Here is a 115,343-nt window from a genome sequence, read left to right as displayed (position 1 = left end):
TGATGAGGTGATAGGCATTTATGCAGCAACGATCATGGATTGTCCGGAAAAGCTGACAGCACTGAACAACAAACATCCCATGATACCTTTACCAATGGCTGGTGCTGCCTTCCGGTTATTGCTACACGGGTTCTCTACAGAAGTATTACATGCTTTGCTGGTACAGGCAAAACTGGAACAACAGCGGAGTGCCGCTGTTGCATAAACTAATAGATATCGAAAAGCTTTTGCTGGGGCGGTTGTTTTTTATTCATGCCCGGCGACAAACTATTTTCCAGCTGCAATATTTTTGACAGGGGCGGTTTACTGGTGAAAATGCCTGTAGGCTGCCCTTTTCTGATCCCCCTTACGAAACAATAGATCACACCGCCGAACTGTTTCTCATAGTTGAAGGCATGCAACCTGCTTTCCAGGTATTTCTTGGCTGCTAAAGTATAGATGAGATATTGCAGATGATAGTTATTCTCATTCATGGCCACAGATAATGCAGCCGGTGTATAATCTTCCGGTGAGTCTCCGAGATAATTAGACTTCCAGTCCAGGATGTAATACTTGCCTTCATGCTCGAAGAAAAGGTCCATCTTGCCGTTCATGATGCCTTCCAGTTCATTACTGCCATGTTCATGGAAGCGGCGTACTATTATGCTCGTTCTATCGTCAGAAAGACCATTCAGCATATCAGGAAAGAATGCTGATACGGGAAAGTCAAACTCAAATTCCGGAATACGTTTATGCCAGATGACGGCTGATAAAGGAAAGGTTTGCTCGCCTACCGTAATGTCGGTGTGCAACACGTGCTCCAGCAGTTGCCGCAGCATAGGGCCATATATTTCCTGCTGGCCCGGTACAAAGCGGCGGACAGTTTCGGTTATCCATTTTTCCCAACGGCTATCTTCAGAAAAGTTGATGTTTTCAAACAGGAAGTGCAACAGGTTACCTGTCTTTGCACCACGTTTTAATGTATGAAAGATGAAAGTCTCATAGGGATCTTCCTGTTGTGAAGGGCGTGTTTTAAGGCTATGCTCTGCTTTTGCGGCCAGCATGGTATAACTCATCTTCCGCCAGTTCTGTTCCTTCAATACAAACCTCACAGGGGCTTCCGTTCCGGTGTTCATCACTGTACCGGCATGCCGTGTCAGATCCTGTCCAGGCGCTTCCGGAAGGTCCTGCTCGAACTTAATGATATGCGGCGATGGGGCGGCCGCTATTAATGCCTGCAGGAATGCCAACAAGGTAGAATTGGCATAGTACTTAGCGTTATTGCGGAAAACAAAACACTTGTATACCCCACGGGTGATGGCTACATACAATAAACGCCGGTTCTCCTGCTCCGCCTGGCGGGCATAGGAGGCGCGCTGTTCATCCGTCATACGTTTCTTCTCAACACCTACGTAATCGCCTGTATCAGGATCACGGAAACTGAAGAACTCAATGCTCTTATTCTCCGCAAAATCCAGGAAGGGCGCCATTACGATCTTATATTCCAGCCCTTTGCTTTTATGAATGGTCACAATGTTCACAGCCTCTTCATCACTTTCTACACGCTGCTCGTATTCGTCACCTTCGGTAGCCATTCCATCTATACCTCTTTTCAACCATGACACCAATTCTGTCATGGATAAATTCTTACGGCTCTGGATCTGATGCACGAGTTCTGTCAGCTGAAAGAGATTAGAGATAACCCTTTCCCCGCTTTCTGTATGCGCATGTAATAACACATTGCGCACATTGAAGTCTGTTATGAAATCCATCATGGCAGTATAGATGCCATCCTGCTGCCAGCGGTTCTTATAATTCCCGAAAAAGGACAGTGTTACTTCGTCATCGAGTAACAATACATCTTCCAGTTTAAGATTTGTAAAAGGCGATAGCAATGCACGGTTAATAGAAGAGCGGTTCGGCTCCAGCATTGCTTCCAACAAGTACAACAGATAGGTAGCTTCTTCTGATTGTAAGACCCTGGCATCATCTACAGTTACAGCAGGTACTCCTAACTTCGCCAGTTGCGCTTTCACTTCCCTGCCCTGCCGGCCGGTACGCACCAGGATACCTACGTCCGATGGTCTGACGGGCCGCCTGCTTTCTTCATTTCCAATTGTGTATACTCCATCTTTTAACAACAATGCCACCTGTGCTGCCACCGCTTCAACCAGCTCATTACTGTTGGATGCATTGAAAACCGTGATAGGTACATCTGGCTCCTCTCCTTTAAACAAAAGCCCTTTGGTATTCCGTTCCGGGCTATCTACTTTTATATAGTTGATCGCATTCCCTTCACCGCTGAAGTAGAATGTGTCGAAATCTTCCGTCGGCAGGAAAAAAGTGTTCATGGCTGCAATGAACGGCTCAGAAGAGCGGAAGTTATGGTTCATTCCATACACATGCTGCACACTTGCCCTCGCCTTGAAATACGTGAAGATATCTGCCTTACGCCAGGCGTAGATACTTTGCTTGGGATCACCGATATAAAACAGGATGGTACCTGTACCGAATGCTTTTTCGAAGATCTCGTACTGCATCCTGTCGGTATCCTGGAACTCATCCACGAACACTGCTTTGTACTTTTCCTGCAAGACTTCTATGAGCCTGGGGTTATTTTTCTCCACCAGTGAATTGTGCAGGTTCGTGATCATATCGTCATAACTCAGCAGGTTATTACGCTTCTTATAACCCTTTACTCCTGCCGCAATTTCTTCGATAGCAAAACAGTACAAACGGCTGATCACCTGTTGTACGATACCTTTGCGTTCTTCATCCAATACACCTGCTTTATCGAGGCGTTCCAACAAGTCGGGAAATAATTTGGTGATATAACCGGCAGAGCTGCGTTTTTCTTTGACCGTTTTAATGAACTGTTCCGGATCGTCTACATATGATAACAGCGCTTTCTTTGCATACCTGTCACCTTCACATAATGTTCTAAACTTCTCTGTATTGTTTTTTATGAAGCTGTGCAGTTCTTTTTCGGCAGCCTCCTTCTTCTCGTCTACCGCATCCAGTTGCTGCAGCCATTCTTCCTGTTCTTTAGGTTTGATGGCATAACGTTTACCTCGTTCATAAGCGAAATAACGTTTACCGCTCATATGCTCGTTAAGCGCTGTGCTGATGCCAGCCATCATCTCAGGCTCCCAGATCTTTTCCAGCAAACGGATATGTAAGGTTGTGACATACTTACGCCAGAACTTTTGTACTTCCTCCTCGATCAGCGTTCGTGTATCCTGGATCATTTCTGCGCCAAACAGCTGATCTGTTTCAAATGCGAATTCGTTCAACGTCTTCTGGCAGAAGCTGTGAATGGTCAGCACTGCTGTTTCATCCAGGAATAATATCGCATCTTTCAACTGCTGTTGTACCTGTTCAAGACCATTACGTTCAACCGCCTCTTCCACCAGCCGGAAAATGTTAGGGTCCGTTGTTTCCATTCCCTGGGCAACCCTATTTGCATTCCGGACAAACAGGCGGATACGTTCTTCCAGTTCTGCTACCGCTGCTTTTGTAAAGGTCACCATCAGGATCTCTTTGATGGAAAGGGCATTTTCCAGTACCAGTCTCAATACAAGAATGGCAATGGAATATGTCTTACCTGTACCGGCACTGGCCTCTATCAGGTTACTGTCCTGAAGTGGTACTGTGCCTGCATCAAATTCCTGGTAGTTGATATGTTCAGTCATTCTGTTTGTTGCCTGTATTAGTTATAATAACCCGGTATCATTTCTGCTATTGGTAGCAGCACGTGGCTGCAGATCGTTTTATATGTATCCAGCGTTGCTTCATCGTTAAAGAAACCATTTTCATACTCGCGGGATATGTATGGATCTACTGAATTGTTATCTCTTTTACCCAGTTTTTCATCTACTTTTTTAGCGAACTTGTTAAAATCAAGCGCAGCCAGATCAGCAGGTTTAATATCAAGATCTGGAAAGAATGGTGTAATCCTTTCAAATCCTTCGCGGAAGATATTTAACAAGGTGGTTAATCTTTGCAGTGCATCTTCCTTGCTCAATGGTATTGCCTCGAAAGCATCCTGTTTGCTGGCTCCGGATATAAAACACATTCCCTTCAATACTCCCGCAGCGCGGCCTGCCAGATAGCGTATATAAGCTTCTATAAGGTATTTATCCTCACGTTTAGACCAGGACACCTGCACCAGTTTACCATCAAACACATTGTTAATAGTTCCCTTCAGCAGCGTGCCTTCAAGATCCAACTCTACCTGCACGGATTGCTCTTCCGCTCCATTGATACATGTCCTGTATTTATCACGCACCGGCTGTACTTCAGATTCTATCTGCTGCAATGCTACATATGCCATATTCTTCAATGGCAACCTGCCTGTCTTTACCAGACGGATCTTCATATTGGCTATGGCATTGGCATCCATCTGTAACAATTCATTCTTCAGGCTCCATTTCTGCAGGCTGTCAAGATGAAAGATCTCTGTTTCATTGAGCAGGACCTGTTCATCATTATAGTAGATGCCAAGCACTTTGTTATAGTATGCTTTGAAAGGGTTCTTGAAGAAACGCACCAGTTCATCCAGGTCCACTTCTTCCAGGTCCGGTTGTTCCATTACCTTACCGGTACTTGTAACAGGCCGTTCAGGAACGGTAGCGTTCAGATAACTATAGAGACGTTCATCTCCTGTCATGTACTTCTTGCTAAAGCCCTGCAAAGGTTGTTTGGTCACCAGTTTATTTCTTACATCTACTGCTTCTTCCGTACCGGATTCGATATAGTCCAGCAGCTCATCCACCAATGCGGAAGGCGGCATACGGCTATTGTCTTTAGCGCTTTGTCCGACGTAACTGATGTAGAGATACTGACGGGCCGACAACACCGTTTCAAGAAAAAGGTGTTTGTCGTTATCCTTCACATTACGATCTCCTCTTTGTTTATTTTTCTCCATCAGGTTAAAGCCTATCGGCTGTTCCCGGCGTGGAAACTTATCGTAGTCCAGTCCCAGCATTGCTACAACCCTGAAGGGAATACTACGCATGGGGATCAGTGAACAAAAGGTGATGCCTCCATTCACAAACAACCCTGTTCTTGTAGTGCCGGTCAGTGTTTGCAGGAAGCTATGACTGAACACCTCAAACGCCACTGTATCGCTCATATACTCATTCAGCAGGTTATAGTCTGCCAGTTGTTGCATCAGTGCATTATAATCTTCATCCACTTCTTCTTCCGGCTCGTACACCATATTGTGCAGCAGGTTCTCGATATACTCGACCCAGCCACTTATGCTCCTTTCCTTCTTCCGGTCTTCTACAGCAGCTATCAATACTTCTGCAAAATGGCAGAAGCGTATCACTTCCAGGCTATCACTTCCTTCCAGGATATCCAGCGGAAAGAAACTTTCATCACCTTTCCCGTATTCTTCATCGCCACTCATACAGATACCAAACATGATCCTTCTGATACCGTATTTCCAGCTCACCAGAAAGGTTTCGTCTTCTTTTGCACCATGTATCCCAAAGCGGATATTCGCCTGGTCCACCACAGCGCGTATCAGCGGCACGTTGTTGATACCAAATCGTTTCCTGATGTAAGAAGAGTCAAGCAGCTGCAACACTTCCTCCGCTTTGAAATTCTCTTCATTCATTCTCAGGATGGCGTGCAGTGCATTGAAAAGGTTATCACTATCTGCATAACTTTCATCGGCAATAGTGTAACGGAATTTATAGGGAGCGTTGTTGAAGATCGCTTTAATGTAAGGGGCGTATGCATCAATATCACGCACCATTACCACGATATCGCGTGGCGATAATGTTTCTTTCTTTTTATCTATGAGATGCACCAGGTAGTTATACAACACTTCCACTTCGCGGGCAACGGTATAACAGTTATTGATGGTGATAGAACCATCTTCAATGTCTTCCGCGAAGATCGGGTTCCTCGCCTCGTTAGCATTATTGAAAATATCATGCTGGACCTTATTCAGCAATGTATCGGGTTCAGGCACCACCAGGCCTTCGCTGTCATAGGCATTTGCAAATGCATCGTACTGAAAGAACAATCCGAAGGTATCCTGCACGACACGTCCCCAGCCCATCAGCAGTGGATTTCCTGCTACGTCAGATTCCAGTAGCGGACGTCCCTTCAATCGCCAGCGGGCCTGTTGTTTTTCGCTTTTGTCCTCGAACCAGTACAGTTCAGGAGAAGGGTTGATAATATGAAAATGGATATCAATGAAGGATGACAGTTCATGCAATATCTGCACGTGATATGCCGTGATGATGGACAGACCGAAGAGGTGTACGGTATTCATACGTTCTGCCAGCAATTCCTGTTGATCAGGATTCTTCAGCATATCGAGAATATGTTGTCCGACAATTGTTTTGTCTGGCAGCATATTGCCTGACACTTTCTTGGCTTTACCCCACAGATATTGCTGCCAGTCCATCTTTGCCAGCGGATCTTCTGCTTCTTCATTCCACTCGCGTATCATTTCCGGACGATAGATCTGGTACTGGTCAAAAAGGTCAGCCGTTCTTTCTGCCAGCGCCATTCTTTTGAGATCACTGTCAGGTTCAGTATTGTGATAGTAAGTAGCTACGGCAGGATATGTTTCCCGGAAAGCATCTTCGCCCAGCAGTTTATACAACAACCAGGTGAGGTTCCTGCCGGAAAGCATTTCTGAATAATGCCCATCCATCAGGAAATAGATCTGATGAATGAGATCATTCGGTTTAAGGAAGCGGCAATTAGCCGCGATACCGAGGTATTCTGCCAATTGCAGTTTCAGCCAGTTGTTCATCCCTTCCGTTTGTGTAACGATGAGATGTTGTTCAAACACCCGGCTATGTGAAGTTTTTAATGTCTGTGCCAGCCCCAGGGAGAGGTTCTCCAGGGAATTGGACACTTTCAGATATAATGCCATAAGTGTTATTCAATTGTCAGGAATGGTCCTCTTTAAAACGCTGACCGATACCTGAGGCCCTTTCCACAAAACGTTCCGCTGTTTGCATCAGCACTTCTGCAGACGACTGTACATACACCTGTTCCTTTGCCCTGGTCACACCTGTATATAATAATTCCCTTGTAAGGATCGGTACGTCTTTTGCCCTGGGCAATATTACCATTACCTCCTTAAACTCTGATCCCTGACTTTTATGGATCGTCATTGCAAATACGGTTTCCGCCTCTGTCAGATAGCCGGGCAGCACGGCTTTCAGTTCACCGTTACTGTCTTCAAACCAGGCCATGAGCACGCCGTTTTCGTCCGGACGGACAATACCTGTATCTCCGTTAAAGAGGCCATGTTCGTAGTAATTCCTTGTCAGGATAATCGGTCTGTTCTCATAAAAGTCAGCATTCACACGGATCAGTCTTTTATCGTGCAGGATCTTTTCGATATTCCTGTTAATGGCATACAGTCCTTCTTCTCCTTCCCTGATGGCGCATAGTACACGCAGGTCATTCAACAGCCGTAATGCAGTACGGATATCATTTTCTACAATGAAGGCGCTGTAACCTGATACAAAATCTCTGAACAGTTCTTTTGAATATTGCTGATCGATCAATACCTGCGGGTCTGCCTCCGGCGCCAGGAAACTCTGTATAGCGTTCTGATTGTTGGCAATGATCGCCTTACTGAACTTACCGATACCTTTTTCTCCACTGAACCTGTGACTGCGCCTTAGTTCCACCAGGTGCTGGAAAAGTGGATGTGTATCCTGTTCTTTTATCTGTGTAGCGGGTAGCTTCCTTCTTTCATCAGGGATGAAGGAATTGATCAGTGCCAGTCTTTCAGCTGTAAAGAGGTTCAATGTATCCTGTGCCTGGCAAAGATCACCAAACAAGCTGCCTGCTTCTACCGAGGCCAGCTGGTCTTTATCTCCCAACAATATCAGTCTTGTTCCGGCACCTACAGCATCCAGTAATTTAGCGAATAACGCTACGTCGATCATTGAGCATTCGTCAATGATCACTACGTCATAATTTAGCGGATTATCCGCATTGTATACGAAGTAAGGACTATCTTTTTTAGATCGCAGCAAGCGGTGAATGGTGCTGGGTTCCAGGCTTTGGAACTGTGCGGTGATACGCTCATCCACCGGCAGTTTTGTATTTCTCAGACTCTCCGCCATACGTGCGGCTGCTTTCCCCGTGGGTGCAGCCAGTGCTACTTTCAATGACGGATCGAGATAGTATAGTATTGACAAGATCTTTGCAACGGTTGTGGTTTTACCTGTACCGGGGCCTCCTGTAATGATCGTAAAGTTATTCAGTACGCCTGTCACTGCAGCGCTCAGCTGCCAGTCGGCGGGATCGCCACCGTCTGGCGTGAATGCGGGACCTGCGGCGAAGAGGTTACTGATGAATGCACGGTTTGTTTCCAACATTTCCAATCTTTCCTGCAATACTTCTTTTTCTGTAGCGAGGAACTGATGGATACGGCGCAGGAACGTCGTTTCATACCGGAAGTAGCGTTGCAGGTACAATCGATCCTGGTACAGCACAAATGGCTGCATATCGTTACCGTTCTTCGCTACCAGTGGTATATTTTGCAGCTGCTTACTACCGAGCGGCAGGTTCTCGCAGAATGCGGGAAGTACACCGGTAGTCTCAATACGTTTATCCAGGTGCAGGCAGATATGGCCTTCACTCAGCTTTCGTGAAAGCAGGTAGGCATACGGCTTCAGGGCCGGTACCTGGAAGTATTCTGCGAATTGCTGGTGGACGTCGTTGATTGTATGCATATCTCGTTTCAGTGCCTGACGCCTCGCGGTGGAGGCAATCTGTGAAATTACGATTTTTTGGTGGCTTGTAAAGGCGGCGTTAAGTAGGTCGGGTAGACCGCTCTTTGCCAGATCGCGTTAAGTAGCTCGGTTTCAGTATGGGATCGCGGTCGGCGCCTCTTTGGTTGGATTGCTATTTAGCGTTTTCAAGCGTATGGGCTGTGGATCTCTATCTGGCGGCATCAAGCGTGCCTCAAAGAGCCGAAGGCCCGCGATTCCCATCTGAAACCGCTGCTACTTAGACGCTCCCCATTATTAGCTGGAGACAATCATGCATGGCAAATACTGGTTTATGACAACCTATAGTATAACTGTCTGTGCAAATATTCCCGGAAAATGGGGATAACTTCTCCATGTTTGATTGCCTCCCTCTATAATGGATGAATTGGAACAGCCCGAAGTACGCTTTATATATGCCGTATACATGCTTCATACACGACGCATACATGACGTATGGGTGGACTTAAACAACCCCAAGTACGCTTTATATATGACGTATACATGCCTTATACACGACGTATACATGGCGTATGGGTGGACTTAAAGGGGATAAAGGCTTGTATTCCTAAACTATAGACTGTCATTGCTATTGCAGGAGGCCCCGAAGCAGCGGAGGCTCAGGTGGAGACCCTGGCCTTAGTTGTTTGAAGCCCGCTGACACGACCTGACAGGGGTTAAATATTGATCCAACTGTCCATCCGCTTGATCAAGCCCAACAGAACGGAGGCTTCAAAGAACTACAGCCAGGGGTCCCACCTGAAGCCGCAGCGAGGGCAATCCCATGAAAGCGGGTGACAAGATCTCCATGCACAGCTGAAAGAGTAAAGTATCCATGAAAAATAACAGTAAAACAAAAAGGCCTCCATAACGGAGGCCCTAGAGAAATATTATGCAGACAATACCTTGTCGGGCGTAATAGGTAGTTCCCGGATCCTTTTGCCGGTAGCATGATACACCGCGTTAGCGACTGCAGCAGAGAAGCCGATCAAGGCAATCTCCCCCATCCCCTTCGATCCCATCGGATTAGTATATGGGTCAGGCTTGTCTATAAAGATCGTTTCGATGTGCGGTACGTCAGCACTTACCGGTACGTGGTAGTCCGCCAGGTTGTTGTTGACAAAACGGCCGAAGCGGTGGTCAATAACTCCTTCTTCCGTTAATGCCATACCAATGCCTCCCGTTACACCGCCGATCATCTGACTGGCCGCCGTCTTAGGACTAACAATCCTGCCGGAATCGGCGATGGTGACAACACGTTTTACTCTTACCACACCGGTAGCAGGATGCACCCGTACTTCGGCAAAGTGGATGGAGAAAGAATACATGGAATACTTGTTTTGCTCCTCCCCCCCTTTGGAAGACTTCGTTACTTCAAAGAAGGTTTTGTTCTGTTTCGACAATACGTCCTGCAAGCTTTCTGATTTGCCGGAAGCCGGTTTTACAGTGCCATTGTCGAAGGTCAGCCCTGCTTCTGTCAGGATACCTTTTAAGGCAGTGCAAACATCAAATACAGCCGATCCTACGGAAGATACGGTAGCAGAACCACCCTGACTGCCAGATGGCGGGAAAGCCGCATTACCGAGCTCAAAACGGATCTTTTCTATTGGCAGACCAGTTACCTCATGTGCAATCTGTACCATGGCGGTACTGGTACCCGGACCGATATCGCTGGTGGCGCTTTGCAGCACTAAGGTACCGTCAGGGTTCAATTGTGCACGGCAGGTCGATTCGCCACGGTGTGCACCGAATACACCGGTACTCATGCCATAGCCTACCTGCCACTCTCCATCTTTCATGGAGGCAGGAGCCGGATTGCGTTTCGCCCAGCCGATCTTCTCACTGCCAAGCTGGTACGCCTCCTTCAGGTTATTACTGGAAAAAGGCTTGTTCCTCTCAGGATCTGTTTCAGCGAAATTCTTCAGTCTGAATTGTATGGGGTCCATATTCACTTTGTACGCCATTTCATCGATGGCTGATTCTAAAGCGAATGCGCCGGTGGCTTCACCGGGACCGCGCATCCAGATCGGTACACCTCTGTCGAGGGGAACGATGCGGTATTTGGTCGTTACGTTGGGACAGGCATACATGAAGCGAGTCATGGATACGGCGCCTTCAGTGAAGTCGTCGTAACTGGCCGTTTCTGCGGTGGCTTCGTGGTAAATACCTGTCAGCTGGCCGTCCTGGGTGGCGCCCATGCTGATATGCTGGATCGTGTACGGACGATAACCTACGAGTGTGAACATCTGCTCGCGGGTCATGACGAGCTTCACCGGCTTTTTCAGTTTCAGGGCCGCTGCTGCAACAGCTACTTCCTGCGGCCAGGTACGTAATCCCATCCCGAAACCACCTCCTACAAATTCAGAATGTACCTGTACGTTCTTTTCGTCTATCTTAAATGCAGATGCCAGTGTGCGTTGGGTAGATTTAACGCCCTGTGTTTTGGCGTATACCGTCAGCTTGTCGCCGCCTTCCCAGAATGCCAGGATGCCGGCGAGTTCCATCGGGTTGTGTACTTCAACAGGAACGGTATAATCGGCCTTCAGTTTTACCGGGGCTGTGTTGTGTGCGTCCTTATCTGTACCACGGGAATAGTCGCCCATACGCGGAGGCATGGCTGCTTTTTCTTTATTTTTCAGCAGATCGGTATTGTGTTCTGCTTTATTGTAAGTGGCTGTTACCAGTGAGGCGGCGTGCTGTGCACGTTCCAGGGTATCTGCAATAACCAGCGCGATAGGCTGACCATTAAAGAGTATTTTATTGCTGCCCAGCATGCGGTATTTTTCTCCGCCTGAAGGAAGTTTACTGTTATTGCCCTGCTCTGCCCAACCCGGGATGGCAGGCATGTTCAGGTGAGTGAATACAGCCAGTACACCTGGTGCACGTTCGGCAGTTTTTGTATTGATCGTTGCTACAGTACCGCGAGTAATAGCGCTGGTCACCATCACACAAAAAGTTACTCCGGGCACTTCAAATTCTGCAAAGTATTTTGCCTTGCCGGTTACTTTAGCTCTGCCATCGACCCGGTTAAGCGGTTCACTTTTTTTATCGATTCCCATATAGTGGGTTTTTAACGTTAGAAGATGTTATGCCTGTGCGGCAGCTGTTTTCAGAGCCTCCACTATGGTGTTGGGCGCTAGTGTGAGTTTGAATGCATTGCCTTCCTGCGACTTCGCCTGCGCCATTGACAGCTCTGCCGCTTTTCGGAAGTTTTCTTCCGTAGCAGGCTTTCCTTTCAGCCAGGCTTCTGCTTCCTTCAAACGCCAGGGCTTATGCGCAACGCCTCCCATGGCCAGTCTAACATCTGTAATATTGCCGCCTTTGATCTGCATCGCAGCTCCGGCAGACACCAGTGCAAAGGCATAGGATGCACGGTCGCGTACTTTCAGGTAATGCGTATTTGCTGATAGTTGGTTGAATGGAATATCTACTGCAATGATCAGTTCTCCACGTTGCAGGTTGTTATCCTGCTGTGGCGTATCGCCTGGCAGACGATGAAAATCTCCGAATGGGATCTTCCTTTCTCCCTTCGGACCAGCCACTGTTACTATAGCATCCAGAGCTACCAGTGCCACACACATATCACTGGGATGTACAGCGATGCATTTGTCGCTCGCCCCGAAGATAGCATGCATCCTGTTAAAGCCTCCTATGGCGCCGCAGCCGGAACCCGGGTTACGTTTATTGCAGGGCATCGCTGTGTCATAGAAATAATGGCAGCGGGTACGTTGCATCATATTGCCGCCCACAGTGGCCATATTCCTTAATTGCGGAGAAGCACCTGCTTTTAAGGCTTGTGACAATAATGGAAAATGTTTGATGACCAAAGCATTTTCGGCTACCGCTGTATTCTTTGCCAGCGCTCCTATCCGGAGACCGGTCTTGGTTTCTTCTATTGTCGCCAATGGCAGTTTGTTGATATCTACCAGCCTCTCGGGATTCGTCACGCCACTTTTCATCAGGTCTACGAGATTGGTACCGCCGGCCAGGAACATGGCTGTTTTATCTTTTGCCATCGCTGCAATGGCAGATTCTTTGGAGGTAACCCTCACATAACTGAACTGGTTCATACCTTTTTCCCTCCCTGTTTTACGTTCATGATAGCATCTACGATATTGGAGTAGGCGCCGCAGCGGCAGATGTTTCCACTCATGTATTCCCTTACTTCGTCCGGCGTGTTAGCATGACCTTCACGGATGCAACATACGGCAGACATGATCTGTCCCGGTGTACAATATCCGCACTGGAAACCGTCATGTTCCAGGAAAGCTTCCTGCATGGGATGCAGGTTATCGCCATCTGCCAATCCTTCGATGGTGGTCACCTCACGCCCTTCCGTTGTCAGTGCCAGTGTCAGGCAGGAGTTGACACGCTCACCATCAACATGCACTGTACATGCGCCACATTGTCCATGATCACAGCCCTTTTTTGTGCCGGTGAGATGAAGACGTTCTCTTAACAGGTCCAGCAATGTTACACGTGGTTCTATTCTGACGCTTTGTTTCACACCATTGATCATCACATTGAGCGGCATTGTTTCGATAGCCGATGCGATCTGCTCGTCAACACCTTTTTCGGCAGCTTTGAGCACCGGATCAGGTGTTAGCGCCAACGCCGTGATCAGCGAGGATTTCTTCAGGAAGGAGCGCCGGGAAGTACCGGTATGCTCTTCATTTTTGAGTTGGTCATCCATAGTTTGCTTCAGTTTCAGTTTGACAGTTTGTGCGGTTCATTTTCGTTGTGCAGCGCTTTTCGCAGTTTCAGATTTTCTGTTTTGTTAATAGCTTCCTTTCACGCCCTGAATAGCGTTATGTTAACATAATAAATTTACCCAATAACGTAGATCATGAAATGACGAGTGGCAAATAACAGTTCTGCAATATATAAATTAAACAATCACGTACGCCGCTAATCCCTTGCCAGTATGTATTAATACACAATTCCGTTATATACGCCATCACACAACGATATGGACGTATGCAAGGTCATGAACAGTGCAATTACCGCTACTAAAACCATACCGGGCGGCGGTCATGGATACACTATTTTTCGAGATAGTGCTGGTAATAATCCTTTACATCCCGGATATCTTCAAAATTCGGTTTTATCAGACCTGCATCGGGTGCATCAAGGTCATGGGTAAAGATCATGGTCGGGGTTTATATACAATTTACAAAATATAGGGATTTTTTTGCTACAATTGCCCTTACAATGAAGATCTCGCATTATATATTCCTGGGATTTGTATCAGTGCTGATACTATTCTCCATCACTACTTTCGTCAATTTCAGCTTGTCGAACACCGTGATGGAAAACAATGATTATTTTACCAGATCTACCAATCTTGTACGCAACAGTGGCAGGTTCCAGCGGAATGTGCTGACAATGGTAAATGGCCTCAGAGGTTACCTGCTCACGGGTGAAAAGTCTTTCGTTGAAGCCTATGATTCCGCTAATATTGAGAATGAGATCATCTTAAAAGAGATGGAAGGTCTCATCACCGATTCCTCGCAGACCACGATGCTGCGTCATATCAAGGAGCTGAACGATCAGTGGACGGAAGAATACACTGATCCCCTGAAACAGGCGAAAATGTTCGCGTCTGTCAGCCGTCAGCACCTGGACACCTTCAACAAGGTGTATAAGGACAAGTTTGCTTCCGGCCATGAAAGAAGCATACAGACTGCCCTGCAGCAACAATTCAAAGAATTTGCAGCATCAGAATACGCCATGCGTGAAAGCAGGAAACAGGAGCTGGCCGCTTCTGTGACCAACACGAGGAGACTGTCACTGTTGCTGACCACCACATCCATTATACTTGGGTTGTCCATTATCACATTCGTTACGTTAAAGATCGCCAGGCGCATCAGGGTTATGACTGATATGGCTAACGAAATCGCCAGCGGCAACTACGATGTGATGGTTAAAGATATCGGCAAGGATGAGATGAGCGACCTGGGAAATGCGCTGAACCATATGTCCAGGGAACTGTCCAGGAATATCACCTTGTTGAAACGGTCCAACGAGGAGCTCGACCAGTTCGCCCAGATCGTGTCTCACGATCTGAAAGGGCCATTGAGAGGCATCAGTAATGTAGTATCCTGGATAGAAGAAGATCATCAGCGGGAACTCACTCCGCAGGTCAGTGAGTACATGGAGCTGATCAAGGGGCGGGTAGACAGGGCCGAAAACCTTATTGAGGGACTGCTTTCCTATGCCAAAGCAGACAAAGAAACGATTGAAAAGGAAGAGGTGGTCCTCAATGCGCTCTTGAAAGAAGTAGTGGATAATTTACCGGATACCGGGGATGTACATGTTGAGATAGGTGATCTGCCCACTATTCATGCAGAAAAATTATGGCTCTTCCAGATTTTTTCAAATCTGATCAGCAATGCCATCAAACATAATGACAAAGCGGATCCTACGGTAAAAGTCTACTTCAAAGAACACGAAGATCACTATGAATTTTTCGTTGAAGACAATGGAAATGGCATTGCAAATCACTATCACAAGCGGATTTTTATTATTTTTCAGACTTTAAAGGATAGGGATAGCTTCGAAAGCACTGGCGTGGGATTGGCAATAGTCAAGAAAATAATAGATACAAAGAAGCAACAGATCAACGTAGTTTCATCGCCAGGAGCGGGTTCTGTCTTTTCCTTCACCTGGTCAAAAGAACAATAATGCAGCCGATTAATATTTTACTGGTAGAAGATGATAAGCTGGATGTGATAGATATTAAGCGTTCACTTGATAAATTGAATATTTTTTATAAACTGACCAATGCAAAAAATGGTGAGGAAGCTATTTCGCTGCTGGATGAACAGATCAGTTCAAGTAACGGCACCTTACCGGATGTGATGCTGATAGACATCAATATGCCTAAAGTAAACGGATTTGAAGTACTCGAATATATGCGCGGGCATGAGGAATTGAAGCAGATCAAACGTTTCATACTTACTACTTCCGGAGACCGTACAGACAAGTCGGCCGCAGAAAAGCTGGGAGTATCAGGATATATCATCAAACCCTTGAAGCTGAACAGCCCTACTGCTATGGATGCTTTTAACCTGATGATAGACCTGCTGAACTTTAAAAAGAACTAAGAGCGCAAAGGTGTACGTCTATTTTCTTTCCCCGGCGTACACATAGTTCTCTCCTTTGGTCTCGGCTCCGGAGACCCTTTTCTTTTTCATGGCCGGCACTACTTTCTTCTGTTGCCCTGTCAAGATCTCCTGGGGAATATACAGATGGCTTTTCGCTCTGGTAATAGCAACGTAGAGCAGGTTGATCTCTTCCGATAATTTTGAGATATTGACCTTGTCGATATTTTCGGACTGTTTTACGACCTTATCATATGTGATGAAGTCATTGGCTAATGTCACCTCATCATACTCCATTCCCTTGCAGCGGTGTACTGTGGAGAAGATCATGTCTGCGTTTTCCTTATCATCGTTATCCAGGTGGCAGTCTTTCAGTTTTTTGATGTATCCGGGGATCTTTGTACCATATTTCTTTACCATGTCCACAAGCATTCCCATCTGCGCCTCACCTGTTGTTTTTATATATTCTTCCAGGTCGTCCATACTGTCCATGCTGGCAATGGTTTTATCCCTGATACGGCCTACATCGCCGGTATAAAGGTTCAGGATATCATATACGGAAGCGCCTTCGTTGGCATAAGTGTAATTTTCTATCCTACCCTCAAAATAGATGGTCCGGATCTCTTTTTTCTCGATCAGCAATTCGATCGCTTTTACCAGCAGACCGGCATTAGTTCTGGCAACAACCGCGCGGGTACTGTTCTTGCGGGATTTTCCGAAGCCGATGATCTTTACTGTTAGTGGTGCGCTGTACAACTTCTTCCACTGTATAACATAAGACGCGAGGTCGGCGATGTCCTGATCGAAACGGAAACTTGTGCTGAGTGTATATAAGGGATAGTTTAGTTTATCGAGTGAGTTTACCGCGTACCGCCAGCCATAGATCTGTTGGTGACTATCTCCTACCAGCACCTTTGTACCCTGCTGTGTACGGAATACATCCAGCATAGCACCGGAAGCGTCCTGACCTTCATCAAAAAGAATGACATCATAATCCAGTACGGGACGGGCCAGTTGAAATTTCTTCAGATAGAAATCGTGTGTGATGGGAATCTCGCCCTTGTTCATTTTGTCGAGGAACAGGCGCGTTTGGTACTGGATGTCTTTTTTGTATTTAGTGGCAAATTCGATGGCTTCTTTATCTGTCAGCACGTCTTCGTAGTCGAGGTCCTGCACCTTTGCAGGCGCACTGTTACAGAAATAAGCCAGGTATGCGTTGATATGTGTAGCGAGGATAGACTCCGTGTGTTTGCCTTTCAGGCCACGCAGGTTCAGGATATCGACGATCTCATTGATCTTATATCCCTCACTTTTAAGTGTGTATTTCGAACCTCTGACAATGTAATAAAAGGCCAGTGAGTGTGCGGTTTCCACTCTCACATGTGAGAGTTTCATAGCAGCAAATTTCTTCTCTGCTTCGAGTTTGACAGTCTTGTTGAAGGCAAGGTACAGAATGCGCTTATCGGGCCTTGCTTTTGCATATTCGGCAAGTGTGGTTGTTTTACCTGCGCCAGCTACGGCGATGATCCTGATATCTCCTTTGCTTTTGATGATGGCTGTCTGCTCCTGGGTCAAATTCATGCCCCGAATTTACATCATCTGATATTATCATCAAGCATACCAGATATCGGCAGCCGATAAAGACAGGTAGATCTCTTGTCCCTGCAGATGATCTCCGTTACCGGTTTTCACAGTAACTACGCTTGATGGCAGTTGTACCGCTATCTCGTAGGTACTTCCCATGAAGTTCACTTCCTTGATCTTTCCTTTCAGGGCGTGTTCCGGGTTCCCGGTGATCTTAAAACGTTCGGGGCGTATGAAAAGGCTTTTCCCGTTAACATGAACACCTGGTAAGCTTTTAAAATCTTTCGCTGCTGCTGAAGGCACCATGTTGTAGCTACCAAACAGGGCGGCGGCATATTCATCTGCCGGTTGGCTGTATACCTGCTCGGGAGGGCCCTGCTGCAGGATCTGTCCATCTTTCATGACGATGATCTCATCTGCCCATGACAATGTATCCAGCGGATCATGCGATACGAGCAGACAGGTGATCTTTAACCGTTCACCTATTTCACGGATGACGGTCTTTAAAGTATTCTTATGGATCGGATCAAGATTGGAGAAAGGTTCGTCGAGGATGAGCAAACGGGGAGCCGTTGTAAGCAGACGGGCCAGCGCTACACGTTGTTTCTCGCCACCTGACAGCTGATCATTCTTTCTTTTCATCAGGTGATTGATGCGACATACTTCATAGAGTGTTTCGGCTTCTTCGTCAGACAGCATATTGGCATAAGACAGGATCTCTTCCATCCTGTAATGGTTACGCAGTTCATAATGCTGGGAAAGGTAAGCGATACCTGGCTGACCGGGTAACAATCTTTCCAGCGGGCCTTTCACCCGCACATTCTCAAACAGCACCTCTCCACCGTCTGCCTGTGTCAGTCCGCCGATTATTTTCAGCAAGGTGCTTTTACCTGACCCTGACTCTCCTGCTATGGCTATTTTCTGGAATGCTTTCTGTGTGAAGCTGACACCTTTCAATACTTCCTCACCTCCTTCCTGCTTGCGCACGCCCGATACTTCTAACAAATTCATATAAAGCTAATATCGCATAAAAAGCTGCAAATTACCACTTAAACGGGCAGGAAGCAAACTTAACCAGGTTCAGGCCGGTACGATAAACTCCAATTCACGCTTCAAGATGCTGACAATGTAGCTTTTGTCTTTCCCTGCTTTTATCAGTTCATCGTCAACGTGGGCATGTTCATCTTCCCAGGATATTTTGATACTCTTCCCTTTGATAACAGGAAGATCATAGTCTTTATGTGCAGCAGAAGAGATCCTGTCTGCTATATATGCTGAAAAGGCCTTTCTTTTGTCTTCACCGAGCAGCACTACCTCCAGCAGTCCATCTCCGACATCGGCGTCTCCGTTGAGGTTCAGACCGGGGCCAATAGAGCGTATATTCATCACTTCCGCCATCAGGTATTTGCCGGAGTGGTCTACACCATCAATTTCCAGCCGGCATTCCTTTGCCTGATAATTGTCTATGATATCGTGCAGTGTTTCCAGGGCCATTTTCAACTTTTCTTCCGGCGTATCAGGTTCATCCAGTTCTTTCATTGACTCCATCAGCACGGGGAAAATGCCGAAACCGAAACCTTCCAGGAAGAACATGTCTTCATGAAAACCTGCGATCTTACCCACATCAAATTTCTGGATATGCTGATGTTTCCAGGAGGCGATAACATCATCGGCATCGCCCATGAGGTGTAGTGAGCGGCTGATATTATTAGCTGTTCCCATGGGCAGGAGTGCAAGAGGATATCGTTTATCGCCCGCTTTGCCATTGAGGAACTGGAGAATGACCTTTCTGACAGTACCATCTCCTCCTGCTATGATCACAAAGTCCGCATCAGGCGTCAGGTCTTTCGTCCATTCCTTTTTTGCGGAGGAATAGATGCACCTGATACCATGAGCGCTGATCTTTTTCATCAGCTCATTTTCTGAGTGGTCCTGATCGCCCGCTTTGGGGTTATGCAGTAAATGCGCTTTCATAACATATTATTTGCAAAAAGGATACCATGCCCCAATGGCATGAATTTGGAGGCCGCATAGATATGAGAATACTAATTACAAACGACGATGGCATTTACAGCCCTGGAATAGCCGCCCTGGCGAAAGTGGCGGCGCGATTCGGAGAAGTAAGGATAGTAGCGCCGGATGTGGAGCAGTCTTCCATGGGGCATGCGGTTACGCATTCGCGCCCGCTTTCATTCAAAGCTTCCCCTATCAATTTTGACGGAATAGAGGCGTATCGTGTAAATGGTACGCCGGCAGACTGTGTGGCGTTGGGCACTCATTTATATGCGAAAACGGATGTGGTGCTTTCAGGCATCAATATGGGGCCTAATCTTGGTAACGGGATGTGGCATTCCGGAACACTGGCGGCGGCGAAGCAGGCTGTACTACTCGGCATCAAGGGTATTGCGCTGAGCACTCCTGTGGGTAAATCTGAACCCAATTTTCCGGCTTTTGAAAATTATGTGGAAATGGTGCTTCAGTTGTTACTCGAAAAGCCCGGATTAAGCCTCTTTAACGTCAATTTTCCGCCTCAACCCAAAGGCATCCGGTGGACGAGGCAATCCGTCCGTCTATATGACGGGAAGATCGTACCGGGTACTGACCCGATGAACCGGAAACATTACTGGTTTACAGTTACGCCATTGGAACCTGCGGAGGAAGGTACTGACAGATGGGCGGTGGATAATGATTTCGTTTCCATTACCCCTTTACGGCTCGATCTGACAAATGAAGACGAATTACAAGCTGCCCTGAACAGCCAGTCCTTATAAGACCATGTTTAATATCCTGGAGATCAATGCGATCTCCAGGTTCACGCTGCACGCGCCTCCTACCATATCCTTTTAAATTTTAACAAACGGATAATATTATAAATATTATTACTATATTTGCGGCCGCGTGCCCTGATATTGTGATTGCATTACCGTATAACTGAATTTTATTGCAACTGTTCTACCGTACCAATCTGATCGAGATGAGACCCAATTAATGACGAGGATATCTGACGATGTCTTAACCTATACCAATACATATTCATGAAAAAACTAGCATTCAGCCTGCTGGCTGCCACACTATTTCTTGCTGCCTGCAGTAAAGATGAAGACCCTGCACAAACTCCGGTAAGTAGTTTCATTTATAACGGAGAAACTGTACAAACTCCTTATGGATACCTGTTTGACTGGAGAACAGATGGCAAGCAGATCGCGTTCGCTGATAAGGATGTATCGGTTGAGGGTTTCGACGGCATTGCAAGTGCAGCTGCTGTTGATTTCGACACTATCATCCCTGGTCAGACCTACACCTATATGAGTAAGGATTCTACCGGTTATGACAAGACCAAAAACTTCGAATCTGCATACGTTTACTTCAAACAACATTTCGCAGATGGCGAATTCGACGAGGAAAATGGTACTTACCAGGATTCCGTGATCGGCGGTTCAGTTACTGTTAAGAAAAACCAGGAGATCTATACTGTTGTATACGAATTAAAGTATAAAGACATCACTGTTAAGGGCGAGTACAACGGAGCTTTGAAAGCATTTAACTGATGACATTATACTGTTATAGTGACAATATTTTAAAAACTATACCTAACAAAAATCAATTTTCGAAGCATGAAAAAATTAGCATTCAGCCTGCTGGCTGCCACACTGTTCTTCGCTGCATGTAGTAAAGACGACGATAAGAAGATCGATAACGCAAGTAGCCTTACTTACAATGGTGAAGCAATATCTACTCCTTATGGTTACCGCATTGACTACACTGATGGTAGCACATTCGTAGCAGCAGATAAAGACCTGCTTAGTACAGCTGGTTATACCGGTACTGCAACTGCGGTAGCTATTGACGTAGATACGGTTATTCTGGGTCAGACCTACACTTTTAAGAACTACGATTCTACCGGTTATGACAAGGCAAAAAACTTTGCATACGCTGCTACGTATTTCAAGCAACCATATGCTGGTCGTGACTTCACTGATGAAGCTACATCACTGGACACACTGACCGGAGGCTCTGTAACAATCAATAAAACGCAGAATACTTATAAGGTTACTTATGAGCTGCAATACCATAACATCACTGTTAAAGGTGAATACAATGGTGATATGACAGTTATCAACGACTAATAAGTTCATTATACTGAAAGAAAAGGCTGCTCGATGAGCAGCTTTTTCTGGCCCATAGCCAAATCTGCTAAGAAGGAAACCCAACGATATTCGTCACTATGACGATGTTTAACCTATACCCACAAATTACAAATCATGAAAAAATTATTATTCAGCCTGCTGGCTGCGACTGTTTTCTTTGCTGCATGTAGTAAAGACGACGAGAAGACACCTGATCCAACTCCCGTAAATGGTCTCACTTATAACGGAGAATTTCTGGCTACTCCTTATTCTAACATTGTTCATGAGGACCTCTTGGGAAGGCAAATAAATTTCACCAATATTAACTTCTTCGGTAAGGATAGTAATTATACTGGCAATGCTACGATCTTCGGTATTTCCTTTGATACCACTGAAATCATTTATAATTCAACTTATACTTATAAGTCAAACAACTCTGAAGATTTCAACAAAGCAAAGAATTTTTCATACATCTACGGTTACTACCAACAGCCAATGGTTAACGGCGAGCTCACTGAAGAAGCTGAAGACCACCGTCTAAATACGATAGACAGTGGTTTTATTACTATTAATAAGAACGAGAAGACCTTTGACATTGTATACGCACTGTATTTCAAAGACAACATTACTGTTAAAGGTCAGTTCAAGGATACCGTGTACATTGCACCACCATCAATGTAATTTATAAAACGTTATTATATTGACGAAAGCTGCCCGTTCATATGGGCAGCTTTTTTTTATTCCGCTCATCAGAAACTATTTATATATTTGTATTATTATCGGTATAGACTTAGAAACCTACAACTAAATGAAGACATCAGCGCTCAGCCTTGTGGCTGCTATACTTTTTTTATCCTTCTGCGGATGTGTATATGGTGGTAATGATGGTGTGGATCCCCGCAATGGCTTTGTACTTAATGATTCCCTTTTCCGAACCAACTATGCTATCAGAAAGAACTGGACCGGCGGCGGCGAAATTGCTTTTACTGATATGAGTCAGACAAAGTCCTTTTCCGGCAAAGTGCACATCGTTCAATTCCTGCTGGATACATTATCGCCTAAAGTTACTTATACCTACATGCCTTCCGATTCTCCCACATTTGACAAGAACAGGAATTTTGATGTGGCACTGCTTTACAAAAATGTCACTTATAAAGACGGACAGGAAATAACAGGTACCGGAGAAGTACTCAGTAAACCTACGGGCGGAAGTCTTACTTATGTACAGGGCCCTGGTTACCAGACATACACCTATACACTGGAATTTGGTAAACAACGTATCAAAGGTGTATACAAAGGTGACGTTACAATAATAGAATAACAGCGTTAAGCTGTTTTCATAAACCAAAGATTGAAAAATAATACAGGAGTGGCTGTTTCCGTATAAAACCGGGGCAGCCATTCCTGTTTTATTTAAGTCGTCCATAACATGCAGCCTATACGCAGTAAGGGCATAAAACACAAAGCGGCAAAGCATTACATCAGATTCAACTTCTCAGCAAGATCAATAATTTACTATCCTATTAAATAAAAAATAAAGGATTCATCGAAAACAAAAAAAATAAATTCTCGCAAATACATTCTACTTTGCCTTCGTGAATTTTGATAATGAAGCAAGACACATTTTCATATCCACCACGTCGAAAAAAAATTGTATAACCCGGATTCCCTACAGGAAATTCAAGAAACATTTGTTCGTTATGTAACTCAGTCTATGTAACCCGTTAGACTTACGCCCATTCCTCCATATTTATTTTCCTTATGTAAAACCCACCCCCATGTCTGTTAACATTCAGTTTACTAAAGGCAGTGGCATACGCCTTTATACTTCGCATGACGAAGAGTACATTGATGCCGTATCAGGAACCTTTAATCTTGCTCTTGGATACAGCCACCCGGAAGTGGTGCAGGTCCTGCAGCAACAGGTAGAAGATCTGATACATGTTTCCTCCTCATTTACGGGCGAACTTGCTTCCAATGTGCTGAACAGCATCCTGGAGCATGCACCCGAAGGTATCACTGATGGCTGGATGCGCGACATTATTGGCTCTACTGCCAATGAAGGCGCTGTCAAAATAGCCAACAAGTTCAATGGTAAAAATGAAGTACTCAGCCTGTCCCTCTCTCATCACGGACAAACGCTTTTCACAACAAGTATTTCAGGGAATTCTTTCAGGAGAAAGTCATTCTCAAACACCATCTCCAACAAACACGCTATTGTACCGGCGCCGTACTGTTATCGCTGCCCTTATTCTGCTAAGTTCCCAAACTGCGGTTACCTGTGTACAGAAGCTATTTATGACTACGTAGAGTATGGTGGTTCCGGCAATGTATCCTGTCTGATCATGGAACCTATTCTGGGCAATGGCGGCAACGTTGTACCTCCGCCCGGATACTTTGAAAGGATCAAGAAGATCTGTGACGAATTAGATATCGTGCTGATCTCCGATGAAGTACAAACAGGTGTTGGCAGAACAGGTTATATGTTTGCCAGCGAGCATTTTGATATGAAACCCGATATCATCACGCTTGCAAAAGGATTAGGCGGTATAGGCATACCAACTGCTGCTATCCTCTACAGACCTGAATTTGCTGTGCTTGAAAAATTTGAGCACTCCTATACTTCCGGCGGCAACCTGTTGTCGCTCGCTGCTGCGCAGAAAACCATGGAGATCGTATCCAGGGAAGGATTCCTTCAAAACGTACGCGATAACGGCGTTATACTCGGACAACTGCTAAACGGACTGAAAGAAAAGTATGGCCACTTCATCGGCGATGTGAGAGGTATGGGTTATATGTGGGGCCTGGAGATCGTTGATAAGGAAGGCGCGCCGGACGTTGCGCTTACCAACAGGATCATCGACAAAGCACTGGAAGACCATAAACTCATTCTCAGAGGTTCCAGATATGGCTTTGGCAACGTTGTAAAAGTAAGACCTGCTTTAACTGCCACGGCAGATGATGTACAGGAGATCTGCGACAGGTTAGACAGATTATTCAGTCAGCTTTAAAAAAATTGTTACCCATGCAAGCTATCGTTTATCACGGGCCCTGGAATATCCGGCTCGAAGAACGGGAAGAACCCGCTATTACAATGCCCGATGAAGTTATCGTAGAGATCCGCGCTACCGGTATCTGCGGTACAGATCTCAGCATCATCTCCGGAGAATATAATGCACGTGAGAAAGTTATCATCGGCCATGAATCGGCCGGTGTGATCGTAGAGAAAGGCAGGGGCGTTGAAACCTTCAACGTAGGCGACCGTGTCATCGTCGATCCTACCTATTACTGCGGTTACTGCGAGAACTGCAGGAAAGGGTTGCGTAATCATTGTTTTCTGAAATCGAGTACCGAGGCAGGCGTCTCTATTGATGGTACTTTCACGAAATACTTCAAGACCACTAAACGTTTTATTTATCCCCTGGCGGATGATGTGCCTTTCGAACAGGGCGCTATGTCAGAACCACTCAGCTGTGTACTGACAGCTGTTAAGAAACTGGCAGTTACTCCTTTCTACAATGTCGCGATACTGGGTGGCGGTCCTATTGGACTACTATTCTACATGGCATTAAAACAGTATGGTATACAGGCAGGTACCATTTATGAAACATCTGCCAACAGGACTGATCTTATCAGCAGTAATGACATCCTTACGTCAGGCTGGTATCTGTCCGGTCATTTTGCACCCCGTAAACACCAGTATGACCTGATCATAGATACGACAGGCAGCATGCTGGAAAAATCGATCGATGCTGTAGCCGATGGCGGAAAGATTGCATTGATAGGCCTGCGGAACAATCAGCAGACCATCAATCCGCGCGAGATCACCGACCGCAGTATTTCCATCATCGGCTCCATCGATTCACAGGACACCTTCAAGCATGCTGTTGACCTGATCAATAGCCAGGTGCTTGGACTGGAGAAGATCATCACTAAAGCTTACGGTATTGACGAGTTTCAGGACGCTGTGCTCGACCTGGGCTGCAACGTCAATAAGCGTCAGCGTAACAATGATATCTCCAGCCTGAAATCTGTTATCAAGTTTTAAAACTGCTTTTATGAAGTACATTATTTTCGACATAGACGGTACGCTTACCAATACTACTGAGATCGACGATCTGTGTTATACCGAGGCCATTGCTACCACATTTAACTTTTCTGATTTTAATACCAATTACGGTCACTATGAGAACACTACTGATTCCGGCATCCTGAATCAGTTATCACTCGAACGCCGGAACCGTCCATGTACGGTAACGGAGATAGAGAACTTTATTGACTGTTTCTGTAACCTGCTTGAAAAAGCATATGAAAAACAAGCCGGTTATTTCCGGGAAATCCCCAAAGCAGGGAAGATCATCAGCACACTGGCACGCAATGAAGATGTGAAGATCGGGTTAGCTACCGGTGGATGGAAACAATCTGCATTGTTTAAATTGCAGTGCGCAGGTATCAATATCGAAGAATGCAGTGCGGCCTCATTTGCCCAGGATGCTTTTGCAAGACGTGATATCATCAGCCACACCATCACCAAGATGAACAAGCGACATAATGAATCGCCCGAACTTTCAGATATCATTTATGTCGGTGATGGCAACTGGGATTACCAGGCCACACAACAACTTGGCATAAAGTTTATCGGTATTGATAACAAGAAGCTGGCGCATATTAACGATATCATCAAGATCTCGGACTATGACGAACTGGAGCAGCATATTGGCCTCATGACCTTAACCTCGTAACGATTTATGAAAGATCTGACTGTCCATATTGACCTGAAACGGTCGCATCGTATTGCAACGAGCGTATTCTTTTTCATCGCCGGGCTGACCTATTCGAGCTGGGCCTGCAGGATCCACGATATCAAGGCTATTTTCCAGCTCAACAACGCTGCACTGGGTGGCGTGTTGTTTGCCCTGCCTATTGGGTTGATGGTAAGCCTGCCGGTATCAGGATGGCTGGTTACCCGCATGGGTAGCAGGAAGGTGCTGATCAGCGCCGGTCTGTTATTCCCGCTCATGCTTTCCACGATCGGATTTGCCACAGGTATATGGCAGTTAGTCATCTTATTGTTCTGTTTTGGTTTCATGAACAACGTTTTTGAAATATCCATGAACACACAGGCCGTTGGTATAGAGGCGTTGTATGGCAGGTCCATTATGGCGTCTTTCCACGGTCTGTGGAGTTTAGGAGGCTTTGCAGGCATCGGGCTTGGCACTATGGCCATTAACATTGAGCTGCCTGTATTAAAACATTTTATTTTCATTTGTATTATCTGCTGGGCGCTGGTGCTGTTTTTCTACAGATATCTTTTGCCTGCGGACGAAGTTTCCGACAGTTCACAACCCATCTTTGCAAAACCGGACAGCAGTATTCTTAAACTGGGGTTGATCGCCTTTTCCAGCCTGGTAACAGAAGGTACGATGTTCGACTGGAGCGGTATCTATTTTCAGAAGATCGTACAGGTGCCAGAACACCTCACTACGGCAGGTTACATTGCCTTCATGAGCACTATAGCCGGAGGAAGGTTCGTAGCAGACCGTTTTGTAACAACGCTGGGCGCTAAAACTGTTCTACAGATCAGCGGTTTGATGACCACTACCGGTTTGCTGCTGGCTATCTGCCTGCCCTATCTGATCACGGCTACTATAGGCTTCCTGCTGGTCGGCATCGGCGTATCATCTGTCGTACCGCTGGTATTGGCACTGGCCGGCAAGTCAAAAACACTGGCTCCCGGTGTTGCAATTGCAGCTGTATCCACCGTTGGATTCCTGGGTTTTCTGCTGGGACCTCCTATGATCGGTTTTATTTCAGAAGCCACCAGTCTGCGCTGGTCGTTCGCAATAATCGCGCTGTTAGGCTCTGGTATTACATTGTTAGCTTCCCAGGCGGGTAAGATAGCAGAAGAGAAATAAGTGTTGTGATTGTACCGGATCATTTTCTTTGTACTTTTGGCGATCCAAATCCTCACTTCACATGATATCGCTAAGCTCAAATTACCCGGTACTGGCCGAACAAAAAGCCAGTTTCAAACACCTTATCGACAGGCACTATGCAACGTACAACGAATGGTTTTCCATGAAGCCTGTCATGGGCGGCAAAGAAGACAGGCAAATAGCGGCCGGTTGGATATCACGTAATGGAGCTGCGATCAGTGAAGATAGTATATTCATGGCCATCTCCGGTCATCAGGCCATCATTGTGTCCCTGCTTGCTGCATCATTGCAAGGTACTGCTGTAGCGGTAGATGAGTTTACGTATTCCAACATTCCGACTATCGCCAGAATGCTGAACGTACAATTGATCGCCTGCAAAACTGATGAAAAAGGAATGTTGCCATCATCCCTGGAAGCCGCCACTGCACAACACAAGATCCGGGGCATTTACCTGATGCCGACTATTAATAATCCTACCGGCGTTATTATGCCGGTAGAGCGTCGTTTGGAGCTGATCGATATTGCCCGCAGGAACGGACAAGTTATCATTGACGATGATGCCTATGGATTCCTGGCAGACAGTTCTCCGGCCAACTTTGCACAACTGGCGCCAGATCTGGGCTGGTATATTTATAGTCTCTCGAAACCTTTTGCACCTGATATCAAAGTCGCTTTTATTGCGGCGCCGGAACAGTATAAAGAACAGATCATCACTGCGCTGAAACTCACATCAAGTAATCCTTCTACCTTCTTCACGACGCTTGTATCGACGGCTATTACCAATGGCGAACTGGAAGAGCTTCTACGCAAAAAGCGTATTGAAGGTAAACGCAGGCAAACTATCACAAGAGAAGTACTTTCCGGTTACGATGTACAGGGGCATGAGAACGGCTTTCATTGCTGGTTGAAATTACCTGCCGGTATAAGGTCAGGCGAATTTCATGCTTCGCTGCTACAGGCGGGCGTGGAAGTGATACCAGGTACTGCATTCAGTGCTCCTGGTGTTTCAGCAGGCGAATACATAAGGATAGCAATGGGAGCTGAAGAAGATATGAACAGGGTAATACAAGGCCTGGAGATCATCAAAAAACAGCTTTCATAAAAGATACTATATAACGGAGGAGGCGTTCTGAAATGAACGCCTCCTCCGTTATATACAACATCAGAATTTGTTCGTTTCAAAAAACCAATGCATATTTGTAGTGTCTTCCCCTATCTCCTATGCCCCATCGTTCGCTGTAGCGAATATCTGCTCAAACCTACTTCTGTTCGTGATGTGATCATGAATCTTCATGAGAAGAAAATTTATATTATTAATTGTGGAAATAAGAAAGTGTGATGCATATTCATATAGAATTGGCACCTCAGTATGAATTTCTGAGACAATACATTGAGGAGATACCGACGAAGTTCAGCTCATTAGGGGTAACTATTCATCAGGCGCGCAATATTATACATGTGGACAAAGCGAAGAATGTAAGACTGGTCATTAAATCGTACCAGGGCATCTATCTCTTTAACCGTTTCGTATATGCTAATATTTTACCCTCTAAAGCAAAGCGTGCATTTGAATATGCCCGCCTGCTGATCAATAAAGGGTTTCGCATTCCCGAGCCTGTAGCCTATATAGAGTGTGTGAACAACCTGATGATGAAAGAGAGTTACTTCATCAGTACATACACCGATTACCGGCCCTTAAAAGAAATACTTGATATGCCCGGAGACGAGGCGAGGAAGGTATTAAGTTCGTTAGCGAAGTATACTTATCAGTTACATCAGCATAATATCTTCCACCAGGACTATTCCATCGGTAATATCCTGTTCAAACAAGATGGCGATGCGTATGTATTTACACTGATCGACAACAACAGGATGACCTTCGGCGCCCATTCCTTTGACTACCGGATGAAGAACCTTCGTCGGCTGGACCTTCCGCTTACGATGCTGGCCTACCTGTGTCAGCACTATGCGCAGGTTAGCGGAGAGAATGAGCTTTTCGCATTGTCGGCATTGCTGAACTACCGTAAGCAACGATCGATGCGCATGTATAGAAAACAGCGGATGAAGCAGGTCTTCAAAAGGTTGTTGATACCTGCATACAGGTAACGGAACTTACATTTCGTTTCATTACTTTACACTATGTTATGTTGTTGTAAACATTACCGTAATTGATGTCCATATTATAGATCACACATTCTAAAGAGGCAATAATGTGCTACCTTTGCGGTACTAAACAAGCGATATATGAATACGAATATTGGTATTACTGATGCAAACAGGCAGCAGGTTACTAACCAGCTGGCAAAATTACTGGCGGATGAGTATGTACTTTATACTAAGACGCGTAATGCACACTGGAATGTTGAAGGACCTGATTTCCATTCAATGCATCTGTTTTTCGAATCACAGTATGAAGAACTGGATGAGATCATGGATAGCGTTGCAGAAAGGATCCGCTCTCTGGGTCACTATGCGCCTGCTACCCTGAAAAGCTTCCTGAGTCTCACACACCTGACTGAATACAGTGAAAGGGATAATGATAGCATGGGCTTCATGAAAGAATTACTGGGAGATCATGAAAGTATCATAGAGTTCCTCAGAGGTAATGTTGATCCATTCGCAAATACTTTCAAAGATGTTGGTACCAGCGATTTCATTACCGGATTAATAGAAACGCATGAGAAGATGGCCTGGATGTTAAGAGCGCACTACCGCAAATAATTGCCCACCTACTCTCTATAAAAGGAATCCCGCAGCTTAATACTGCGGGATTCTCATTTTATAGAATATAGCTAACTGGATTCGGCAAATCTTATACAGCTTCAAGCAAGCTATGTTTAAAACTGGTGTAATTCATACCTGATTTTGATTTGAAGAACTTACTGAAATGCGCCTGACTTTCGAAGCCCAGGTAATAAGCGATCTCCTTCAGGCTACAATCCGAGTACATCATACGTCGCTTAGCTTCCAGTATGATCAGTTTATGGATCTGATAACTGGCGGTGAAGCCTGTTACTTTCTTTACGGCAGTGTTAAGATAGTTAGGTGTAACACTTAAAGCATCTGCATAATCGGCTACCTTTTTCCTGGTAATAAATTGCTCCTTCAGCATTGTCATAAACCTCCTGGCAATTTCCCCTTCCCTCGAAATGACCAGCGTATGTCCGCTCACTCCAAGTTCCCGTGATATATAGATCATAAATACATTCAGCAGGCCAGATAATACTTCGGAGCGCATCCAGAGATTGTTCTCACACTCCCGTTTCATCTTCTTCACTATTCCTTCGAGCTCCGTTTGTATGGACTCGTCGGCACGGAAAGTAAGCAACTGCATGTTGAGTATGTATTCTTCAAAAGAGGACATCAGCTCTTTCAGGTTAGGCGCCAGATATAGACAATCAGGAGGGAAAGAAAGGTAATAACCGTTAACAGAATCATCCAGCTGAAACTTTCTCAATTGTCCCGGCAGAAAACAATAGACCTGTTGTTCCGCCAGCAAATTGATCCTCCCATCTGCTTCTACCGTACCGGCGCCTCGCTTACACCATAAGATCTCGACATTTTCCAGTCTGAGGGTCTGCCGCTCACGTAACGCATTCACAGCATCCGCAGACCCGAGGGTATAGATTTCAATCCCGGTTCTTGTCAGGGATTTTACTTCTTTGTGGTTCATAGACGGACAGATTTAATTCAACCGTATCAGGCAATATGAATACCACATTAGGAAAACAATAAAAATCAATCACTTATGCAATAACACAGACATCTAACAAGGGCGATATATCGTCAATTGTGCGTTCTTTTCCCGACATCTCGTCAAAAAGTTATCCGGCAGTTACACCTACTCTCAATGCCTTTAATCCGCTCAATCCCTGCAGGTCTTCCAGTTCAAGTTCTTCCAGGTCGTTGTTCAATGTCCCTTTTTCCTGGAGGTAATGTATAAATGGAATATAATCTTCAACATCTTTATTATCGAAATAGATCAGTACGATCTTATCGGGTTGCGTGAGCCGTTCTTCCGTATTACGGATATGCACCTTATCGATCCTTTTTTTGATCATCTGATACCTGATGTTATAGGCACCTTCCACATCAAACTTTCTCTCATCAGCCCTGAAGCTGATATCTATCGTATGATTGTGAACGAATACCAGTTGTGTAGTGCGCATTGGTATCGGCATATCCGGCAACAAAGATGCTGTCAGCTTTGCTACGGCCGCCATTGATGACAGCTGCCATAAACGCACGTTCTTCAGGTGGAAGTGATTGAACGGATGATTTGGTGCAAAGGATTGCCCGATATAGATATCATATTCCACTCCATCCGTCCTGAACTTTTCAAAATAACAGGGGTATGAACGTTGCAGCTGGTCTTTCTCTGATTCAAAATAATTGTTAACCGCATTATTGATCATCTGCATAGATACTTCCAATGCATGTTTATTGCCGTGCACATTACTATTGAACTTATCCAGCGCCGTCATATAATCGGCCAGCAAGGCGTTATTGCCATTCAGTTTTGACAGATGCTCCAGGTAAGGCGTCGTCTCTTCCCTGAAAAAGGTCACCAGTCTGTCTTCATCACTGCCATTCAACAACTCCTGTCCCAGCACTTCCTTCCACTTACTACATTTATAGATCATTTCTTCCTGTAGCACTGAATGATGTTCAAGCTGCAAAGCCGTCAGCGTATTCATCAGCAGGTCCAGGTGGCTATCCAGGTCGGAAATGATAGCCTTGTTCCTTTCCAGGGTCGAATTCCTGATATCTACCGCACCATATAGCGGGAATACATCATTGAAGTGGATCGTTTCTGTCTTTTCCGGTTGTCCCCGCTTCCTGTCGTGCAGGTAATGCCAGGCTACCTCATTAAATTTCCACTGTACGGAGGGCTGTATGGAGGTAAATTTCTCTTTAATGATATTTTCTATCTCCAGGTTAAACTCGTCAATATAGACCTGCATCAAGCTTCCTATGGCCGGTAGAGCAGGTTCCAGCAAAGACAGTGCTGTTTCATCAAAAGTATCATCCTCCCAGGTATGCATAGCCAGTACTCCTACCGGCTGGCGATTGTAAAATACCGGCATCAGCGCGAGCGACCTGACTTTTAATTTCCGGAAATGTTCCAGGAAACTAATTTCCATCTCCTTCAGGCCAAAGATATCTCTTGAGAAAAAAGAATTGGGATTGGAGAAATAGCCTTTCGCCTGTTTGCGGAAAACCTCAGGTGACAGTCTTTCTCCCCACACTTCGAACAGGATGCCTGTTCCTCCCTTCCTGTACCCATAAACAGGTTCATTGTTTATTGTTACCAGCGGGAAGAGGTCAAACTCTATCTTATTATTTCCGACAATCGTTTTCAGGGACTGGATCACATGGAGATAGCTGGTCTCATCATTATCCGGCGTTCTGGCCAGTCTGACGCTTTCGATATTCTCCACGGCTTTCTCGGCTGTTACATCGGATATTGTTACCATGGTTATCCCACGGAATGAGAACATTGACAAAGGCATGATCTTCTCAAGTATATCCAATGTTCCATCTTCCGCCATCTTTACAGACAGTTCCTTGAAGTCGGGCATAGGCAGTTGTCCGTTTGGTATCACCTCCAGGAAATCTGTATTAAGATGTACTGCAAAATATTGCAGCAACCCGGTTTGCATATTAGTACCTGCATGATACTGCTCAATCTGTACGGGAATACGAAAATTATACAACCGTTGCAGAATGAAGGAATATACCATCTGCATCCTCGTTTTATGATATTCCTCCGGCGTTTTTACTACTACATACTTATCCTGATCAGATATAGTTCCGGCCATCAGTTCATGCAACATGGGGGTAGCATAGAAGATAACGGGCTGGAATGGGAAGCCCAATCCCCAGGCTACTTCAAACTCATTTAACAAAGGAGGAGAGAGACAGACATACATCTGTTCCAACAGCTCTTCATATTCATGAATATTTTCAAGCGAAAGGGTTACGTCTTGTAAATTATGTTTTTCAAACAGTGCGAGTGCGGTCTTGTATATACCAGCCTTGGCCGTTTTTTCTCCTGCAACCCGCCTGCGGAGGTAGTCAATGAAAGGGTTAAAAGAAATGGCCGTATCCAGCGGAAAAGGGAGTGCCTTGTTGCCGGAAAGGTCCAGTATGTTCTTTTTCATGGCGTAGATATCTTTGCTGCGTTGATACAAATTTAGTGAACATACGTAAAATGGGGGACATTAGAATACAACAGGTATACATGAGAGAAAATTACGGGAATTCCCGTAATTCTCCCATGCTTTTGGGTTCACGTTGATACGAGGCGTTAGGGGGGATTATTAAAAGCTTTGTATAAGTCGTATACCAGGAGTAACACCTTTGAAGAATTCATGAAAATACAGGACAGGCTCAATCTTCGTCTTTCCTTCAAACAATGACATGCGTCCGATGCCTGTGCGGAAGGTGTGTTTCTCGAAATAGTCGCCGCTTCTGTGAATAAGATAACTTACGGAGAAAACATATTGCAGATAAGGTTCTTTCTTTCCGCTATCCTTCCTTGCCGGCCCACTACCATATACCACCGTCAGGAAGTCGTTCCTGTAGGTCTTTAACTTGCCTTCATTATCCCGGCCGAAGAAAAAGTTAGGCTCCCAGTAAGCCCCGAATTCGCGCGTTTTATTGTTTCTGCTCATTGATCCGGTTATTGCCGTAGCGCCCAGGCTGAAGGAAGGCACAAAGTAATTTTTGTAGTTCTGGATGTTGGCAGAAATGTTGAAGCCTAAATAGTCGCCGTGCGCACTAAGTGAGCCTCCCGTCAGTTTGGCCGATATGGCATAGTCTTTCCGGATATGCATCATTCCTTTATCATCCCTTACCCAATCGGTGTATATATTCTCTCTGAGGCTGACCAGCCGTGCCTGCAAACGTCCGTCGGTATAGTTGACAAGATCATTCAGATGGTTCACAAAAAAACTGATCCTGTACCGGTGAACGGTCTTCTGTCCGGGTACCGGCACTACCCCGATAAAATGGACCGTGTCCTGTTCCAGTTTCAACGCTGCCACGTCATCCTGCAGCACGAGGTAGCTGTTCCCTGTGGGTCTTGACTGCCTGAGACGGATCTTCTTTGCAGCCGGTGGTTCCATTACATAATCGATACGTTTTACGGAAAGCTCGTCGGACAAAGAATCTTTCAACGGGGCCAGGTCTTTGAGGAATATCCTGAGCAATGAATCAATGTTTGCTACCCGGTCGAGGTCCCTCAGCCCCACCAGCTCTACCTGCATTTTATCGCCTTTATCCAGCGCTATCAGAAAACGTCTGTTGATCTCATTGGCAGGCAGGTCAAAGATCCGGTCTTCATTGGTAACGGGCTGATTTTCCTGGGCATGCGCTATCCCTGTGATGCTCATAAAGAACATCAGAAAGTAAATGCTTGTCTTCATTTTCTATTTAGTTTTTGGGAGAAAGTGTTTTAGATGTTTTGTCGGCCACCACCTGGCTGGCGAAACCTGCCGGGCCACTGATGGCTATTTTGAATTGTTTATGTTCCGGGTATACATAGGCATTGCCGATCACATCCCCTCCTACTTCATTGATATGCACTACACGCATTTTATGGGGTGCTGCTGCCACTGTCGCCGTCTCTTCCTGTATTGTATCCAGATGAGGGGCCGGGCTTATTACCGGTGGTATTATGGCGGCTATATCAGCTGTAATCGCATTCCTTTTTTCTTTTGACGGAATGACCTTTCTTTCAACAGGCGTGTCTGCTATTACCAATATGGGTTCCTTCACTATTACCTGTTCCTTTTGCACATTCGAGTCTCTTATATCCACGCGCGAAACAGCAGGGGGGGAAAAGTTGTCTTTACGTCCCTGTTTTGGCAGTACAAGCACCATAGAGGCAATGAACAAACAGGCTGCCGCCCAGTACCATACAGCTCTCTTTTTACCTTTTTTTTCGTTCAGTCGGTGGTGCAGACGTTCCCAGGCTGCCATTTTATCAAACGGCGCCTCCCCTGGCAGACCTTCCAGTCCATCCAGCTTATCTAACCAGCTATCACTGCGTTTTTCGTTTGACATACTCAATATTTTGCTGCATTAGCATTTTTTGCAATAAGGATTTCGCCTTGCTCAACTGGGACTTGGAAGTTCCTTCTGAGATTCCCAGTAATCCGGCTATTTCACCGTGATTCATTCCCTCTATAACGTAGAGGTTAAACACCGTTCTATAACCTGCAGGCAATTGTATAATCAGGCTGAAGATCTCTGCCGCCGACAGGTCGTTCAGGATGTTTTCTTCCAACGCCACCGTTTCCGCTACATGTTCTGATACGACAACAAATGCGTTCTTCTTTCGCAGGAACATCAGGCATTCATTGATCATGATCCTTTTCAACCAGCTGTACAAAGCTGCGTCACTCTGATAGTTCAGGTCCGGAAGAGACTTAAAGAACTTATAAAAGCCGTCCAGCAGTAACTCTTCCGCGTCCTGCTGATTTCTGACATAGCGGCGGCATACCATCAGCATCTTGTCTGACAGCAGGTCAAACAAGTACCTCTGGGCGGCTGCGCTGCCCTTTTTAGCTTCTTTTATGAGTTCCGGTATAGTCAAGGAAACATCGGGTTTATACAATCATAAATGCAGTTTAATGAGAAAGGGTTGCCCGGGCAAATAAATTTTGCCTAAGAAAATATTAAAGGCTGTCCTTATCTTTAAAGAAAGGGCAGAACATGGCAATTAGAATATTAGCAATATTACTTTTACTAACCTTCGCAGGATGCGATAACAGTGCTGATAACCGCAAGGGATCAGATACACATATTATCATTCTCCCGCTGGGTAATGTAGACGAAAATTATTTAAAGGAAGCTTACGATAACATACAGCAAATATCCGGTCAGGCGGAGCTGCATGCAGCTGTAGATATGCCGGACATGGCCTTTTATGCCCCACGGAACCGCTACCGGGCAGATTCCCTTATACGCTGGATGAGCCATCAGGCGAAGCCAAATGAAATATACGTTGGTGTAACCATGCAGGACATCAGCACGACTAAAGGAGAATATGCTGACTTTGGCGTTATGGGACTGGGTTATTGTCCGGGGAGGGCCTGCGTTGTATCCAGCTACCGTTTAAAGAACAAAAAGAACTTCTATAAGGTAGTTATTCATGAACTGGGGCATAATATGGGCTTACAACATTGTGCAGACTCCACCTGTTTCATGCGTGACGCCAAAGGCGGCGACCCTACCGGGGAAGAAAAAGCCTTCTGCAAAAGCTGCGCGGCTTATCTGCAAAAGAAAGGCTGGAAAATATAATTGTCTAGATCAACCGTTGCTCAGTTGCGATCTTGATCATAGCGGCTACGTTCTTCACTTCAAATTTCTGTAACAGGCTTTTGCGATGTGTTTCTACCGTTAATGGACTTAAATGGAGCGCACCTGCTATATCGGAAGTTGTCATACCATCGGCAATAAGCAGCAGGATCTCCTTTTCCCTTTTGGTGAGTTTGGGGATCTCCCTTAACTCATTCGCAGATGGCCGCGCCAGGATCTCTTTCACCGCATTACTAAAAGCAAACTCTCCTTTCATCGTTTCATTAATGCAGGTTATCAATTCTTCTCCGGAGATGTTTTTCAGTAAATAACCCGTCGCACCATTCTGCAACATCTGAAATATTATACTGCGTTCATTATGATTACTCAGAGCCAGCACGCTGGTAGCGGGCGACAACTTCTTTATTTCCCTACAAAGGTCAATACCATTCACATCAGGGAGGCTGATATCCAACAGGACAATATTTAAAGGATGCTTCTTCAGGAAGTCTATAAAATCTGCTCCTGTTGTAAAACAGCCTGTGATGGTTATGTTTGTGGCACCCGCCAGTAATTTTTGCAATCCCTCCTGTACAATTGGATGATCATCAACAATAGCGAGTGTGATCTTATTATCCGGCATGTAATTCTATATTTATCGTAGTTCCTTCATTGATAACAGATGTAATATCCATCGTACCTCTAAGGAAGCCTACCCTGTTCCTGATATTACTAAGCCCTATACCCTTTGCATGGGCTGATGTATCAAAACCTTTTCCATTGTCTTCCTGTGTGATCAGGAAAGTATCTCCGTCCTGGCTGCATTGCAACATAATACTGCTGGCATCTGCATGACGGATGGCATTCGCCAGCATCTCCTGGATAATGCGGTAGATGTTGATCTGCGTCTGTTCAGGTATAGATGGTTCAATACCGTAGGCCTGGAAGTCAATCTTTACGGCGTCCGTCATCAGTGATTCACTTAAGTCTTTCAGGGCAGCCTGCAGGCCGGATCTCAACAAATTTACAGGCATCATATTATGAGCAATTCGCCGCAGTTCTGTTACTGAGTCATCCACTTGTTTTATGATCTTCTTCAGCTCCCCCTGCTGTTCCGATGCCATTTTCTCCACCTGGCCTGACAGATTAATTTTCACACCTGCCAGCATTCCCCCCAGCCCATCGTGCAGGTCTCTGGCCAATCTTCGTCGCTCCTGCTCTTCACCCTGCAGAACGGCCTGACCGAACTGCAGCCGTTGTTGCTGTTCTATTTCCTTTAGCTCCTGTTGATGATTCAATTCTTTCTGCACCAGTAATTTCTTATTACTGCGATAGTACAATAGCGCAAATATGGCAACGACCAGCAGGAGTAAAGTAGTTGAAGCAAAGAGTATACTATACAGGCGGCTGTTCTTTGCCGAAAGGGCGGCCTGTTCATTTTTTGCTTTCAGCGTAATGATCTCTTTCTGACTTTCCGCGCGCTGGTATTTCATCTCCAGGTCATTGATATCATTTGTCAGATCGCTTTCATGTAAGCTATCGCTCAAATGCCTGGATACCTTCATCCATTCATAGGCAGGTTTCATTTGTCCAAGTCCGGCATAACTCGCTGCCAGTCCTTCGTATACCTCCAGCCTGCTGGTCCCTAGTTCCATCAATTCTTCATCTGCCGAAAGTTCCAGCAGGATCTGCCTTGCAGGTTCGTATTTCTTATTTGCCAGCAATGCTTTTACCTTATAGAGCTCTATCTCCTGTATTACATAAGCACCGTTGGGGCCTTTAGCAGCCGCTATGCCTTTGTTGAAACTTGTCTCGGCCAGTGTGTACTGTTGATCGTGCAAATAGCATAAGCCTTCCACCATATAGTGTACAGCGTACAGCTCTGATTCCGGAAAAGGTGCCAGTAGTGGTTTTACCGTAGCGACTGTCTTTTTCGCTTCTTCAAATTTTTTCAACAGCACATAGTTCTCTCCTGCCCTGTTCAACGCAGCCACCAGTCTGCTGGGCTGTGCATGAATAGATTGATAGATCTTAATAGCGTCATTAAAGTAGGGTTCCGCCTTATCGTACTGTTCCACATTCATAAAGGCTACTCCTACACCTGCATACTGGGAAGCGACTATGGCGCTATCGCCAGCTTTCAATGCCAACGGAATGACCTTATTGAGTACAATGTCGATATAGGCCCTGTCATCGTCTTTCCTTTGTTTGATAGCTGCACGGTTTATCCAGACGTTTGCCGATGCCTGGTAAGCTTCTCTTGTAGTAAAATGTTTCAACAGACTATCGGCAGTAGCAAAAGCGGCATCACTACGGTTTATATCTGAACTATAATAGAGATATCCTTCATGAGCATACGAAACAGCCAACAAAAATGGATATTGTTTACTAAGCCTGCGCGCCTCGTCCAGGCAATGTCTGGCCTTTGCGGTATCAATGGGCACCCAGTAATATACAAGCGCATAATTGGCCCTGGCCTTTAAACTATCGGAAGCCGTTTGTCTAATAATGTTGGTCAGGCTATCATGATATCGCTGCATATTCAGGGGTAACTGAGCTACACTAGATAAAGAAATCGCTACGAATAATGCTATCAGGCTAATAAAACGGGTCATGGGCGACAAAATAGAAAAAATACCTGGAAACAGGTAGAAATAAATCATGGAATCCGGGTATTGTCATGCCTAACGGTCAGGTATACCTTTGCCTTCCGATAACAGGGACGCCGAAAACTGAATCACCGAAAGAGTAGGCATTTTACCAAATTTTGCATTTATGAAATTTTTAAGAAACGCTCTGCTGACATTGATGTTCGCCTCAATCTTTACCGGATGTTCTAAAGATGATGACAAACCCTCATCCTCTTCTCATAAAGTAACATTCAAGGCAATCGCCAGCACTGGTTCCAACATTGAGATAGCTGTATATGGTTATGATTCTAACCCGACAACTGTTACCAGCCTTTCCGGCACTACCTGGAGCAGCCCGGAGATCACTGTTCCCGCAGGTTCAATATTGGCGAATGCTGCAGTTTCCGCTACAGGAGTAGACGCATCTTCTTCATTGAAGGTGCAGATCTTTGTAGACGGTGAATTAAAGAAAGAAGGTACTTCGACAGGAAAGTACCTAAGTGCGTCTGCAAGTTATTCATTCTAATATTCTCTATACTGATATGTCTTAAGCATAGCAGGCCACATCTCTTGTTGAACTCCCAACAAAAAAGGGCAACGTTAGCGTTGCCCTTTACTTTTTATTGAAACGAATATTCTTATACCGGTAACTTCTTCCCAACTGTACATGCCTGCAGGTCCCATTCTTTCTTTCCCCATAAATACAGTTCCAATATGATCTCTAATAACGCCTCCGCTCGTTTTGTATGCGTATATAAAGTTTGTTGAGGAACGGTATCCGCCAGCATTGTCTTTTCCACAAGGCCCTCATTCACCAATTCTTTCAACCTTTTCCCCAGCACCTGATCTGACAGGGAAGGGAAGGTCTTTTGCAGGCAGTTGAACTGCCGCACTCCTTTTGAAATACTGTACAGGATCTGCATTTTCCATCTCGGGCTGATCATTGCCAGAACATCATTCACCTCACATGAGTCAGCCAGTACTTTCAGATTATAAGCATTGGTAGAACACTCTTTAACCTTAGTTGCCATATAAAATTGTTTAAAGCTCACTTTCGGGTGAGTTATTGATTGCCTTTAACGGCGCCGGTAACTTTGCCGCAAAATTAAACATTATGAACATGAGAACATTCAGACTGGCATTTCTTTTACTGATCTCTGTTTTTGTATTTACGGATATCCAGGCGCAATCACCTTCGCCCAAACATCCTGTATACGTACTTGTACACGGCGCCTGGCATGGCGGCTGGTGCTGGCAGCGCGTAAGCAGCGAGTTAAGGGCACATGGAGGTATTGTATACACACCAACACTCAGTGGACAGGGAGAGCATAAGAACGTTCTGAGCCCGGCCATCAACCTGGAAACACATATCTCAGATATTGTTAACCTGATAGAAATGGAAGATCTCCATGATGTAATACTTGTAGGGCATAGCTATGCCGGTACTGTTATAGCCGGTGTTGCTGACCGCATTCCTGAACGGCTCAGTAAATTGGTGTTCCTGGACGCATTGCTGATAGAAAACGGACAAAGCCCAATGTCTGTACAGCCTAAAGCCGTACAGGAATTGATGATAAAATCAGGAGAGAAAGATGGCGGACTGACCATTCCGGCATGGTCTGCAGATGTATTTGGTGTAACTGATCCGGAAGATATCAAATGGGTCAACGCACGACTGACAGGACACCCATTCCGCACCTTCAGTCAGCCATTGGTGTTACAACATCCGTACGGGAATCATTTGCCAATGATCTATATTTCCTGCACAGTAAATCAACTGCCTGCTATAGTTCCTTATGCTGAAAAGGCAAGGAACAGCAAAGACTGGAAGTACTATGAGCTGAAAACAGGTCATGACGCCATGATAACTGAACCGCAAAAAACAGCTGCATTGCTGGAATCATTCAAATGATCATCTTACGGAAAAAGCGGCGCTATTACAGTGCCGCTTTTCTTCGAATTGTTCACTAAACCGGGGTAGCATACATGGATAAAATTTTAGATGTCCGATCATGTAACCCACTTCCTGCTGAAGGTTTTTCTGACATTCACCCAGGTATCCGTTGATCTCAGTGGCTTTTTTTGTCCGCAGGTACCAAAGATCCTGTCCCATATACTGAACACATCTCCGAAATGAGAATCCGTCTCAGGTTTACAGGAAGAATGATGGATCTTATGCCATCCGGGTGTAGCAATTACCAACCTGCCTGCATTTTCCAGCCAATGAGGCAGCTTTATATTGCTATGCTTCAATATGAGCAAGGGTATTGCAATACTGCTGTAGAACACAAAAGCGGTTGGAGAGATACCGGTTAATACGACAGCGACGCATTGATAGAGGCATTGTGCCAATACAATATCCATTGGACGAAGGCTTAGTTCCGGCGAGCTACTCAGATGCAGCGGTGAATGATGCTTGCTATGAAAACGCCAGAAGAACGGCACTTTGTGTTGAAGGTAATGTGTCATGTAACTGCCAAAGTCGAACAACAGCACACCTGCAACGATCTTCGCCTGGACAGGCAGGCTTACCCGGTTCAGCAGACCCCACTGATGTATTGCTGCCAGCTCTAGCACCATAACCACAAGTACGCTCAGCACTGCGTTTAGCAACAGGGCCAATATGGATAATGAAAAGTTGCGAAGGTCCTGGCTATTTCTGTTAGCCGGTTTGGGCAGATAAGAAAACAGGTTCTCCACTCCGTACATAATTATCAACATAATAATCAGCACAATAGGTTGGATATGGGCCAATAACTCTATCATGATCTACACGTTTTAAATATAGATGCATGGTTTGTTTAAAAAGTTCGGTAATAAAAGAAAAAGATCAGCCGGAAACTATAAACAGAAATCAGGCATTCTCACGTGTAACGATCGTTTTGAGATGGAGTGGATGATAAAGCCTGATACGGGTCATTTTTCCCTTCTTTCTATACATTGTCACGAACGATCCCGGTGGACAATGCGTAGGATGCTCCGGTGAATTGGCAAAAGATACATGTGCTATCGTCAGGTCGCCGCTGGTAATACAGGAATTAACAGCAGACAAGCGGCTGCCATGTTCAAAATCATCATAAAGACCAGATATGAACACGTTCCTTCCCTTTGCAGATTTTCCACTTGTAAAGACAAGCTCCAAATCATCTTTAATGTGGTCTTTCAGAACATTCAGATAATTTTTATCATCATACATCCCCGAAAACACCTCGGAATAGAAATCATTCCAGTATTGAGACCGTTCGTATTCCACACTATCTGCATATTGATGATCATTCCATTGCTGTAGCAGCTGTTTTCTGCCTTCGCTGAGACGGCTCCTGACGGTACCTACAGGAATACCTAATATAGCAGCAACCTGCTCATAACTGTTGTAATCACTCAGGTAACGCAATACCATGGTGCTGCGCAGTACATCAGGCAACCTGGATAACGATGTATAGAGCGCATCCCGCATCGTCATGTCGTCATAATGCTTTTCAATAGAAGCTTCAATCTGTCCCTCCATTCCAGGCCCGGTCGCATCAGTAAGTTCTAGTTTATTTTTTCTGAGCGCCTGGTAGCAGCAGTTAGAAACGATCTTCTTCAGCCAGGGCAGAAATGCAGCGGGATCTTTCAGCTGATTTAGTTTCGTGTAAGCAATGAGCATCGCCTCCTGCACGGCGTCTTCAGCAGCGGGCACATATCCGCAAATATTTAATGCAACAGCATATAACTGCGGCCTATATTGGCCCAGCAGTGTATTAAGCATCCTTTCGTTCCCCTCCAATGCCAGTCCTAAGAGGTCGGCTCTTATATCTTCTGATTTCATCATATGGTCAACTCCAATGCAAAATTAGGGGTTGCAGATCGAACAGGAGTAATATTCCTGTCATAATACGATGAGAGCTGGCGTGACAATTGTATGATCTAATATGAAATACTTCGCTATGATCTTCAGAAACGCATATTATAGCCTCATTACCGGCATCCTTTTTTTTTGCTACACATTTACGTTCACCGCTTGTTCGTCGTCAAAACGGGGCTTATTTACAAAGAAAACAGCACATGAACAGTATGCAGGCCGTATTACTGACGCAGGCCTGGGTAACAGCACAATGGGAAACTTATGGTTCTCCGCAGCTAATAAGGCACTGGCAAGCCCACTGACCATTACATTACCTTATAAGGAAACCGGCTACTTCGCGGCAGAGAAACCGGATGCGGCAGGCTACCTTTTTACGGCTCGCCGTGGTGACAAACTGGATATCCGCGTCACTATAAGATCATCAGTCCGCTTACGGCTTTTTACTGATCTCTGGCAACCTGCGGAAGGTGCCAATAAGCAATTATTGCTCGCAGAGGCAGATACGCTTACCGGAGCATTACAATATGAGGTAGAACGGGACGGCCGTTTCCTATTACGCCTGCAACCCGAGTTACTGCAAAGCGGGGAGTATACGCTTACTATCAATACAGCCCCTTCCCTCGCCTTTCCCGTAGCCGGTAATGCTGACCATAAGATCGGCAGCTTCTGGGGCGATGCCCGTGATAAAGGCGCCCGTAGTCATGAGGGCATTGACATCTTTGGTAAATTCCGTACTCCCGTAGTTGCAGCTGCTAATGGCATGATCACAAGTACCCGCCAAAACAATCTTGGAGGAAAAGTCATCTTTATGCATCCCGAAGGAAAACCATATACGTTGTACTATGCACATCTCGACTCGCAAATAGTCAGGGAAGGCCAAAGCGTACGTACGGGAGATACCCTGGGGTTAATGGGTAATACAGGCAACGCCCGCTATACTCCTACCCACCTGCATTTTGGCATTTATACAAACGGCGGAGCAATTGATCCCCTGCCATTTGTCAACAGGAAAAGGCCGGATCCTGCATCAGTACAAGCTAGTACAAGTCTCCTGCAAACGTCTGCCCGTAGCACTGCCGCTACTTCATTGCTTGCTTCTCCTGCAAAGAACAGCGGCGTTCTTGAAAAGCTGCCAGCCAATTACATGATGCAAATTATAGCTGCTACCGGCAATTGGTATAAAGTAGTATTGCCCGATAACAGGGAAGGATTTGTAGACAGTAAATTCGTCTCAGGACAACCTTACAAACGCCTGCTGACTAAGAACAATATCCGTTTGTTAGAGGCTCCGGATACCATTGCCGCAATGAAAACAATGATCCCTGCAGGGAAAAATATACAGGTGTTAGGTAATAGTGGGAACTATCAATTTGTTAACTATGAGGAAGAGAAGGGCTGGATATGGGTCGATTGAAAAACAGACTATACTTTTATATAAGAAAGGGGCTGAATGATCAGCCCCTTTCCTATGTTACATCTTATTCAAACAAGCTCTTATCTATTCCCGGAATGATCCTGATAGCATTCTGATAATACACTTTCTTCAAAATATCATCCGGCAGTGCCATACCATACATACGCCAGAAAGCGTGGTACTTTTTATGATATGGGAAGTATTCATCAGCAGTTTCGAGTACACGGAAATATGTGGCATATTCATCCGGCTGCCAGGAGTCTTTACCAAAAAGTATCCTGTTCTGGTACTTCTCAAAAAACTGCCTTGCCATCCGTGGTTGCCTTCCTAACTCCGCTATCACCGCGCCAAATTCTACATACATATTCGGTATCTGGTCCATTAATTCTGACAGATGCGCCAGATCACTGCCATACCAGCCAAAGTGAGCGTTTATGAATGTTGTACCGGGATGTTTACGGAACATACGATGCTGTTCTTCAATGATCTGTTCCCAGGGTGCGGGATTAGTATCACCACGCTTACGACCCGGATGGGTGATCAACTCCAGCCAGCGCTCGTTGTTATAATCAGCAGGCTGCCAGAACTGTTTTGGATCAGCCGCATGTATGAGCACAGGGATCTTCAGTTTACCACATTGGTCCCAGATAGCATCCAGCCGGGGATCATCTATAGCGACCCTTTTACCGATATTATCGCGCACACTGAGGCCGAGGTTCTTAAATACTTTCAGTCCGTTAGCGCCATTCTTAACATCTTCCGTGAGCTGGCGTACCGCTTTCTCTGTCCATCCCTCCTCTCCTATACCGCCAAAGTCAATGTTAGCGAAAATGATAAACCTGTTAGGCGCTTTACTTTTCACATTGTCAGTTTGTGCTTTCAAACGACTCCCATTTCCTCCGCTAAGGTTCACCATCACTTTCATATTAAGGGCATCCATATCCTGCAGGATGTCCCGCAGGTTTCCTGAAGACAAGCCGTTCTGATGGTTATGCACATCAATGAAAGGGAACTTCGCTTTTGTTAATTTATGTTCCGGTACTACGAGGGAGGAAGGTGGGTCATACTTCTCAAAATCAATGTTCGACCTTTCCTGACCATGACACATAGAAGTAGTAATTAATAGGGCACAGGCGGAGATGGACAGTATACGCATATAGTTAACGCTGTTTTCTCAAATTTAAAGTTTTTTAACAGCGTTAGAGAGACGGTACGATTAAATTCCACGAATGGTTCCACCATCCACTCGAATGAGTGCTCCGCTTATATAATCGGCATATGGACTACACAGATAGAGTACTGCCCCCGCTATTTCATCGGGGCGGCCAAACCTTCCTGTATCATTAGGGATAATTTGCTTCACTGCATTCCTTTCAATTTCATCGAAGTTATCTCCCCAGCCATTTTTTTGTGCTGCATTACGCAACCATTGTTCTACTCCTTCATTCATGATCCCTCCGGGCGCAACCACATTTGAAGTAATGCCGGTCTCTTTCAACTGTCTTGCCAACGACACAGAAAGGTTATGGCGTGCTGCGAGCGTAGCGCTATAATGCGGAAGGTCATTAATAGGCTGCATACCTAGTCCGCCCCCAATATGGATAGCCCGTCCCCAGCCCCTGGTCTTCATAACGGGAATGATCCGTCTGATCATGCGTACATATGATACAACGTTAACGTTGTATACTTCCAGCCAATCTGCCGGTGTAGTATCCGCCCAGGAGGTATGCCCATAAAAACCGGCATTGTTTACCAGGATATCGATCGGTCCATCTGCCAATGCCGCTTCAGATACTTCGTCCGCCCCTTCATCTGTTGCCAGATCGCCAATTGCGGCAACCGCTTTACCACCATTGCTGATGATGTCTTCAACAACTTTCATGGTACGTTCAGCATTCCGTCCATGTACCACTACCTGTGCACCTTCTGAAGCCAGCATTTTAACCATAGCTTCGCCCAGTCCGGCACTAGAGCCTGTAACCAGCGCCCTTTTGCCTGTCAATTTTAAATCCATATGTATATCAATTATTGTAAGAAATCTACTATTGTCTCAGATCGTCTGATGGAGTAACACCGAATGCCTTTTTATAAGCAAATGAAAAATGAGAAAGATCTTCAAACCCGAGGTCAAGGTATATTTCAGAAGGAACTTTCTTCTTTTCAGTAATAAGATATTGTGCTTCCTCGAGCCTTCTCCTGGTAAGCCATTTTCCCGGAGTAGTATGAAACTGTGCAGCGAAATCCCTTTTAAAAGTAGACAAGCTCCTGCCGGTTAAAAATGCAAACCGGTCAACACCCTCATTATACCTGTAATGGGTATTCATAAAGGCTTCCAGGTCAATCTTACCGGGATCGCTGAAGTCGAATAATACATGTTGCAATAGCGGATTAGTCGCCAGCAAAATGAACACAAGTTCTTTTACCTTCAATGAAACGATATGCTCATGTTGGGCGCCCGCGTTATTCAGATAAGGTGCAAGCGAATCCATATACCGGTCAAGGTACAGATTGGGCTTTAGTAACTGTACATCGCTTCCCGGAAAAGACCTGTCTGCAACCAGGCCATATTCACTGCTCATGCTTTTCAGTGTATGCTGGTCAATGTGGACAGCAATAGACCTGAACCCTTTACTGTCTGTTCGCTTCACGTATTTTGCCAGTTGGTTCCTTCGGAAGAAGCGATAATTCCCCGGCTCAAACTTATAGCGTTCGTTACCCGACCAAACCTCATGTTTACCACTGATGATATAGCTGAATATATGGTCCGCAACAAAGGCCTCCCCTTCAATATCATTGCGCTCATAGCGGTTTAATAAGATCCGCGGCCGGGCTGTATCGTCTTTGTTATCTTTATTATTCATGGACAATCCGTTTCCATTGATCTGATAAGCAAAATTCAGCAATCCCGCCCTATTTCCATTTGTTTAAAAGTCCTTTCTGCTTTGTTTGAAAGTTCATTTAGGATTTATACTATGATCATTACTACAACCCCTTTTCCAAATATTTTGTTTAATGCGAAATTTATTCTTTTACTTTGTAACTCAAAGCACTTTAAACACTCATCTTATATCTGAGATGCGGTGGCCTGTATGCCTTTGGAGACTGTAAGACTTTGTAGTCAGCCAACAGCAGGATGCCGCACCTATGCCGGTAATTTTTCCCGTCGGAAAGTACCAGTGTTGAAAGGTATTTTCTGTAACCTTTAAGCTATAACGGCCCGGACACTGTAAAGACAGATCGCATTGCTGAGATCCAATGCGGCGTTGTCTTGTGACAATCCTTTGCCCGTTCATGTTAAATACAAAGCAATTAATAACAAGCTATCTAATGACCTTAAATCATACAGTATGAAGACAAGTAATCAGTGGATCGAGCACTTTAACGAAAACGCAAAGCGCGAACGTGTAAACTGGTCTTTGAAACCCTCTATTTCCGACCAGGAAATACGTACCATACTCCGCTCACTTCAGGCCTGGCAGCTGGGTGAAACATCAGACGGTACGCACTTACTAAAGGCGGCTGCGAAATATGCAGCACAGATCGATGATGCCGCTTATGTAGTAGCTACTCTTCTGTTCATACGGGAAGAACAAAAACATGGTAATAACCTGGGAGCATATTTAGATAGACTAGGCAAGCCAAGAATTAAAGCCGACCTGGGAGATACACTTTTCAGAAAGGTACGGTACTTCAATACCAATATGGAAATATGGACGCTGGCCGTTACTGTGGTAGAAAGTACAGCTCAGATATTTTACCAATCCATGAAGGATGCTACAGGCTGTCAATTGCTTAAGCAGATCTGCACCGACATACTTATTGATGAAGCGCATCATATCGAGTTTCAAACAGAGCGCCTCTCAATTATCTTCAATAATAAGACAGCTTTCCTGAAAACGATCAGCCATAAAGCATACTACCTGTTTTTCTTCTCCACTGCTTTTATAGTATGGATGGCGCATAAAAAATTATTCAGAGCTGGTGGTAATACCTTTAATAGATACATGCTCAAAATGAAGTATAAATACAACAGAATTATGAGCCGTGTCACAGCCAATACTGTTCTCAGCACCAATAGCGCCATTGCCCAATAAAGTTTAAATTATTCTCCTGCTATGTTTCGGGACCATGTTTGGTATTGTAATATTTTACGCTGAAGCAGTTCAACGGAAAACTGATCACTTCCCGAGAAACGACAAAGCAAATGACGGTTACCCCTTCGGTATAACCGTCATTTGCTTCAATTAAAGTTTAGCTGCCGTCTGGATCAGCTAGGATTCATTCTGTTGAACGTATTGGTTATTTCCTCAGGGCCCGCTTTAGACATAGCCTCGCTAAACCCGAAAGTGAGTTCTGTCTTACCTTCTTTTAACTGTTCGAAGACCGCTTCCACGAAATCACTTACAGGAGGAGCGGTATCGTGCAGTCCCTTCCCACCGAGATCGGTATTCAGTGCAGGCGGTATCATTTCAATTACTTCAATACCCTTTCTTTTAAGCAGGTATTGAGATGAACGCGTGAAGGAATGGAAGTAGGCCTTCGTAGCACTATAAACCGGTACTTTAGGGAACGGCACAAAAGACAGACCTGACGTTACATTAATGATCGTATTCAACGACTCCAGCTTAATAAAGAGTGCCGTCAGATGCACTGGCGCTTCAATATTGGTGATGATCTCAGTCTTTGCACGCTGGTAAAAGTCTTCGTCAGTAATGTTCATCCAGTTCTGAATGCCGGCGTTATTCACCAGTACATTCAGGTCACTATGATCGGCTGCGATCCAGTTGTAAAGTTCCTCCCGTTCTGTTTCAACCGACAAGTCGCACACCCTGGTAATGATCGCAGGATGCTTCTCTGCAACCTCTTTTAAGGCAGATTCCCTTCTTCCACAAACGATGATTGTATTACCTTCCTGTAGAAATCTTTCTGCAACTGCCAGACCAATACCGCTGGCGCCGCCGGTAACTAATATTTTATTTCCTGATAGCTTCATAGCTTGATCTGTTTACGTTAGTGAATACGCAAAATTAGGAAAGACCTGTCTGATACTGATTACAAACATCAAACCATCCATTACGAAATTCAAACATCCCTCTTTATGTCCCGGACCATATGCCCGATCGTCCTGTCGTATTCATGTGTTGGCATGATTTTGTTACAGATAATGTTGATTAAAACCAGATTATATGATACAAGATGATCCAAAAAAGAAAGATCCCAAAGAGGAAAAAGAAGATTCCCCCATTCAGCCAGATCCTGAAACACTCGGACCAGAGCCCCAGGAACATATGAAAGGACCTATCTCTACCATTGTGAGGAAGATCAGCGAAACTGCTGAAGAAAACGATGAGAAGAATAGTGAAGATGCTAAAGAGGGAGAGGAAAAGAAATAAAAGATCTTATGCATCATTGCTGATGCATGATTGTATTCATAGTCATCAGATTAGTAATAGCGCCGCCGATGGTATTATTGAAGTAGGTGTAAACAGTTTTCTCCTTCTTTAGCCAGTATTCCATCTTTCCGGCATACTCCTTTAGCAGTTCATCCGTATATCCTCCTTTATAGTCGCCGGCAGGCCCGTGAAACCTGACATATTCAAAATCAGTCCAGCTATCAATTAAGGGAGGAGCGGATGCGGGCATATCATGTATAACCATGGCTGCCCGATAACGTTCTAACAGCTTGTAAGTCTCTACACGATACCAGGATACATTCCTGAACTCAACACATAAGTCCCAGTCATTGGCTTTGTCGAATTTCCGTATGCTTGTCAGTATCTTCTTTAACTGCGAAAGGTTATCATAAGTGATGCTAGCCGGAAACTGGACGAGCAGTGCTCCTTTCTTGTTCCCCACCTGATCGATCACGTGCATAAATTTTTCTACAAGTGTATTGTCAAAAGCAAGCGCTTTATTGTGCGTGATCTCTCTGAACAATTTAAAAGTGAAACGAAAATCATCGGGCACTTCTGAAGCCCATCTCTTTGTTGTAGTAGCCATCGGCACCTTATAAAATGAGCTGTTCACTTCCAGGCTATTAAACAAAGAAGCATAGTAGGTAAGCCTGCTTTTGTCCCTGAACTCCGGAGGAAAAGCCTGTTTGTTAGCTACTGGCAATACCAATCCACTTGTGCCTGAATAGAATTTTATAACGTCTGTTCCCATAGTTTTGTGCTGACCGCATACACAGGACGAAAGCACCCTGTAGCGTGACCAGTAAGGAATAAACTCCAAATATTACGCCAGGCAAATTCAGATTTTTTCTACCTTCAGTGACTAATTATTCCATATGATGAATGACCCGGATTTCAATAAACTGGTCTATGAAGTTGCCAGATCAATTCCCAAAGGCCGTGTAACCTCCTATGGGGCAATCGCCAAAGCTTTGGGTAAAGCGAACTATTCCCGAATGGTAGGACATGCCATGGGTGCATGTGGCCGTGAGAAACCACCTGTGCCGGTACAGCGTGTTGTAAACAGCCAGGGTCAACTGACAGGTGAACCGGCAGGCATTGCTGCAAGAAAGAAAATGCTGGAAAAAGAGGGCGTAGAAGTAAAAGGAGATAAAGTAGTAAACTTCAGAAATTTGTTCTGGGACCCGACGGAAGAACTATAAGCTTCCAGATCCAGTAGTATCAAATCTTTGTTTTGTTCCCGCTCTGTTATGGATGTTAATAATTTGGAAACATTTAATTAACGATCTGTTCATATGCGTTCTGTACTCTTGCGGACTTCAAACCTATATGACGCATATGAAATTCAGACACCTCTTACCTTTTGCTATCCTGGCCATGCTGGCTGCCTGTTCTAAAGATGAACAACCCAATAATAATCCACCTGTTGTGAATGAAGATCCTGCAACCTTTGCAGAAATCGGCACACTGGATATTGGCGAGGCCGGCGCAGCTGAGATCAGCGCTTATGATCCAGGCACTAAAAAACTGTTTGTTGTAAATAACGGAGGCGTTAATAAGATCGATGTTATAGATATGACTGATCCTTCTAAAATGAAGAAGATCGATTCTATTCTCACGAACAGCGGTGCTGTTAACAGCGTATCTGTAAGCAATGGTAAACTGGCTGCAGCTATAGAGGCACTGGACAAACAACAACCAGGTAAAGTAACTGTATATAATACCAGCGACTACAAGGAAATTAAAACCATTGCTACCGGCGCATTGCCTGACATGGTGACCTTCAGTCCTGATGGCAACTATATTCTTACTGCTAATGAAGGTGAACCAAACGCTGCCTACACTAATGATCCGGTAGGTTCTGTATCTGTGATCAGTGTAAACAATAACTACAGTGTTGTAAATATTGACTTCAGCAGCTTTGCTTCCCAGCAGTCAGCCCTGCAGGAAAAAGGATTACGCGTATTCGGTCCTAATGCTACTTTCGCACAGGACATGGAACCTGAGTATGTAACTATATCGCCAGATTCAAAAACTGCCTGGGTAACCCTGCAGGAAAATAATGCGATCGCAAAGATCGACCTGACTACCAAAACTGCCACAGACATCTTCCCACTGGGTTTTAAAGATTATAACAAGACAGAAAATGGTATAGATGTTTCTGATAAGGATGATGCCGTGACTTTCGCCAAATGGCCAGTAAAGGGCATTTATCAACCAGATGCGATTGCTGTATTGCAAAATGGTGGTATCCCTTACTTGTTCACCGTGAACGAAGGTGATGTACGTGAATATGACGCCTTTAAGGAAGCAGATCGTATCAAAAACATTTCCCTGGACCCTGTTGCTTTCCCGAATGCTGCAGAACTGAAAAATGATGCAATGCTGGGTCGTCTGAACATCACCAAAACACTGGGCGACGCTAATGGCGACGGACTTTATGAAACGCTCTACTCTTTCGGCGCACGTTCATTCAGCGTTTGGAATGGTACTACTGGTACCCAGGTATATGACAGTAAAAATGAACTGGAGCAGAAAGCCAATACTGCCGGTTATTATGACGATGGCCGCAGTGACGACAAGGGCGTTGAGGCAGAAGGCATTGCACTGGGACAGGTAGGTACTAAGAATATCGCTTTCATAGGCATGGAAAGAGCTGATGCAATTGCAGTGTATGATGTTACTGTACCTACAGCACCAGGCTTTCTCCAGATACTGAAATCGGGCGATGCACCTGAAGGTGTGCTGTTCGTTGCAGCTAAAGATAGCCCTACCGGAAAAAGCCTGTTGATCGTAAGCAGTGAGGATGACGGCGTTCTGAAGGTTTATACTCCAAAGACATTATAATATTCCCTGAGTATATCGCAGGAAAGAACCTCCGTACTGGTTACGGAGGTTTTTCCTTTAATATCCGATCAGATATAAATTTCCCGATCCGACTAGATAATTTCCTGAATGCATAAACAGCCTATTTAACATAAATAAGAAGACCGGTAAAAGTCAATCATCACAGCTACTGCGTTACAGTGTCGTCGCGGTTGTGCCCTTGTTTATTATTTCGTTTGCTGTCTGGCTTGGAAATAGCGGCAGGATCAAAACTCAGTCAAAAGCAATAGCCACCTTATCTCCTATTTATCGTCAATTAGAGGTCCCCAAGGGTAAAAAAGCCCGATTAGTACTGCCTGATGGCACACTGGTGTATCTTAACTCAGCCACACAGATCAGCTATCCTGAAAAATTCTCATCAGGCCCGCGTATAGTTCGCATCTCCGGAGAAGCCTATTTCAAAGTAGTTAAAGACGAAGCACATCCTTTCATCATAGAAATGCCTCAAACAAAGATCACCGTGATCGGTACAGCTTTTAATGTAAAAGCCTACCCAGCCGACCCAGCGACGACTGTTGTAGTGGAAGAAGGAAAAGTGCGGTTCACTGCCGCCACTTCAGAACGGGAAAAGTGTTCATTGCCTGATGACATATGATGGGGGAAGCATCTGGGAAGAGTCGGATAACTTCGATTATGACTCAGCTATTTGCCGGGAGCGATATTTGCATTTTGTGCAAGTCTTGTGTGCGCCAGTTTGCCCGTTACAGGGGTTTTGGATATGGTTGGGACGGAGAAGATCGGGATCAGGGAATAAGGTAAATAGCAGGAAGCCGGCAAATATTTACCGGCTCTAACCTAGCTGAATGAATCGGAGTTAACAACCAACCATCTGATGTTGTCAATACAACTGGACAACATTTGATCATAAATGGTTCCCTGTAAATGGCAACCTATTACCAAGCTATTTCAAATTGAGTGTACAATTAATGCTATCATATGATAAGCCGGCCACTTCCGAATACGATTCCATATTTGTGTGGAGGCTTTCGTTTAAATCAAGATTAAACATCGTGTGACTTTCGGGTATGTTTTTATCTATTACCAGGTCTTTATCATAAAACTTTTTTACTGCGCGCTTAATATCTTCAGGAGTAGCGCTATCAAAACGAATGAGCCCTCGTCTCCACCCTGCGACTTCATCAACGTCAAACTTCCTGACATGGAACCCGGCACTGATAATCTCCTCGCCTGACTTAAGTTGACAACTTTCCGTGCCATTTGTAACTGAAAGCCTTCCCTCTACCAGTGAAATAGTCGCACCTTCCGTCTCATACCTTTTTACGTTAAATTCAGTTCCCAGCACTGTAGTTGTGAGGTCAACCGCATCAAAGACCAATGGCCTTTTCTCATTTGGCGTCGCAATTACGTAAACCTCTCCTTTTTCAAGTTTAAAGTTTCTCGTCGAACCTTCTTCCTTTCCCAGCGAAAATAGAAGCCTGGATTCGGGATTTAGCTCAACGACAGATTTATCCTGAAGAATGAGATCAAACTTCTTTCCCGGTGGAACGTTTAATGCTGCAATCGTCGGACTGCCATTTTCATCATACCGGTAGATGATGTGATTATCATTTGTCTTTATCATTCCATTTTCTATTGTCATACTCAAGCTGCCTTCTAATGGAATGACTTTACCAGAGACAGTAAAACAGAATCTTTTTTCTTCATGATAATATATATTCCTGATGATAAAAACCGCTGCTAAAAGACATGCTGCCATCGATACAGTTACTATAGCAAGCATGCGGGTGCGTTTGCGACGCTGTCTTAACTTAGCACGATCAATTAGCTCCTGCACAGTTGGAAAAACAAGTTCATTAATACCTGTTTTTTCAGGAGCCAGTTTCTCATACAACTGATCGGACAAGGCTTTGACAGCTACGTCCTGCATTCTTAGCTGGTCCAAATGCACTTTTTGGGCAGATGTAATAACATCTGAAATCTCGGCTATGATGAGGGATCTTGTTTCTTCCATGGTGATATTTTTCATGGTTATACTATTATAGACGGATTTTAGGTCCTAAAGTGGTGACGAATTAAAAAATATTTTTTCCCAGCATTTTGTGTAGCATTTTCTGGCCCCTCTTATATTGGGTCCTGACGGTATTTATTGATATCCCTCTTTCCTCTGCTACTTCCTTATGTTTTTTGCCCAGCAGGGCGATATCTTTAAATACTTTAAAGTACTCTTCCTGCCTTTTGTTTAATATACCCGCCACGGCGCGTAATATGTCACTGATCTCTACAGGCGGTACAACAAAACTATCAGACCTTCCATTCTCCACTTCCTGGCGGCGAAGGCTGTTGAACTTTCTGAACGTATCAACACATTCTGTTTTGGTGATCGTTCGGAGGTATGCCTCTATGTTCTTAATTTCCGACAACTGCGGCTTACCTGAAAAGAGCTTGATAAATACTTCCTGCATGATGTCTTCAGCGGTTTGGCGGTGAGGCAAGATATCATAGGCTACAAGATATACAAAGCGCTGATAGTGCTTGTATATCTGTTCGAATGTTCGTGCTCCGGCCAAATCCCGTCCCACATCAATTTCTGATTTAGGGGGCATTGGTAAGTTTTTCATAATAGAATTTATTGAGACTTTAGCTTACTAGTCTTATTTGGGGAGGTATCATAAGAAGGCAAAACAAATATTGCTTTTGGGGGAAAAGAAATGCGGGCCAAAGTTACTGGCATTCTCATTATAAAAAAAAATTGAGCATTCTGATCTTGCTGTTCTTGTATATCAAATTCCGTTGTAAATCAAATCCAGTCTGCGAAAAAAAAATTTGCTGATTTTCCCGCATCAATACACTTCTGAAAATTTATTTTCCAGTGTGTCACCACTTTTCCCGCCACTTTACGTCTTCTGTTAATGGGAACAATAAATAGGAATAATAAATTCAACCAACCATACCAACTAAATGAAAAATGCCAGCGTTTTTTATTACATATTATGTATGCAACTTTTGACCAGCAGCTTACTCGCACAGCATAATACCGTGCCATTGAGTAAGCAAAAAGTCGATCTATCAGGGGAAAATGTCACTCGGGGTGATCTGTTCAAACAAATACAGAAGCAGACAAACGCAAGTATTAATGTTTCAAGAGAGTTAGTCGATCTGAGCAAGCTGTTCACGATTGACAGGATTGGTATTCCATTGGATACTGCACTGTATATCTTGCTGAAAGGTGAAAATGTTAACTGGGAGTTAAAAGAGAAGAAGATAAATATTTTACATGCTGATACGCCAATCGGGGGTACAATGCCTGCTATGCCCGCTTCAGTGATTGAAAGCATCATAGTGACAGGACAAGTGGTCAATAACAACAACGAGTCGTTACCAGGGGCGACGATCAGGCTAAAGCATAATGATAAAATCGGTTGCAAGACCGATGTGCATGGCAAGTTCACATTAAGCGCAGACGTCCCTGACCCTATATTACTGGTCAGTTATACAGGCTATGAAACAAAAGAGGTCAGGGTCTACTCATCAGGAAAGATCCGGGTTGAGCTACAACTATGTCAAATGAACCTTAACGAAAAAGTTGCTATAGCTTACGGCACTACGTCCAGGAAACTTGCTACTGGCAATGTAACAGAAATTAAAGCAGTGGAAATAGAAAGAGCCCCCGTAATTGATCCGATGCTTGCTATACAAGGACGTGTTCCGGGTATGGCTATCACGCCATCCAGCGGCGTAACAGGCGCTTCGCCCAGAATATTGATCAGGGGAGAAAGCTCTCTGCTCGGAAATTCCTATCCACTGGTTATTATAGACGGCATCCCATTTGCGGCAGACGGCGGCCCGGTTAACGAGTTAAATTCTATAGCGACCCAAAATGAGTATGGTGGTATTAGCGCCTTTTCAAGCCTGGACCCAGCGGATATAGAGAGTATTGTAATTCTTAAGGATGCCGATGCCACGGCCATCTATGGAAGCAGAGGGGCCAATGGCGTTATTCTGATCACTACCAAAAGGGCACGTATCAACCACCCTTCTGCTATCGCCTATTATAGGGGTGGCTGGAGCTATGTATCAACATGGCTACCATTCCTGGCTACGCCAGATTATCTGAAGATGAGGAAAGAGGCTTTTAAAAATGATGGTCTGACTCCCGGAGAGGATGATAATGCCGCCGATTTAACACTATGGGACCAGACGCGGGATACAGACTGGCAAGACCTTATGATAGGCGGTACCGCAGCAATGAATGAGGCAAAACTTACCTGTTCGGTAGCTGACAGTAACATACAATTTCTATTTGGTGCAGGGGATAAAAGCATAACATCCGTGTTTCCTGGAAAGTTCCGTTATCAGATAGGTACACTAAATGGCTCTTTGAGTATTAATTCTAAGGACAAAAAATTTCAAACTAACATCACCGTTAACTATTCCACAGATACCAATTATCTATTTAATTCGAGTTTTGATTTTCTTTTTCTGCCCCGGAATGCCCCATTAGTTTATAAGAAAAATGGCGACCTGAATTGGGAAGAGAATGGAGCGAGATTTCCGAATCCCATAGCTGCTACTTTTTGTAAGTATACCATTTCAAAGAACAATATGACGGGGAACTTCACCCTATCATATAATTTATGGAACAGACTCAGGCTACGGTCAAATATCGGGTACAACAGAATGTTCATCAGGGAAAACCTGCAGACCCCAAAACTTTCCCAGGACCCTGAATTTACAGATGCGCAGGCAGGTACATCAACATTCGCAATTAAAAAACTGAAGAGTTGTATAGTGGAACCTCAGATCGAATATAACCGCGATCTATTGGGAGGCAGGCTGACTGTTCTGACTGGTGCTACATATCAATACTCCTCTTCCAACACAGTTACCACTCAGGCAAGCGGATATGCAAGCGACGCTTTACTTGGTTCACTTAATGCTGCAGATACCACTACAAATTTGCCGCCGGACTATAACCTTTATAAATATGGCGGGATCTTTACCCGTGTTACCTATAACTTTAAAGACCGGTATATTATAAATCTGACTGGTCGGCGCGACGGCAGCAGTCGCTTCCTGTCATCCCTCCGGTATGAAAATTTCTGGTCTGTCGGGGCAGCATGGATCTTCTCTGACATACAATTTATTAAGCAATTAATTCCAATGCTGAGCTTTGGAAAGTTGCGCAGCAGTTTTGGCATAACCGGAAATGACCAATTCGGCAATCATAAATTCGTAGCAACATGGTCTTCGCTGAGAGTTGGGTCTTATAACAATATCAGCGCATTGGGGCCTGATGCCCTGGACAATCCTGACATTCGCTGGGAAACAAATAAAAAATTCGAGGCAGCCGTTGATCTGGGATTCTTTGAGGATAAAATATTCACGTCTATAGCATACTACCGTAACAGGAGCAATAATCAGCTGATCAACTATCGTTTACCCTACCAGACCGGATTTGGCAGCGTACCCCGGAACTTTGATGCACTAATACAGAATAGTGGCCTGGAAATCTTGATAACAGGGAACTTACCTAAAACGGGAAATTTCGGACTGACGGCCAGCCTTAACCTAACAATTCCCAGAAACAAACTACTTCGATTTGACAACCTGTCTACATCATCTTATAATGGCATCTATGTAGTCGGGAAATCTACAAAAGTCTTAAATATACTGGAAGCACAGGGTATCGATTCTACTGCCGGTACCTTCAATATAAAAGACATCGATGGGAAACCAGGGTTCACTGCCGCTGATTTTAAACCTATCTATAATAGGGATCCTACCTACTTCTGGGGTCTCCAACTAGGATTTACGTATAGGGGATTTGAGCTAAATATACTTGGAGAATTCAGACGTCAGGTACTTCCAAACTACAGAAATGTTATCTATCGTAACAATATGCTGCCAGGAATGAAATATAACCAGTTAAGCCATATCATGAACCGCTGGCAGCAGCCTGGAGACATTAGTGAAAATCCAATGTTTTCTACTAATTCTGCAGGCAGCGCTTATACTGATAGAAACTATATCGCAACATCAAGTGCTGTATACGACTATACCTGGTACCTTATATGCAGAAATATTACGGCCTCCTATACATTCAATAAGCTGTGGTCTCCCGGAAGTACGCTCCGGTTATTCTGCAACGCTCAGAATCTGTTTTCTATTACTAATTATGATGGAGGAAATCCTGAAGTGGCGAATGCCCGTGCATTGGCCACACTCACAACTGTTACGCTAGGTGTTTCATTAACTTTATAAATGAGGTGAAAAATGATTACTGTTAAACTATCGGCTAATTTTTATTTGGTTCTTTTGACAATCTGTATGTTACTGCCGGGATGTGACGATCTGCTCGACGTAGGAAATCCCAGGGACAAAGTTCTCGATGCGGACGTGTTTCAGAATCCCGATTCAGCAATAGCCGCGATATCCGGCATATATGGAGCAGCTTCCAGAACGATAAACCTCCTGTCCGGCAGCACTACTATATATTCAGCAATATATTCAGACGAGCTCACATATACGGAGACCTCATCCAATCCTCTGGAATTTTTCAACACAAATATTTCTCCCTTCAGCAATACAATAGAAACAAACTTCTGGCGGGACGCCTACATGATGATCTATCATATCAATTCCTGTATAGATGGTCTGGATAAAACGTCATCGTTGCCAAAGCAGCTAAAAAACCAGTTAACGGGAGAAAGCAGGTTCATGAGAGCATTGATCTATTTCAATATGATACAATTGTTTGGTGAGGTGCCTCTTGCATTGAAAAAGGATTACAGAGAAAATGAGCTACTTGGCAGAACCGATATCGCCACAATAAAGGATGCTATTCGGGAAGATCTGTTGCTGGCCAAGACATTGCTTTCGGAAAAATATCCTACAGAGAAACAAGAACGGGTCAGACCCAATAAATGGGCAGCAGTAATACTCCTCGCAAGATTCTATCTATATACTGAACAGTGGCAGCAAGCTGTTAATGAAACATCCGAAGTGCTAACTTCCGGCCCATACAGTTTAGAATCACCGCAAAATGTTTTCAAGGCGACCAGCAGGGAAGCGATATTTCAGATCAGGCCTGAATTACCAGGTTATAATACAATGGAGGCGAATATCCTTGTCCCCCCAACCAGTGTACGGCCGGCATATGCATTGAGCGCCGGTCTGAAGGCGGCATTTGAGCCAGGTGATAAACGTTGGTCTACATGGGTGGGCCAAAGCTCTTCAGGACTGAGCTATGTATATAAATACAAAGTGCGCGCAAATTTTTCAGGCGGTCTCCCATTAACGGAATACAATACAGTATTGCGTCTCGGGGAGGCATACCTCATCCGCGCAGAAGCCCGGGCCAATCTTAGGCTACTGCATAGTGCAATAGAGGACCTTGACTCTATACGCAATAGAGCCGGGTTGCCACTCATATCTGTTACAGATCCTGGTATATCAGCACCTTTGCTACTTGAGAAGATATACAAGGAGCGCAGAATAGAGCTATTCGCGGAGTGGGGGCACCGTTGGTTCGATCTGAAAAGGACCGGAAAAGTACAGGAAGTCATGAAAGCAGTCAAACCCAATTGGGATGAAACTGACATACTATGGCCTATTCCGGTCTCCCAGATCATTTTAAATCCCTTGCTCACACAGAACAGCGGATATTAAGAGAGTAAATCGCCGGAAGTCCTCCCGGCCATCGCCATCACTACCAGGCAAAGTCACCTACAGTATAGATGTTTGTGTTGTGCTTAGCTCTGAGACAGATAAACAGAGACCCGGAGCAAAAGAGTTGTGCCTGTTCCTGTGTAAGTCCCATAAGAACAGTTTCATTATTCCAGTTGATCCACTCATAAGTGATGGCTGATGCAGCTGTTTTTGTATGAATGTTTGATGCAACGGCTCCGCCGGCGCCGGCAACAGCAGCAAGGACTGCAAATAGTAATTTGATCTTTTTCATAGAGTAAGTAATTATTGTTAAAAGAGAAAGAAGGATGATGAGATATATTTGTCCCGTTGTAATAATTACAATTACGATGCAATGCCTGGACTTACTTCACTGGTACTTTGAGGTGCACGACAGGGCATACTTTCTCTAATGCTTTGCCGTATACAAAACATAGTCTGGCCGGTGCCATCATTTCGATTTTAGGTTAGAAGATTCATTCAGCTAAATTGTCCCACTAGTTGTTATTTGAGGGTTGTATTGTTCATCCCTTGATTATTATCAACAAGCGATAAGCTGTAAAGTTGAGATTAAGCATAATTTATTATGAAAAAAAAGTTACCATCAATATTGATCAAACGAAAAAAGGGGATTTTTCCGGTCATAAAAATAGGGTTTCTCCTGCACCACGCCGGCATAACTTTATTTAATTTTATTTCAGCTAACTTAGGAGTACTATTTTTATTTTGTTGTTAATCCGGTTTCCCCTATTTTTGATTTACAACATGTGACTGCTTTTTATCCCCAATTATTTTCACACTACTGCTATTTTCAGTTTCTAATTCTTTTTCCGCATAATTAGATTTATGGCGTGCGGACCTGTCATGACTCCATATTTAAACCATGAGCGATAGTACTACTAACGTCCGGAATGTCAAGATCGCAATTGTTGATGATCACAATCTGTTTAGAAAAGGGCTAACTAAGCTGATTATGCTTGGCGATGACGAGGGGCGCTACTCTATACTTTTTGAAGCCAGGGACGGAAGAGACCTTGTACAAAAGCTAGATACTAAAAATCTGCCAGGTATACTATTGATTGATGTGAATATGCCAGGAATGGATGGTTATGATACTGTGATGTGGTTGAAACAGCATCATCCACAGATCCACATCCTGGTAGTCTCCACGTATGATGACCCTAATTCCGTTTTAAGAATGCTGAAACTTGGTGTAAAGGGATATTTATCAAAAGACATAGAGATTGAAGACATGCATAATGCTCTCCGGGCCATCGCGGGAAACGGCACCTTCTATCCGGAATTTGTGATCGAAATACTAAATGATCAATTGAACGGGACTGGTCGGACTGATCCCCAAAACGAAATTGTGCAAAGTTTATCTCAAAAGGAAAGAGAGTTCATTAAGCTGGCTTGCACAGAATTAACGTACACTCAGATTGCCGACAGAATGTTTCTAAGCCATAAAACTGTTGATGGGTACAGAGAGGCATTGTTCCGTCGCTTCAATGTTAAAAATCGCGTTTCGCTTGTGATGCATGCGATAAAGCATGGTATTGTAGATTTATAAAATCGATTTATGACAGAATCTTTATTCCTGACCATTGCTGCGGCGATGACTAACTTTGTGTCTTCCATCTATACTGGTGCGGGAGAAAAAATAGGAGAAACTATTGCAGATACTATTTGTAAAAAAGTAAGAGGCCTTTTCAAAAAAGAGGATCAAGAGTTACTTATTCAATTTGAAAACCAACCAGAATCCAAAGAGCTAAAAGAATGGTTTGAAAACAAACTAGAAAAATCCATCTTAAATAAGAATCAACTTCAAAAGGACGTGAGATACATATTGGATATTATGTCAGTTGACGCTGCATTGCTCCAAACACATCTCGATACATATAAAAGGCTAAAGCATGAATATAACCTTCTTATTATTGAGTTTATTGATGCCGATAACGGAGTAAATGATGAATGGTACAACAGAAAAGAAAATTTCGAAAAGAAATTCCATGCTTTAAATAAGATGGTAAAAACAATGCTGGAACCATGTGGAATTTAATATACTTAATTCCTTTATTGATAGCCGCTGTTGCAGGTATACGCAGCCTTATAAAAAAATGGGATATACAGTATCGCATATTGTCTGTTCTGCTCCTAATTCACGTATCAGTTGAACTAATGGTATTAATACGACCCAATCCCGATCGGGAGTTCTACTACTATGATATATCTTTCCCCATCAGACATTTGCTATTATTGACCATATATTATATCAGCACTAATTCTGTAATTCACAAAATAACGATAATCATACTCGGAGGTATGTTTCTTTTGCATACATTCTTCTGCTTTTCCCGGATTTTCTTCAGAGAGGATTCCTTCCTTCGGTTAAACGCCAGTTTGGCTATGGTGTATCTGTCCATTGCGTTCTTTAATGAGCTACTTAAACGGGAACTAGCTGTCAGGCTTAATACTTATCCAATGGCATGGTTTTCAACCGGCGTATTAATATATCATGCAAGCATTATCCCTTATCTGATCATGTTAGGTTTTTACCCGATAACTGATAATATTCCGTTAGAACGAGCTCTCAACTATCTGCCTTTATTCTTAGCAGCAACTATGTATGTTTTCTTTGCAATTGCTTTTTTATGCACACAGGATCCGGAGAATACATGAGCGTAATCATTTTTTCATGCACTTTTTTGCTATTGATCTTATCCATCAGTATCGTGCGATACGCTTTTCTTTACCAAAAGAAAAAGTATGACCATATGCGTGAAATAGCAGCATTACGGGAGGCGTTTAACGATACGCTGTTATCCTCAAAACTGGAGATACAGGAACGGACGCTTGATCATATCGGTAAAGAACTTCATGCTAACTTCAGTCAACTGGTCGCATTGATCAATATTAACCTTGCAGAGATGCTTCTCAACTGTCCATCCGAAATGAAAGAGAATATTAAGGAAACCAAAACGCTGACCCGCCAACTGATGACAGAATTAAAAATAATGAGCGCCAGCCTTAATACTGATCATATAATGCGCATTGGCTTTGCTGCAGCATTTAAACACGAACTAAAGCACCTTGAGAAACATTACGAAGTAACATTTACTATGACAGGCACAGAAAGTCCATTACAGCCGGAAAGAGCTATTATACTTTTCCGCCTTTGTCAGGAAATATTGAATAATATCCTGACTCACGCACAAGCAAGGTCTATCGACGCTTCCATAGTGTATTCCTCTGATCTCATTACAATTACTATTGCCGATGATGGCATTGGATTTAATCTTGAAAAGGCCTATAGTCAAAGTGCTGAGAAAGAAAGCACGGGGTTAGGTAATATTGTGAAGAGAGCGAAGTTGATCGGCGGCGAAGTAAGCATCGACACATTAATTAACAAAGGGACCGATATTCGTGTTACTGTGCCCGTTTCTGTTCAATAAACGAAAAGGGAGTAATCAAAAGACTACTCCCGTTGTGGATCTGTCGTTAACTAAACTAAACTGAGCTTGATCATTAAATAGCCGGACCACTAATTAACAAGAAATGGCTATCGCCTGATGCTGTGAATATTATCTTCTTATCCGCATCTGCTGAACCAAAAGAAATTGCTTCATTTTTATTCAGTGTATGCCTGGCATCGAGTGTTACCGTACCGGAAAGGATGTATGCCGTTCCGTTCCATCCTGCCGGCAACAGATAGTCAATAGATTTCTCTGCATTCAGCCGGATGTCCAGCAAAGTTACCGGTTCCGGTGTAGCGGTCATGTTTACCGCATCTCCAGCTGAGCCCATAGCTACTTTGATGGATGAACCATCATTTAACACTGTCGGCATTTTCTCCTTTGGAATAAAGATACTCTTCGGAGGCAATGCCCTGTTGGCGTGAGGAATATCCAGGAATAACTGAAGCCCGTGCACCTCTCCTCCTTCAACTGTAGGCACTTCGTGATGCGTAACGCCACTTCCTGCCCATGTCCACAACAAGCTACCCGGTGTGATGGTCAGATCAGTGCCCATAGAATCCTGGTTGTGATAAGCTACTGAATCTTCAAACACATAACTTACGGCAGACATATGCATATGCTTGTGGGCACCAAATACATCTTTTGTAAGGCGGAAATGATCGAATCCTAATACGGGGCTCATTAATCCGCTGAAGGCATTATGCCGGGCCTGAGAGGCGGAAAACTGGCTGTTTCCGACCTGGGGAAGTTTTACTACTGATGAATATTTTATATCAGACATTTTTGTTAGTTTTTATTGATCCTTTTATTGATAACTGCATCAAGGCTCGCTTTTCCGGCGCCTGATATTGTTAAGCACAACAGCATACCGATGACGAGCAGGTGATATTCAAAACCTTCACCTTTCATGTTACCGTACCAGTTCATAAAGAAGCCGAACTGCTGATGTACGGTGACGATCATACCTGTAAATAAAATGAGGGACGCGAATGCGAAGAACCTGGTAAACAGTCCCAGCAGAATTAATATGCTTCCGAAAAATTCAAGGATGATCACAACGAAAGCAATGATGGGATGGAGGCCGGCCTGCGTTGTGAAATACTGCATTGTAGCTGAGAAGCCATATCCACCAAAACATCCTAATAACAGTTGGGCGCCATGCGGCCATAAAACGATCGCAAATACAATTCGTAGAATAAGTGGTGTTATCACAGGTTCGGTAGCCGTAAGGCGATTAATAAATGTTCTCATTTGTTTGTTCGATTTTACAAGAACAAAATTGAGAACTTACGGCTCGCCCGACAATGACCTTTCTTAAGAAAGGAACTTAACCTAGTTTAAGATGTCATCTGTGTATCCGGGATTTGACGCGGCTGAAGAATTCGGGGGTTACGCCCAGGTAAGACGCTATCAGATATTGGGGCAATCTGTTTTCAAGCTGGGGATATTTCTTTAAGAAGCGGAGATAACGCTCTTCCACTTTGCTGCTCAATACGTTTAATATACGCTCTTCCAGGCCCATAATTGCATTCTGGTACAGTATCCTGAAATAGTTGTTCAATAAGGGAATTTCCTTCAACAATTTGTCAAGCGCTTCCCTGGTGACGACCAATAATTCAGTGTCTTCCAGTGCTTCTATATAATACCGGGATTCCTCTTTCTTTAAAAAGCTGTTCAGGTCTGTAGTCCACCATCTTTCTGGTGCGAATATCAGGGTATGTTGCGTGCCATTGTCGTCCAGGTAGTATTCCATCAGGCAACCGCTCACAACGAAATGTTCATATAGGGCGATATCAGGAGGCTGTACTAAGAACTGGCCCTTTCTCACTTTCTTATGCCGGAATGAGGTTGTGATCAGTTCTTCTTCATCAGCTGTCAGATTAATATGTTTTTTTAACTCCTGTAAAAGCACAGCATGCATAGTGGTCAGTTGTAATAGCCAGATAGTTCTTTAATGTTCCAGGCAGCGAATCACTACCTTTTCTGCGCTAAAGATAGTGCTTCCCGGAAAAACGTATAGCACCAGCTGGTCAATCCGGCACACATATTATCGGCAGCGATCATAACATTGGTCATATTATGAAAAATCGCTTTAAAAGAGCCAATAATCTTTTATTTAGCCTTCTGGAAAAGCGTATCAGATCATCAGGAATTTACCTGCCTAAAGCTATAAGTATGTTTACGGCCCTTCCCGTAGATGTGTAGAGGGAATAAGCCCAATTTGCGTAAATCTTTCTCTCAATTCGTTCCTACAGGAAGCCACTGCCTTCTCCTGTGGCTTGGCCGCTGCCTGCAGGATATCTGCCGCAGAACGGGATTTCCTCAGTATCCTGGATTTTTTAGCTGGTTGCTGCGGATGCTTTATCCTTTCTACAAACGGTAATGCGGGGTCCAGGACGGCCGTTACAAATGCCTGTTCACTGGTGGTTGTACCGGCAGTATGAACCCCCATATCGGTATGGAGAAAACGCAATTGCAGCAGAACGATGGTAGCAGTGGCCCTGACCGGTGTAACCGGCAGCAGGAGCGCATGTTCCTTCTCACCTAAAGGAACACAGCTGGCGGCTGTTGCGGTGCTGGTGCAGGTATTATGCTCAAAATCCATATCCAATGCAACCGCCTGCAATTGTATGTAACGGGCATCTTTAGGCGCTTTGAGCCAGTTCTGCCAATTGGCAGGCAGCTTCACCATAATACTCCCGTCTTCCTGGCGTACCGTGTCTATCCCTCCGATAGTCATGACGGCATTCCTGTTATACCGGAAATCTTTCAGGTGCTGATGCAAGGCTTCGGCCGTGAATATACGTTTACCCCGCATGTGCAGGGCGTCTTCCCTCAAAGCCGCATAAACGGCCTTGTTTAGTCTGTACACGGTGCTTTCGTCTTTCGCTGGTTGCCAGATACCATTCAGGGCTGAACGGATCGATTTTGCGGCCTTACTTGCCTTTGCAAATTCGCGGCTGCTTTGTTTACTGGCCACAGACATACTGTCAGGACCATATTGGGGCATTTTACGGGTGAACGACTTGCCGTTCCTGTCGTAATAGATCAACTCTCCTATATGGCCGGAGAGCCCCTTTGTAAGAATATTGAAATTTCGGGCCATAACGCTACAATGAATTTTATCGAATATACGAAAAACATGCATTAATCGGTTGATGATGAGTACTTTATTTTGACCAAATATTTATTCTTCAGGCTCACATCAAGGTTATCATAGGTACTGGTCTATATCTATATAAAATATGGACCAGTAGGTATCATAAGCCTTAAGTGAGCCTAAAGGATAAGGTTTTGGTAGGAGATTGGTAAGACTTGAGTTGGACTTAATTGAAGAAAAAGTGGGTGAGACGCATATTTTGGCGGACTGCGATTTGGGGTTGCCGGAGTGGGTGCAGGGATACAAAATTGTTATTTAGGGCAGGTATGTAAATGGCTAGTACAATATCATATATTTGATAATCAACTCATTAATTACATAAACCAGGATTTTCTTACAATTTTGGAATCGGATTCCGAAATTGTAAGAAAATTCGGTTCCAGGCTAAGACCGGGACGTCGCACCCGCATAAACTCATTAAGTAATGAACGAAGAGAATATATATCAGTTACCAAAAAACTGGAAACGGGTTAAGCTTGGCGATGTTTTTACGATCGAAAGGGGCGGATCACCAAGACCCATAGAACAATACATTACAAAAGATCCAAATGGAATCAATTGGATAAAGATTGGTGACACAAAAGGGGTTTCTAAATATATCACTCATACAAACGAAAAAATTAAACGGGAAGGTCTTAAAAAGACAAGGATGGTTTATGATGGAGATTTCATTCTTTCAAACTCAATGAGTTTCGGAAGGCCCTATATTATGAAAACTTCAGGCTGCATCCATGATGGATGGCTGGTGATAAGAAAGAATGATAATGTCGATACGGACTATTTATACTATTCCTTAAGTTCCAATGCCGTTTATGCTCAATTTTCGAACCTTGCGAAAGGGTCAACGGTAAAGAATTTAAATATTGATGCAGTAAAGCAAGTAAGCATTTCACTTCCTCCCATTGCGGTCCAACATGCTATTGTCTCAAAAATAGAAGAACTCTTTAGTGAAGTAGAAAAAGGAGTAGAGCAGCTAAAGATCGCGCAGCAACAATTAAAGACCTACCGCCAGGCAGTATTGAAATGGGCCTTCGAGGGAAAGTTCACTAATGACCATGTGAAAGACGGAACACTTCCGGATGGATGGAAATGGGAAACTATTGCGAACCTGACCGAAAACCTGGATGGGAAAAGAGTGCCGCTAAGCAGGGAAGTGAGAGCAGGCAGGAAAGGCATCTACAGATATTATGGGGCAACTGAAATAGTAGATCACATAGATGATTATATCTTCGATGGCGAGTATCTTTTAATAGGCGAAGACGGCGCCAACTTATTAAGTAAGTCCCGGCCGCTCGCATTTTTAGTTGAGGGGAAATTCTGGGTGAATAACCATGCACATGTATTGCTCGCTAAAAAGCAAACACTTAATAAATACCTTTGTTACTATTTTAACTCGTTAGATCTGGCCCCTTTTGTTACCGGTACCGCACAACCAAAACTTACGCAGGGCAACCTCAATAAGATCAAAGTGCCGATAGGACAGATCGAAGAACAACTTAAAATAATCGGGGAAATCGAAAGTCGCTTCAGTGTAGCAGACAAAACAGAAGAAGCCATCGTGCAAAGCTTGCAACAGGCGGAAACATTGCGGCAGAGCATTTTAAAAACGGCGTTTGAAGGAAGGCTGATAACGACCGACAAAATTGAAACAATCAGACAATCTGTTGATGCGATCCCGGCCTAGCGATTAAAGATCTGTATACAGAAAGAAAAACAACATCGTGAATAATAACAGCTTAATAAATACATCCGGCATTGTTTCTAAGATCTGGGCATTTTGCAATACCCTTCGCGATGATGGCGTTGGTTATGGGGACTATTTAGAACAACTCACCTACCTGTTGTTTCTGAAAATGGCAGACGAATATAGCCGGCCACCGCATAATCGTACTATGCCCATACCTAAAGCTTACAACTGGGGAAGCCTTGTTAGCAAAAGCGGTGATGAACTTGAAACACACTATAGTAAATTACTTCGTGAGCTGGGAGGTGAAAAAGGAATGCTTGGGCAAATATTCGCCAAAAGCCAGAACAAGATACAGGACCCTGCGAAACTTTATAAACTGATCGCTCTCATTAATGCCGAACAATGGGTGCTATTGGGTGTAAAAGACAAAGGCGACATTTACGAGGGCTTATTGGAAAAAAATGCAGAAGACACTAAAAGTGGCGCTGGTCAATATTTCACGCCAAGAGCCTTGATCAAAGCCATGGTTGAATGTGTCCGTCCTGAACTAAATAAAACCATTGCCGACCCTGCCTGTGGCACAGGAGGTTTCTTTCTTGCTGCTTATGACTGGTTGACAGAAAATACATCACCAGATGAATCTCAAAAACAATTTCTGAAATACAACACCTTCGCAGGTAATGAGATCGTAGCGGGCACCCGCCGACTGGCTTTAATGAACCTCTTCCTGCATAATATTGGTGATATAGATAGCGACAGCATCATTTCGGGGAATGACTCGCTGATATCGGCACCGCTGTCAACATACGACTACGTGCTTGCCAATCCACCGTTTGGGAAGAAAAGCAGCATGACCTTTACTAATGAAGATGGAGAACAGGGTAAAGAAGATCTTACTTACAACCGTCCTGATTTTTGGGTAACTACCAGCAATAAGCAACTCAATTTCGTTCAGCATATTAACACCATGCTGAAAACAACCGGTCAGGCGGCCGTAGTCCTTCCGGATAACATCTTGTTTGAAGGCGGCGCCGGTGAAATAATAAGAAAAAAATTACTGGAGACAACCAACCTTCACACAATATTACGTTTACCTACAGGGATCTTTTATGCCAATGGCGTGAAAGCAAATGTGTTGTTCTGGGACGGCAAACCGGCCGCCAAAGATCCGTGGACTAAAGAGATATGGGTGTACGATTATCGTACTAATATTCACCATACTTTAAAGAAAAATCCTTTAGAGGCAGGAGATCTGGAAGATTTTATTGCATGTTATAATCCAAGCAACAAACATCAGCGAAAAGAGACCTGGAGCGAATCTAATCCTGACGGTCGCTGGAGGAAGTTCTCTTACAATGACATCATTGCAAGAGATAAAACATCTCTGGATATTACATGGATAAAGGATAAATCGCTTGCAGACCTGGACAATCTTCCCAATCCTGATGAATTAGCACAAGACATTATTGAAAATCTGGAAGCAGGATTGGAAAGTTTCAAAGCTGTTATCAACGCTTTGCATCGTAAGTGATTAAATTAGTTTTTGACCAATGCATGTTATAATAAATTCATCCTTAGACATTCTAATTTCCACCTTGGTGCCTGGTTGAATAAAAAGTTAAGAACATTTTAATTGCCTTGTAAATCAAGGCAATTGTACGCAAATAAGGATCCTCAAATCCCAAAAAACTGTAAAAGAAAACGGGTATATCCACATCAGAATATACCCGTTAATATTTTTTAGAAAACATTACTTGTAACCTGGATTCTGACTTATAAATGGATACTTCATTAGTATTGAATCAGGGACCGGCATGAGCTCATTGTATGATTGATATCCTTTAGGTGCAAGTACCTTCTCAGCCTGGCGTGTCAGGTGCAGGAACCTGTAACGGAAACCTTCGCGATAAAACTCTTCGGTGTACAATTTTCCCAATTCCCGCACTGCGTCTTCCTGAGTATTAATGGGACCTATTGTTCTACCTGATCTATCTGCGATAATACCCATACCTTCTTCTTTCATAAGCCCCCAAGGGCCGTAGCGGAAGTATGCCAGCGCACGTATCAGATATGTTTCCGTTTTTCTGATAACAGGGAAAAAGTTTACTGTTTGTCCTTCTTTAACGAAATACTCCTTGAAAGGGCTTTTCAAAGTTGGAGAGATAGCCCATATAATTTCAGAACCGGCAGGTGATACAAATATCTGTGAAAAGTCGGACAGCCCAAACATTTCATAGTAGTTCCATCCGGACTCTGTCATATAGAACACACCTGTGTTATCAGACGCTTCCATGTATAATCTTGCCCTGAGCATAAAGGAAGCGGCAACCGTCCCATACCAGGGATTCTGAGCAGTCACCGTCCATGTATTGTAGAAGGACTTCAATATGTCTTGATTAATATAATCTCTTACCACTTCCAGTGAACTGCGGTAGATATCCTCCGGTATGAATGTTCCTTTGACGAGGGGTAGTTCACCGAAATATTTGAGCAGGTCGAGGTAAATCAAAGCACGGAATCCGTACAACTGTGTACGAACTTCAGTATAGCCCGGCGTGATCCTGTCAACATTAACCAACAGTTTATTTATTTTTAGAATGCTTGCATAATGTTCATTCCAAAGCCGTCTGATAACTTTGTTAGAGCTGAAGATCAGAAAATGGTCAATTCTGTTCCAGTCAGAAGCTATGTCATCTTCTACTCCCACGATCTTACCATCTGATTCATCACTGAGTACGCCATCCAGCATCACAAATCCCAGGTGGGTATCCCCTATTTCCTGCGCCAGTATAGCAAAAGCGGCGTTTACTTCATCCATTGTATTTAATGGAGCGCCTTCATGGTTTACAGGATAACCTATGAGGGTATTAGCCGCAACAGGGATGTTATTGTTGATAGTGACTTTAAAGAATGGTGCCGTTGTAACATCATTGCTGTCCGCTTTGAAATCATCATTCAGGTCTCTGAACATGAAATCGCCTGGTGCTGCATTAATTTGTTTAGGCCGATCAGGATCGATGGTAGATTGAAAGCTCTGGAACAGCGTGTCCGATATTTTGGTACGGCCAAGTTTATCTTTCCAGATATTTGTCTTTTTATCCTTATAAGCAACGATGAAGTACTCGCCTTCTTTTTTACCGGCGAATGAGGCAATACCGTTTTTATCGGTCGTAGCAGTAAGCGCCGGCTTTTTAATAACATAGTCCTGTTGTGTTGCATACAGTTCTACAGTCGCCCCTTCTACAGGAAGGCCCTTCGGATTGCTTTTACTCCATAGCGTAGCATCCCATACCGTAATTCTGGTGGTCGTATCTTTTACTGGCTCTTCGACCGGGGGAGTATCTACGGGGTCGGGCTGCTGGTCTTTTTTACATGCGAACAAACAGCACAGCAGTACAGGGAGTAAAAATCGTTTCATTGGGTATAGGATATAATTAATGTTGTCCTCTTGTTGGATATTTTTTTGCCGGGGCAAAGATAATGAAACAGTTGACTAGAAAGCAGCATGCCAGCTTTAGTAGGCTGGCATGCTGCAATAAACAATATAATGAGTGGCTTAATTGATCGTCATAGTAAATTTAGGAGTAGAGGCATTGGATTCTATAAAATAGATTTCATAGTTGAATAACTCAAGTCCTGATATTAACATAGCAGCATAAAATCAGTTATGAATGTTCGTCTTACTTTTTATGTAGTTATATAGTTGCATGGAGGGCGTATTTCCTCCCCGTTTAAAAATAGCAGAACATCCAAACAATATAAAAGCATCTTTTGCACGTGAAACTGCTACATTCAGCATATTTACTCCTCTATCAAAAAAATAACCTTTATCCACGTCGTTTAAGCCATAGGTTGCGGAAAATAACACTATAGGTCGTTCAGCACCTTGCAGGGCATGTACAGTACCTATGGTTAGCCCCGCCACAGGAATACCTTTACTTTTACATGCTTTCATTAGTTCATATTTCTGCCCGGTAAAAGGTGTAACAATTCCTATTATATCAGCTAAGTGCAGTTGCCGGGGAGTTCTTTTTTCTTTACCTGCCGCATCATCTTCTATCCATTGATAATGCCTGATCAGTTGCTGTTGATGGGTAAGTATCCATTGCGCAATGCATATCGCCTCTTCGGTATTAGACCTGCTTTTGCCGTTTGTAGTAGAATTACTTTTACTATCGATAAACTGCATGGGAGGAAATAGTGTATTTCTGGCAGGGCCTTTTTTAGGCTCCAAAAGCCCATTATAAGCCAGCTTGTTACAGTAACCGATAATTTCATCGAAACATCTGCGATGCTCTGTCAGCATCATACCCCGTTCCATGGTAGGATATGCATGATAAGCAGACGCTTTTTGAGCCATTTTCATAATACTGCCTGAACTGCTCAAAAATCCCTTAGTATCAAGATCGTCCACAATATTCGTGTTTTCTATACTGTTAGCAACCTTATAGCGAATAAGGTTGGCATAGTCTACCTTTAAAGGAACATTCCAAACAGGTTCTATCTGCAATGTATCTCCTACTATTATAGCCTTCTTAGCCAATGCAAAAGTTGCTGCACCTACTTCCGGTGATACCTGTCCAGCTTCATCTACGATGAGTAAATCAATAAAATCCAGTAGTGGTGGAGTTTCCCATACACTTTTTGCAATGCTTATCTTATTCAGCTTTGAATAAGTGAAAAACTTAGGAGCCATGTAAAAAGTAGATACAAAACATGGTGTTAACATAGCGAATCGTTGCCAACGCTGCTGCGCATCTACCCGGCCATTCTTACGGGTACGATCTTCCCGTACAAGTTCCTCCGTTGCTAAAAGCCAACGACCTTCCCAATAATGAGTAGCCAGATAGAAAAGATCATATTTCAAACCCATTTCCAGCTCATCATAAAAAAAGGATTGCTTATTGCGATCAGCAGCTTTAAACTCAGTATCATCAATCGGAGGATTAGATTCGATATTATTTTTTTGCTTCCAAGCGTTCCAGGCTTGGCTATACATTCGGATTTGATTGATTAGTTTGAGCTTTTCATCAAAAAAATGACTGATAGCCGGAATCCGATAGAAGTCTATTGAAGTGTACTCGATAGGAGAATCACGAAAAATTTGCTTTAACCGAACGGCTCTTTTTTCCTTTATGAAGCGGAAAAAGGAAAATAGTTTTATCCAAAACGATTCAGTTTCCAGATAGTCACTTACCCGGCTCTCCAACAATTTAATAGCAGCTTCCATCTGGTCCAGCTTGTTTTCTTCCAGATGTTGATTTTTAAATAAGTCTGTTTCAGCACCAGGTGATAGCTCTTGCAGCAGCCCATGTATTCGCTTATATTGCTTCCATAATCTTATTCCCTCCTGAAGTGCTGCCTGCTTTTCTATGAGGTGAGAGCGTATTTGGTCGGCGATTGCTGAAATGCTTAGATCTTTTACTCCTGAATATGCTTCAAAATTCGCTAGAAATTGCATTTCAGCAGTAGCTAGATAATTGCTGTTTTCTTTTTCTGTGTGAGCTCCGCTAAGAATTCCCCCTGTTCGTTTAATGTAAGGAATATCCTTTGCAACTGCCTTTGCTTGCGAAGGCAGGTACAAACCAAATCCCTTTACATCGGGAAGCCAGCGTTGATATAATAACCCAGGCTTTTGCTTCACACTAGAAAAGCTATCTATAATATTAGTAACCGCCTGATTATTTGTAGAACAGGCTAATATCACCGGTGGATTTCCACCATTGATGGCGCTTTGTACAACTTCGTTTGCCACCACACTTTGCAGCAAAGTAGTTTTACCAGTTCCCGGAGGGCCATTCACTGCCAGCAACTCTCCTCTTTTCAGTCCTAAAAAATGATACAGACTTTTCCGTTGTGAGATAGACAAAGGATATTCATACGCCATTTGTCCCAGATGAGTAGACGACTGCTGTTCAAGATCTTCGTTTGTTAGCAAGGGACGAAGAGGAGTATACCCTTTTGAAATAAATTCCTTTAATAATGGTAGCGTTTCTTTTTCATTGTTCAGGTAGTCATATAAACCTATAATTGCATCTGCCGCACCTGTTAAATTATCGCTTATCACCACCGTATTGGTATACTTAGTTGTATGGCCTTCGCTTGTATATTCAAATAGATCTGCGCCTGTAATATTTTTAAAACAATGCTGAATATATTTCCAATAGGCAACCCAATTATTTTCACCTGCGAAAGGTTTCGCAAAAGCAGCATCCACCTTATCAACGTCAGAAAAGATAAAGTTTACTGCATCGTTTACCTGCGGCTCGAGATGGATACGGGGGATGTAGGGAAAGTTGTCTTCATAAGGAATAATATTTCCGGCCCTTTTTAAAACAGCCCTTATCCAGAATGGATAAAATATGCCTGTTTCACCGGAGTATTTGGTGTATTCCGGGTCCGGACTAATGCTGAAAGGAGCAATAAGAATGCTTACGTCATTTATCTGTTCCCAATCCTGATCTTTTCGATCAGATCTCCCTTTCATTTCGTTTACCCGCTTTTCTTCAGCTTCTATCAACAGAAGAACGTGCTTTTCATCTATCGTTCCACGCGCATAGTCCATAGACACCTGGTACTGATGAATCAATTTGTCCACCTGTATTTCTACACGAGATGCATCGGCCAGTGTATTACGCCAATATTTTAATAGGTTTTTATCCTCACTATGGAGCATAGGATCTGATTATGGTGTAAACTAATTTAGTCCTTTCCCTATACTTAAGCTTATTTTCTCCTCTTCAAGATCTTTTAAAGTTTTTCCAATACTATTTTTCCAGAATACCCTGCCATTTACAGAGTATCCCAGAATAACAGCACCGGCCTGGGAAGGACTTGTGAATTCATAGTCCTGTAAAAACAACATTCCTTTATCGGTTTGTCTAACATATCCCTTTTCAATGAGGTCATTTCTTATTTTCAAATAAGTAGGCGCTAATGCAGGAGTGGCAACAGGTTTCATTGCACTCCCCTGAAGCACCAGCATACCATTGGATATCAATTTAGCTTGAGCCTTTATTTCTCCTACTTCTAGGATCAGGTTTTCAGCCTTAGGCATAAAGGACTGCTTCTCTTCTTTCAAGACCGGCTTAAACAGATCCAACCCCATAGTCGGCAATAATATTTTCATATTGTCCATATAGGTATCCATCTCATCCCTCACCATTGCAGGCAGGCTAATCCTATTGCCATCTTTCCGGTTAATAAGGGTAAAACCAGATTTCTCAAAGATCTCAGAAAGAATTTTTGTCTCCAGGTATTTCGTATGCGATACCGTCATATTATCATCTTTGGAGCTAAATACAATAATGAGCTCAAAGAATGCCTTCGTCTCATCACGCAAATGTGTAGTGATCCTATCAAACAGATGGTTTGCTTCTCCCACATAAATCAGCTTTTCATCAGGATTATCATCTTTCGAGCCGATAAGATAATATACTCCTGGCCTGTTAAGTTCCGGAAAGTTCTTTGTATCCAGGAAAGCATTACGGGGGATCTTGATTGCCTGTCCCGTCCAATTAGAAACATACGACATGCTAATACCTTCGGGGTTTCCGTTTACCAGGTAATTAGTGATAGTAATACCTCTGCTCATTGTATTTCATTTAAATAGACCTTATCAGTTCTTGATTATCTTACCAAAAGCGATTCTCAAATGTTGGACTTTGGGAAGTTGAATTACTTCCCCAGCCAGTTGCCACCGTTATTCATAGATAGACGCCGCATAGTATCTATAAATGCCTGCTTAAAAGCTTCATCCTTTGAATACAAGCGGTATAAATCTAATTCTTTCTTTCGCTGCGCTGCAATTACCTCCTCTAGAAGCTTCCTGAAAGCCAGCTCCTGCGTTTGTAGATCCGGGTTATTTACCACCTTAGTCTGAAAATCAGGGTGGTCCTTCAGCTTTTGAGCAAGGGTTACGAATTTCACCCGTTGTTCCTCGGGTGTAGCTTCCCATCCATGAAAATGCCGCTCGTTAAAGCTGTGAATAATTACATCTAAGGGATCTTCTTCTCCTCCTGTATTGTGTGCACTTCTGGGATTGGGGTTTTGAGGTTCAAGTTCAGTTTCGCTCTGATCAAGTCCAATAGATACATTTAGTTGTACCCTTTCCAGGCCGTAGGTTGACAGGTCCACGGCATTTAATAATTCATCTAAGGCATCTGCAGTTGCATCAACTATAATCAATTTAGGTATCAGAAATTTCAGATACCAGAATAAGAGTTCCCATTTGCGAACTTCAAAAGGAATGATAGCGGCCATTTGACCATAGATCTTCACGAACTGTTTAGCCTTGATCTTAAAGTCTGCTTTAGCGCTTTCTTCCAGTCCCAGCTGATGATTAAACCGTTCTTCACCCAACTGAATGATAGGACTTAATACGGTATCCGCATTGGCTTTGTCAAAATATTGTGTTGTAAAACTTTCCACTTCTTTCCATTCATATATGCCGACATCATCCAGGTATGCTTTCAATTCGTGCAATACATTAACATCCGTAGCCTTGCTTAGAGAAGTAGCGGTATAAAAAGGATCGAAGGATGCTTTAATATCTTCTGCAGAATTAAAAAAATCTAACACGAACAAGTCCTCAGTCTTTTTGCCGAGTTTATCTGCTGCCCGGTTTAACCTGGATAGCGCCTGTACAGCCAGTACATCCTGTAACTTCTTGTCAACATACATGGTACTTAATTTCGGCTGATCGAAACCTGTCAGGTATTTGTTGGCTACTACCAGTATACGGTATTTATCCATGTCGAAATAACGAGCAATGGTATCAGAAATATACCCGGGATCCGTAGGTTTTGCTGTATCTAAATCTTTAGGAAAATGATTAATATTTTCCTCTGTGTACTCAATGCCACTTATTGTCTTTTTTCCGGAGAATGCAACAGCAATACTAAATGGATTTCCCTTTTGCTCTAATAGTTGTTGCAAGGCAAAATAATAACGGATAGCACTTTCTATACTTTGTGTTACCACCATCGCTTTAGCCTTTGCCTTCAGTTTCTTGGGGGTAACTACCTTGGTGATGAAGTGATCCAGCATTATTTCCGCTTTAGTAGCGATGGTATGAGGATTTCGCTCCACAAATGCCTTTAGCTTTTTCTGTGCTTTAGCAGTTTCAAAAAGAGGGTTATCTTCTATTGATTTTTCTATCTCGTAATAGCTTCTGTAAGTTGTATAGTTAGCCAGCACATCAAGGATAAAGCCCTCTTCAATAGCCTGTTTCATGGAATAAAGATGAAACGGCTTAAACTTTCCGTCTTCCTGCAAGGTGCCAAACTTTTCGAGAGTAGCATTCTTAGGCGTAGCAGTAAAAGCAAAATAAGATGCATTGCCTCTCATTTTACGGCTGTTCATTGCCTTTAGCACTTTGTCCTGCGCATCTTCCTGTTCATCATCCTCATCATCAGCCGCCGTATTACCCATTACCCGATTCATATTATCCGCAGCCAGACCACTTTGTGAACTATGAGCTTCGTCAATAATTACGGCAAAATTCCTGTCACTCAAATCGGCAATGCCGTCTATAATGTGCGGGAACTTCTGTATAGTAGTAATAATTATCCGCTTACCGTTTTCCAGATTTTCTTTTAGTTCTTTAGAAGAATATGCCGGGGCTACGATATTTTTCACTTCAGAAAACTCACGAATATTTTCCCTCAGTTGCTTATCAAGCAGGCGGCGGTCTGTAACCACGATAACAGAATCAAACAAAGGTTGACCGATACCTTTTCCCCCCGGAGTGCTCGGATTGGCAGGATAGGTTTCAATTAACTGGTAGGCTGCCCAGGTGATTGAATTACTCTTACCGGAACCTGCTGAATGCTGGATCAGATATTTTTGCCCAACGCCGTTTACCGTGGCATGTTGTACTAATTTTCGAACCACATCTAATTGGTGATAGCGCGGGAAATAGAGATTCTTTTTGGTGAGTGGATCGCTGTCCTTACCGTCCATTCGCACAAAATGCTGTATAATGTTTGCCAGGCTATATCGGGAAAGCACTTCTTCCCATAAATAAGCAGTCCGGTGCCCAAATGGGTTTGGCGGGTTCCCTTTACCATAGTTGTGCCCTATGTTAAAAGGCAGGAAAAAAGTATCTGCTCCGGCCAACCGGGTAGTCATATATACTTCATCAGTATCTGCTGTGAGGTGTACGATACAACGTCCGAACTGTAATAAAGGTTGGGTGTTATCCCGTTTATAACGATATTGCTGTTGTCCCTGCGCTTTAGCCGTTTGACCAGTCCAGTGATTTTTTAGTTCCAGTGTAATTAATGGAAGCCCATTTACAAACAGCACCATATCAATTTCCTCAGAAGTATTCGCCAGTGAATAGCGCAATTGCCGGGTAACACTGAATTCGTTCTGTTCAAAATTATCCTTGAGACTTTGGCTGCTACTTGCCAGGGGCGCTACATAAAAAAGTGTAAAATGTGCATCATCTACGTCTAAGCCCTTACGTAAGAGACGGAGGACACCGTATTTTTTTATTATCCTGTCAATCCGCTCCAATATCTTTAATTGCCAGTCGCCCTGCTTTTGCAGTTTGGCTAATTCCTCCTGTTGTGTGTTTTGGAGAAAATCCCACAGCCTTGCCTTATCTACCGCATAGCGGGCATCAAATTCATGGGGATAACCGACATAGAAGCCATGGCCGCTGCGATAATGAGCAGCATCTTCAGCGACTTCATTAGGGTTACTTTTTCCTGAAACTGTGCCGGTTAGGCGTTTCTCAATTGCTTCTTCAAGGGCTAATTCATTAGTTTGACTGGGCATGTGGTATAGATTAGGGGTGGTTATATGTTTATTTCAGTTCATTCAGGTGACTTTGATTTTGCCGGTTACCGCACTGTTGATGAGGCTTGCTTTGTATTCTTTTAGTTTTTCGATTTCAATATTTTTTATAGTCAACGCCTGACTAATTCTCTGGCTATTGGATTCAATATATGAAATGATCTGTAGCTGCTCTTTGAATGGAGGGCATGGTATAGCTAAATTAAGAAAATCGCCTTTAGAAATATTTTTCATACTTGGACTCGACCCATTCGACAATGAACTTATTAAACCTCTAAAGCTTGAAGATATTAACACTTGACTCAACCACTTAGCCTCAAACTTTACAGAAGTAAATTCTGTTTGCCACAACCTGTCAGGAAGAAACAAATTGGGATAAGACTGATCAACATAACCAGATGCTCCAACCAAATCTGGTGCATTCATTCGGCTAATTATAATTGAACCCTTTTTTACCTGACAACTGACCCTCCTAATATCAGACAAGTCTACTTTTTTATTTTCAGCTGGATCAAAATAGTCATTGTAAACTGCACTTGTTTTTAATACCCCAATTTCTCCCTCACTAGCTCGTTCCGATTCTGAAGCATTAACGCTAACGCCCGATTCCAATTTTGAAATAAAATATTTTAATCTTTTGATCTGCCATTTTTTCGGAATCGCCCCGATCCAATCAATACCGCTATCTTTCATTGGCTCATCTGGATTTAAGCCTTTCGTAACTGCCTGGTGAATGATTACCTGACGGCGTTCCTTCAGCAAAGCTATCTGCTTTTCTTTAAGCGTAATGGCTTTGTCTATTGATACTGCCTTATTGTCTAAAAACCGTGCTATAATGGTTTGTTCAGCTTTTTGAGGCAGCAAGAATATAATACCTTTCATTCTGTCCTTCGATAAATCCCATTGGCCAATTCTAACTCCGTCCGATGCAGCACCAAAAAGATCAACATATTTACTACTTCTAATAGCCCAATGAAAAAAATCAGGTTCAACTTTCTTAGATAATTCGAATATGAAGTAAGCCGGGCTTACAATGCCATCAAAATTTGAAATTCCATATGCCCCTTGCCACGCTTTCATTTTATTCATGCCAAACTGTCCTTTACGCAATACCTTGTAATTAGACAAATCATCTGGAATGAAATTGTGGTTTTCTTCATCGTTATCCAAATCTCTTAATATAATTGCCTTTTCTCTCGTAATAGATAGCAATGGTAAATCAATTCTATTTCTTACAGCAACAGGAAACAGAAGATTTCCAAGCCTGCTAACTTCCCAATGCTCGGGAATCTCTCCTAACCATTCTACTCCGCTATTTTTATAAGCATCATACGTATTCAGCGCTGTCTTATTCATGATCTAACTCAAACTTTATACGATCTTGTTCAATTAACTGTATTAACTCTTCTTCTTTAGGTAGATATAACCTGTACTTACTCGCAAAGAGATATTCATTTTCGGCAAGCACTGAATATTTAACAATTGTTTCGTCTTTTTCAGTGCAAAGGATAATACCTATAGTAGGGTTATCGTCTGCTTGCTTTTTAAGATCATTGTACATGCGTACATACATATCCATCTGACCTATATCAGCATGACCAAGTTTGCCTGTTTTTAAATCTACCAATACGAAGCATTTCAGGTAGTAATTGTAAAATACCAGGTCTACACAAAAGTCTGCCGTATCGGTTACAATATGTTGCTGCCGGGCAACGAACGCGAAACCTTTACCCAAATTCGGTACGCACTGCGTTCCAAATTGGAAATGAGCGGTAGTACGCCCGCATATTGTTCAGATTTCTTTCATCAAATCCTCGCCCAAATTCAACGCTTAATTGCCGGGCCAGGTTTTTAAGAGTAGCTTTTCCATAAGCTGCTTTTTCCTGACCTTTCTGCTCATCTTCTATTATCAGCCGACCAATTTCCCAATACATGCGCAGCATAATGCTGTTACTGCTACGGTAAGCAGTTTGCCTGGCCTCGCTGATTATTTGGGCGATATTGTTGAAAAGGCTGTTTTGTAGTTCCATAACGTCAAAGAGAAAAGTTAAGAATTTCCTGTATCAGGCCATCACTTTCTTTTTCAAGCGCCAGTATATCTGCTGTAATCTCTTCAAGGCTGCGCAAAGGCTTGTGACGATAAAAGTATTTATTAAAGCTGATCTCGTATCCTATTTTGGTGGCATCCAGGTTTATCCAGGCTTCGGGTACATGTGGCAATACTTCTTTCTGAAAGTAAGCGTAAATGCTGTCTTTTAAGGGCACATTCTCTGTATCTCTCAGATCACTTTCTGTCTCATACTGTATATATTCTCCCGATTTACCAGTAGGATACCAGCCATAATGCGGAAGTGCCTCTTTCTGACAATCCAACCGTGACAGCAATTCTTTCAACTTGTCTGCGTTCAATTTTTGTGTGCTCTTAACCACTTTTTCAGCATCAGCGCTGTACCAGCTTACTGCGTTTAAAATAGCGTTCTTTTCAGTGGCGGACAGTTTCAGCTGTTCAGCTTTTAACACCTGCTCTACCTTTGCACTAACTACATTAAAATCACGGTATTCATCACTGCCAATAATGTCCATTAACCGGGTAGCTGTCGCAATCAGGTCCAGACCCTTCTGCCAAATACCCGGGCTAACTAAAGTCTTCTGCAATTTGGCACTCAGGTTCAGTTCCTGTTTTTCACACCAGTCAATGATTGCTTTTTCATGTTTAGCAAGGTGGGTATATACTTCTTCGCCAAACTGTTCATAGGCCCATTCCATCGGCTCCCGCAGGCTCTTATCGAATCGTAACGAAGCAACTCTCTCTGCTGTGAATTGTACCTTCAGCCTTTTAGGCCTTTCAATCGTCACTTTATAGTAGCCCAGATCTGCATTGTCGAAGACTTGACTGGCGAGATCTTCCTCTTCTTTACGTTCTACGCTAAGCATTTGCTCATACACATCTACTATCTCCCGTATGTGTTCAGGCGCAAACTCACAGTTTTTATTTCCCAGGTTCTTACGCAGTTTGCGATATCGCTGACTGGCATCTATCAGCTGCACCTTGCCTTTACGCTGGGTTGTTTTGTTATTACTTAACAACCATACATAAGTTGTAATTCCTGTATTGTAAAATAGGTTGTTAGGCATTTGAATAATAGCTTCCAGCCAGTCATTTTCAATCAGATAGCGCCGGATATTGCTTTCACCGCTTCCCGCATCACCTGTAAATAAGCTACTTCCATTATGTACGCTGGCTATACGGCTACCGATTGGACTTTGGCTTATGGGCTTCATTTTGCTGACCATTTCCATGAGAAACAGCAACTGTCCATCAGACGAGCGTGGTGTGGCGTCTACCTCCTCCATATCGCCCCAATAGTCGGTGAGTTTTATCTTAAACCGCCCGTCTATCACTTCTTTTCCATCCTTAATATATTTCTGTTCACTGGCCCAGCTTTTTCCGTAAGGAGGATTACTTAACATGAAGTTGAAATGTGTGCCTGCAAATTCGTCTGTACTTAGGGTACTGCCCAAACGTATGTTCTGTGGGTCATTACCTTTGATCATCATATCACTTTTGCAGATGGCGTAAGTTTCATCGTTTATTTCCTTACCATATAGATGTACATCGCCACGGGCTCTGATAATACCTTCGTCGTCTTTGATAAAATTCTGCGATTCGGTAAGCATACCTCCGCTACCACAAGCCGGGTCATAGATTGTCATTACAGGCGGAAGTTTATCTTTCACCGGTTCAAAGACAAGATGTGTCATGAGGTCTATTACCTCCCGCGGCGTGAAGTGTTCCCCTGCCTCTTCATTATTCTCCTCATTAAACTTCCGAATCAACTCCTCAAACACGTAGCCCATACCCAGGTTTGAGAGGGCGGGTAATTTACGGCCTTCGGGATCCTGTTTCTCAAACGGTGTAAGATTGATATAGGGAGAGGTAAATTTTTCTAATACATCCAGTAGCACATCCTTAACAGCCATGTGGCGAATCTGTGCACGCAACTTAAAGTTGTCAATGATCTCTTTTACATTCTGACTAAACCCATTTAGATAGTCCTCAAAATTGCCGATCAGTAATTGTTGGCTATTGGTTGCAGTATCTTTTAAACGCTGTAATGTCCATTCACTCGTATTGTAAAATACATAACCGGAAGCCTCTCTCAATCCTGCTTCATCCCATTCTGTAAAGCCGGCTTCATCGCGTTGAAAAGACATTTCATTCCACACCTCTTGCTTAGTAGGTTCTAACAGGGCATCTAAACGGCGCAAAACTACCATTGGCAAAATTACATCCCGGTATTTACCACGGTTATAGACATCACGAAGACAGTCGTCTGCTACGCTCCAGATAAAGGAAACAAGTTTGTTATGAACAGATTGATTCATGTGGTTTAAGTCCTAATGTTGATATGAAATCTAATGATTGTGCACCCAATTTTTCGTCCGGCAATGTAGCAAATTTCCAAATAATTACTTTGAGCGTATATGCATGCTCTTTTTTAGGAGTCTTTCATGGGGAGTTCTTGTAAATGCGATTTGAGGATATCGAATAAGGAAACAGATCCAACGAAATCACTAAAAATAACGTACCAGGGCTGGTTCTAACGTTGTAAAGGGATTAAGACCAAATAAAAAAAGGACTTTTGACCCAATTGTCAAAAGTCCTTTTAGTGGAGTCGGCGGGAATCGAACCCGCGTCCAAACATATTCGCCGAAAGCTTTCTACATGCTTATTTACGCATTATTGTGTCGGAACCTTGCCAGGGGCGCAACTAACCAGCCTGGTCCTTATCCGTTGTTGTTTCGGCACTCACTCACGGAAACCATGAGTACCTATTCCGCTAAAGTTTTGATTTAGGCGGCGGCAGTTCTAGCAGACGGGAACTTGCGGCGGCCAAAATGGGTGCGCTAATCGCTGATTAGGCAGCCATGGCGTAGTTAGATTCGCCATTTGAAGTTTGTATATTCAGATTTACGTGCTAATTATACAACGCACGACATGCTTACACTTTCAAAGATCTATGCTGTCAAAACCAGGCGACCCCAGTTTGCTTTCGCAGCTTACAAAGATACGACATTCATCTGGATTTCCATCACAGATACGGGTAATATATCAGAATTGACCGATATTTGTATCAATGAGCGAGATACCTGTTTATGTATGAGGTATACATGCTTCATACCTGGCGCATACATGCCTTTGAGGTGAACGATCCTGACTACGCTTTATATACGACGCATACATGCTTCATACAGGACGCATACATGCCTTTGAGTTGGACTTAGCCGTGAAGCAATTCACCACATAAAAAAAGAGGCCCTTTTAGAGGCCTCTTTTTAATATAATTGATAATCAACTATTTAAATAAACTTCTCCATATATCCAGGCCATTTGCATAGAGCAGTAACCCGAACAGGATGATCATACCCACGATCTGTGCATATTCCAGGAACTTCTCGCTAGGTTTACGGCCGGTCACGATCTCGTAGAGCAGGAACAGTACGTGGCCACCATCCAGGGCCGGAATCGGCAGGATATTCATGAAAGCAAGGATGATGGACAGTAAAGCTGTCATTTCCCAGAAAGCGATCCAATCCCATTGTGCAGGGAACAGGTTACCGATGCTGATGAAACCACCCAGTGATTCGTTTGCCTTCACTTCTTTGGAAACGAAGATCAACCGCAGCTGCTGTACATATTTAACCAGTGTGCTGATACATTTGGAAAAACCTGCAGGTATTGCTTCGAAGAAGGTATACTCGCGGGTGGCAAATTTGAAATCCTTTTCAGGATTAGCCGGTCCCATACCCAAAATGGCAGTTTCAGGTACCTGGGGGAATAACTGGATAGTATCGCCGTCACGTAATACCTGTACGGGCACCGTTTTATTTTTAAAAGGCTGAATTGCTTTTTTGAATTCGTGGAAATAACCGGCCGGAGCACCGTTAACGGTCAGTGTCTTGTCTCCTTTACGGAAACCAGCCTTCTCAGCAGGTGACTTTGGTAGTACGCTATCTACAACGAAGGGAATACGTACTTCGATCAGGGTGCCTTTCCTTTTGATCATTTCCCTGATAAAACCGGTAGGGATCTTGATATCCATCGGCTGACCATTACGGGACACTTGTATGCTGGTAGCTTCGCGGAGGATTATTTCGGCCGGGATAGCTCTGAAATTCTCAACCGGCTCATGGTTAACAGACAGGACCATATCACCGTCATGTAAACCGATACTTCCTGCCAGGGAGTCAACAGCGATACCATAAGTCACATTTTTCGTAGGCAGGTAGCTTTCACCCCAATGCCAGAGCATCATGGCATAGATCAGGAACCCGAGGATCAGGTTTACGGTCACACCACCTATCATGATGATCAGACGCTGCCAGGCCGGTTTAGAGCGGAACTCCCAGGGCTTTGGCGGTTGGGCCATCTGCTCGCGGTCCATACTCTCGTCCACCATCCCGGATATTTTTACATATCCGCCCAGGGGCAACCAACCAATACCATATTCCGTATCGCCTTTTTTCTTCTTAAACAGGGAGAACCAGGGATCAAAGAACAGATAGAATTTCTCAACCCTTGCTTTAAAAAGCTTGGCAGGGATAAAGTGCCCAAGCTCATGTAATACTACCAGTATTGAGAGTGACAGTATTAACTGCCCGGCCTTTACCAATATTTCTTGTGTGGTCATGTAGATGAATCTGACAGTAAATATATAATGTTAATAATCTATAGATAGTCCGGCAAATATAGGCGGTTCAACTGCAGCACGGCGTTAATGTAATATTAAATTACAATTGCATTGATCATTGAATTCGCATACTCACGGGCTGCCTGATCGCTTTCATAGTAATCATGCAAAGTAGGCTTTTCGATGAATGGCACCTTGCTCATGATCTCTTCGATCACTTCTGTCATTTGCAGGAAACCGATCCTGTTTTTCAGGAAAGCATGCACTACCTCTTCGTTGGCGGCATTCATCACGCAAGCAGCATTCCCTCCCTTGTGCATTGCCTCAATAGCAATGGCCAGGTTGCGAAAAGTCTTTGTGTCGGGCTGTTCGAATGTCAGCGTAGGATTGTTCTTGAAGGAGAATTTCGGGAAATCGTTAGCTAATCTCTCCGGAAATCCTAAAGCCAGTTGTATAGGAACTTTCATGTCGGGCACTCCCAGCTGCGCTTTCAGTGAACCGTCCACAAACTCTACCATAGAGTGAATGATAGACTGCGGATGTATCACTACTTCGATCTTTTCGGGTGGGAGATTGAATAACCAGCGGGCCTCGATCATCTCCAGGCCTTTATTCATAAGGGTAGCACAGTCGATCGTGATCTTTGCGCCCATTCTCCAGTTCGGATGCTGCAGGGCGTGGTCTTTCTTCACATTGATCAGGAAGTTAGGCTTCTTTCCGAGGAAAGGGCCACCGGAAGCGGTCAGGATCACCTTGTCCACTTTGCTGATAGATTCACCCAGCAGGCACTGGAAGATAGCGGAATGTTCAGAATCCACCGGGATGATCGGCACATTTCTCTTATTGGCAGCTGCCATTACTATATCTCCGGCTACCACCAAGGTTTCCTTGTTAGCCAGGGCAATAGGCGTACCTTGCTCAATAGCCGCCAGAGTAGGCGCTAAACCTGCAAAGCCCATTACTGCGGCCAGCATCAGATCTATACTGCTCCAGGCTGCTACTTCAACCATAGCCCTGGCGCCTGCGAATACCTTTATTCCTTTATCAAATAATGCGTCCTTTACTTTATCGTATTGTGTTTCGTCAACAATCACCACGGCATTGGGACGGAATTTCAATGCCTGTTCTATTAAAAGGTCGGCGTTCTGTCCGCCGGTCAAAACTTCCACACTGAACTTGTCAGGATGTGCTTCAATCACCTCCAGAGCCTGGATTCCAATAGATCCTGTGGAGCCAAATATGGCTATGTTCTTCTTACTCATTGATGCAATAATAAGGGAAATAAGAGAATTAGGAATTAGGAAATAAGAATAAGGAGTGCTATATCCTTATTCTTATTTCCTGCTCCCTAATAATTAGTTTCATCGCAGAAACTTGCTCAGTTCATCTGCCAATGATCTGTCATTACTTAAACGGGGTACTTTGTTTTGTCCACCAAGCTTACCTACAGACTTCATATAATCGATGAACCCATGCTTGCGCACCGGCCTGATTTTCAAGGGTTGCAGGATATTTCCTGTCAACAGATCATTATAATAAATATTTTTTTCCTGCATAAATCCGTCCACTTTTGCAGCAAAAGCGGCCAGATCTGCCGGCGGATTTTCAAATTCCACAAACCACTCGTGATAGGGTAATTCTCCCTGTGGTGCTACCATCGGAGCTACAGTGAATTCCGTGATATGCAGGTTTTCCTCTCTCGCAGCCTTCATCAGACTGTATTCTACTTCCTCCCCGATCACGTGCTCGCCGAACGCTGAGATAAAGTGTTTGATACGTCCTGTAACCAGCAGACGGTAAGGATTGGTAGATACGAACTTCACGGTATCACCGATGCTATATCCCCACAAACCGGCATTGGTGCTTACCACCAGTGCGTAGTTCACTCCTACCTGTACGTCACGCAGGGACAGGCGGGTTGGGTTCGGATCAAATACTTCGTTTGCAGGAATAAACTCATAAAAGATACCTGAGTTGGTATTCAGCAATAGGCCTTTATGTTCCTGGGTATCCTGGAAGGCAAAGAAACCTTCAGAAGCGGGGAAAGTCTCGACTGTATTGATCGGGCGACCAACGGAAGCCAGCAGTTTTGCACGATATGGCTCAAAGTTCACACCACCGTATACCAATACATCCAGGTTCTTGAACAACTCTCCTACCGGTTTTCCGCTTCTTTCGATCAGCCTGTCGAAGTACATCTGCATCCATGGTGGAATACCACTAATGAGTGTCATATCCTGGTCGATGGTTTCATCAACGATCTTATCCAGCTTGGATTCCCAGTCTTCTATACAATTTGTTTCATATGAAGGAAGCTGATTAGTGCGCAGGTAACGGGGTACGTGGTGGTTCACGATACCGCTAAGGCGACCATAAGGAATGCCTCCCACCCTTTCCAGCACGGGAGAGCCGGACAGAAAAATAAGCTTGCCACTGGCAAACTCTGTTTTTCCGGTTTCTGCCATGTAACACAGCAAGGCGTTACGGGCCGTATCTATATGGTTGGAAACTGAATCTTTTGTAATCGGTATATATTTTACACCGCTGGTTGTACCGGAGGTTTTGGCCAGGTAAATAGGCTGCCCTTTCCACAATACGTTTTGTTTACCGTCCTTTATTTTATTGATATAGGGCTTGAACTGTTCATAATCCCTGACAGGTACCGCCTGTTTGAAGTCATTATAATTATTGATGTTATCAAAATGATGATCTTTTCCAAACTCAGTTTTCCTGCCTGTTTTAATCAACTCCTCCAGAATAGCCTCCTGGTCTTCTACCGCCCGTAGCATCTCCTTCCTGATCTTGTTGGCAATAATGGAAGCAAATGGTTTGGCAAGCAGTGATTTAAGCTTCATGCCTTTGATTTTAGGATAAGTGAAAGGACAAATGTATAAAATAAAAATTGTTATGAAAGCCCATATTACAAGGGTTCACGAGGTATTTATGAGTGTATGGTAACATCTTCAGGTGAGCTATTATCAGCGAAAACAGCAGTATATATACATATTGCAACCTACTATATTAAAATAAAGTATGTATCTTTGAAAATATAAATTGTATTTCTCAGTAAAATCGGACTGTAAATAGTCTGATGGCAAAAGCTGAGAAAACTTTGTCAATTAGAAAACAAATCCTACTTTTGCAGGAAATATTTTTGGATAACTATGTTTGCAGTTGTAAAAATCGCAGGTCAGCAATTCAAAGTACAAAAAGACCAGGAAATCTTTGTACAACAGTTGCAGGGAAATATTGGAGATAAAGTGCAGTTCTCTGACGTGTTGTTAATAGATAATGGCGGCCAGCTGACCGTTGGTACTGATGTAAAATCAGTGGTTAAAGCAGAGATCCTGAGCCACGTTCAGGGTGATAAGGTAATTGCTTTCAAAATGAAACGTAGAAAAGGTTTCAGAAAGAAAGTAGGTCACCGTACACACTTTACAAAGATCCGGATCAACGAGATCGCTTAATTTTAATTAGAAAAAGTTTAAAACCGTACATAAGAAATGGCACATAAAAAAGGTGAAGGTTCCGTTAAGAACGGCCGTGATTCCCAGAGCAAAAGGCTTGGAGTAAAAATATTTGGTGGTCAGGCAGCCGTATCTGGTAATGTAATCATTCGCCAGCGCGGTACCGTTTATCATCCTGGACAGAATGTAGGAATTGGTAGAGATTTTACCATTTTCGCAGTAGCTGATGGTGTTGTAGAATTCAGGAAAGGACGTGAGAACAGGACCATCGTTTCCGTAAGATCACTTGACACCACTGCCCAGGCGTAAGTCTGGAACAGTGTTTGCCATAAAGTTTTTTTTAATACCCAATTTTAATTACTAACCCAAAATTCAAAAAACAATGGCAACAATTAAGAAAGCGGCTAAAAAAGCTGCTCCTAAAAAGGCTGCTCCTAAGAAAAAAGCTGCTGCTAAGAAAGCTGCTCCTAAAAAAGCCGCTGCTAAGAAAGCTGCTCCTAAGAAGAAAGCTGCTGCTAAGAAAGCCGCTCCTAAAAAAGCTGCTGCTAAGAAAGCTGCTCCTAAAAAGGCTGCTGCTAAGAAAGCTGCTCCTAAAAAGGCTGCTGCTAAGAAAGCTGCTCCTAAAAAGAAAGCTGCTGCTAAGAAAGCCGCTCCTAAAAAAGCTGCTGCTAAGAAAGCCGCTCCTAAAAAGGCTGCTGCTAAGAAAGCTGCTCCTAAAAAGAAAGCTGCTGCTAAGAGAAAAACCTCTAAACCAGCAACTCCTCCAGCTCCGGCAGCTCCAATCGCTCCAGAGTTGTAAGATCGACTTTACAAACTGTGAAAATAAAAGGTCCTGGTCACCACCAGGATCTTTTTTTATTTATACCCCGCCTCATTAAATTCGCAGTTCAATTCACTCTATGCTCGATAACTACGCCATTGCCGATAATTTCGCCCTTATATCCAAACTGATGGACATACAGGGTGATAATAGCTTTAAAGCTAAATCCTTTTCCAGCGCCGCCTTTACCGTGGAAAAATTACCTATTCAACTCCAGGTCACTCCACCGGAAGAGATCTCTAAAATAAAAGGCATCGGCGATTCTATCGGTAAAGCGATACAGGAAATGGTGACAACCGGAAAGTTTGCCGCTCTCGAAGCATACCTTCTTAAAACACCTCCCGGCATACTTGAGATGCTGAAAATAAAAGGGCTCGGTCCAAAAAAGATAGCCACCATCTGGAAAGAACTGGAAGCAGAAACGCTTGGCGAACTGTTGTATGCCTGTAATGAAAACCGCCTGACCCTCCTCAAAGGCTTCGGTGCGAAAACACAGGATGCCGTAAAGCAAAGTATAGAATTCTACTTCAGTAACCAGGGTCGCTATCTGTACGCCCAGGCAGAAGCGTTGGCTTTATCGTTCGAAAAAGAATTGCAGCAACTGCTGTCACCCGCAGCCGTTTCCCTGACAGGCCAGTTCCGCCGTAATGAAAATATTATCGATGAAATAGAACTGGTTGCAGCCCTCCCCGCTCCTGCCCTGCAGGAAAAACTGGGACAACTGGCTACGCTGACACCGCTGGAAGGTACTGACGATTCACTGTTGTGGCAACACGAACAACATATTAAAGTCAGGATCTATCCTGCTTCCGCTGAAAACTTTGGTAAGACATTGTTCTCCACTACTGCTACTGCTCCATTCCAGGAGCACTTCAATAACATCTATGACCTGAACAGTGCCCCCGCCAATGCAACTGAAGCCGATATCTTCAGTCTCGCAGGTATGGCCTACATTGAGCCGTGTCTGTGGAACAGTCCATCCAATATTGATCTTGCTCTTAAAAAACAATTGCCTGAACTGATCACACATCAGGATATCAAAGGCATCATCCACAGTCACAGTACATGGAGCGATGGCGAACATACTCTGCAGCAAATGGCGCTTAAAGCTAAAGAGCAAGGCTTTGAATATCTCGTTATCAGTGATCACTCCCGTTCTGCATTTTATGCCAATGGTCTGAGTATAGAAAGAATACAGGCGCAACATGCAGAAATAGATGAACTGAACAAACAACTGGCGCCGTTCCGCATCTTCAAGAGTATTGAAGCTGATATATTGAATGATGGCAGCCTGGATTATCCTGATGAAATCCTTGCCACATTTGACCTGGTTATCGCTTCTGTACACTCTAATCTGAAGATGAGCGAAGAAAAAGCAATGGCGCGTTTACTAAAAGCAATCGAAAATCCATATACGACAATCCTGGGCCATATGACCGGGCGATTACTACTTAGCCGTAACGGTTACCCTGTCAACCATCAACAGATCATTGATGCCTGTGCAGCCAATAATGTAGTGATCGAGATCAATGCGCATCCACGCCGGCTGGATATTCACTGGGAATGGATCCCGTATGCCCTGTCTAAGAACGTATTGCTGTCCATCGATCCGGATGCTCACAGCACTGACGGCTTCCGTGATATTTATTACGGTACGCTTGCTGCAAGGAAAGGCGGACTAACGGCTGCCCATAATCTGAGCAGCTTCAGCGCCGCAGAGCTGGAAGCCTTCATCAGCCGTAAAAAGAAATAGTAGTAAGGGAAACTGCCAACGTAAACAGCGTAAGATGAAACTGATCTATATATATGACGCCCTCTGTGGGTGGTGCTATGGATTTACACCTGTTATACAGGAATTACAACAGCAATTCGGCCAGGAAATGGAAGTAGAAGTACTCTCGGGCGGCATGTTCCTTAGTGCCAATCGCAGGCCGGCATCTGCTATGCACAACTATATCAACCAGGCACATAAGCAGATAGAAACTACTACCGGTGCAAAGTTTGGGCAGGCATTCCTGGAAGATTACCTGCGTACGGATGATATAATGGATTCAGAGAAACCCAGCATTGCACTCACGGTATTCAAGCTATACCAGCCAGCTAATGCACTCTCTTTTGCCCATGATATGCAGGTAGCTTTAAACTATGATGGAAAGAGCCTGAATGAGGATGATACCTATCGCGAGCTATTATCCGAATACAAGATACCCGTGGAAGAATTCCTGGAAAAGATGAAAGATGATGCCTACAGGTATGATACTATCCAGGAATTTAACCAGATCGAACAATGGGGTATTACAGGCTTTCCTGCCGCTATCCTGGATGACGGAAAAGAGTACTTCCTGATCGCCAAAGGCTATACTCCCATCGAACACCTGCTGGAAGTAATAGCAAAAATTAAAGGAAACGCATAAACAGCCAGACACAATTATGTACCAGATAAGAACCGCTACCGTTAACGATATTCCTCTTATACAACAACTGACAGACGAGATCTGGAGACCTACTTACAGGGACCTGATGACACCTGAACAACTGGAGTATATGATCGCATTGATATACAGTACAGCTTCACTTACAAGCCAGATGACAGAGAAACAGCATGAGTTTATTTTATTGTATGATGATCAGCGGGCTATCGGCTTTGCAGCTTATAGTACTACAGAAGAAATAGCTGTTTATAAGTTGCAGAAAATCTACCTGCATGGTGATTACCAGGGAAAAGGAGTAGGTAAATTTTTACTTGATAGTGTGATTGACAGAGTGAAAGCCGCCAATGCAACCATCCTGGAACTGGATGTGAAGAGAGACAATAAAGCAAAGGCTTTTTATGAAAAACAGGGCTTTACTGTGTTGAAAGAAAAAGATACAAGTATCGGTAACGGCTACTGGATGAGGGATTATGTCATGAGGAGACCGCTATAAAAAAATCCAGCCTGGTAAAAATACCAGGCTGTTTCCCAAGTTAACCATTAAAAGACACAACTTTTCTAATTAAAATTCTTCAGGTGTATCCGGAAAATAATTGAATATCTCACGTTCACCTATCTATAGATACTTACGATAAATGTTTAAACATGGTTTTTGCTCCCCATCTTTTTCTTAAAAAAGAGAAATCCCGTTATCCGCTCATTATCAATAAGATACAAGGGTAAAAAAAATTCCCGCACTTGTGATGCGGGAAAATGATAAATCAGTATGTGTTTTCGGTAATATAAGCTCATGAATTAGAAGACACGCGGGAGAATTTCATGATCACTACTCCATCCAAAGCGATAATTCAGCATAAGCTCATGTGATACCGTTTGCGCGCCTTTCAGGTTTGACGACATTGGCGTATCATAAGAGTAGCCTATCTGGAAACTAGGCCCGAGACGCACCTGTACTAAACCGGTAACCGTTTTCTCAGAACGCCAGGATGCTCCCAGCCAGATCACTTCTTTCAGCAATACACTGGTATTGATATCATATTGAAAACCGCTTCCTTTTGCCTGTCTCAACAATACGGATGGTTTTATCAATACATCGTCATTCACTCTCGCTGCATACGCTGCCTGTACATAATAGTGTGAAATTGTCTTCACTTTATTTACACTATTCCCCAAATCAAAACTTTTAAATGCCGGGGCGGACAGACCGAGGTAAAAATTCTCTGAAAAGAGTGCAAAACCAAATCCTACCTGCGTCTTCCAATAACTCTGATTGGAAGCGAATGTCGGATCAGTAGTAATCAGTTCACTATTTTTTTCATTGTATTGCGACATACCTGCCTGTATTCCCAGGGCCAGCTGGAATATTTCGCTCAACGACACCTTTTGTGCCGCCAACAGATTATAGTCAGTACGTGTCTGTACAGTGATCGACTCCCTCATTGCAGAGAAGCCAATGCTGGTCCCCTTTTCGTTCAACGGCGTATAAAATGACATGGTCGCTGTTTTAGGCGCACCATCCACTCCTACCCATTGATTACGACCTACTACAGTCAGACTTGCTGATTCATCCGTGCTGGCGTAAGCGGGATTGATCACCACTCCGTTCAGCTGGTACTGAGAATAGATAGGACTCTGCTGGGCCTGAGCGGGTACATAACATGCACCCGCTACAAGTAAACTTAAAAAGATTTTCTTCTTGGCAATCATCTCTATCTTTTTATTACAATGAATCCAGTGTAACGTTTTGTATTACCGTTGACATCTTTAGTATGGATGATGAAGAAGTAAGAACCATCCGGAACATCCTGTCCCTTCGCTCCTCCGATATTACCTTTACCATTGAAGTTGTTCGACTGGTTGTTATAGTTCTTCGTCGTGAATACGGTACCGCCCCAACGGTTAAATACAGTTACTTCATTCTCCGGATATTTTTCAATGTTCTCGATCTGCATCACGTCATTACCCAGTCCGTCATGGTTCGGAGACATTGCCGGATGTACACGCACACTACCCTGATTGTCGTCCTTCCATCTGCCATCAGTTACAAAGCGCTCTACATAGTCAGGCACGCCATCACCATCCACATCACATTCCATACAGATCTGGATAAGACCAGTTGCTGCAATGATAGAATCCAGGGCTGGCGGATGCTGGCTGGACGATACGGTAGCTCTCAGCAAACGCATACCGAAGATCTTATCCTTCTCAACGCTATTCACCAATACAGGGATCTCAACTTCTGTCTCACCTGGCAATACTAATATTGGTATCACGTTGTTATCATAGTCTTTCACTGGTGTTGCCGGCAATGTATTAGCAGGTATCTCAGTTGTAGCCGGTGTATAGAACTCATAGTATACAGTGATGATACGTGAGCTGGCGCGATTAAAACGAATCTTGAACGGCAGTGGCTGACCAATAGTATCAAACTTCACTTTCACTGCATAGCGACTGTCGGTAAAGGTCAGTTTCAGTGAATCATCATCAGCTACGATATTGGTTACTTCGCTTACCAGACCAGTGTAATAAGGAGGCTTCGCGGTGAGCGGGTCGTAATCCCTTATTGCTGCTTTGATCCATCCATCATCATCACTTAATTCATTATTGTTCACTCTCACTTTGAAGGTCTGCTCTGTTGCACCTTTTGGAACTACTACCTCAATGCTCTTACCGGTTACGGTTCCACCTGACAGTGTTACTGTTCTGTAAATATCATTTGTGATATCTATTGTTACAGGTATATCCACCGTAATAGTCCTGCTCAGTCTTACTTTGAATTCAACATCCTCTCCTTCTGTGATCTGGCTGGTATTGGTAACCAGGTTCACATACGGCGTATCAATGTTGTGATTGTAGATGATCAATGATGCTACCGGATTGCTGGCGAAAGACCAGTTTACATTCGGTAAAGTTGAATTTGCTTCGATCAATGTAGCCTGAACGGTTAGATCTGGTCCGGCATACATAATACCAGCCGGCGATACATCTACATATACCATACTTTCTCCTTTCTGAATGAGCGCATACCCCGGCAGGATATTGTAGTCAACACCTGATGTAGCAGTACCGGCAAGGGTGTAGATCACTCTCACGTTATCTGAAGCAACCAATGTGGAGTCCTTAAAGCGGATTCTGAATGAACCGGAAGTAGATGGCTGCGTTGCGTCACTGATCCTTTCTATTAAGATCTGGCGGGCATCTGCTTTAGGTCCGGTGGTTGCATTCTCATCATCATTTATCAGCATCAATACCGGTGTAATGTCCACTGTCAGGTTGATCGGAGATCCATTATTTTCAGCAACTGCGCTGGTCAGCGTAACCCTCAGTGTCTGATTACCCTGCAGGATCAGGTCATCTTTGATGCGCACGGGCACAGTCACTTCCTGTGAACCGGCCGGAATCACCACTGATGTCGGAAGCTGCTCGATATTTGTGCTGCCGTATATAACCCTGAAGTTTGCAGTAACATCTGAAGTAGAAACGATTGGCAATTTAACAACGAAGGCACCATCTGTAGCTGGTTCTGCCGCATCGTTTATTTTCTCTAACGTCAGTGCCTCTCCCGCTATTTCAAGGATGTTCAGCGGCGGTACAGGCAACCAGCTAAAGCCCGTTGCGCTGGCAGCAAATTGTAATATAGTCGTTCCTTCCAGTTTGTAGTTGTTTGGTACGTTGAGGAAGAAAGTGATCCTGCTGCTGTCTTTCGGTATCGTAACTGTTGTTGGCAAACCAAGATAGTTAGTGATATCGGCAGTAGAAGAAGGATCTGGTGTGATGCTGGCTGTGATAGGAATAGTGGTTATCACAGCTGGATCAGCAAACCCGATCGTTACTTTGGTAGCGCCACAACCTTTAGTGATGGCTGTAGAGTCGAACGATATCTGTAATACAGATTTTGTCGGATCACTGATCGTAGCATCATCTATATAAAGATTAAAAGTGTCAGCTTTTATTGCAGAATTCAGGGTCACATTACCTGTGAACTGCAGCAACTCGGGGCTTTCAATGATCTTGTCTGCCGTTGGAGTAATTGTGAAATCTGCATAACCAACAGCCGGATTCAATGTAAAGGCTGTAGGTACTCCGGAATAATCTGCAGGTACTGCTACTGAATTTGACGTTCCAAATACATTTACCAGTACCGGTTTATATGGCGTTACTCCCGGAGGGAAGCTTGCGCGCACTACATAAGGAACTCCTTCTTTCACACGGTCATTCTGGCTGGCAGGCTGCGGTGTGAAGATGATCCTCAGGTTAGCCGGATCGTTAGCGGTAACATCGATCATGTTGAGTGTTACTGAATCTTTCGGATAACCTTCTGTTTCTACTATTACTACCAGCTTTTCATTATCGCTCAGTATATTATCTGTGCTTGCAGCTACAGGTACCGGAATGGTAATAGAGTTACCACTCAGTGAAACTGTTTGCGGCAGACCTGTAAAGCCAGCTACAGCTTCAGAGCTAAGCCCTCTTGTCAGCTTTATAGTTAAAGGTGTGGATGGTACAGTACCTGATGGTAAAGTAATGGTGATAAAAGCACCTGCGCCTCCTTCTATAATATCGGTCCGGTCTGTTGTTACTTTCGGTCCGGAGATCTTTGTTTTATCTTTAATGATCGTTGTTGCAGGAGCTACGGTCAATCCGCTGGTTGCAGGAGATGTAGCAGTTCCCCCCATTGCCAGGATCTCATCTCCTTCTACTACAACGTCGTCTAAAATGGAAACAGCGATCGTCACGTTACTGCTACCACTTGTTATAACAAGCGGAGTAGTTGCTATCATGTAATCATCTGCAATAGCAGTAGACGGAGGCGTAATCCGTTCAGGTACGATCTGGATAGGCACTTCTGTTGTAAATCCGGCAGGCAGGCTGTAAGTAAAGCTATAACCTGTGCCACCTTCATCCATTTCTGCATGACTCGCTGTAACGGTGATCTGTTTGTTTGCCGGATCATCTCCGGTACCATCCTGGATCACCCCACTGAAACCTGTCACTGTAAGTCCGGGAATGGTAGTAGCTACTCCCGTGAACGTAAATGCTTCATCTGCTTCGAAGATCTTATCGCTCAGCGCAACGAAGGCAGCAGGAACAACATAAGTATTTAAACCAGCAGGCAAGGTAATGGTAGCCGGAACATTTAAGTCAGTAGCTGCAGCAGCGGAAGAGGCATCACGGGATAAAGTGATGGAGATCGGATCTTCTGCAGTCACCGTAGTATTTACAAAACTGATCCTGATACCACTGTTACTTCCTTCTTTTAAAGTAGGCGTTACCAGTTCAATTTTCATATCCTTACTACCGGGAAGATCTCCTGTAGCATCCTGAATAGTGATCAGAGTTGAGTCAATAGTAAAACCGTTAGGTTGAGTAACGATCCACAGACTTTCGTCTGGTTCGAGCATGTTATCAGCCTTTGCTATTACTTTAGCCGGGAAGGATACTGAGTTCTGACCTGCTTTGATCACTACGCTGGTTGGTAATGCACTTACAAGATCAGCATCATTTGCTTTAGAGCTCAGGCCTTTTGAAATAATTACCGGAATATCATATAAAGAAGTCACGCCTGGAGGCAGAGAAACAGTAATGGTTGCACCGGGATCTCCTTCCTTAATAGTAGAAGGCGTTGCTGTGAGGATCACTTTCTTGGCACTGTCGGCATCAACATCCCTGATAGTTACTGTCGGACCAACATAATTATATACACGTCCGGCACCTACGTCATCCATTGCAACCACATCGAGGTTGAAGAATTCAGGTGTAGGACCTTCTACCAGATTATCTGCAAATACAGTTAACGGCACCTTGGTAACTGTGGTACCCGGAACGATCTTAAACTCCAGACCAGAATAGAAATCCAGATCGTAGTCCACCATAACTTCCGCTTTATCATTGTCCCAGTCAGGATAGATCTCCTGCATGGTGATGGTCACCTCAGTTGTAACGCCTGGAGCCAAATGTAATCCCAGATAACCTGAATATCCTTCCGGTACAGGCCTTGTTGCATCCGGAGAGATACAGTCTGCCAGGATCTGAGAATAGTTAGGGTTCAGGAATGTACTGTCTTTGATCTGTATATCTTTCTGACTGGCAACACCGATCCCCAGGATGGTACCCTGGAATTTCAGGGACAGGTTCTCGGTATTTTCCAGGACCTTATCAGCTTTAGCACCAAAGTTAAATACTGCGGTACCTGTCTGATTAGCAGGTATCACAACATTAGCTGGAACAACGTAATCGGTATCACCTGCGGTGGATGTTCCAACGCGGGAGAAGGTGATCACGATATCTTCCGGACAGGTAATACCAATTGGCATTGTGATCCTGGCTTTGGAAGAATTTCCTTCATACAGGGAAGTACTGTCCATGTTCATTGTCAGCGTTCTCGGTTCATCATCGACGATGGTATAATCTACCTCGGAGGTTCCGGAGATGCTTAACAGGGAAGTACAGGTACTAACGAGTTTCAGGCGAAGGGAACGACTGTATTGTAACTGGTCATTTCCAATTACATGCAGGTTAGGAATAGTCACATTTTTAGGCGTGGTATAGTCGCCCGCAGGTACGAGGAACGCTTCCTGATTTAATGTAAAGTCAGTTCCGGGAGCAGCCGGATGCGGATAATTGGCAGCATATGCCGGATCGTACTTCACCAGGACATAAGCAGGAGCATTCAGTTTACCACCTGATACGGTCAGGGTAAGACCTTGTGCAGCTTTTTCACCGTCAGCAGTATTGCCTTCGTTACCTGATAAGGTACCGTTAGAGAATTTAATGTTCACGGCAGCAAATCCGGGAACAGCGATGGTATCTTTCATCGCCTTGATGGTATCGAACTCTGTCATGCTTGTTCCATACCCTGAGAGGAGGCGATATGTCTTAAAGTTCATTGGATCAGGATCCAGGGAACCGTCACGGAAGACGGCGCCTAACTGTTTCATGATAGCGAGGGAACGTGCATTACCGTCTATACCGGTAGCAACGGTATTAAAAGGGAAGTTACCGCTGTCATTAATATAAAAACGGTGACCCGGAAGGGACACTTCGTATGAATCAAATTTTCTGTTGGAGCGGTACACGTGGCTTCTTGGCGCTTCAGGGGTCAGGGCACAGCTGGCATCGCGGAACACACCGACAGTTGTACCGTCAGGGCTTACGAAACCGTAGGCGCAGGTACTGGCAGCATCAGGATCATCCCCTGCAGCAGCCCCCATAACAACCTGCTCGGACTGATACAGTAAAGCTTTTGTAAAGGGGCTAACCTGTGGCAGGTGCAGTACGTAGTCCATGAAGAAGTAGTTGGTATTCTTCACGTAAGACACGATAATAGTTACGGTACCTGTCTGGCCGGTAGGATAGTTTTTATATTTATCCAGGATGGTACCAACGATGTGCACCTTATAGGGATCCCAATATTCACCAGTACCGGAAATAGGAGAAACGTAACAAATTGTTGGCGTTTTCAGGTTCGCAGGTACCAGATAAGAGCTATTCTTAAAATCTAAAAAAGCTCTCATACCCTGAGAGCTGTCTGTTCTGATATAACTTTCCAGTAATCCTTTTCGGGTGACCTTAATACCACCGTCACTGAGTATCTCAATCTTCAGGTCATCTGAAGCGGGTGTACCGCCGGTCGGATTGATCACAGTTTTAACAGTCTGCGCGTTGATTTCACTGCATATGAGCAATAAAAGCAAAGGCAGCACGATCCTGCAAAGAGCATTCGGCACTTTATGTAACGCTGCCAGATAGCTACGTTTCATAGGTTTAGGAAGCTTGAACATAATAAACTGTGTAAGTTTGTATAATCCATCAAATACTAAAAAAATCACTGTCCAATAAAGATGGTTAGCCTGCGCACTGTGATGTGCCGGATTTTTGGTAGTTCGCATCAAACAATTTTCAACCAACCCATTTCTGGGAACCACCTACAGTATTGCCTATAGAATAAAAGACAATACATATATATGAAATACAAACATATCTATATTTTCATACTTATACAAACAAATTTATATATTCTGTTGATATGTAGGAGGAGCGAATGTGGATAACTATCATGAGGTACTACTGCTCAGTATATTATAAATTCACATTTATAGTGGAAAAAATCATTATACTTATGCTAAATCGGTGTCATAACATCTTTTTAGCAGTCCTGTGAGGTTAACTGACCCTATTAAAGTGCTGTTGTTCTGTTTGCCCAGATAAAAAAAGAACAAATGCATAGTTTAAACCCATAAAATAACACTAGATTTGCACAAAACAAGATATAATGTCTACAATAGCTAATTCTAACATTGACTTTACCCTTGCGTACAAGGTAAAAGATATGTCTCTGGCCGAGTGGGGACGTAAAGAAATTGAACTTGCAGAGGCTGAAATGCCGGGTTTGATGTCCCTGAGAGAAGAATTCGGTACTTCTAAGCCTTTACAGGGTGCACGTATCGCCGGATGTCTTCACATGACCATTCAGACTGCCGTGCTGATAGAAACCCTGGTTCACCTGGGTGCTGAAGTTCGTTGGAGCTCCTGCAATATATTCTCTACCCAGGACCACGCTGCTGCTGCTGTTGCTGCTGCAGGTGTGCCGGTGTTTGCATGGAAAGGCCTGAATGAAAAGGAATTTGACTGGTGTATAGAACAAACCCTGTTCTTCGGTAGCCAGGACCGTCCGTTGAATATGATCCTGGACGATGGTGGCGACCTGACTAACATGGTATTTGATAAATATCCTGAACTGATCCAGCATGTGAAAGGTCTGAGTGAAGAAACCACTACAGGTGTTCACCGTCTGTATGAGCGTATGCAGGCAGGTACTTTGCCTATCCCTGCTATCAACATCAACGACTCTGTTACGAAATCCAAATTTGATAACAAGTACGGTTGCCGCGAATCCTGTGTAGATGCTATCCGTCGTGCTACAGACGTAATGATCGCTGGTAAAGTTGCTGTTGTTGCTGGTTTCGGTGATGTAGGTAAAGGTTCCGCTGAATCACTGCGTGGTGCAGGCGCCCGTGTAATAGTTACTGAGATCGATCCTATCTGCGCTTTACAGGCTGCAATGGAAGGTTATGAAGTGAAAAAGATGAACGACGCTGTAAAAGAAGCTGATATCATCGTTACCACTACCGGTTGCCGCGATATCATCACCGGCGAACACTTCAAACTGATGAAAGACAAGTGTATCGTTTCCAACATCGGTCACTTCGATATCGAGATTGACGTTGCCTGGTTGAACAAAAACTATGGTAATACCAAAGTTGAGATCAAGCCTCAGGTAGATAAATATACCATCGATGGTAAGGACATCATCCTGCTGGCTGAAGGTCGCCTGGTTAACCTGGGTTGTGCCACCGGTCACCCATCTTTCGTAATGAGTAACTCATTCACTAACCAGGTACTGGCTCAGCTGGAACTGTGGCAGCACACAGACAAATACGAAAACAAAGTTTACGTACTGCCTAAACACCTGGATGAGAAAGTTGCCCGTCTGCACCTGAAGAAGATCGGCGTTGAACTGGATATCCTGACTCCTACTCAGTCAGCTTATCTGAACATCCCTGCTGAAGGTCCATACAAAGCAGATTACTACAGATACTAATCTGATTAATCATTATATTAGCAATAGCCCATAGCTTTGATAGTTATGGGCTATTTGCTTTTTAGTTCGCTTTAACCTGCGATGGAGTATCCACGTAATTCCACTAATTTTGCATCATGACGAAGCTAAGCGTAAACATCAACAAATTTGCCACTCTCCGCAATGCGCGTGGTGGCAATATGCCGGATATATTAAAAGTAGCGCAGGACTGTGAGCGCTTCGGCGCAGATGGCATTACCGTACATCCGAGACCGGATGAACGGCATATCCGCTACCAGGACGTCAGGGACCTGAAGCCGCTGGTAAAGACAGAATTCAATATTGAAGGATATCCTTCGAAAGACTTCATGGACCTGGTACTTTCTGTGAAGCCTCATCAGGCAACGCTCGTACCCGATCCTCCTGATGCGATCACTTCCAATACCGGTTGGGATACTATTAAAAACCAGTCCTTCCTTCGCGAAGTTATTGGTACTTTAAAGTCTGCCGGTATCCGTGTTTCTATTTTTCTCAATGCTGAAGTTGATAAAGTCGAAGCAGCTAAAACTGCTGGTGCCGATCGTATAGAACTTTATACCGGCCCCTATGCAGAAGAGTATGAGCACGCCCGGACACAACCGCAGAATCTTCAATTGTTTAATGACTATAAGAATACGGCCCGTGCAGCTACGGCTATAGGGCTGGACCTTAATGCTGGTCATGATCTGAACCTTGATAACTTACGGTTCTTTAAACTTCATATTCCTCAACTGAAAGAAGTTTCTATCGGCCATGCGCTGGTATGTGATGCGCTTTATTTCGGACTGGAGAATACTATACAGTTATATAAGAGACAGCTGGAAGGATAAGCTGGTTGCTATATTTTTTGCGGGATTACAGATACATCTGTAGTCCCGTTTTTGTTTTGTAGTAGTTGCTCTTATCTGTTTTGCTTAAGTATTGTTGTAATTTGTTTGGTTTGAGAGATTGCTGCGGTTTCAGGAGGGGGCACGGTCGGCGCCTCCGTTGGTTGGATTTCTATTTGGCCTTTTCAAGCGTGGGGGCTTTAGATCATTATTTAGCTCCATCAAGCGTTTGCCAAAGAGCCGAAGGCCCGGTCCCTCTTCCCGAAACCGTCACTACTTCCTGGCTTCCTCTTATGTTTATGGGATATTAATTCCGTCTCTCATCTTGCTTAATATCTCCATTCCAATAAAGGCAAATTGATCCCTAATTGATTAAGTGCCTCGCTACGCTGGTACCAGGAACGTGTATATCTTAACTGTAGCTTGCGCGTAATGATACCTAGTCCTCCCGAGAAACCACTCATGCCCTTCTGTTGCGGCAGTCCTAGTTCCTGCCTGCGGAGATGATTGTAAGAGGCGGTTAATTCTATATAACGACCTATTTCCCATTGTGCGGCGAGTATGAAGTGCCTGAAGATCTTATCGGCAGTGTTTCCCCCATTGGTGGTCGTGTCGCCGTCGGAGATGATGGTGCCTTCCTGAAAATCAGGGTCGGCATAACGGACGTCAAACTGATGCACGTGATGTATAGTGGCAGAGAATTGTAAAGGCAGGTTCTCCAGCTTCTTTGAAATGCCTATCTGGAGGTCGAAGGGTAAAGGTTCCTGGTTGTCTTTTGTGTATGTTTTTATTTGTGTACCCATGTTACGTACTACCAGGCCTGCCTGCCAATGATGGGCTGTATCCTGATAATTCAGACCTACATGAACCGCCAGCCCGGATGCTTTGTACTGCTGATAGGACGACTGGATATACTGGATGCTTATTCCGTAGTACCATCTTTCCAGGTATCGGCGGGAAGCCGTTAGCTGGAATGCCATGTCCCTGGGTTTGAAGTTGCCAAGTATATTACCCGCAGCGTCAGTCTGGGTAACACTACCATAATCAATATATTGAACACTGCCGGCCAGTGTGGTACTGTACTTTTCCAGATGGTAGCCGAACAGGGCATGCCCATATTGTACGCCGCCCAGGTAGTTTGTATAGTTCACCTGTAAATGCTGGTGCATACTTTCCCTCAACAATGCGGGGTTCAGCGCCGACAGGGCAATGTCGTTGTTCTGTAAACTTGTATTGGAACCACCCAGGGCCGCTATCTGCGGAGATACGGGCAGGTCAAGAAAGGAGAAAACGCTCTTTCCTCCCAGTACCTGGGCACTGGCGGTTGACATAGAAAGGCAGAGGCAAGGGAGCGCGGTCAGGAGCGCAATGATGTTTTTCCTCATAAAGAGGCATAAAACTAAAAAATAATAGGTTATAAAACACTAACGATCCAGAAGGATCCGTAAGGGATTACAAAAGGTATCCAAAGGTCCAAAAACACCAAAGCCAATCTGTTATCAGCAGATTGGCTTTGGCAAACCCTTAAAACAATCAACATTAGTATCCATTGCCGGTCACAACTGTTAAAAAGACCGGCAGGGAAATGTTACTTCTTTAATAACGCTATATCGACAACTTGGTTCATTTCTTTTACAAAATGGAACTTTAATCCTTTGATATAGTCGGGGTTTATTTCTTTAATATCTTTCTCGTTCTGCCAACAAAGAATAATTTCCTTGATTCCTGCTCTTTTGGCAGCCAGGATCTTTTCCTTGATCCCCCCTACCGGCAACACCTGTCCGCGAAGGGTAATTTCACCCGTCATGGCCAGGTAGGACTTTACCTTTCTACCTGTAAATGCAGACGTTAGGGCCGTCAACATAGTGATACCCGCGCTCGGTCCGTCTTTCGGTACTGCTCCTTCCGGAACGTGCACATGGACATTACGCTGACTGAATAACTTAGGATCAATTTTAAATTCTTTGGCGTGCGCATGCAGGTAGCTCAATGCTGTACTTACAGACTCTTTCATCACATTCCCCAGGTTACCTGTCAGCTTCAATTCACCTTTACCTTCGCTCAAGCTGGTCTCAATGAAAAGGATGTCCCCTCCTACATATGTCCAGGCCAGTCCCACAGCTACACCAGCCGGATTACCCACCTTATAGATCTCATTGGAATACCTGGATTTACCCAGTATTTCCTCTATATGCTCTTCTGTCAGGCTTTCCGGTATTTCCTCCTCAAGTGCTACATCTTTGGCGATGGAACGCATAATGGAGGCCAGTTGCCTGTCCAGCTCACGCACTCCGCTTTCACGGGTATAGTCCTGGATCACTCTTTCGAGAATGCCATTGCTGATACGCATCTTCAGAGCCTTCAGACCATGTGCATCCTTTTGTTTGGGCACCAGGTGGCGCTTCGCGATCTCCACTTTCTCCTCAATGGAATAACCACTCAGATCTATGATCTCAAGCCTGTCGCGGAGGGCAGGGCTGATAGCATTGATATTATTCGCGGTAGCGATAAACAACACCTTGCTTAGATCGTACTCCAGTTCCAGATAGTTGTCGTAGAACGTGCCGTTCTGTTCAGGGTCCAGCACTTCCAGCATCGCAGAGCTTGGGTCTCCACGATGATCGTTACCGATCTTATCAATCTCATCGAGGATCATGACAGGGTTGGAAGTCTTCACCTTACGGATGGACTGCAACACACGACCGGGCATAGCACCGATATACGTTTTACGGTGGCCACGGATCTCGCTTTCATCATGCAAGCCACCCAGGCTCAATCTTACGTATTTACGGCCAATAGCGCTGGCAATGGAACGTCCCAGTGATGTTTTACCAATACCGGGAGGGCCTACAAAACAGAGGATCGGAGACTTCATATCCCCTTTCAGTTTGAGGACGGCCAGGTACTCAAGGATACGTTCCTTGATCTTGTCCATGCCATAATGGTCGTTGTCTAATATCTTTTTCGCCTTTTTCAGGTCGTAGCTATCTTCTGTATATTCCTTCCATGGCAGGTCAAGCATGAGATCGAGGTGATTATACACCACGGAATAATCAGGTGTGCTTGGATGCATACGTTCCAGCTTCTCAATGCCTTTGCGGAACAATTCGGCAGCGGCTTCCGTCCACTGTTTCTTTTCTGCCTTGCGCTGTAATTCCTTGACCTCACGATCATTAGAATCTCCCCCCAGTTCTTCCTTAATGGATTTAAGCTGTTGCTGCAGGAAGTATTCACGTTGTTGTTTATCGAGATCTGCCTTAGTCTTATTGGTGATCTTATTTTTCAGCTCTGCCAGTTGCAGTTCCACCTGCAATAATTTCAGGAGCAACTCTGCACGGGTGCGCAGGTTGTTTTCTTCCAGCAGCTGCTGTTTATCTTTCAGGTCACAATTTAAATTGGAAGACACGAAGTGTACCAGGAAGGATTCATTTTCAATGTTCTTCAGGATGATACTGGCTTCTGAGGGCAGGTTCGGTGATAACTGGATAATCTGGCCCGCCAGATCTTTAATGGAGGAAATATAGGCGTCAAACTCAGGGTCATCTGTCACTATTTCATCCTGCAGCAATTCGATACGGGCTTTGAAATAAGGATCTTCCGAGACTATTTCGCTGATCTTAAATCGTTTACGTCCCTGTATAATAATGGTGGTACCACCATCCGGCATTTTTATCAGCTTAACGATGCGGGCTACAGTACCAACATCAGTAAGATCGACCAGGTTGGGATCTTCTATGGTACTATCTTTTTGTGCTACGACCCCTATCAGTTTATCTGCCTTATAGGCATCATTCACTGCCTTTATGGACTTATCCCTGCCAACTGTGATTGGCAGTACAACACCCGGGAAAAGTACAGTATTTCTTAGTGGCAGTAGTGCCAGTTCATCAGGTATGTTTTCGTCCTCCAGCCCATCATTCTCTTCATTCAAAGGTATAATCGGCATGAATTCCATCTCTTCTTCCGAGTTTGCAAAATAGAATCTATTCATCTGCGTAGTTTAATCGGGAAGTGGCCAATTTGTCAGCCTGCGGCCCCCTTTCCATTCTTTTTTATAAGCATAGGTATATTGTCAAGTATAATGCCACGAAAGAATAATGATATTAAAAAAGTCGCCTCGTTTGCTGACGAGGCGACTTTTCAATATGATTCAGACTTGTTTTATAAAGTCACGCCTACACCGAGTTGGATGCTCTGGTTTTTCCAGTTGTCTGTGTTAACAGTGCTGATACCTTTAACATCGGTAAAGCCAACGATATAACGGGCGCTGATGTTAATGATTGGCAGCTGTATCCATAAACCAGCCACACCGGATACGTCACCACCGTTGAAGGCGTCATCTGCACCTTTGAATACGTTCTTGTTGCTAACCAGGGCGCTGAACTGAGGACCAACCTGCAGTTTCACACGTGGGCTGCCCAAAGAGATATTCGCGAGGATTGGGATGCTCAGATAGTTCAGTTTTATCTTTTTGTCGTTGTTGGCAGGGTCGTTCAGGTTATCAGGATTGTATACCTGGCTGAAGTCGTCGGTAGTTTTTACTGAATTTGAAGAGAAGATCAACTCACCCTGTACGCCGAAGACTTTTGTCAGGTTAACCTGTGCGAAACCACCCAGGTGATATCCCAGCTTAAAGCCGTCTTTGTAACCCTGGCCGTCCAGTTTACCCAGATTGGCACCGCCTTTAAGACCGAATCTTAAGAATTTGGTTTGAGCGTTTGCGGTAGAAACGGCAGTTACGCTGAGTACTGCGATAGCAAGAAACAGTTTTTTCATATAGTTGTTTTTTTACGGAAGAGGATGATTTATTGTTTGATTTAAAGGTTTTTCTGGTCTGATTAATATAACGTTCCTCACAAAGCGTACCCCTACGGTGAGATAGCAAATTGTGTGCTACATTTATTAACATCTAGCAATGTGTGGATAACAAAATAGAAAAAACGATAACGTGAGGATAAATAATGGATTATTTGAAGGTATAACCCAATCGTGCGGTAAAGTAACCTGTGAGTTGTTTTTCTTCTCCCTGGAAGGGCTTAAAGATGGTATAAGATGGTGAGATCGTCAGATTGCCGATCATATAAGAAGCATTAAGGGTAAAGTCTACTGCACGCATTTCAAATCCGGTAGCCGTTTTAGTACTCAGGAATGCTTTCCTGGCATCTTCCGACGGCGGGGCGTCACTCCACTCCCAATGTAATTTAGGCGACCGGGAGATATACTGGAACGACTTGAGATTACTGAAATAGTTGGCAGTGCCCATTGTAAGACCGACTGATGGTGTCAGCAATACCGCATCATCATGTTTCAATACGTCTATGAAAATAAATGGGTGGCGGACGGCAGTAACGATGTTAAAATCTGTTCCTGAAATGTTCCTGTTCAACCGGCCCCCAGCAATCCTTTCCTGAACACTTCCCCATCCGAGGTCCAGGCTTACTCCGGGTTGTAACCACCAATCCCTGTAGTAGAAGTAAGCAAACAATTCGTTATTGATAGGCGTAACCGGTATATCAACAGAATCGGTGAAGATGTATCGGGTGTAGGAAATACCTGTCAGGAATTTCCTGTTCTTTGAATAGTCATACCCTAGAGAAAAGTCCCATTCAAACCAGGGCTTGCCGATTGCATCGAACAGATAATAACTGCTGACATTTGCGTATAGCCCTGTTTTATGATAATAGGAAACTGTCGGGGAGAGAAAAGGCTTCATTACAATGGGCGTCTCATACGTCTGCGTTTTTTTGCCATAAGCGGGGTTATTACCATACCCAACCCCAATGATCAACTCACTTCGCTCCCGCTTTCTCAGCAGGGAATCCAGTTGTTTTTCCAACTCGGCGAGGGACTGGCACATAACAGCCTTACTACACAACAGAAATAAGAATAGAAAGCAGCAGCGCATGCACGGAGCATTTTACACTGCAAGATAGCGAAATAGTCGATAGGCGGTACCTGTTTGTCGGCGGATGAGGCCGGAAAATCGTTGACTGCGAAACAAGAACCGACAAGATTATGCCAGTTCTATCACGGTTATTTCTGGCAGGATGCCTACACGGCCCGGGTAACCCAGGAAACCAAATCCCCTGTTTACGTACAGGCGCTGATCTCCCTGTTTGTACAGGCCTGCCCATTCCTTGTAGATAAACTGGGCGGGGCTCCATTTGAAACCGGGGATCTCTACCCCGAACTGCATACCATGTGTATGGCCCGCAAGCATCAGGTCAACATCCGGATATTCTGTCCTTACCTGGGCGTCCCAATGGGTGGGATCGTGAGACATAAGGATCTTAAACGGCAGGTGTGCAGCTCCGGCGTATGCTTTTTTCATATCACCGTATTTGGGAAAGCGGCTCATAGCGCTCCAGTTCTCAATACCCAATAAACCAATTTGTTGTCCGCCTCGCTCCAGGGTCACATGTTCATTCATCAGTAATTTCCATCCAAGTTCACCGTGAATGGCCTTTAATCTCTCCAGGTTCGCGTTCCGCTGTATGCTAAAGCCGTTGGCATCCCTGTCGGGCCAGGCGTAATAATCGCCATAGTCATGGTTACCCAGCGTGGAATAGACACCCATAGGTGCTTTTACCTGACTGAAAACTTCCATCAGATCGTCCATTTCTGTAGCACGATCATTAACCAGGTCGCCTGTAAACAGCACGATATCAGCTTGTTGAGCATTGATGAGCTCTACTCCTTTTATGACCGCTTCCCTGTTGGTAAGGCTACCGGAGTGAATATCAGATATTTGAACGATGCGGAGCCCTTTAAAGGCAGGAGGCAGGTTCTTGAAGGCGAGTTTCAGCTTATGTACACGATAATTGTATTTGTTGGACAGTCCGTATACCAGGGTAGCGAACATACCTCCCCCCAGGATCAATGCCATCTGGGAAAAGAACTTTGAGCGTGAGATCGCGTTTGGAGCAACTGTCTGCGTTCCACCAGATGAAAAGCGGCTGATAATCCACTGAACGCCCCGGCGGCCATCGTCCAGAAGAAGGAACAGGGCTGCCAGTATTTTAGCGAACACAAGACCGAATATGATGGTCAATACATAAGAGCGGGCATTGACAGACCATTCCGGCCAGTTAATGTAAGGCAACAGGATAATAGTAAGGATCACCAGGGCCGATAGGACCCAGTAACCGCCGAATACGAAGCTCCGTACTCTTGACGATGAACCGTTAAAAATGGCTTTAACGGCCATAAAAACATAAAGATCCAGTAATAATAGTATGATTACCAGTACAATCGTATTCAATCCTGTGCGCATGTGTTGTAGTTATCCTTGCAAAAATAACCCCTTCGGTAGACCTATCCTTTTTTTTGGTACCAGAGGTGGTATCTTGTTATGACGAACGGCCGGTCTGCATATTGTGCCGGGTGGCATATTTTGCATTTACTTTAACAAAAAGTATTAATTATCTCATTTTGAGCTAATTAACAATTGAAATGTGCGTCGGCTGTGAATAAATAAATAGCGGGGTAGACCTTATTATTCTCTAATCGTTGTACTTTTGTACACTTGGGTAAGTATATACTTTGTTTACATAGACACCTGCAAGATGAAATTAACCTATTACGGACATTCAAGTTTTGGTGTTGAGGTTAAGGGAAAGAAGATTGTTTTTGACCCTTTTATTACGCACAACGAACTGGCTAAGACGATAGATATCAACAAGATAGAAGCTGATTATATTTTTTGTTCACACGGCCATGCCGATCATGTGGCTGACCTCGTGGTACTGGCTAAGCAAACCAATGCAACGGTTGTGGGGGCATTTGAACTGACTGAATGGGCAGGCAGACAGGGACTGGAGAAAGTGCATCCTATGAATACAGGTGGTAAATGGCAGTTTGACTTTGGCACAGTAAAATGTGTTGTCGCTCATCACTCCAGCGGTTTACCGGATGGCTCTTACGGGGGCAATCCCATGGGCTTTGTGTTCACCACGGACGAGGGGAACTTTTATTTTGCAGGGGATACGGCGCTGACCCTGGACATGCAGCTGATACCCAGATATGCTAAACTGGATTTTGCAATTTTACCAATAGGAGATAATTTCACTATGGGAGTTGACGATGCGATCGTGGCAGCAACGTTTGTTGATTGCAAGCGTATCGTTGGCGTTCATTACGACACCTTTGGATATATCAAGATAGATAAGGAGAAAGCACAGCAGCAATTTGCAGCCTCAGGACTGGAATTATTGCTGCCGGCGATAGGAAGCAGTATCAATTTATAAAAAAGGATATCCATATTCTTTACATGGTGAGAATCCATGCCGATTTATTATCCTATAGTAAAACCTAAGAAATACCTAATCAACAATGGCAAGAGTAATTGCAATCGCTAATCAGAAAGGTGGGGTAGGAAAAACTACCAGTGCTATTAACCTGGCAAGCAGCCTGGCTGTACTGGAGTATAAAACATTGCTGGTAGATGCGGACCCGCAGGCTAACAGTACCACCGGTTTAGGTTTTGACCTGCGTAATATACAGCAGAGCTTATATGACTGTATGGTTAATGACGGGCAGGCCAAAGATGTGATCCTGGAGTCAGATACACCGAACCTGAAAGTGCTGCCGTCCCATATTGATCTGGTAGGTGCTGAACTGGAGCTTATTAACCATCCCAACAGGGAGCAGGTGATGAAGCAGGTGATTGATGCTGTTAAGGATGACTATGATTTTGTTATAGTAGACTGCTCCCCTTCCCTGGGCCTGATCACCGTAAATGCCCTGGTGGCATCTGACTCTGTGATCATTCCTGTACAGTGCGAGTTCTTTGCGCTTGAGGGTCTGGGCAAGTTGTTAAATACAATTAAGATCGTTCAAAGCCGTTTAAATACGAACCTGGCCATAGAGGGTATCCTGATGACCATGTACGACGGCCGTCTGCGCCTGAGTAACCAGGTAGTGGATGAAGTAAAACAACACTTTGAGGAAAGCGTATTCAACACGATCATTCACCGTAATACCAAACTGGGTGAAGCACCAAGCTTCGGTAAGTCTGTGATCATGTACGATGCCGCCAGTACCGGTGCGATCAACTATCTCAACCTGGCCAAAGAAATTCTGCAAAAGAATAACTTTACACGTATTAACCTGGAAGATAAAATATTAGCAATTAACAATGAGCAATCAGAGTAAAGGGAATCCTAATAAGAAAGAGGCGCTGGGTAAAGGTATCCGCTCGCTGCTGCAAAATATTGATACTGACCTGAAACAAACTACCAGTGTACTGGGAGAACAGGTCGTGGCAAGGGCTACTGGTATTGAGCGTATCCCGCTCGATCAGGTGGACGTGAACCCGAAACAGCCGCGCCGGGACTTTGATGAGAAGGCTTTACAGGAGTTAAGTATGTCCATCTCACTGCACGACGTAATACAGCCTATTACCGTGTCGAAGGTGGGTCCCAACAAATACCAGCTGATAGCAGGTGAAAGGCGTTTACGTGCCAGCAGAATGGCAGGTCTGAAGGATATTCCGGCCTACATCCGCCAGGCAAACGACCAGGAACTGCTTGAACTGGCCCTGCTTGAAAACTTACAGCGGGAGAATCTGAACGCGATAGAGATCGGCTTGAGCTACAAGCGCCTGATGGATGAGTGTGTGCTCACCCAGGAACAGGTAGCCGACCGCATGGGAAAAGAAAGAAGTACCGTTACCAACTATATACGTTTGCTTAAACTGCCGCCTGATATTCAGGTAGCTGTCCGCAACGGGCAAATAAGCATGGGACATGCCAGAGCACTGATCGCCGTAGAAAATGTGGAAAAACAACTCTTCATTTTCAATGAGATCATGCAGAACGGACTTTCCGTACGCCAAACGGAAGACCTGGTGCGCAAGACCACCCATATAGACAAGGGGAACGTGAAAAAGCCCGCCAAAAGCGGACTACCACCGGCTTATCAGAAGATAGAAGATAACCTCGCCAGTCATTTCTCCACCAAGGTGAAGCTGGACAGAAGTAAGAACGGCAAAGGTAGCGTTACCATCGAGTTTTACTCTGACGAGGAACTCGATAGCATATTAGAAAAAATAGACTTATACGGTGGCTAAACAGTCCGGGAATAGATTTTCTTATTTATTACGTCTTTGTTTACTGGTATTACCGGTAATTATTTGCCTGCCTGTTACCCTGCTTGCCCAGGACAGCACTAAAGCTGCATACCTGCGGAAACAGCAGCCTGACAGCCGGAAAGACACTACAGAACTTTACGTTAAAAGAGATTCAGTAAAACCTGTCGCGCCAACGATCCACAGTCCGCGGAAGGCAGCGTTTTATTCGGCTGTACTGCCAGGTCTCGGACAGGCCTACAATAGGCAATACTGGAAGATCCCCCTGGTATATGCCGCTCTCGGCATCACTACCGGTACCTTTATTATTAACATGGACAATTACCGCACCTTCCGGAACGCCTATCGTATCCGTTTGGACGGTAACGCGGATACTGTGGATGACTATGTTGGATTATACAGTGACAATGGTCTTAAATTCCTGCGTGATGCTTACCGGGAATATGTCGATTACTCCGTGCTTGTATTTGTACTGGCCTATGGGCTGAACATTGTGGATGCTACAGTATTTGCTCACCTGAAGGACTTCAATATGTCGGACGACCTAAGTATGAAGATAGTGCCGACCGTTATCAATAACCAGGCATTGGGACTCAGTCTCCGGTTCTCCATTGGTGGCAAGAAGAAATACAACAATCAAATCGCCCTTGGCAACAAGTGGTAATTCCTCCCCTCTACTAATAGTACATCATTAATATTATGAAAATAGCGCTTATCGGTTACGGAAAAATGGGAAAGGCAATTGAGGCGATCGCCGTTGCCAAAGGACATGAGATCGTTCATCGCATTGACCTGAACAGTCAGCACCTGATGGAAAAAGATGAACTTAGCAAGGCAGATGTTGCTATTGAATTTACCGGTCCTGAAACAGCCTATAATAACATACTGAAGTGCTTCGCTGCTAATGTCCCTGTCGTTTGTGGCAGCACCGGCTGGCTGGAACACCTCCCTGCCGTAGAATCTTTGTGCCTGGAGCAGAAAAAGGCATTCCTTTATGCCAGCAACTTCAGCGTGGGCGTGAATATCTTCTTCGAGGTGAATAAACGGCTTGCTGAATTAATGGCGAACCAGCCTCAATATGAAGTAACAATGGAAGAGATCCATCACACCCAGAAGAGAGATGCTCCGAGCGGTACCGCTATCACCCTGGCTGAACAGCTAATGGAGAAAGTACGCCGCAAACAGGAGTGGGTAAATAGTGAAAACGCTCAACCGGAACAGCTTTCTATCGTTTCAAAACGTATTGATCCGGCTCCGGGTACGCACAGCATCACTTATACCTCTGCTATTGACGATATTACCATTACACATACCGCCCATTCCCGTGAAGGATTCGCTTCCGGTGCTGTCATTGCTGCTGAATGGCTTAAAGGCAAAACGGGTATCTTCAGTATGAAGGATGTACTGAGCCTGTAAGACGCAAAAAGCTGTTATCTTTGCAGTAATAAGAACATCTGGGAGGGATGCAAATCAATCGATATGTTGTCTAAAAAAACGCAATACGCTTTTCACGCGCTCATACACCTGGCAGAAAATGCAGATAAAGGTCCCATTCTCATCTCGGAAATCGCCCAGGAGAAGAACATCTCCATCAAGTTTCTTGAGAACATTCTTCTGGAGTTGAAGAATGCCGGAATTTTG

At 44.1% G+C, this 115,343-nt stretch carries 94 protein-coding genes and 1 other RNA gene (2 of these 95 cut by a window edge); 45 read left to right on the top strand and 50 right to left on the bottom strand.

What is annotated here, in order from left to right:
• On the top strand, positions 1 to 205 hold the end of the coding sequence (locus tag C7475_RS20165) for a hypothetical protein (protein WP_110055199.1). 692 nt of this gene lie to the left of the window's left edge; 205 of the gene's 897 nt are visible here — the last part of the coding sequence; its start codon lies beyond the left edge, outside the window; the stop codon is at positions 203 to 205.
• 1 nt (position 206) lies between these two features.
• Here the strand turns inward: C7475_RS20165 and recB are convergent, their stop codons facing one another.
• From recB to C7475_RS20135, 6 genes are all read right to left on the bottom strand, one after another.
• The gene (gene recB, locus C7475_RS20160) at positions 207 to 3,671 is read right to left on the bottom strand and encodes an exodeoxyribonuclease V subunit beta (protein WP_110055198.1); all 3,465 of its coding nucleotides are present in this window, start codon (positions 3,669 to 3,671) and stop codon (positions 207 to 209) included.
• 17 nt (positions 3,672 to 3,688) lie between these two features.
• Positions 3,689 to 6,880: an exodeoxyribonuclease V subunit gamma gene (recC, locus tag C7475_RS20155; protein WP_110055197.1), complete on the bottom strand. Its 3,192-nt coding sequence runs from the start codon at positions 6,878 to 6,880 to the stop codon at positions 3,689 to 3,691.
• Positions 6,881 to 6,896: 16 nt separating this feature from the next.
• Positions 6,897 to 8,702 (bottom strand): exodeoxyribonuclease V subunit alpha, encoded by a 1,806-nt coding sequence (recD, locus tag C7475_RS20150; protein ID WP_110055196.1) that lies wholly within the window; start codon positions 8,700 to 8,702, stop codon positions 6,897 to 6,899.
• 926 nt (positions 8,703 to 9,628) lie between these two features.
• Positions 9,629 to 11,797 (bottom strand): xanthine dehydrogenase family protein molybdopterin-binding subunit, encoded by a 2,169-nt coding sequence (locus C7475_RS20145; protein WP_110055195.1) that lies wholly within the window; start codon positions 11,795 to 11,797, stop codon positions 9,629 to 9,631.
• Between the two features lie 27 nt (positions 11,798 to 11,824).
• The gene (locus C7475_RS20140) at positions 11,825 to 12,808 is read right to left on the bottom strand and encodes a xanthine dehydrogenase family protein subunit M (RefSeq protein WP_110055194.1); all 984 of its coding nucleotides are present in this window, start codon (positions 12,806 to 12,808) and stop codon (positions 11,825 to 11,827) included.
• Complete coding sequence (locus tag C7475_RS20135; protein WP_110055193.1) at positions 12,805 to 13,431, bottom strand: (2Fe-2S)-binding protein; 627 nt, start codon at positions 13,429 to 13,431, stop codon at positions 12,805 to 12,807. The genes C7475_RS20140 and C7475_RS20135 overlap by 4 nt, the downstream gene beginning before the upstream one ends.
• A gap of 518 nt (positions 13,432 to 13,949) precedes the next feature.
• Here C7475_RS20135 and C7475_RS20130 point away from each other — a divergent pair.
• Both C7475_RS20130 and C7475_RS20125 read left to right on the top strand, forming a co-directional pair.
• Positions 13,950 to 15,422: an ATP-binding protein gene (locus C7475_RS20130; RefSeq protein ID WP_158286559.1), complete on the top strand. Its 1,473-nt coding sequence runs from the start codon at positions 13,950 to 13,952 to the stop codon at positions 15,420 to 15,422.
• A complete protein-coding gene (locus tag C7475_RS20125; protein WP_110055191.1) occupies positions 15,422 to 15,844 on the top strand; it encodes a response regulator in 423 nt (140 codons plus the stop codon). Before C7475_RS20130 ends, C7475_RS20125 begins: the two co-directional genes overlap by 1 nt.
• Before the next feature lie 18 nt (positions 15,845 to 15,862).
• Here the strand turns inward: C7475_RS20125 and C7475_RS20120 are convergent, their stop codons facing one another.
• From C7475_RS20120 to C7475_RS20110, 3 genes are all read right to left on the bottom strand, one after another.
• Positions 15,863 to 17,422, bottom strand: coding sequence for a UvrD-helicase domain-containing protein (locus tag C7475_RS20120; protein WP_110055190.1), 1,560 nt, complete (start codon positions 17,420 to 17,422; stop codon positions 15,863 to 15,865).
• A 30-nt stretch (positions 17,423 to 17,452) separates the two neighbouring features.
• Positions 17,453 to 18,436, bottom strand: coding sequence for an ABC transporter ATP-binding protein (locus tag C7475_RS20115; protein ID WP_110055189.1), 984 nt, complete (start codon positions 18,434 to 18,436; stop codon positions 17,453 to 17,455).
• A 69-nt stretch (positions 18,437 to 18,505) separates the two neighbouring features.
• On the bottom strand, positions 18,506 to 19,399 hold the full coding sequence (locus C7475_RS20110) for a diacylglycerol kinase family protein (protein ID WP_110055188.1): 894 nt from the start codon (positions 19,397 to 19,399) through the stop codon (positions 18,506 to 18,508).
• A 26-nt stretch (positions 19,400 to 19,425) separates the two neighbouring features.
• Between C7475_RS20110 and surE the strand changes: the two genes are divergently transcribed.
• The 12 genes from surE to C7475_RS20050 all read left to right on the top strand — a co-directional run bounded on the left by surE (position 19,426) and on the right by C7475_RS20050 (position 30,209).
• Complete coding sequence (gene surE, locus C7475_RS20105) at positions 19,426 to 20,196, top strand: 5'/3'-nucleotidase SurE (RefSeq protein WP_233259905.1); 771 nt, start codon at positions 19,426 to 19,428, stop codon at positions 20,194 to 20,196.
• 264 nt (positions 20,197 to 20,460) lie between these two features.
• A complete protein-coding gene (locus C7475_RS20100) occupies positions 20,461 to 20,973 on the top strand; it encodes a hypothetical protein (protein WP_110055187.1) in 513 nt (170 codons plus the stop codon).
• A 66-nt stretch (positions 20,974 to 21,039) separates the two neighbouring features.
• Positions 21,040 to 21,552 (top strand): hypothetical protein, encoded by a 513-nt coding sequence (locus tag C7475_RS20095; protein ID WP_110055186.1) that lies wholly within the window; start codon positions 21,040 to 21,042, stop codon positions 21,550 to 21,552.
• A gap of 135 nt (positions 21,553 to 21,687) precedes the next feature.
• Positions 21,688 to 22,233: a hypothetical protein gene (locus C7475_RS20090; protein WP_110055185.1), complete on the top strand. Its 546-nt coding sequence runs from the start codon at positions 21,688 to 21,690 to the stop codon at positions 22,231 to 22,233.
• Between the two features lie 127 nt (positions 22,234 to 22,360).
• A complete protein-coding gene (locus C7475_RS20085; RefSeq protein WP_110055184.1) occupies positions 22,361 to 22,873 on the top strand; it encodes a hypothetical protein in 513 nt (170 codons plus the stop codon).
• A 457-nt stretch (positions 22,874 to 23,330) separates the two neighbouring features.
• Positions 23,331 to 24,563 carry an aspartate aminotransferase family protein gene (locus C7475_RS20080; RefSeq protein WP_110055183.1) on the top strand — a complete coding sequence of 411 codons (1,233 nt, stop codon included), beginning with the start codon at positions 23,331 to 23,333 and terminating at the stop codon, positions 24,561 to 24,563.
• Between the two features lie 14 nt (positions 24,564 to 24,577).
• Entirely contained in the window at positions 24,578 to 25,600 is a 1,023-nt protein-coding gene (locus C7475_RS20075) for a zinc-binding dehydrogenase (RefSeq protein ID WP_110055182.1), read from the top strand.
• A gap of 10 nt (positions 25,601 to 25,610) precedes the next feature.
• Positions 25,611 to 26,294, top strand: a complete 684-nt coding sequence (locus C7475_RS20070; RefSeq protein ID WP_110055181.1) for an HAD family hydrolase — start codon at positions 25,611 to 25,613, stop codon at positions 26,292 to 26,294.
• A gap of 6 nt (positions 26,295 to 26,300) precedes the next feature.
• Positions 26,301 to 27,467 carry an MFS transporter gene (locus C7475_RS20065; RefSeq protein WP_110055180.1) on the top strand — a complete coding sequence of 389 codons (1,167 nt, stop codon included), beginning with the start codon at positions 26,301 to 26,303 and terminating at the stop codon, positions 27,465 to 27,467.
• A 61-nt stretch (positions 27,468 to 27,528) separates the two neighbouring features.
• The gene (locus C7475_RS20060; protein ID WP_110055179.1) at positions 27,529 to 28,590 is read left to right on the top strand and encodes a PLP-dependent aminotransferase family protein; all 1,062 of its coding nucleotides are present in this window, start codon (positions 27,529 to 27,531) and stop codon (positions 28,588 to 28,590) included.
• Positions 28,591 to 28,826: 236 nt separating this feature from the next.
• A complete protein-coding gene (locus tag C7475_RS20055; RefSeq protein ID WP_110055178.1) occupies positions 28,827 to 29,594 on the top strand; it encodes a lipopolysaccharide kinase InaA family protein in 768 nt (255 codons plus the stop codon).
• A 138-nt stretch (positions 29,595 to 29,732) separates the two neighbouring features.
• On the top strand, positions 29,733 to 30,209 hold the full coding sequence (locus C7475_RS20050; RefSeq protein WP_110055177.1) for a Dps family protein: 477 nt from the start codon (positions 29,733 to 29,735) through the stop codon (positions 30,207 to 30,209).
• A 91-nt stretch (positions 30,210 to 30,300) separates the two neighbouring features.
• Here C7475_RS20050 and C7475_RS20045 read toward each other — a convergent pair whose 3' ends face one another.
• The 5 genes from C7475_RS20045 to C7475_RS20025 all read right to left on the bottom strand — a co-directional run bounded on the left by C7475_RS20045 (position 30,301) and on the right by C7475_RS20025 (position 36,090).
• The gene (locus C7475_RS20045; protein WP_110055176.1) at positions 30,301 to 31,161 is read right to left on the bottom strand and encodes an AraC family transcriptional regulator; all 861 of its coding nucleotides are present in this window, start codon (positions 31,159 to 31,161) and stop codon (positions 30,301 to 30,303) included.
• 151 nt (positions 31,162 to 31,312) lie between these two features.
• Entirely contained in the window at positions 31,313 to 33,652 is a 2,340-nt protein-coding gene (locus C7475_RS20040; protein ID WP_110055175.1) for a GAF domain-containing protein, read from the bottom strand.
• Between the two features lie 159 nt (positions 33,653 to 33,811).
• Positions 33,812 to 34,918 carry a hypothetical protein gene (locus C7475_RS20035; protein ID WP_110055174.1) on the bottom strand — a complete coding sequence of 369 codons (1,107 nt, stop codon included), beginning with the start codon at positions 34,916 to 34,918 and terminating at the stop codon, positions 33,812 to 33,814.
• Between the two features lie 7 nt (positions 34,919 to 34,925).
• A complete protein-coding gene (locus C7475_RS20030) occupies positions 34,926 to 35,558 on the bottom strand; it encodes a hypothetical protein (protein WP_110055173.1) in 633 nt (210 codons plus the stop codon).
• Positions 35,536 to 36,090 (bottom strand): RNA polymerase sigma factor, encoded by a 555-nt coding sequence (locus tag C7475_RS20025; protein ID WP_110055410.1) that lies wholly within the window; start codon positions 36,088 to 36,090, stop codon positions 35,536 to 35,538. The genes C7475_RS20030 and C7475_RS20025 overlap by 23 nt, the downstream gene beginning before the upstream one ends.
• 119 nt (positions 36,091 to 36,209) lie before the next feature.
• Here C7475_RS20025 and C7475_RS20020 point away from each other — a divergent pair, with 119 nt between their 5' ends.
• Positions 36,210 to 36,797 carry a matrixin family metalloprotease gene (locus tag C7475_RS20020; protein WP_110055172.1) on the top strand — a complete coding sequence of 196 codons (588 nt, stop codon included), beginning with the start codon at positions 36,210 to 36,212 and terminating at the stop codon, positions 36,795 to 36,797.
• A gap of 4 nt (positions 36,798 to 36,801) precedes the next feature.
• Here C7475_RS20020 and C7475_RS20015 read toward each other — a convergent pair whose 3' ends face one another.
• Positions 36,802 to 37,437, bottom strand: coding sequence for a response regulator transcription factor (locus C7475_RS20015; protein WP_110055171.1), 636 nt, complete (start codon positions 37,435 to 37,437; stop codon positions 36,802 to 36,804).
• Positions 37,427 to 39,409 (bottom strand): sensor histidine kinase, encoded by a 1,983-nt coding sequence (locus C7475_RS20010; RefSeq protein WP_158286558.1) that lies wholly within the window; start codon positions 39,407 to 39,409, stop codon positions 37,427 to 37,429. Before C7475_RS20010 ends, C7475_RS20015 begins: the two co-directional genes overlap by 11 nt.
• Before the next feature lie 160 nt (positions 39,410 to 39,569).
• Here C7475_RS20010 and C7475_RS20005 point away from each other — a divergent pair, with 160 nt between their 5' ends.
• A complete protein-coding gene (locus C7475_RS20005) occupies positions 39,570 to 39,950 on the top strand; it encodes a hypothetical protein (protein ID WP_110055169.1) in 381 nt (126 codons plus the stop codon).
• A 112-nt stretch (positions 39,951 to 40,062) separates the two neighbouring features.
• Here the strand turns inward: C7475_RS20005 and C7475_RS20000 are convergent, their stop codons facing one another.
• On the bottom strand, positions 40,063 to 40,455 hold the full coding sequence (locus tag C7475_RS20000) for a helix-turn-helix domain-containing protein (protein ID WP_110055168.1): 393 nt from the start codon (positions 40,453 to 40,455) through the stop codon (positions 40,063 to 40,065).
• An 89-nt stretch (positions 40,456 to 40,544) separates the two neighbouring features.
• Here C7475_RS20000 and C7475_RS19995 point away from each other — a divergent pair, with 89 nt between their 5' ends.
• Complete coding sequence (locus tag C7475_RS19995; protein ID WP_233259904.1) at positions 40,545 to 41,336, top strand: alpha/beta fold hydrolase; 792 nt, start codon at positions 40,545 to 40,547, stop codon at positions 41,334 to 41,336.
• A 98-nt stretch (positions 41,337 to 41,434) separates the two neighbouring features.
• Here C7475_RS19995 and C7475_RS19990 read toward each other — a convergent pair whose 3' ends face one another.
• Positions 41,435 to 42,190, bottom strand: a complete 756-nt coding sequence (locus C7475_RS19990) for a sterol desaturase family protein (RefSeq protein ID WP_110055167.1) — start codon at positions 42,188 to 42,190, stop codon at positions 41,435 to 41,437.
• 88 nt (positions 42,191 to 42,278) lie between these two features.
• Positions 42,279 to 43,238: an RNA polymerase sigma factor gene (locus C7475_RS19985; protein WP_110055166.1), complete on the bottom strand. Its 960-nt coding sequence runs from the start codon at positions 43,236 to 43,238 to the stop codon at positions 42,279 to 42,281.
• 115 nt (positions 43,239 to 43,353) lie between these two features.
• Between C7475_RS19985 and C7475_RS19980 the strand changes: the two genes are divergently transcribed.
• On the top strand, positions 43,354 to 44,685 hold the full coding sequence (locus C7475_RS19980) for a M23 family metallopeptidase (protein WP_158286557.1): 1,332 nt from the start codon (positions 43,354 to 43,356) through the stop codon (positions 44,683 to 44,685).
• Between the two features lie 64 nt (positions 44,686 to 44,749).
• Here the strand turns inward: C7475_RS19980 and C7475_RS19975 are convergent, their stop codons facing one another.
• From C7475_RS19975 to C7475_RS19965, 3 genes are read right to left on the bottom strand one after another with little or no spacing between them, the layout of a single operon-like run.
• Positions 44,750 to 45,841 (bottom strand): amidohydrolase family protein, encoded by a 1,092-nt coding sequence (locus C7475_RS19975; RefSeq protein WP_110055164.1) that lies wholly within the window; start codon positions 45,839 to 45,841, stop codon positions 44,750 to 44,752.
• A 60-nt stretch (positions 45,842 to 45,901) separates the two neighbouring features.
• On the bottom strand, positions 45,902 to 46,699 hold the full coding sequence (locus C7475_RS19970) for an SDR family NAD(P)-dependent oxidoreductase (protein WP_110055163.1): 798 nt from the start codon (positions 46,697 to 46,699) through the stop codon (positions 45,902 to 45,904).
• Between the two features lie 28 nt (positions 46,700 to 46,727).
• Positions 46,728 to 47,546, bottom strand: coding sequence for an AraC family transcriptional regulator (locus C7475_RS19965; RefSeq protein ID WP_110055408.1), 819 nt, complete (start codon positions 47,544 to 47,546; stop codon positions 46,728 to 46,730).
• 486 nt (positions 47,547 to 48,032) lie between these two features.
• Between C7475_RS19965 and C7475_RS19960 the strand changes: the two genes are divergently transcribed.
• On the top strand, positions 48,033 to 48,779 hold the full coding sequence (locus tag C7475_RS19960; RefSeq protein WP_110055162.1) for a hypothetical protein: 747 nt from the start codon (positions 48,033 to 48,035) through the stop codon (positions 48,777 to 48,779).
• A gap of 173 nt (positions 48,780 to 48,952) precedes the next feature.
• Here C7475_RS19960 and C7475_RS19955 read toward each other — a convergent pair whose 3' ends face one another.
• The gene (locus tag C7475_RS19955) at positions 48,953 to 49,678 is read right to left on the bottom strand and encodes an SDR family oxidoreductase (RefSeq protein WP_110055161.1); all 726 of its coding nucleotides are present in this window, start codon (positions 49,676 to 49,678) and stop codon (positions 48,953 to 48,955) included.
• Between the two features lie 193 nt (positions 49,679 to 49,871).
• Between C7475_RS19955 and C7475_RS19950 the strand changes: the two genes are divergently transcribed.
• Positions 49,872 to 50,078: a hypothetical protein gene (locus tag C7475_RS19950; protein ID WP_110055160.1), complete on the top strand. Its 207-nt coding sequence runs from the start codon at positions 49,872 to 49,874 to the stop codon at positions 50,076 to 50,078.
• 13 nt (positions 50,079 to 50,091) lie between these two features.
• Here the strand turns inward: C7475_RS19950 and C7475_RS19945 are convergent, their stop codons facing one another.
• Positions 50,092 to 50,850 (bottom strand): DUF72 domain-containing protein, encoded by a 759-nt coding sequence (locus C7475_RS19945; RefSeq protein WP_110055159.1) that lies wholly within the window; start codon positions 50,848 to 50,850, stop codon positions 50,092 to 50,094.
• A 124-nt stretch (positions 50,851 to 50,974) separates the two neighbouring features.
• On the opposite strand from C7475_RS19945, the gene C7475_RS19940 reads away from it, so the two are divergent.
• The 3 genes from C7475_RS19940 to C7475_RS19930 all read left to right on the top strand — a co-directional run bounded on the left by C7475_RS19940 (position 50,975) and on the right by C7475_RS19930 (position 53,580).
• On the top strand, positions 50,975 to 51,301 hold the full coding sequence (locus tag C7475_RS19940) for an MGMT family protein (protein ID WP_233259903.1): 327 nt from the start codon (positions 50,975 to 50,977) through the stop codon (positions 51,299 to 51,301).
• Positions 51,302 to 51,437: 136 nt separating this feature from the next.
• Positions 51,438 to 52,946 carry a choice-of-anchor I family protein gene (locus C7475_RS19935; protein WP_110055406.1) on the top strand — a complete coding sequence of 503 codons (1,509 nt, stop codon included), beginning with the start codon at positions 51,438 to 51,440 and terminating at the stop codon, positions 52,944 to 52,946.
• Between the two features lie 193 nt (positions 52,947 to 53,139).
• A complete protein-coding gene (locus C7475_RS19930) occupies positions 53,140 to 53,580 on the top strand; it encodes a FecR family protein (protein ID WP_158286556.1) in 441 nt (146 codons plus the stop codon).
• Positions 53,581 to 53,886: 306 nt separating this feature from the next.
• Here the strand turns inward: C7475_RS19930 and C7475_RS19925 are convergent, their stop codons facing one another.
• Both C7475_RS19925 and C7475_RS19920 read right to left on the bottom strand, forming a co-directional pair.
• The gene (locus C7475_RS19925) at positions 53,887 to 54,972 is read right to left on the bottom strand and encodes a FecR family protein (RefSeq protein WP_110055157.1); all 1,086 of its coding nucleotides are present in this window, start codon (positions 54,970 to 54,972) and stop codon (positions 53,887 to 53,889) included.
• Positions 54,973 to 55,018: 46 nt separating this feature from the next.
• A complete protein-coding gene (locus tag C7475_RS19920; RefSeq protein WP_110055156.1) occupies positions 55,019 to 55,564 on the bottom strand; it encodes an RNA polymerase sigma factor in 546 nt (181 codons plus the stop codon).
• Between the two features lie 376 nt (positions 55,565 to 55,940).
• On the opposite strand from C7475_RS19920, the gene C7475_RS19915 reads away from it, so the two are divergent.
• The gene (locus tag C7475_RS19915) at positions 55,941 to 59,207 is read left to right on the top strand and encodes a SusC/RagA family TonB-linked outer membrane protein (protein WP_158286555.1); all 3,267 of its coding nucleotides are present in this window, start codon (positions 55,941 to 55,943) and stop codon (positions 59,205 to 59,207) included.
• Between the two features lie 66 nt (positions 59,208 to 59,273).
• A complete protein-coding gene (locus C7475_RS19910) occupies positions 59,274 to 60,614 on the top strand; it encodes a RagB/SusD family nutrient uptake outer membrane protein (protein WP_158286554.1) in 1,341 nt (446 codons plus the stop codon).
• A 40-nt stretch (positions 60,615 to 60,654) separates the two neighbouring features.
• On the opposite strand, the gene C7475_RS19905 is transcribed toward C7475_RS19910, so the two are convergent.
• Positions 60,655 to 60,906 carry a hypothetical protein gene (locus tag C7475_RS19905; protein WP_110055153.1) on the bottom strand — a complete coding sequence of 84 codons (252 nt, stop codon included), beginning with the start codon at positions 60,904 to 60,906 and terminating at the stop codon, positions 60,655 to 60,657.
• Between the two features lie 609 nt (positions 60,907 to 61,515).
• On the opposite strand from C7475_RS19905, the gene C7475_RS19900 reads away from it, so the two are divergent.
• From C7475_RS19900 to C7475_RS19885, 3 genes are all read left to right on the top strand, one after another.
• Complete coding sequence (locus C7475_RS19900) at positions 61,516 to 62,202, top strand: response regulator transcription factor (protein WP_110055152.1); 687 nt, start codon at positions 61,516 to 61,518, stop codon at positions 62,200 to 62,202.
• A 9-nt stretch (positions 62,203 to 62,211) separates the two neighbouring features.
• Entirely contained in the window at positions 62,212 to 62,691 is a 480-nt protein-coding gene (locus C7475_RS19895; RefSeq protein ID WP_110055151.1) for a hypothetical protein, read from the top strand.
• A gap of 715 nt (positions 62,692 to 63,406) precedes the next feature.
• On the top strand, positions 63,407 to 64,084 hold the full coding sequence (locus tag C7475_RS19885) for a sensor histidine kinase (protein ID WP_158286553.1): 678 nt from the start codon (positions 63,407 to 63,409) through the stop codon (positions 64,082 to 64,084).
• Positions 64,085 to 64,157: 73 nt separating this feature from the next.
• Here C7475_RS19885 and C7475_RS19880 read toward each other — a convergent pair whose 3' ends face one another.
• From C7475_RS19880 to C7475_RS19865, 4 genes are all read right to left on the bottom strand, one after another.
• Positions 64,158 to 64,889 carry a pirin family protein gene (locus C7475_RS19880; RefSeq protein ID WP_110055148.1) on the bottom strand — a complete coding sequence of 244 codons (732 nt, stop codon included), beginning with the start codon at positions 64,887 to 64,889 and terminating at the stop codon, positions 64,158 to 64,160.
• Positions 64,890 to 64,894: 5 nt separating this feature from the next.
• On the bottom strand, positions 64,895 to 65,359 hold the full coding sequence (locus tag C7475_RS19875) for a DoxX family protein (RefSeq protein ID WP_110055147.1): 465 nt from the start codon (positions 65,357 to 65,359) through the stop codon (positions 64,895 to 64,897).
• A 94-nt stretch (positions 65,360 to 65,453) separates the two neighbouring features.
• Entirely contained in the window at positions 65,454 to 66,029 is a 576-nt protein-coding gene (locus C7475_RS19870; RefSeq protein ID WP_110055146.1) for a Crp/Fnr family transcriptional regulator, read from the bottom strand.
• Positions 66,030 to 66,287: 258 nt separating this feature from the next.
• Positions 66,288 to 67,214, bottom strand: coding sequence for a hypothetical protein (locus C7475_RS19865; protein WP_110055145.1), 927 nt, complete (start codon positions 67,212 to 67,214; stop codon positions 66,288 to 66,290).
• 478 nt (positions 67,215 to 67,692) lie between these two features.
• Between C7475_RS19865 and C7475_RS19860 the strand changes: the two genes are divergently transcribed.
• Complete coding sequence (locus C7475_RS19860; protein ID WP_110055144.1) at positions 67,693 to 68,952, top strand: restriction endonuclease subunit S; 1,260 nt, start codon at positions 67,693 to 67,695, stop codon at positions 68,950 to 68,952.
• A gap of 37 nt (positions 68,953 to 68,989) precedes the next feature.
• Entirely contained in the window at positions 68,990 to 70,486 is a 1,497-nt protein-coding gene (locus C7475_RS19855; RefSeq protein WP_233259902.1) for a class I SAM-dependent DNA methyltransferase, read from the top strand.
• 219 nt (positions 70,487 to 70,705) lie between these two features.
• On the opposite strand, the gene C7475_RS19850 is transcribed toward C7475_RS19855, so the two are convergent.
• From C7475_RS19850 to C7475_RS19795, 12 genes are all read right to left on the bottom strand, one after another.
• A complete protein-coding gene (locus C7475_RS19850; protein ID WP_110055143.1) occupies positions 70,706 to 72,373 on the bottom strand; it encodes a RagB/SusD family nutrient uptake outer membrane protein in 1,668 nt (555 codons plus the stop codon).
• A 243-nt stretch (positions 72,374 to 72,616) separates the two neighbouring features.
• The gene (locus C7475_RS19845) at positions 72,617 to 75,631 is read right to left on the bottom strand and encodes an AAA domain-containing protein (protein WP_110055142.1); all 3,015 of its coding nucleotides are present in this window, start codon (positions 75,629 to 75,631) and stop codon (positions 72,617 to 72,619) included.
• A gap of 21 nt (positions 75,632 to 75,652) precedes the next feature.
• Positions 75,653 to 76,549, bottom strand: coding sequence for a GIY-YIG nuclease family protein (locus C7475_RS19840; protein ID WP_110055141.1), 897 nt, complete (start codon positions 76,547 to 76,549; stop codon positions 75,653 to 75,655).
• Positions 76,550 to 76,632: 83 nt separating this feature from the next.
• Positions 76,633 to 79,740: a type I restriction endonuclease subunit R gene (locus C7475_RS19835; protein ID WP_110055140.1), complete on the bottom strand. Its 3,108-nt coding sequence runs from the start codon at positions 79,738 to 79,740 to the stop codon at positions 76,633 to 76,635.
• Positions 79,741 to 79,782: 42 nt separating this feature from the next.
• Positions 79,783 to 81,114 (bottom strand): restriction endonuclease subunit S, encoded by a 1,332-nt coding sequence (locus C7475_RS19830; RefSeq protein ID WP_110055139.1) that lies wholly within the window; start codon positions 81,112 to 81,114, stop codon positions 79,783 to 79,785.
• Positions 81,107 to 81,493: a PDDEXK nuclease domain-containing protein gene (locus tag C7475_RS19825; protein ID WP_199236263.1), complete on the bottom strand. Its 387-nt coding sequence runs from the start codon at positions 81,491 to 81,493 to the stop codon at positions 81,107 to 81,109. Before C7475_RS19825 ends, C7475_RS19830 begins: the two co-directional genes overlap by 8 nt.
• Entirely contained in the window at positions 81,486 to 81,788 is a 303-nt protein-coding gene (locus C7475_RS19820; protein WP_110055137.1) for a DUF1016 N-terminal domain-containing protein, read from the bottom strand. The genes C7475_RS19825 and C7475_RS19820 overlap by 8 nt, the downstream gene beginning before the upstream one ends.
• A 4-nt stretch (positions 81,789 to 81,792) precedes the next feature.
• Positions 81,793 to 84,144: a class I SAM-dependent DNA methyltransferase gene (locus C7475_RS19815; protein WP_110055136.1), complete on the bottom strand. Its 2,352-nt coding sequence runs from the start codon at positions 84,142 to 84,144 to the stop codon at positions 81,793 to 81,795.
• 282 nt (positions 84,145 to 84,426) lie between these two features.
• Positions 84,427 to 84,803, bottom strand: a transfer-messenger RNA (tmRNA) gene (gene ssrA / locus C7475_RS19810).
• 312 nt (positions 84,804 to 85,115) lie between these two features.
• Positions 85,116 to 86,450 carry an RIP metalloprotease RseP gene (gene rseP / locus C7475_RS19805; RefSeq protein ID WP_110055135.1) on the bottom strand — a complete coding sequence of 445 codons (1,335 nt, stop codon included), beginning with the start codon at positions 86,448 to 86,450 and terminating at the stop codon, positions 85,116 to 85,118.
• 95 nt (positions 86,451 to 86,545) lie between these two features.
• Complete coding sequence (locus C7475_RS19800; RefSeq protein ID WP_110055134.1) at positions 86,546 to 87,712, bottom strand: 1-deoxy-D-xylulose-5-phosphate reductoisomerase; 1,167 nt, start codon at positions 87,710 to 87,712, stop codon at positions 86,546 to 86,548.
• Positions 87,713 to 87,811: 99 nt separating this feature from the next.
• Positions 87,812 to 89,305, bottom strand: coding sequence for a GH3 auxin-responsive promoter family protein (locus C7475_RS19795; RefSeq protein WP_110055133.1), 1,494 nt, complete (start codon positions 89,303 to 89,305; stop codon positions 87,812 to 87,814).
• A 309-nt stretch (positions 89,306 to 89,614) separates the two neighbouring features.
• Here C7475_RS19795 and rplU point away from each other — a divergent pair, with 309 nt between their 5' ends.
• From rplU to C7475_RS19765, 6 genes are all read left to right on the top strand, one after another.
• The gene (gene rplU, locus C7475_RS19790) at positions 89,615 to 89,917 is read left to right on the top strand and encodes a 50S ribosomal protein L21 (RefSeq protein ID WP_106603225.1); all 303 of its coding nucleotides are present in this window, start codon (positions 89,615 to 89,617) and stop codon (positions 89,915 to 89,917) included.
• Between the two features lie 36 nt (positions 89,918 to 89,953).
• Positions 89,954 to 90,226: a 50S ribosomal protein L27 gene (rpmA, locus tag C7475_RS19785; RefSeq protein WP_110055132.1), complete on the top strand. Its 273-nt coding sequence runs from the start codon at positions 89,954 to 89,956 to the stop codon at positions 90,224 to 90,226.
• Positions 90,227 to 90,299: 73 nt separating this feature from the next.
• On the top strand, positions 90,300 to 90,716 hold the full coding sequence (locus tag C7475_RS19780; RefSeq protein ID WP_110055131.1) for a histone H1-like repetitive region-containing protein: 417 nt from the start codon (positions 90,300 to 90,302) through the stop codon (positions 90,714 to 90,716).
• Between the two features lie 100 nt (positions 90,717 to 90,816).
• Positions 90,817 to 92,490 (top strand): DNA polymerase/3'-5' exonuclease PolX, encoded by a 1,674-nt coding sequence (locus C7475_RS19775; RefSeq protein WP_110055130.1) that lies wholly within the window; start codon positions 90,817 to 90,819, stop codon positions 92,488 to 92,490.
• Positions 92,491 to 92,524: 34 nt separating this feature from the next.
• Entirely contained in the window at positions 92,525 to 93,151 is a 627-nt protein-coding gene (locus C7475_RS19770; protein ID WP_110055129.1) for a DsbA family protein, read from the top strand.
• A 16-nt stretch (positions 93,152 to 93,167) separates the two neighbouring features.
• A complete protein-coding gene (locus C7475_RS19765; protein WP_110055128.1) occupies positions 93,168 to 93,662 on the top strand; it encodes a GNAT family N-acetyltransferase in 495 nt (164 codons plus the stop codon).
• Between the two features lie 302 nt (positions 93,663 to 93,964).
• On the opposite strand, the gene C7475_RS19760 is transcribed toward C7475_RS19765, so the two are convergent.
• Together C7475_RS19760 and C7475_RS19755 are read right to left on the bottom strand one after the other, a co-directional pair.
• Entirely contained in the window at positions 93,965 to 94,876 is a 912-nt protein-coding gene (locus tag C7475_RS19760; RefSeq protein ID WP_110055127.1) for a type IX secretion system membrane protein PorP/SprF, read from the bottom strand.
• Between the two features lie 2 nt (positions 94,877 to 94,878).
• Positions 94,879 to 100,929: a gliding motility-associated C-terminal domain-containing protein gene (locus C7475_RS19755; RefSeq protein WP_158286552.1), complete on the bottom strand. Its 6,051-nt coding sequence runs from the start codon at positions 100,927 to 100,929 to the stop codon at positions 94,879 to 94,881.
• Between the two features lie 512 nt (positions 100,930 to 101,441).
• Between C7475_RS19755 and ahcY the strand changes: the two genes are divergently transcribed.
• Together ahcY and C7475_RS19745 are read left to right on the top strand one after the other, a co-directional pair.
• Positions 101,442 to 102,770: an adenosylhomocysteinase gene (ahcY, locus tag C7475_RS19750; RefSeq protein WP_110055125.1), complete on the top strand. Its 1,329-nt coding sequence runs from the start codon at positions 101,442 to 101,444 to the stop codon at positions 102,768 to 102,770.
• A 116-nt stretch (positions 102,771 to 102,886) separates the two neighbouring features.
• Positions 102,887 to 103,618: a pyridoxine 5'-phosphate synthase gene (locus C7475_RS19745; protein WP_110055124.1), complete on the top strand. Its 732-nt coding sequence runs from the start codon at positions 102,887 to 102,889 to the stop codon at positions 103,616 to 103,618.
• Positions 103,619 to 103,944: 326 nt separating this feature from the next.
• Here C7475_RS19745 and porQ read toward each other — a convergent pair whose 3' ends face one another.
• The 5 genes from porQ to C7475_RS19720 form a co-directional block, all read right to left on the bottom strand.
• Entirely contained in the window at positions 103,945 to 105,000 is a 1,056-nt protein-coding gene (gene porQ / locus C7475_RS19740) for a type IX secretion system protein PorQ (protein ID WP_110055123.1), read from the bottom strand.
• Between the two features lie 203 nt (positions 105,001 to 105,203).
• A complete protein-coding gene (gene lon, locus C7475_RS19735; RefSeq protein ID WP_110055122.1) occupies positions 105,204 to 107,606 on the bottom strand; it encodes an endopeptidase La in 2,403 nt (800 codons plus the stop codon).
• A gap of 170 nt (positions 107,607 to 107,776) precedes the next feature.
• Positions 107,777 to 108,391, bottom strand: coding sequence for a porin family protein (locus C7475_RS19730; protein ID WP_110055121.1), 615 nt, complete (start codon positions 108,389 to 108,391; stop codon positions 107,777 to 107,779).
• Positions 108,392 to 108,581: 190 nt separating this feature from the next.
• Positions 108,582 to 109,520 (bottom strand): hypothetical protein, encoded by a 939-nt coding sequence (locus C7475_RS19725; protein ID WP_158286551.1) that lies wholly within the window; start codon positions 109,518 to 109,520, stop codon positions 108,582 to 108,584.
• A gap of 108 nt (positions 109,521 to 109,628) precedes the next feature.
• Positions 109,629 to 110,888 (bottom strand): metallophosphoesterase, encoded by a 1,260-nt coding sequence (locus tag C7475_RS19720; RefSeq protein WP_110055119.1) that lies wholly within the window; start codon positions 110,886 to 110,888, stop codon positions 109,629 to 109,631.
• Positions 110,889 to 111,180: 292 nt separating this feature from the next.
• On the opposite strand from C7475_RS19720, the gene C7475_RS19715 reads away from it, so the two are divergent.
• The 6 genes from C7475_RS19715 to C7475_RS19690 form a co-directional block, all read left to right on the top strand.
• Positions 111,181 to 111,861 (top strand): metal-dependent hydrolase, encoded by a 681-nt coding sequence (locus C7475_RS19715; RefSeq protein ID WP_110055118.1) that lies wholly within the window; start codon positions 111,181 to 111,183, stop codon positions 111,859 to 111,861.
• A gap of 85 nt (positions 111,862 to 111,946) precedes the next feature.
• Positions 111,947 to 112,768 carry a ParA family protein gene (locus tag C7475_RS19710; RefSeq protein ID WP_106603209.1) on the top strand — a complete coding sequence of 274 codons (822 nt, stop codon included), beginning with the start codon at positions 111,947 to 111,949 and terminating at the stop codon, positions 112,766 to 112,768.
• Positions 112,752 to 113,684 carry a ParB/RepB/Spo0J family partition protein gene (locus C7475_RS19705; RefSeq protein WP_110055117.1) on the top strand — a complete coding sequence of 311 codons (933 nt, stop codon included), beginning with the start codon at positions 112,752 to 112,754 and terminating at the stop codon, positions 113,682 to 113,684. The genes C7475_RS19710 and C7475_RS19705 overlap by 17 nt, the downstream gene beginning before the upstream one ends.
• Positions 113,677 to 114,366, top strand: coding sequence for a DUF5683 domain-containing protein (locus tag C7475_RS19700; RefSeq protein WP_110055116.1), 690 nt, complete (start codon positions 113,677 to 113,679; stop codon positions 114,364 to 114,366). Before C7475_RS19705 ends, C7475_RS19700 begins: the two co-directional genes overlap by 8 nt.
• Before the next feature lie 35 nt (positions 114,367 to 114,401).
• Complete coding sequence (dapB, locus tag C7475_RS19695) at positions 114,402 to 115,118, top strand: 4-hydroxy-tetrahydrodipicolinate reductase (protein ID WP_110055115.1); 717 nt, start codon at positions 114,402 to 114,404, stop codon at positions 115,116 to 115,118.
• Positions 115,119 to 115,181: 63 nt separating this feature from the next.
• A protein-coding gene (locus C7475_RS19690; RefSeq protein ID WP_110055114.1) for an Rrf2 family transcriptional regulator crosses the window boundary here: on the top strand, positions 115,182 to 115,343 show its 5' portion. The gene runs 267 nt beyond the window's last position; 162 of the gene's 429 nt are visible here — the first part of the coding sequence; it begins with the start codon at positions 115,182 to 115,184; the stop codon falls past the right edge of the window.

It is taken from the genome of Chitinophaga sp. S165 (genome assembly GCF_003182155.1).
Lineage (GTDB): Bacteria > Bacteroidota > Bacteroidia > Chitinophagales > Chitinophagaceae > Chitinophaga.
This window is presented reverse-complemented; position numbering and strand designations above follow the sequence as displayed.

Coding starts and splice junctions, on each gene's coding strand:
- recB (WP_110055198.1), bottom strand. CDS start 3,671: ATGACTGAACATATCAACTACCAGGAATTTGATGCAGGCACAGTACCA.
- recC (WP_110055197.1), bottom strand. CDS start 6,880: ATGGCATTATATCTGAAAGTGTCCAATTCCCTGGAGAACCTCTCCCTG.
- recD (WP_110055196.1), bottom strand. CDS start 8,702: ATGCATACAATCAACGACGTCCACCAGCAATTCGCAGAATACTTCCAG.
- C7475_RS20145 (WP_110055195.1), bottom strand. CDS start 11,797: ATGGGAATCGATAAAAAAAGTGAACCGCTTAACCGGGTCGATGGCAGA.
- C7475_RS20140 (WP_110055194.1), bottom strand. CDS start 12,808: ATGAACCAGTTCAGTTATGTGAGGGTTACCTCCAAAGAATCTGCCATT.
- C7475_RS20135 (WP_110055193.1), bottom strand. CDS start 13,431: ATGGATGACCAACTCAAAAATGAAGAGCATACCGGTACTTCCCGGCGC.
- C7475_RS20130 (WP_158286559.1), top strand. CDS start 13,950: ATGAAGATCTCGCATTATATATTCCTGGGATTTGTATCAGTGCTGATA.
- C7475_RS20125 (WP_110055191.1), top strand. CDS start 15,422: ATGCAGCCGATTAATATTTTACTGGTAGAAGATGATAAGCTGGATGTG.
- C7475_RS20120 (WP_110055190.1), bottom strand. CDS start 17,422: ATGAATTTGACCCAGGAGCAGACAGCCATCATCAAAAGCAAAGGAGAT.
- C7475_RS20115 (WP_110055189.1), bottom strand. CDS start 18,436: ATGAATTTGTTAGAAGTATCGGGCGTGCGCAAGCAGGAAGGAGGTGAG.
- C7475_RS20110 (WP_110055188.1), bottom strand. CDS start 19,399: ATGAAAGCGCATTTACTGCATAACCCCAAAGCGGGCGATCAGGACCAC.
- surE (WP_233259905.1), top strand. CDS start 19,426: ATGCCCCAATGGCATGAATTTGGAGGCCGCATAGATATGAGAATACTA.
- C7475_RS20100 (WP_110055187.1), top strand. CDS start 20,461: ATGAAAAAACTAGCATTCAGCCTGCTGGCTGCCACACTATTTCTTGCT.
- C7475_RS20095 (WP_110055186.1), top strand. CDS start 21,040: ATGAAAAAATTAGCATTCAGCCTGCTGGCTGCCACACTGTTCTTCGCT.
- C7475_RS20090 (WP_110055185.1), top strand. CDS start 21,688: ATGAAAAAATTATTATTCAGCCTGCTGGCTGCGACTGTTTTCTTTGCT.
- C7475_RS20085 (WP_110055184.1), top strand. CDS start 22,361: ATGAAGACATCAGCGCTCAGCCTTGTGGCTGCTATACTTTTTTTATCC.
- C7475_RS20080 (WP_110055183.1), top strand. CDS start 23,331: ATGTCTGTTAACATTCAGTTTACTAAAGGCAGTGGCATACGCCTTTAT.
- C7475_RS20075 (WP_110055182.1), top strand. CDS start 24,578: ATGCAAGCTATCGTTTATCACGGGCCCTGGAATATCCGGCTCGAAGAA.
- C7475_RS20070 (WP_110055181.1), top strand. CDS start 25,611: ATGAAGTACATTATTTTCGACATAGACGGTACGCTTACCAATACTACT.
- C7475_RS20065 (WP_110055180.1), top strand. CDS start 26,301: ATGAAAGATCTGACTGTCCATATTGACCTGAAACGGTCGCATCGTATT.
- C7475_RS20060 (WP_110055179.1), top strand. CDS start 27,529: ATGATATCGCTAAGCTCAAATTACCCGGTACTGGCCGAACAAAAAGCC.
- C7475_RS20055 (WP_110055178.1), top strand. CDS start 28,827: ATGCATATTCATATAGAATTGGCACCTCAGTATGAATTTCTGAGACAA.
- C7475_RS20050 (WP_110055177.1), top strand. CDS start 29,733: ATGAATACGAATATTGGTATTACTGATGCAAACAGGCAGCAGGTTACT.
- C7475_RS20045 (WP_110055176.1), bottom strand. CDS start 31,161: ATGAACCACAAAGAAGTAAAATCCCTGACAAGAACCGGGATTGAAATC.
- C7475_RS20040 (WP_110055175.1), bottom strand. CDS start 33,652: ATGAAAAAGAACATACTGGACCTTTCCGGCAACAAGGCACTCCCTTTT.
- C7475_RS20035 (WP_110055174.1), bottom strand. CDS start 34,918: ATGAAGACAAGCATTTACTTTCTGATGTTCTTTATGAGCATCACAGGG.
- C7475_RS20030 (WP_110055173.1), bottom strand. CDS start 35,558: ATGTCAAACGAAAAACGCAGTGATAGCTGGTTAGATAAGCTGGATGGA.
- C7475_RS20020 (WP_110055172.1), top strand. CDS start 36,210: ATGGCAATTAGAATATTAGCAATATTACTTTTACTAACCTTCGCAGGA.
- C7475_RS20015 (WP_110055171.1), bottom strand. CDS start 37,437: ATGCCGGATAATAAGATCACACTCGCTATTGTTGATGATCATCCAATT.
- C7475_RS20010 (WP_158286558.1), bottom strand. CDS start 39,409: ATGACCCGTTTTATTAGCCTGATAGCATTATTCGTAGCGATTTCTTTA.
- C7475_RS20005 (WP_110055169.1), top strand. CDS start 39,570: ATGAAATTTTTAAGAAACGCTCTGCTGACATTGATGTTCGCCTCAATC.
- C7475_RS20000 (WP_110055168.1), bottom strand. CDS start 40,455: ATGGCAACTAAGGTTAAAGAGTGTTCTACCAATGCTTATAATCTGAAA.
- C7475_RS19995 (WP_233259904.1), top strand. CDS start 40,545: ATGAGAACATTCAGACTGGCATTTCTTTTACTGATCTCTGTTTTTGTA.
- C7475_RS19990 (WP_110055167.1), bottom strand. CDS start 42,190: ATGATAGAGTTATTGGCCCATATCCAACCTATTGTGCTGATTATTATG.
- C7475_RS19985 (WP_110055166.1), bottom strand. CDS start 43,238: ATGATGAAATCAGAAGATATAAGAGCCGACCTCTTAGGACTGGCATTG.
- C7475_RS19980 (WP_158286557.1), top strand. CDS start 43,354: ATGATCTTCAGAAACGCATATTATAGCCTCATTACCGGCATCCTTTTT.
- C7475_RS19975 (WP_110055164.1), bottom strand. CDS start 45,841: ATGCGTATACTGTCCATCTCCGCCTGTGCCCTATTAATTACTACTTCT.
- C7475_RS19970 (WP_110055163.1), bottom strand. CDS start 46,699: ATGGATTTAAAATTGACAGGCAAAAGGGCGCTGGTTACAGGCTCTAGT.
- C7475_RS19965 (WP_110055408.1), bottom strand. CDS start 47,546: ATGAATAATAAAGATAACAAAGACGATACAGCCCGGCCGCGGATCTTA.
- C7475_RS19960 (WP_110055162.1), top strand. CDS start 48,033: ATGAAGACAAGTAATCAGTGGATCGAGCACTTTAACGAAAACGCAAAG.
- C7475_RS19955 (WP_110055161.1), bottom strand. CDS start 49,678: ATGAAGCTATCAGGAAATAAAATATTAGTTACCGGCGGCGCCAGCGGT.
- C7475_RS19950 (WP_110055160.1), top strand. CDS start 49,872: ATGATACAAGATGATCCAAAAAAGAAAGATCCCAAAGAGGAAAAAGAA.
- C7475_RS19945 (WP_110055159.1), bottom strand. CDS start 50,850: ATGGGAACAGACGTTATAAAATTCTATTCAGGCACAAGTGGATTGGTA.
- C7475_RS19940 (WP_233259903.1), top strand. CDS start 50,975: ATGATGAATGACCCGGATTTCAATAAACTGGTCTATGAAGTTGCCAGA.
- C7475_RS19935 (WP_110055406.1), top strand. CDS start 51,438: ATGAAATTCAGACACCTCTTACCTTTTGCTATCCTGGCCATGCTGGCT.
- C7475_RS19925 (WP_110055157.1), bottom strand. CDS start 54,972: ATGAAAAATATCACCATGGAAGAAACAAGATCCCTCATCATAGCCGAG.
- C7475_RS19920 (WP_110055156.1), bottom strand. CDS start 55,564: ATGAAAAACTTACCAATGCCCCCTAAATCAGAAATTGATGTGGGACGG.
- C7475_RS19915 (WP_158286555.1), top strand. CDS start 55,941: ATGCAACTTTTGACCAGCAGCTTACTCGCACAGCATAATACCGTGCCA.
- C7475_RS19910 (WP_158286554.1), top strand. CDS start 59,274: ATGTTACTGCCGGGATGTGACGATCTGCTCGACGTAGGAAATCCCAGG.
- C7475_RS19905 (WP_110055153.1), bottom strand. CDS start 60,906: ATGAAAAAGATCAAATTACTATTTGCAGTCCTTGCTGCTGTTGCCGGC.
- C7475_RS19900 (WP_110055152.1), top strand. CDS start 61,516: ATGAGCGATAGTACTACTAACGTCCGGAATGTCAAGATCGCAATTGTT.
- C7475_RS19895 (WP_110055151.1), top strand. CDS start 62,212: ATGACAGAATCTTTATTCCTGACCATTGCTGCGGCGATGACTAACTTT.
- C7475_RS19885 (WP_158286553.1), top strand. CDS start 63,407: ATGCGTGAAATAGCAGCATTACGGGAGGCGTTTAACGATACGCTGTTA.
- C7475_RS19880 (WP_110055148.1), bottom strand. CDS start 64,889: ATGTCTGATATAAAATATTCATCAGTAGTAAAACTTCCCCAGGTCGGA.
- C7475_RS19875 (WP_110055147.1), bottom strand. CDS start 65,359: ATGAGAACATTTATTAATCGCCTTACGGCTACCGAACCTGTGATAACA.
- C7475_RS19870 (WP_110055146.1), bottom strand. CDS start 66,029: ATGCATGCTGTGCTTTTACAGGAGTTAAAAAAACATATTAATCTGACA.
- C7475_RS19865 (WP_110055145.1), bottom strand. CDS start 67,214: ATGGCCCGAAATTTCAATATTCTTACAAAGGGGCTCTCCGGCCATATA.
- C7475_RS19860 (WP_110055144.1), top strand. CDS start 67,693: ATGAACGAAGAGAATATATATCAGTTACCAAAAAACTGGAAACGGGTT.
- C7475_RS19850 (WP_110055143.1), bottom strand. CDS start 72,373: ATGAAACGATTTTTACTCCCTGTACTGCTGTGCTGTTTGTTCGCATGT.
- C7475_RS19845 (WP_110055142.1), bottom strand. CDS start 75,631: ATGCTCCATAGTGAGGATAAAAACCTATTAAAATATTGGCGTAATACA.
- C7475_RS19840 (WP_110055141.1), bottom strand. CDS start 76,549: ATGAGCAGAGGTATTACTATCACTAATTACCTGGTAAACGGAAACCCC.
- C7475_RS19835 (WP_110055140.1), bottom strand. CDS start 79,740: ATGCCCAGTCAAACTAATGAATTAGCCCTTGAAGAAGCAATTGAGAAA.
- C7475_RS19830 (WP_110055139.1), bottom strand. CDS start 81,114: ATGAATAAGACAGCGCTGAATACGTATGATGCTTATAAAAATAGCGGA.
- C7475_RS19820 (WP_110055137.1), bottom strand. CDS start 81,788: ATGGAACTACAAAACAGCCTTTTCAACAATATCGCCCAAATAATCAGC.
- C7475_RS19815 (WP_110055136.1), bottom strand. CDS start 84,144: ATGAATCAATCTGTTCATAACAAACTTGTTTCCTTTATCTGGAGCGTA.
- rseP (WP_110055135.1), bottom strand. CDS start 86,450: ATGACCACACAAGAAATATTGGTAAAGGCCGGGCAGTTAATACTGTCA.
- C7475_RS19800 (WP_110055134.1), bottom strand. CDS start 87,712: ATGAGTAAGAAGAACATAGCCATATTTGGCTCCACAGGATCTATTGGA.
- C7475_RS19795 (WP_110055133.1), bottom strand. CDS start 89,305: ATGAAGCTTAAATCACTGCTTGCCAAACCATTTGCTTCCATTATTGCC.
- rplU (WP_106603225.1), top strand. CDS start 89,615: ATGTTTGCAGTTGTAAAAATCGCAGGTCAGCAATTCAAAGTACAAAAA.
- rpmA (WP_110055132.1), top strand. CDS start 89,954: ATGGCACATAAAAAAGGTGAAGGTTCCGTTAAGAACGGCCGTGATTCC.
- C7475_RS19780 (WP_110055131.1), top strand. CDS start 90,300: ATGGCAACAATTAAGAAAGCGGCTAAAAAAGCTGCTCCTAAAAAGGCT.
- C7475_RS19775 (WP_110055130.1), top strand. CDS start 90,817: ATGCTCGATAACTACGCCATTGCCGATAATTTCGCCCTTATATCCAAA.
- C7475_RS19770 (WP_110055129.1), top strand. CDS start 92,525: ATGAAACTGATCTATATATATGACGCCCTCTGTGGGTGGTGCTATGGA.
- C7475_RS19765 (WP_110055128.1), top strand. CDS start 93,168: ATGTACCAGATAAGAACCGCTACCGTTAACGATATTCCTCTTATACAA.
- C7475_RS19760 (WP_110055127.1), bottom strand. CDS start 94,876: ATGATTGCCAAGAAGAAAATCTTTTTAAGTTTACTTGTAGCGGGTGCA.
- C7475_RS19755 (WP_158286552.1), bottom strand. CDS start 100,929: ATGAAACGTAGCTATCTGGCAGCGTTACATAAAGTGCCGAATGCTCTT.
- ahcY (WP_110055125.1), top strand. CDS start 101,442: ATGTCTACAATAGCTAATTCTAACATTGACTTTACCCTTGCGTACAAG.
- C7475_RS19745 (WP_110055124.1), top strand. CDS start 102,887: ATGACGAAGCTAAGCGTAAACATCAACAAATTTGCCACTCTCCGCAAT.
- porQ (WP_110055123.1), bottom strand. CDS start 105,000: ATGAGGAAAAACATCATTGCGCTCCTGACCGCGCTCCCTTGCCTCTGC.
- lon (WP_110055122.1), bottom strand. CDS start 107,606: ATGAATAGATTCTATTTTGCAAACTCGGAAGAAGAGATGGAATTCATG.
- C7475_RS19730 (WP_110055121.1), bottom strand. CDS start 108,391: ATGAAAAAACTGTTTCTTGCTATCGCAGTACTCAGCGTAACTGCCGTT.
- C7475_RS19725 (WP_158286551.1), bottom strand. CDS start 109,520: ATGCGCTGCTGCTTTCTATTCTTATTTCTGTTGTGTAGTAAGGCTGTT.
- C7475_RS19720 (WP_110055119.1), bottom strand. CDS start 110,888: ATGCGCACAGGATTGAATACGATTGTACTGGTAATCATACTATTATTA.
- C7475_RS19715 (WP_110055118.1), top strand. CDS start 111,181: ATGAAATTAACCTATTACGGACATTCAAGTTTTGGTGTTGAGGTTAAG.
- C7475_RS19710 (WP_106603209.1), top strand. CDS start 111,947: ATGGCAAGAGTAATTGCAATCGCTAATCAGAAAGGTGGGGTAGGAAAA.
- C7475_RS19705 (WP_110055117.1), top strand. CDS start 112,752: ATGAGCAATCAGAGTAAAGGGAATCCTAATAAGAAAGAGGCGCTGGGT.
- dapB (WP_110055115.1), top strand. CDS start 114,402: ATGAAAATAGCGCTTATCGGTTACGGAAAAATGGGAAAGGCAATTGAG.